Origin of the sequence: Shimia sp. (assembly GCF_039969785.1) — a bacterium.
Taxonomy (GTDB): domain Bacteria; phylum Pseudomonadota; class Alphaproteobacteria; order Rhodobacterales; family Rhodobacteraceae; genus Shimia.
Genome location: NZ_JBDVNC010000037.1, coordinates 169780 through 273531, shown reverse-complemented (window position 1 = coordinate 273531; position 103752 = coordinate 169780). Strand labels below are relative to the sequence as shown.

Below are 103752 nucleotides of genomic sequence, written 5' to 3'. Positions count from 1 at the left end.
CGCTTGGGCAAACGCTGATCAAAGCAGGAAATTAGGTTCGGAGTGAACGGCATGCAGGCGGATTATGTCATTGTCGGAGCGGGCAGCGCAGGCTGTGCGATGGCCTATCGGCTGAGCGAGGCAGGAAAGTCAGTATTGATCATCGAGCACGGCGGCAGTGACGCCGGACCGCTGATCCAGATGCCAGCCGCGCTGAGCTATCCGATGAATATGGGCATGTATGACTGGGGGTATCGCAGCGCGCCCGAGCCGCATTTGGGTGGGCGCGAGTTGGCCTGTCCGCGTGGCAAAGTGGTTGGCGGATCAAGTTCGATCAATGGCATGGTTTATGTGCGTGGACATGCGGGTGATTACGATCACTGGGCAGAGAGCGGCGCGGATGGGTGGCGATATGCCGATGTCCTGCCGTATTTCAAGCGCATGGAGACATGGCACGAAAGCGGGCATGGTGGCGATCCGCACTGGCGCGGTCAGGACGGGCCGCTGCATGTCACGCGCGGCCCACGTGACAACCCGCTGCACGCGGCGTTTGTGAATGCCGGAGAGCAGGCCGGGTATCCGGTGACGTCAGATTATAACGGGCAGCAGCAGGAAGGCTTTGGCCCGATGGAGCAGACCGTCTGGCGGGGGCGGCGCTGGTCGGCGGCCAATGCTTATCTGAAACCCGCCCTGAAGCGGGAAAATTGCGATCTGGTAAAAGGCTTGGCGCGCAAAGTGGTGATTGAGAATGGCCGCGCTGTGGGTGTCGAAATTGAGCGTGGTAACAGCGTTCAGGTCATTCGGGCACGAGAAGAAGTGATCCTGTCAGCGTCGTCTCTGAATTCACCCAAGCTGTTGATGTTGTCCGGGATTGGCCCGGCGGCGCATCTTGGGCAGCACGGCATTGACGTGATCGCGGATCGTCCGGGCGTGGGGCAAAACCTGCAGGATCATCTGGAGCTGTATTTGCAGATGGCCAGCGCGCAGCCCATCACTTTGTACAAATACTGGAACCTGCTTGGCAAAGCGCTGATCGGGGCGCAATGGTTGTTTACCAAATCCGGGCTGGGGGCATCGAACCAGTTTGAAAGCGCTGCATTTATTCGCTCAAAGGCTGGTGTGGACTATCCCGATATTCAGTATCATTTCCTGCCTATTGCGGTGCGGTATGACGGGCAGGTGGCTGCCGAAGGGCATGGGTTTCAGGCCCATGTTGGCCCGATGCGGTCGCCCTCTCGTGGGGCGGTGACGTTGCGGTCGGCTGATCCCAAAGAAGCGCCGCATATCCAGTTCAATTATATGAGCACAGAACAGGATTGGGAGGATTTCCGCACCTGCATTCGCCTGACCCGCGAAATTTTTGCGCAGGACGCGTTCAAACCGTTTGTCAAACACGAGATACAGCCGGGCGCGGCGGTTCAGTCTGACGACGAATTGAATGGTTTCATTGGCGAGCATGTTGAAAGCGCCTATCATCCGTGTGGCACATGCCGGATGGGGCGGGCGGATGATCCTTCGTCTGTGGTTGACCCGGAATGTCGCGTGATTGGGGTGGACGGGCTGCGCGTCGCGGACAGTTCGATCTTTCCGCGCATCACCAATGGGAACCTGAACGGGCCGTCGATCATGACGGGTGAAAAGGCGGCTGACCACGTTTTGGGGCGGCGGCTGGCGGCGGAGAATGACATACCATGGGTCCATCCCAACTGGCGGACTGCACAACGCTGAACGAGACCGCAGCGCGATCACATCCCAAAATTTCGATGTAACTTGATCCCTGTCAAGGTAAGGCATCGCACCCTGTTTGTAGGCTCTTTGTGACATTCATAAAAGGAGCGCAGAACATGTCTCATACCCCCCATGAATTGGCAGAAGAATTTCCCGAACTGGTCGAAAAAATGAGTGCTTTGAAAACAAGCGACTCGCATTTTGCGAAGATGGCGGACGAGTATCATGAGTTGAACCGCAAGGTGCATCGTGCGGAGACCAATGTTGAGCCGCGCGAGGAATTGTCAGAGGTGGATTTACGCAAACGGCGCGGTGCGCTGAAGGATGAGATTTACGCCTATCTCAAGGCAAACTGATCGATAAACGTCCATAGGCGCGGCAAGGTATCTGATCGCCACAGACCGGTGTGACCGGCGCCTTTTACCGTGATAAATACTTTCTTTCGGGATGGGGCAGCAGAGAATACCTGCTGCCCCATTTCTATTGGGATCAGGTCGTCTTTGGTGCCGTGCACGATAAGCAGAGGTTGGAACAACTGATCTGCCAAGGCCAGGCTGTCCCATTGATTTTGCATATTTTTCGCCAGATCGCCGGTGCCGGGATAGTGGTACTCGGCCAGACCCGCGATGGATGTGAAAGGGGCTTCGAGGATGATTGCGTCGGGCAGGGTTGTGCTATTTTGGGACGTTTCATCGGCGTTCAGGTGAATGGCGACGGTGGTTCCGAGGCTTTCTCCATAGAGGAGCGTGGTGGATGGGTTCGATGCGCGGTAGGCAGATGGCAGGAGTTCTGACCTGATGCGCCAGATGTGTTGCGCGGCCTCATTCAGGTTGTCCTGGGTTGGCGTGCCAGTGCTGCCGGTGCTGCCGGGATACGCGAGTGCGACGAGGCCGTATCCGCGTTCCTGAAACCTGCGAAAACGGCCTGCGCGGTTGGCGAGATTTCCAGCGTTGCCATGCAGGTAAAATATGACGGGCTGCCCGGGGTTGGGCGGAGTGGACCAGACGATTAGGGTTTCATCGCCTAACGCGATTTCGTTTTCGGTTACCCCGGCAAGACCTGCTTCGGACGGGGGTGTACGCGTTGGGTCAAACGGGTAGATCAGCCAGCGTTCCGCGACGCTGCCCAGTGCCAGAGTGCCCAGCACCAGAATGGCGCAGATCGCCAGTAATCGGACAAGAAATCGCATCCTTAGGCGTCTCCGAAATCGGGGCTATAGGACATGTCATTCAACCTCATAAGGCAATACGCCGCGTGCGTTTTCATCGATGGTCAGGCGGCGCTCAAGGGGTGGCACCGAACGTTGGTGGCAATTTGTGCGTTCACAGATGCGACATGATATGCCAATGGGCTCAAAGGCTTGCGGGTTGGATATGTCCATGTGGTCCGCATAAACCAAGGCGTCTGCGTGGCGTATTTCGCAGCCCAGTGCAATGGCATAGCGCCGGACCGGTGCGCCAAAGTGACCGCCGGATTTGGACACGTTTCGCGCCAGGGATATATAGCGCACCCCGTCTGGCGTTTCGGCCAGCTGGCGCAGGAAACGGCCCGGCGTTTCAAAGGCGCGGTGCACGTTCCAGAGCGGGCAGGCGCCGCCGAAGCGGGCGAATTGCAGGCGGGTGGCAGAGTGGCGTTTGGTGATGGTGCCCGCCTGATCGACGCGCACAAAAAAGAACGGAACACCTTTGGCATTGGGACGTTGCATGGTCGAAAGCCGGTGGGCGACCTGTTCGACAGAAGCGCCGAACCGGTTGGACAGCAATTCCAGATCGTGGCGGGTTTGCTGGGCGGCTTCCTGAAACACCTTGTAGGGCATCATGGCCGCGCCGGCAAAGTAGTTGGCCAGTCCGATTTTGGCGATTGAGCGGGCGGCGTCGGATTGAAACCGTGCAAGGTCAAGCGTTGCTTCGAGCAGTTTATCACGCTGCAGCAGGGCCACTTGCAGTAAGAGCTGAAAGGTTTGGGTTTCCGGTTGGGCGTAGCGCGAGATTTGCAGAACCTGTTTGTCCGGATCATATCTGCGCAGGGTTTCGACATCTGTGAAAGCCACCGAGATGCCCTTGGCGCGCAGTGCTGAGATGGCAGCCCCCCGGATGCCGCCCTGTTCCGGGGCGTGCGCCGCGAAATGTTCAGCGGCGCGGTCGACGGCGTCTATGTAGTTGTCACAATAGTGAAAAAAGTCTCTGACCTCGTCCCACGGGCTGGCTTGCATCTGGACGTCTTGTCGCCCAAGCGCTTCGTCCAGAGATGCGAGGCGTTCATGGGTTTGCCGGTACGCGCTGTGCAGTTCCAGAAACGCACGGGCCAATGCCGGGGCGTTGGATGCGGTCAGGCGCAGGTCGGCCAGAGGGGCCGAGGTTTCCGCGAGCACAGGGTCCGCCAGCGCCTCGCGCATGTCGCTGACCAATCGTTCGCTGTCTCCGGTCGAAAGCTCTGTGACGTCCAGACCAAACTCTTGTGCCAGCGCCAGAACCACCGTGGTTGAAACCGGGCGGTTGTTGTTTTCCATCTGGTTCAGATAGGGCAGCGACACGCCAAGCTTTTGCGCAAAGTCCTTTTGCGTGAGGCTCAGACGGGTGCGGATCTCGCGCAGTTTGGCGCCGGCATAGAGTTTCTGAGTGGGCAAAATGGTCTCCGGATCAGAAGTTGCGTAGCTGCAAAGATAGCTTTGCAAACCGGTCTGCGCCAGTCGGGAATGCGCATGAGGCGCGAATCATGGTTAACGGCCTTAATTTGCTGGATTTGAGGCATCGGCGGCCCGTCGGTTTCGCGTCGGTATTACATCGGTGCAGTTTTGGACGGGTTGCGTGGTGAACAGGGCGTGCGTTGCGTTTCAGAGCCGCAAGCGCCGTTCGCGACGGATCACCAGAAGAATGGTTGTCACCGAGCAGATCGACGTGATCAGCATGATCCACAATAGCGGGTAGGCGCCTGTGCCGGGCACAAGCACCGCGCCCGCCAGCGCAGACAGCGCCGCGCCCCCAGCCAGCATGATGGCCCCGGAAAGCCCCGAGGCTGTGCCCGCGAGATGCGGGCGCACAGACAGGGCGCCAGAGGTGGCGTTGGGGATGGTCAGGCCGTTGCCCATGCCGACCAGTGTCATAAAACCAAAGAACGTCTCGGCTGATCCCAGACCCAGATAAAATGTGACCACCGACATGGCAACGCCAACGCCACAGATCAGAGCACCCCACAAGATCATGAGGTTGATGCCGAACCTGACCGAGTAGCGCCCGGAGAAGAAATTTCCGAAGAAATAGCCAACCGCCGGGGCCCCGAAATAGAGACCCATCTGGGCGGGGGTCAGTCCAAAAACAGATGTGGCAACAAATGGCGCGCCGCCCAGATAGGCAAAGAACGCGCCCGAGCTGAAGGCGCTGGACAGAGAGTACCCCCAGAATCGCGGACTGGTGAGCAGTTCGGGGTATTCGCGAAACTGTTGGGTCAGGGACATACCGCTGCTGGCTTTGGTTTCGCCCAGATCGGCCCATGTGATGATCAGGATCAGCAAGCCGGTCAGGAACAACATCCAGAAGCTGGATTGCCATCCGAATTCCTGATCCAGAACGCCGCCCAGTGCTGGCCCCAACATAGGTACAATGGTCATCCCCATAGTGACATAGCCGATCATCGATGCGGCTTCGTCGGTGGGCACCATATCACGCACCACGGCACGGCTGAGCACCATTGCGGTGACAATCGCGGTCTGGATCATGCGAAAGGTCAGAAACACCACGATGTTGGTTGAATAAATGCAGCCCAATGTGGCCAGCACAAATATCACCAATCCGCCAAGGATGACGGGGCGCCGCCCCAGCTTGTCCGAGATGGGGCCAATCACCACTTGCAGCACAGCGTTTGCACCCAGATACGCGGCCACCGACAATTGCATGACACCATATTCGGTATCGAAATAGACGGTCATGCTGGGCAAGCTGGGCAAAAAGATGTTCATGCTCAGCGCCGAAACTCCTGCCAGAAGGATCAGCGTAATGATGTGCGGTGGTGTGGTCCTGTCGAGAAAACGACTTTCGGAACGGGAGCTCATGGACAAGAGGTAAGCAGGGTTTTCGGGATTGTCCATGATGAGATAGTTTGTTGTGAATAATTTGCAGATTTGCATTATTCAGGTAATTGATTTTCCATAATTTGCAAATTTGCCGAATTCTGCTTTGTCCTTCAGCAAACTATGGCTATGGTCGCGCTCAAATCATAGGGGACATGCCATGAAAGATATCCTCCAGCAATTGGAAGAGCGCCGGGACAACGCCCGGTTGGGAGGCGGACAACGCCGGATCGACAGCCAGCACGCCAAGGGCAAGCTGACCGCACGCGAGCGGGTTGAGTTGTTGTTGGATGAGGACAGCTTTGAAGAGTTCGACATGTTCAAGTCGCACCGCTGTACCGATTTCGGCATGGAAAAGGACAAGCCTGCGGGTGACGGTGTGATCACCGGCTGGGGCACGATCAATGGCCGCATGGTGTATGTGTTCTCTCAGGACTTTACCGTGTTTGGTGGATCGCTGAGCGAGACACACGCCGAAAAGATCTGCAAGATCATGGACATGGCGATGCAAAACGGCGCGCCTGTGATTGGCATCAACGATTCCGGTGGCGCGCGTATTCAGGAAGGCGTCGCGTCGTTGGCGGGATATGCCGAAGTGTTTCAGCGCAATATCATGGCGTCCGGCGTGGTGCCGCAGATTTCCGTAATCATGGGCCCGTGCGCGGGCGGGGCTGTGTACAGCCCGGCGATGACCGACTTTATCTTTATGGTCAAAGACACGTCATATATGTTTGTGACCGGCCCGGACGTGGTGAAAACCGTGACCAACGAGGTCGTAACAGCCGAAGAACTGGGTGGGGCGTCGACTCATACCAAAAAGTCTTCGGTTGCCGATGGCGCGTTTGAAAATGACGTTGAGGCGTTGGCCGAGGTGCGGCGTTTGGTGGATTATCTGCCGCTGAACAACCGCGAAAAGCCGCCTGTGCGTCCGTTCTTTGATGAGCCGGACCGGTTGGAAGCGTCACTGGATACGCTGATCCCGGAAAACCCGAACTCGCCTTATGACATGAAAGAGCTGATCGAGAAGATTGCCGACGAGGGTGATTTCTTTGAGATTCAGGAAGATTTCGCCAAAAACATCATCACCGGGTTCATTCGTCTGGAAGGGCAATCCGTTGGGGTTGTTGCCAACCAGCCGATGGTACTGGCCGGATGTCTGGACATTGACTCGTCCCGCAAGGCGGCGCGGTTTGTGCGGTTCTGTGATGCGTTTGAAATCCCGATCCTGACGCTGGTCGATGTGCCGGGCTTTTTGCCGGGGACGTCGCAGGAATATGGCGGCGTGATCAAGCACGGTGCCAAACTGCTGTTCGCATATGGCGAGGCGACGGTGCCCAAGGTGACGTTGATCACGCGCAAAGCCTATGGCGGGGCCTATGACGTGATGGCGTCCAAGCATCTGCGTGGTGATTTCAACTATGCATGGCCGACCGCCGAGATCGCGGTGATGGGGGCCAAGGGTGCAACTGAGATTATCCACCGGGCCGATCTGGGCGACGCCGACAAAATCGCGGCGCATACGGCGGACTATGAAGATCGGTTCGCCAACCCGTTTGTCGCCGCTGAGCGCGGGTTTATCGACGAAGTGATCCAGCCACGCGGGACGCGCAAACGTATCGCCCGGGCCTTTGCCAGCTTGCGGAATAAGAAGCTGGAGAACCCCTGGAAGAAACACGACAACATTCCGTTGTGAGGTGAAAATGCGGGACGATTCAAATTATCTTGAGGCGTTGAAAGAAATTGCTGAGCAATCCCGACGCTCAGTTGCAATTTCTTCGGTTCCTCTTGGGATCGTCCTAGTACAATTGAGGTACTTGGCGTCGGTAGACAGCATATGGCTTCAGTTGATTGCCACGGTTGCAGTTTCATCCCTCTTTATAGCAACATTTTTGGCGTGGTACGTCTCGATGACAGTTCAAAGCACTTTCGAATTGGAGTTGTACCGACGCGATGGCAATGAGTCTCAAAAAGGGCGTCTATATTACGACTGGGTTTTGAGCATCGCGAAAAATCCGAATGTTTTCACTGAACCGCACGCAGTCTCAATACTTCGCAAACTGGTCGGCCCGTTTTGGGCTTTTGCGTCTATTGGCTACGTAGCTTTGATTACTTTGATCCTGTCATTGATTTGGAGCTCGCCATGACCCAGCTTTGGAAAAATCAGGCCTTTTCGGTATCCCACGCGGATGACTCTCCGTTTGTGGGCGAGGGCCTTCGGGCGTTTTTTGAATACCGTGATCTGGGCATCAAAGACGCCACCAAAGGCAAGTTTGGTGCGCATGTGATCCGGGCGGTGCCCGGAGAGGCCAGCCCCGGGGCTTGGCATAGCCATGATCTGGAGTTTCAGATGGTTTATGTCACCAAGGGTTGGGTGGTGTTTGAATATGAAGGTCAGGGCGAGCATATGCTGCGCGAGGGGGCTTGTGTGTTGCAGCCTCCGGGCATCAAGCATCGTGAGGTGCGTCATTCCGATGACATGGAACTGATCGAGATCATCAGCCCGGCCGACTTTCCAACCCATGACGAGGCTGCACCGGTATGAGCCGGGCGCGCTGGCATATTCAAAGCGAGGGGGAGACCCTGACGCTGGCACGTGGAAAACGCGTGCGGCTGGATGTGGCGGCGCACACACAATTGCCAGATGCCGGGAGGGCGCGGATTGCCCATCAGGTACGGCAGGATATGTGGCGGGCTTTGCAAGGGCTGAAAGGGTTTTCCCCGGTTGTGCAGGTGCGCCGTGAGGCGGGACAATTGCACATTGTGGCCGGAGGAGAGATTGCAGGACGCTTTGTTCGTGCTAAGGTCGAAGATATTATTCAGGCAATGCTGGACAATCCTGCGCGTCGGGCGCGCTGGGTGAATTCTGCCCGCACTGCCAGGAGGGCGTCATGATGTCTGTTTTGACGCGCCTGATCGGATACGCCGCGATAGGAGGGGCCCTCGCGGGCGCGGCCACGGCTGGGGTTTTGGAGGAGACACCAGCCGTGCCCTCTGGCAACGACATCTGGTTGCACGAGATCTTGTATGACACCCGCGATGATGCCAGCCGCGTGGCGCGGTTTCGCTATGTCATGCCGTTGATCCGGCAAGGGGTGGAATTCGCCGATATTGAAGAAGATTTTTTTCACCTGTGCATTGGCGTCGCGGTCCCGTATCTGGCCACCGAAGGCGAAACGGTGGATCAGGTGATCATTTCCATGGCAGACCGCAAGACGGAGTTTGGCGTGATGGACACGCTGGCCACCCAGTTTTTCGAAGCTTTCACCGTAAAAGACGGCACCTGTATCTGGGAGGGTTTCTGATGACACCACAACATCTTGCGCGCATGAGTCCAAAGGGGACTCCAATTGCGGCTTTGCGGCCACAACACATTAGCTTGGCGTGCTATCCGTATCTTTTTGCTACTGAATCCACTATTCTCCGCTCACGTCGCATTTCTGCGGCTGTGGGGCAGGCAGGGTCAAATGGCCCTGTTTCGAACAAAAACAAGAACTGGAGAAACGGATGTCAAAGAGCATCAAAGCATTGTTGGCCGTTGGCCTGGTTGCACTCGTTGCGGCATGTGCAGACACAGCACCTGTCGAAGAGTATGTCGTGGTTGACCCTGAGCCAATCTCGACTGAGCCAGCCTATACCGGCAAATACAAGTAATCTTGTATCTATAAGTTCTGGGCAGGCCACGCGGCCTGTCCGTCCCTCGACCCGCCGAAATGCCCGCCCTGTTTTCCGGGCACTGTGCACGCCGGCGTTCAGCGCCCCCGCAATCCGGAGGGGCGTGTCATGATCAAGCATCGTGGATTTCCCGGGCGTCTGCCGGGTACGGATTTTCAGTTCATCATCCGACGTGCCAATCCCAAAGGGGCGACCGCAATCACTGTGCGCGAACGGTTCAAAGACCGTCGCCCGGCAGATCGGCGCGCGGATGCCTGTTTCATGGCCGCCTTGTGGGAGCATTTCGGAGACCAGCCGTTTGAGCGGGGCAATCTGGATGCGGGCCGTTTGAGCTGGTTGTTTGGCCGCGAAGTGGTTGCCGTCGAAGACCCGTTTGATCCCGAGAGCTATGACGCGCTTTTGGTGATTGATGTGGATGTGGCGCGGGCGTCTTTTCCGGATGCATTAGAGGGGCGCTGGGCATGATTCTGCCGATGGTTGCGCGGATTGGGCAAAAAGCAGCCCAAAGTAATGTTGCATGGGTTTCCCCGGTTGCGACGGCGTGCAGCCAAAGCGATAGTCAGTACATGGAGCTTAACCTGGTTCGGGTCCGCTCCTGTAACAGTGTATTCCGTTACCCTTCCCCTATCGGGTGGTCCTGTAGCGTCCCTGCGGGATCACCCGTTTTTTGTATGGTTCCGGGTGGTCACAAGGCCGAACAATGGCCGGGCCGCAGAGCCGGACGCACAAGAGGCACTGGCAGATGTCAAAGATTTGGAAATACGCATGCGCAGGCATTGCGGCAATTGGATTGGCCGCGTGCGGCGACACCATGGGCGAACAGGCCCTTATCGGCGCGGGCGCAGGTGCGGCCACAGCCGTTGTGCTGGGCGGGAGCGCCGTCGCGGGTGTTGTCGCGGGCAGTGCCGTCAACGTCATTTATTGCCAGGAAAACCCTGGTAAATGCTGATCCTCTGAAATTGCGGGCCGCTGCTTTGCGGTCTGTCGAAACTAAACAAGCCACCAGTGCCCATGACCGGGCGCGGGTGGCTTTTTTGTTGCCACTCCCTGCGCGGGTCACATCCCGCGCCGGACAAGAACCAGAAGGGACATGAAATGTTCGATAAGATCCTGATTGCTAACCGGGGCGAGATCGCCTGTCGTGTGATCAAGACCGCCCGCAAGATGGGCATCAAGACCGTGGCCGTGTATTCGGATGCTGACAAGCAGGCGCTGCATGTGCAGATGGCAGATGAGGCGGTGCATATTGGGCCGCCCCCGGCGAACCAGTCCTATATCGTAATCGACAAGGTGATGGACGCGATCCGCGCGACCGGCGCGCAGGCTGTGCATCCCGGCTATGGCTTTCTGTCCGAAAACAGCAAATTTGCCGAAGCGCTGGCCGCAGAAGGTGTCGCATTTGTTGGTCCGCCAGTGGGCGCCATCGAAAAGATGGGCGACAAGATTACGTCCAAGAAAATCGCACAGGACGCCAATGTGTCCACGGTGCCGGGCTATATGGGCCTGATCGAGGACGCGGATGAAGCGGTGAAGATCTCGAACGAGATTGGCTATCCGGTGATGTTGAAGGCGTCAGCCGGCGGTGGCGGCAAGGGCATGCGGATCGCGTGGAACGACGAAGAAGCGCGCGAGGGCTTTCAGTCATCCAAGAACGAGGCGGCCAACAGCTTTGGCGATGATCGGATTTTCATTGAGAAATTCATCACCCAGCCGCGCCACATTGAAATTCAGGTGCTGTGCGACAGTCATGGCAATGGCATCTATCTGGGCGAGCGTGAGTGTTCGATCCAGCGACGCCAGCAAAAGGTCGTTGAAGAAGCACCAAGCCCGTTTCTGGACGAAGCAACCCGCAAGGCGATGGGCGAACAGGCCGTCGCTTTGGCGCAGGCCGTGGATTATGCCAGCGCCGGGACCGTGGAATTTATCGTCGACGGGGATCGCAACTTTTATTTCCTTGAGATGAACACCCGTTTGCAGGTGGAACACCCTGTGACCGAGCTGATCACCGGGGTTGATTTGGTGGAACAGATGATCCGGGTCGCCAATGGCGAACCGCTGAGCATTTCGCAGGACGACGTGCAACTGAACGGCTGGGCGATTGAAAACCGGCTTTACGCCGAAGACCCGTATCGCGGCTTTTTGCCGTCTATCGGGCGGTTGACACGTTATCGCCCGCCAGTGGAAATCGCCGCCGGGCCGCTGTTAGAGAACGACAAATGGCAGGGTGATGCGCCCGAGGGTCCAATTGCCGTGCGCAATGACACCGGAGTCTATGAAGGCGGCGAGATCAGCATGTATTACGACCCCATGATCGCCAAGCTGTGCACATGGGCGCCCACCCGGGACGCCGCGATTGAGGCGATGCGCAATGCGCTGGACGGGTTTGAGGTTGAGGGCATTGGTCACAACCTGCCATTCCTGAGTGCGGTGATGGATCACCCGGTGTTTATTGCCGGTGACATGACCACGGCCTTTATCGAGGAACAGTATCCCGATGGGTTTGAAGGCGTTGAACTGCCAACAGAATCGCTGCGCCGGATTGCGGCCAGTGCTGCCGCCATGCACCGTGTTGCCGAAATTCGCCGCACCCGCGTGTCGGGCCGGATGGGCAATCACGAGCGCCGGGTTGGCAAGAAATGGGTGGTGACACTGCAAGGTCAGGAATTTGCCGTTAAGGTAAAGGCCGACAAGAAAGGCTCGACCATCAAATTCGAAGATGGCGGCAAGATGCGGGTGACGTCGGACTGGACACCGGGCGACAAGCTGGCAACGCTGAAAGTGGACGGGGAAACGCTTGTCCTGAAGATCGGCAAAGTGTCGGGCGGGTTCCGTATCCGGTCGCGTGGGGCGGATCTGAAAGTGCATGTGCGCACGCCGCGTCAGACCGAGCTGGCCCGCTTGATGCCAGAAAAACTGCCGCCGGACACGTCGCGGCTGTTGCTGTGCCCAATGCCGGGGCTGATCGTGAAGGTCAACGCCGATGTGGGTGACGAAGTGCAGGAAGGTCAGGCACTGTGCACGGTTGAGGCGATGAAGATGGAGAACATTCTGCGCGCCGAAAAGAAAGGCATCGTGGCCAAGATCAATGCCAGTGCGGGCGACAGCCTTGCGGTGGACGACGTGATCATGGAGTTCGAATGATATGAAAGACGCGCTGCCAATTGCCAGACGTGCAGATATCGGTCCGTTTGAGGCGGGTCGGATTGCCTATGGTTGTTGGCGGTTTGCAGGGTTTGCGCCACACGAGGCGCAGGCCAAGATAGATGCGGCTTTGGCCATCGGGGCCAACTTGATGGACACAGCGGCCGTGTATGGTGGCACCGCCGGGTTTGGTGGTGCGGAAAAGGTGCTGGGCGATGTGATTGCCGGGTCGCCCGGTCTGCGGGATCAGATTGTTCTGGTAACCAAGGGCGGTATTCATCCACCCATCCCTTATGACAGTCGCGCGCATACACTGATCAACAGTTGTGAAGCATCGCTTGCACGTTTGAAAACCGACCGGATTGACGTGTTCCTGATCCATCGACCTGATTTGCTGGCGTCCTATGACGAGGTGGCGGGCGCGCTGACGACGTTGCGGGCGGATGGCAAAATTCGCGCAGCGGGCGTGTCGAATTTCAGCCCTGCACAAATCCGCGCGTTGCAGTCCAAACTGGATTTCCCACTGGTGGCCACTCAGCCCGAGTTTTCGCCAACATGTGTGGGGGCGCTGGAAGACGGATCAACCGATATCGCCCAGGAACTGGGGCTGGCCTTGATGGCGTGGTCGCCGCTGGGTGGTGGTCGGTTGGTGCCCGGTGCGCGTGGTGAGCCGGGCAGTGTGGACGCTCGGGTTCTGGCCGTGCTGGAAGAGATAGCGCATCGCAATGAAGTTGGCGTGGATCATGCAGCACTGGCTTGGGTGTTGGCGCATCCGGCAACAGGGTTTGCCCTGATTGGTACGCAATCGCCCGAGCGGATTACCGCCTCGGCGCGCGCCTATGATGTGCAGATGACGCGCCGGGATTGGTATGCGGTTCTGGAAGCGGCCAAAGGGACGTCGATGCCATGAGGGCCGCACACATACATATCACGATCCGTTACCGGGAATGGCTGTCGCGGATTTCCTGCTGGCGCACCGGCATGCTGTCGATTGTGCGCGAAATTTCGCGGATATTGCGTGGGGCGGGTTTGCGCAGATATATCTTGCCGTCTTTGCCCATCACCACGAGCATGAACCCACGGGGGCGCAAAGCCTCGCGCAGGGCGGAGCCAGCTGCGGGGTCGGTATCTGTCAGCACAACCACGTCACGTTCCAGCATTTCATGGGGCAACGCGTTCAGCAGGTCAATTTGCTGCGTGAACCGGGGGTCCCGGTCAGAATCTGCAAAAACGACCACCGGCCGTTTGAGCCACAGAAAGTCATCCAGCGTGGCGGTTTGGCCATCTGCAAACAGTGCGTCCTGCTCGGTAGACGCATCGCTGGTGGCGTCGACCGTTTCAGCGGCCTGCGCCAGGGCGCCATTGGCACCCAGAAAAGCTGTCAGAACAAAGGCTAAGCGGTGGGTCATGATGTCTCCTGCTATGGTCAATATATGCAGCGCACGCCGTTTTGCGACATCCAATTGTGCTTGGGACGGGAAAATTTTCCGTGTTAAGCCGATATCCATCCCTGTTGCGGCATGATGGCGGTCCAGACATATCTGGCCGCACGCGGTCGTGCGGTCTTGGACAAAGGGCGCGCCGCCGTGGATGTGATTTTGCATGTTGGAGCCCATCGCACCGGGCTGACCAGCTTTTGCGCCTATCTTGCGGGGCAAAGGGCGCATCTGCGCGCGCATGACACAGAGGTCTGGACGCCGCGCGACACACGCCATGGGTTGATGGATGGCCTGTTTCTGGCATCGGGGCGGTCAGGTGTTGCGCGACGTCGCGCGCGCGGGGCTGGCCGGGTCGCGTTGCGCGTGGCCGGTTTGCAGCGCCGTGAGGTCAGTGACCTTTTGGTGATTGAGCCAAACATGCTGGGCAGTTTGGGTGACAATGTACGCCGTCAGCGGCTGTACCCGGCAACCGGGGAACGCATGGCGCGCATGAGCCACGCCTTTGGCGGGCAGGTGCGCCGCGTGATCCTGACCGTGCGTTCGCTGGAAGATTTCTGGACCTCGTCATTAAGCTGGGCTGTGCCACAGGGCGCGCGCGTGCCAAATGCGGGCGCGCTGGACCGGCTTGTGACGCAGCCGCGCAGCTGGCGTGACGTGATCACCGATCTGGCCTGTGCTGTGCCGGGTGCGGATATTCTGGTCGCGCCGTATGAGCGGCTGGGCGGGCGCAATCATGACATCGTGGAATATGCTGTGGCGGGACGCTTTTCCATGCCACGCAATGGCGAAGAGATCGTGCTGAAAGAAGCGCCCGCGCTGGGCGAGCTGCGACAGGTTTTGCGCGATCGGGGGCAGACGGATTTGGGCTTGCCCGATGGTTGGGGCCGTTGGCGGCCGTTTGATGCGGTGCAGTCCGCAACCCTGAGAGAGATTTATGCCGACGATATGCACTGGCTGCGCGCCGGGGCGGATGGTCTGGCATTTTTGATAGAGGAAGCCGCATTTGATCAGACGGGGAATACCCCGCTGGCCGGTGCGTAAAAGATAAACGAGGAAGACGTCATGACCGACACCAAGAAATGGACCGAACTGGCCGAAAAAGAACTGCGGGGTCGTCCGCTGGACGATTTGACGTGGAACACGCTGGAAGGCATCGACGTTAAACCGCTTTATACCGAAGCTGACACCGACGGCCTGCCGCATATGGGCAGCATGCCGGGGTTCGGGCCGTTCACACGTGGACCAAAGGCGACAATGTATGCCGGGCGTCCGTGGACAATCCGTCAATATGCCGGGTTTTCGACAGCCGAAGAATCCAACGCGTTTTACCGGCGCAATCTGGCTGCGGGTCAACAGGGCGTTTCGGTGGCCTTCGATTTGGCCACGCATCGCGGGTATGACAGCGATCACCCGCGCGTGGTTGGCGATGTCGGCAAGGCCGGTGTGGCGATTGACAGTGTCGAGGACATGAAGGTGCTGTTTGACGGTATCCCGCTGGACAAAGTGTCAGTGTCGATGACCATGAACGGCGCCGTGATCCCGATTTTGGCGAACTTTATCGTTGCCGGAGAAGAGCAGGGGCATGACAAGAGCCTGCTGGCGGGCACCATTCAGAACGACATTCTGAAAGAGTTCATGGTGCGCAATACTTATATCTATCCGCCTGAGCCAAGCATGCGGATCATTTCGGACATCATTGAATATACCAGCAATGAAATGCCGAAATTCAACTCGATCTCGATCTCGGGCTATCACATGCAAGAGGCGGGCGCGAACCTTGTACAGGAGCTGGCCTATACCTTGGCGGACGGGCGTGAATATGTGCGTGCGGCGATGGATGCGGGCATGGATGTGGACAAGTTTGCCGGGCGGTTGTCGTTCTTTTTTGCGATTGGCATGAATTTCTTTATGGAGATTGCCAAGCTGCGCGCGGCGCGCACGATCTGGCATCGGATCATGACCGAGTTTGGCGCGAAATCTGAACGCTCCAAGATGCTGCGCACCCATTGCCAGACGTCGGGTGTGAGCTTGCAGGAGCAAGACCCCTATAACAACGTGATCCGCACCGCCTATGAGGCGATGAGCGCGGTGTTGGGCGGCACACAGTCGTTGCACACCAATGCGCTGGACGAAGCGATTGCGCTGCCAACCGATTTCTCGGCCCGGATTGCGCGCAACACGCAGCTGGTGTTGCAGGAAGAGACCGGCGTGACCAATGTGGTCGATCCGCTGGCAGGGTCCTATTACATCGAAAGCCTGACCAACGAGCTGATCGAAAAGGCCTGGGCGCTGATCGAAGAGGTCGAAGAGATGGGCGGCATGACCAAGGCGGTGGCCACGGGCATGCCCAAGCTGCGTATCGAAGAGAGTGCGGCGACGCGTCAGGCGATGATCGACAAGGGCGACGAAGTGATTGTCGGGGTCAACAAGTATCGCAAAGAAAGCGAAGACCTGATGGACATTCTGGACGTCGACAACGTGGCTGTGCGTGAAAGCCAGGTTGCGCGTCTGGAGACTTTGCGCTCTGAGCGTGACGAGACGGCGTGTCAGGCAGCATTAACCGACCTGACGCGTATTGCCAAAGAAGGCGGTAATTTGTTGGCGGCAGCGGTTGAGGCCGCCCGGGCACGGGCATCTGTTGGAGAAATCAGCATGGCAATGGAAAACGAATTTGGCCGTCACCGGGCCGAGGTCAAGACATTGGCCGGGGTCTATGGCGCGGCTTATGAGGGCGACGAAGGCTTTGCCGCAATTCAGAAATCGGTGGATGCGTTTGCCGAAGAAGAGGGCCGCCGTCCTCGGATGCTGGTGGTGAAAATGGGTCAGGACGGGCACGATCGGGGCGCCAAGGTGATTGCCACGGCCTTTGCCGATATCGGCTTTGACGTCGACGTGGGGCCGCTGTTCCAGACACCGGATGAGGCCGCGCAGGACGCGCTGGACAATGACGTGCACGTGGTTGGCATTTCCTCGCAGGCGGCAGGGCACAAAACGCTGGCGCCTCAGCTGATCGCTGCGTTGAAGGATAAAGACGCAGAGGACATCATTGTGATTTGCGGTGGCGTGATCCCACAGCAGGATTACGAGTTCCTGCAAAACGCGGGCGTAAAGGCGATCTTTGGGCCGGGCACCAATATTCCCGAAGCTGCACAGGATATTCTGAAACTGATCCGCGCCGCGCGCGGATAGGGCTAGGTCGTGGGCCAGTGGTCCGCAGGAGATACAAAAAGAGGCGCCGGGAAATCGGCGCCTCTTTTTTTTGTTTAATGAGCGCGGGGCGCCAAGCCTTATGCGGCTTCGGTTTCCGTCTCTTCGTCCGTCTCGAGTGCCGGGTTTTTGGCGCGGGACAGCACCACGTAGCCGATGATGGCCGAGATAATGGACCCGGTCAGAACTCCGACGCGCACATCATTCATCAGGTCAGGCGAGGCAAAGCTGAGACCGCCGATAAAGAGCGACATGGTAAAGCCGATCCCGGCCAGACAGGAGACACCATAGATATGGGTCCATGTGACCCGGTCCGGCAGTCGGGCAAACCCAAGTTTGACAATTGCCCACGTGGTGCCAAACACGCCAATCTGTTTGCCCAGAATAAGCCCAAGCGCGATGCCCATCGGGACGGGGTTCAGCAGGTCTGCCGGGGACATGCCTTTGAGCACAACGCCCGCATTGGCAAAGGCAAAGATCGGCACGATGACAAAGCCAACATAGGGCGCGAGACCTTTTTCCAGTGCATGCAGCGGCGAGCCGCCGTTCTTGTCGTGGATCGGGATCAGGAAGGCGGTCACGACACCTGCGAGCGTGGCGTGCACGCCGGATTTCAGGACCAGCACCCACATGACAGCGCCCAGCAACAATGCCGGTGCAACCCGGTGCGAGCGCTGGCTTTGCAGCAGGAACAACCCGGCCAGCGGGATCAGCGCCATCAGCAGGTAATTGACCTTGAGCTCTGCGGTATAGAAAATCGCGATCACAAGGATAGCGCCAAGGTCATCCAGAATGGCGAGGGTCAGCAGGAACACTTTGAGCGCAATTGGTGCGCGGCTGCCGACAAGGGCCAGAATACCAAGCGCGAACGCAATGTCTGTGGCCGCAGGGATGGCCCATCCGCTGATGGTTTCAGGATTGCCCCAGTTGATGGCGGCATAGACGATGGCGGGCAGTGCCATGCCGCCCACGGCTGCCGCTCCGGGCAGAATCACGTCGCGTGGGTTGCGCAGACGGCCTTCGACAATTTCGTACTTCAGTTCCAGCCCGATCAGGAAGAAGAAGATCGCCATTAAGCCGTCGTTGATCCACAGGATCAGCGGCTTTTCCAGACCGGTGCCGTTCACCGTGACGCTGAGCACGCTGTTAAGGAAGGCTTCATAGCTGCCCGACAAGGCGGAATTGGCCACGATCAAAGCCAGCGCGGCCGAGACCATTAGCGCGACGCCACCGGCGGCCTCGTGTCGAAAAAGCTTTTCAATTGCACGCAAAACCATTTTGAATCCCTGTATGAATATTCTGTTTCGACACATGGGGCGTAATGCCGCCCAATCAATACCAGAAAATGGGGATTTTGCGTGAAACTTGACCATATTGCCATAGCTGGCGAAAATTTAATTGACGCAGTCGATCATGTTGAAACCGCGCTGGGGGTAAAATTGCTGCCCGGGGGGAAACATGCCCATTTCGGCACGCATAACCGCCTGTTGGGATTGGGCGATGGATTGTACCTTGAGGCGATTGCAATCGACCCCGAGGCACCCGATCCGGGCCGCGCGCGCTGGTTCGATCTGGATCGGTTTGAGGGCGGACCGCGTTTGCAGAACTGGATTTGCCGGGTGGATGATCTGGATCAGGCTTTGGCGAAACTTCCGGTAGATGCCGGACAACCCGTGTCGCTGGTACGGGGCGATCTGAGTTGGCGCATGGCGGTGCCCGGTTCAGGCGTGTTGCCGTATGATAATCTGTTCCCGGCATTGATCCAGTGGAATGTCGCAAAGACACCGGGGGATTTGCTGAGCGCGTCCGGATGCCGTTTGCGAAGGTTGGAGATCGCACATCCCGAGGCCAAAGCTTTGCGCGATCTGGTTGCGTTGGATGATGCGCGGGTTGTGTTTGTGCCCGGAGATGCCGGATTGCAGGCCTCGTTTGATACGCCGCATGGCGAACGCGTGCTGACATGAAGTTGAGGCAAGCCATAGTGGACGACGCGGATGCGATCACGCGTATCTGGAACACGGAAATCCGAGAGGGCGTGAGCACGTTCAACAAAACGGAAAAGTCAGTTTCCGAGGTGTTGGACATCATAGAGGCGCGCGGCGCGGCTGTGTTGGTGGCTGTGGACGATGATGCGGACAACGATGATCAGGTGTTGGGTTTTGCGACTTGGGCGCAATTCCGCGGCAGTGTGGGATACCGGCATACGTTTGAGCACACGATTTATCTGGATCACACTGCACGCGGGTGCGGTTTAGGCCGTGATTTGATGCAAGCCATTGAGAACGGCGCACGGCGAGATGGCGTGCATGTGCTTGTTGCATGCATAGGCGGGGAAAACGATGCGGCCGTGGCGTTTCATGCGCGGATGGGGTTTGAACATGCCGGGCACATGCCCGAGGTTGGGCGAAAATTCGGACGCTGGATGGATTTGGTTCTGATGCAAAAATTGCTGTGATGCGGCGATGACTTCTGCATCTGCAAAGGATACAGTCTGAGCATGTCGATCTGGACCCGCATATCCGAAGCGCTGTCAGCGCTGGCCAAGGGCGAAAGCCTGTCCACCGTTTTTGAACGTCTGAGCACGCCGCCGGAACGGTCGATTGCGTTTACCATTGCCGTAATCGCGCTGGGCGCAAAGATGGCCAAGGCTGACGGGCTGGTCACGCGCGACGAGGTCACGGCCTTTCGCGAAGTGTTCCAGATTGCGCAAGAAGACGAAGCGCAGGCGGCGCGGGTGTTCAACCTTGCCCGTCAGGATGTCGCCGGTTTCGAAGAATATGCCTATCGAATCAGAGGGTTGTTTGGCCCCAGCAACCATGGGTTTTGCGACTTGATGGAAGGGTTGTTCCACATCGCGGTGGCGGATGGGACGTACCATCCGAACGAAGACGCCTTTTTGGCGCGGGTGGCGGAAATTCTCGATATGCCGGACCTTGAGTTTCAGGCCATGCGCGCGCGCTATGTGCCGGATGCGGAACCCGATCCCTATAGCGTTTTGGGTGTTGAACCCGGTACGCCATTGGCCGACATCCGCAAAGTCTGGCGCCGTTTGGTGCGCGAAACCCATCCGGACAGCATGATTGCACGGGGCGTGCCCATAGAAGCGATCAAGCTGGCCGAAAAGCGCATGATCGACATCAATCACGCGTGGGACCAGATCAACGAGGCGGCGTGATGCGGATTGCCACGTATAACGTGGAATGGTTTAACTCTTTGTTTGATGATCAGGACGCCTTGATTGCCGATGACGGCTGGTCCGGGCGTTGGGACGTGACGCGGGCGCAGCAGGTCGAAGCGTTGGGTATTGTGTTCACGGCACTGGACGCGGATGCAGTGATGGTGATCGAAGCGCCGGACAAGAACGGGCATCGCGACACGGTGACGGCGCTGGAGAATTTTGCGCGTGCTTTTGATTTGCGCGCGCACAAGGCGGTGATGGGGTTCAAAAACGATACCCAGCAGGAAATCGCGTTGCTTTATGATCCTGACAAGCTGAGTGCGCGCCATGATCCGATTGGGGCCGAGACCGGCAAGAAGGGCGCGCCAGATATGCCGCGCTTTGACGGGGTGTTTCGGATTGATCTGGATATTGATGCGACCGAAGATCTGGTGCGTTTCTCAAAACCGCCGTTGGAATTGTCGATTGAAACAAAGGCCGGAACGCGTCTGCGCTTGATCGGCGCGCATTTGAAGTCCAAGGCGCCGCACGGTGCGCGCAATCGGGATCAGGTGATGCAGATCAGCATTGCCAACCGGCGCAAACAACTGGCGCAGGCAATCTGGTTGCGCGGACGCATTACAGCGCATTTGCAACAGGGCGAGGCGCTGGTCCTGTTGGGTGATCTGAACGATGGTCCGGGTCTGGATGAATATGAGCATCTGTTTGGGCGCAGTTCGATAGAGATCGTTCTGGGGCAGGAGGACGGGCCTTGTCTGTTTGATCCCCATGCCCAAGAGGCGCTGCGGCGGCGGTTGGGGCCGGTACCGACATCGGCAAGGTTCTTCCTGAAAAAACAGGGGCGGTATTTGCAGGCGCTGCTGGATTATGTGATGATTTCACAGGATCTGCGCGAGAGAAATCCGCGCTGGCGTATCTGGCACCCGTTTGACGATCACGATTGCTGGCAGGTGCCCGAGTTGCGTTCGGCGCTGTTGACGGCATCTGACCACTTTCCGGTGGTGTTGGACATCGACATTTGAAACGTCAGGGCGGGAGGCCCATATCCAAGCCATGAAACCAATAATGACTGCTTTGTGTATCGCGCTGACGGCGCCGATGGGTGTTCAGGCCGAAGAGGATGAAGGCTATAACCTGATGGAAGAGGGCGCGCGGCTTTTCCTTGAGGGGCTGCAATTGCAAATGGAACCAGCCATTGAAGAGCTGCAGGGGTTTGCACAGGAGATTGGCCCGGAGATGCAGTCGTTCTTTCTGGAAATGGGGCCGGCATTTCGTGACCTGATGTCCGAAGTGGAAGACTGGAGCGCATATCACCCGCCGGAAACGCTGCCCAATGGGGATATTATCCTGCGTCGCAAAACGCCGGACGAAGAGGCAACTGTGCCAGAGAGCGGTGAAACCGACCTTTGAGGGTCGGCAAAATCCGCGCTGTGATTTGGTGAGTGCTCCGGGAGATTTCGGGAGAAGTTCCGGTTATGATCAGCTCGCGCGACCGATCTTTACGTGGGATGTGGCCTTGAGCGTATTTGTCAGTGACTGAAAGCGCGCTGCGGCGACCTCGCCATACAGCGGTTCGGCAGAGGCAGGCAGGCTGAGATGCAATTCGCGTTTCTTGGGGCGCCATTTGAGCGTGCCAAGATCAGCGGAACTGTGCATCCACAACATGGCGCCAAAGCGCATGGCCTTGCCCAGAATTTCCGCCTGTGTCTGGTCGGTTTCGTTAATCAGGTCATAGAGATCTTCGAACCCGGTGCCTTCGCGTTTGTTGCGATAGCGGTGCAGCAGGGCGAGGCCGAGAAAAACCCGTTCGGAATGTCTGAGACCGCCGAGGTTGGCACGGGTGGCGTTGTCAAAACAGGTTTGAGCCCGGTAATCAGGATGTGCGCGCCAGCTGACGTCGTGCAACAGGCAGGCGGCTTTGACGAGCCGTTGCCGTTCGGGATGCGCCGATTTGAACAGCGGCATGATGAAATTATACAGCGCCTTACCAAAACCGGGCATGCGCGCGTCTTTGGCTTCGGCAAAAAGGCAGGCTTCGATCAATGGGTCGCGATTGCGCAACCGATCTGGCATTTGCTCGTAGAGCATGCCTTCACGGATGCCATAGCTGCTGACGGCGATATCGTGGGGCTTAAATCGGCGCACGACTCCTTTGAGCACTTCGATAGCAATGGGCACCAGCTCCATTCGGCTGGAGGAAATACCACAACGCTGTCGCAGGTCTTCAAGGTCATTCTCTGCAATAAACTTGGCAGTTGCGCGGACGGCTTTGCCGGTCATCCGGTATTCATGCAGCACATGCAACGGATAGCCGCGCCGTTCCATGTCGATCCGGGCAATGGCGCGCCATGAGCCACCCACAAGGAATAGGCGATTTTTTTGCGTGCCCATTTCCGCCTGAAGCTTGTCCAGTGTGTTATCAATAAAGGCTTTGCGGCCTTTTTTACCGCCCTTGATATCGCGCAGTTTGAGCGGCCCGAGCTGAGAGGTCACGCGGCGGCCGACTTCGCCATTGTTAATCTCGGCCAGCTCCATCGAGGAGCCGCCAATATCGCAGACAAGGCCGTAGGCGCCGGGCCAGCCAAGCAGCACGCCCTGGGCAGAAAGACGGGCTTCTTCTGTGCCATCGATGACGTGGATGGTGACACCGGTTTCGCGCAATACGTCATCGCAGAAATCCGGGCCGTCGTCGGCTTCGCGCACGGCGGCGGTGGCCACGGCGGTGAGCTGATCCAGCCCCATGCCTTCGGCGAGTCGTTGAAAACGGTGGATGGCTGACAAGGCGCGACGTCGGCCATGCGGGTTCAGGCGTCCGGTTTCGGACAGACCTGCGCCAAGCGCGCACATGATTTTTTCGTTGTAGAAATAGGCGGGGCTGCGCGCGGCGCCATCAAACACCACAAGCCGAACCGAGTTGGATCCGACATCCACTACGCCGACACGCGCCAATGCGCGGGCTTCGGGGTCATTAAACAGGGGGCGCCCAAAAGGGCCCCAGTCTTTTGCGGGGTCGCTATTACCGTCCATAATCATTCCCGAGCTCGTCAGGTTTCCAATGTGCGCCAGCGTGACGTCCGGGTCAATCTTCGGTGTGGGTCAGTTTGGGCACGTCCGACGCGCCGGCAGAGCCACGGCCTGACAAAGAAGGGTTCTCCATAAAGAACCTGTGGCAATTGAACGCAAACTCGCCTTCGGGCACTTTGGTGCGTTCAAATGAACCATCAGGCTGCATGACCCAGCTTTGCGCGACATCGGCCAGATTGGCGGCCATGACCTGACTGACGATCTGAGCCTTGACGGTGGCGTTACGGATTTCGATCAGAGTTTCAACGCGGCGGTTGAGATTGCGCCCCATCCAGTCAGCCGAAGATATATAGACCCGCGCCTTTTTCGATGGCAATCCGGCGCCATTGCCAAAACAGACAATACGCGAATGCTCCAGAAAACGCCCGACAATGGATTTCACGCGGATGTTTTCGCTGAGCCCTTTGATGCCAGGACGTAATCCGCAGATGCCGCGCACGACAAGGCTGATCTGAACGCCAGCCTGGCTGGCGGCATAAAGGGCGTCGATCACTTCGGGTTCGATGATCGAGTTCATTTTGGCCCAGATCACGGCTGGTTTGCCCGCGCGGGCGTGGTCGGCTTCTTTTCCGATCATTTCGATCAGACGGGCTTTGAGCGAGATCGGGGAAATTGCCAGATTGTCGAGCTTTTCCGGTTCAACATAGCCAGACAAGTAGTTGAACACCTTGGTGGCGTCGCGCCCGAGGTTAACGTCACAGGTGAAAAAGCTGAGGTCGGTGTAAATCTTGGCGGTGATCGGGTGATAGTTGCCGGTGCCATAGTGTGTGTAGGTCACAAGCTGGTCGCCTTCGCGGCGCACAACGGTGGAAATCTTGGCGTGGGTTTTCAGGTCGAGAAAACCATAAACCACATGCGCACCGGCGCGTTCCAACCGGCGCGACTGGCGGATATTGGCGGCCTCGTCAAAGCGCGCTTTGAGTTCGACCAGAGCGGTGACAGATTTGCCGTCTTCGGCAGCTTCGCAAAGGGCTTCGACAATCGGGGATTTTTTGGACGTGCGATAGAGCGTCTGTTTGATGGCCACAACGTTGGGATCGCGCGCGGCCTGTGCCAGAAAACGCACCACCATATCGAAAGTTTCATAGGGGTGGTGCAGTAGCATGTCTTTCTGGCGGATGGCGGCGAACATATCGCCGTCATGGTCCTGAACCCGTTCGGGCACGCGCGGCGTGAAAGAGGGCCACAAAAGATCGGGGCGTTCGTCAAGCACCAGTTCGCTGAGATCCGCGAGACCAATCATGCCGTCGATGTCGACAACTTCGTCGTCGCGCACATGCAATTCGCGCATGATCAATGATTTCAACGCTTTGGGCGCGTCATCAGAGATTTTCATGCGCACAACTTCGCCACGGCGTCGGCGTTTCAGCGCGACCTCAAATTCACGCACGAGGTCTTCGGCCTCGTCCTCGACCTCCAGATCGCTGTCGCGCAGGACACGAAACGCACAATGCCCTTTGGCTTTGTAGCCGGGGAACAGGCTGTCGAGATGCAACAGAAGCAATTCTTCGAGCGGCAGAACCCGTGTTTTGCCTTCGGTCGCGGGCAGAAAAATGAAGCGGTCGATCTGGTGAGGGATCGGCAACAGCGCGTGCAGCGCGCGTTTGTCCCTGTTGCGTTCCAGTTGCAGGGCCAGCGAATAACCGGTGTTCGGGATAAAGGGGAACGGGTGGGCCGGGTCAATCGCCAACGGCGACAGAACCGGGAACACGCGGTTCAGGAACACGTCTGCCAGAAAGGATTTATCTTCGTCGGTCAGGGATTTGTGGTCGAGAATAAGAATATTCTCGGCTTCCATCTGACCACGCAATGAAATGAACATGCGCTGTTGTTCGTGCAACAGGGTACGCGCGTCTGCGTTGATTAAGACCAGCTGGTCTGCGGGCGTCAGCCCGTCCTGAGCCGGGCTTGCGTTGCCTTCACGGACAAGTTCGCGCAGGCCAGCCACCCGCACCGTATAAAATTCATCAAGATTGGTGGCGGAGATCGACAGAAAGCGCAGGCGTTCCAACAGGGGGACGCGCGGGTTTCCCGCCTCTTCCAGAACACGCCAGTTGAAGCTGAGCCAGCTCATTTCGCGGTTATTAAAGCGTTGCGGGCCTGTAATATCCACATCGTTCAGGTCGACAGGTTTTGGGAATTTGGATTTCAGAAAGTCAGACTGGATCATTACACACGCAAAATTGGAGCTGGGGGAATAATCCTAAGTCTAGACCCTGATTGAAAGAACGTCCAGATCGCTTTGGTTTTGCTGGAAAATGTCAGGCCTGTTCTGAACCGCTTTCAAGAACGCGTTTGGCCAGATTGCGGGTGATCGGGCGCTTTTCGCTGAGCGACAGCTGATCTATTGCGGTCACAAGTCGGGTGGCGGTTTCAAACGATCTGTCCATGTTTTTGATCAGATAAGGAAGCGTTTCAGGGCCGGGCACAAGCTGACGGTCTGCGAATTGTTTGGCCATCACCGCCATCAGCAGTATGTCGTCGGGTTTATCCAGCGCTGCGACGGTTGTGCCCTGCATCCGGCTGAGCAGATCCGGCAGCGTCAGGCCCCAGTGCCCGGGCTCTCCTGTGCCGCTGAGCAACAGGCTGTGACCTTCGGCAAGGGTGAGGTTGTGCAGGTGGAACAGCGCGGTTTGCGCGTCGGTGCTGTTGGCAATTTCAGGTACGTCTTCGACTGCGACCGGGCCGCGGGCCAGATCGGGGATGGCATCTGTGGTCAGGTCTGAAGCGGCGACAATACGCGCGCCGGACAGGGTTGCCCATACATGCACAAGGTGGGTTTTCCCCGCGCCAGTGGCGCCGGACAGGATAAGTTTGTTCCCGGGCCAATTGGGCCAGTTTTCGACCAGCCCAAGTGCCAACGCGTTGGCCGGGCTGACAAAAAAGTCGTCACGCCCCAGGGCCGCCCGAACGGGCAGATCAAAATTCAGTTGTTCCGCCATAAGATCAGTCGTTGTCCTGTGCGTCGGCGCTGAGGCCGAGATAAAGTCGCGAGGTCATGTATTGCCCGGCCAAGAACCGTGCCAAAACACCCAGAGAAGCAGCCACCGGGACGGCCACTAGCATGCCGACAAACCCAAACAGCGCGCCAAAGACGGACAGGGCCACCAAAAGCCAGACCGGGTGCAGACCTACCGAACTGCCCACCAGTTTGGGGGTCAGAAAATTGCCTTCGATCACCTGACCGATGGCAAAGACACCGGCAACCAGTCCGATTGACAACCAGTCCCCCCAGAACTGAAACAATGCCAGGCCGATGGCCAGCGCGCCCCCGATCAGGGCACCCAGATATGGAATAAAGGTCACAAGCCCGGCGATAAAGCCGACTACAAGGCCAAATTGCAGGCCGACGATCATCAGGGCGACGGCGTAATAGGTGCCAAGGATAAGGCAAACCGTGCCCATACCGCGCACAAACGATGCCAGTGTTCTGTCAATCTGAGTCGACAAGAGACGAATCGTTGGCGCGTGATCCAGCGGCAAAAGGCGATTGATCTCGGCCACCATGCGGTCCCAGTCAAGCAGCAGATAAAACGCCACCACGGGCACAATCACAATCAACATCAATATGTTAATGACAGACAGGGCCGAATTGAGCACACCCTGAAAGAGCGCGCCGCCGCGTTCCTGAACAGCCTCGCCCAACGTTACGAGCGATTTGTGTACCACAGAGTCCGGGGTCGAAACGCTTGGGAAATTCACTGTCACAAAATTTTGCAAGTCCGCGATGAGCTGAGGCACTGTGTCGATCAGTGCGACCGCCTGGCTGATCAGCAAGGGCACCACGGCCAGCGCTGCAATGATAAAAATCAGCACACCGCACAATGTGATGACGCCCGTGGCGGCGGTGCGGCTGAGACCCGCTTCTTCGAGGCGGTCTGCAACGGGATCCAGAAAATAGGCGATGGCCCCGCCCAGAATGAACGGCAACAAGACGTCGCCGAGATACCAGAGCGCGGCAAAAAACAGGACCGCGGCCAGTCCCCAGTATTTCAGCTGATCGCGCGCTGGCAATGCCATGTCAGATTCCCTGTTTGCTCCCCCATGAGATTGACCAATCCCGTCGAGGTTTCAAGGCCAGCTCAGCGATTTGTAACAATTGCGTCGATTATTGCCGGGATGAACAGGTCCAAACCCGGAAGGCTGGGGTGGTTGCCATCGCTAAACAAGAGCTGTCCATCGCGGATCAGATCACATTGCGAATTGTTGCAATACATGTCGATGGGATCAATCACGCTAAGCCGATCAGGCGTCAGATCAGCAGCGGCAATGGCGGCCTTGAATAATGCGCGCATTGGGGTGCCCAGCGTGTCTTCGATGGCGCGCGGATATCCCGACGTGGACGGCAAGGGCGTGCCGCGCCATGTCTGGGTGGCAAAATGCAGCGGAACATCAACATCCGGGCGCGGGATGGGCAGCACCAAAGTGACATGGCGCCCCGGAGCGATCGCCGCGAGTTGATCAGCAAGCGCATCAACAAAGCCTTGTTCCCGCATCTGCCGGTCAATCGGGCCGGTGTGGTTCAGAGGTACTGCGTAAAACCCATCTTCGCCCCAGTAGCCTTTCATATTTGGGCCGGTGACGTCGAACATGTAGTTTTTCCAGGTTGCAAACAGGACAACCTGGGTGATTTCAGGATGCGCGCTCAGGTATTGCCGGACCTGTGCGTTAAATATTGGACATTGCTGTGCGCGGGTTTGACCACGGATGATTAAGTTGGACAGTGGCAGGCAGCTGGACAGCGTATGTTGACGCAGAATATGGCCTTGTTTGGCCAGTGCCGTGCCCAGAGGCTCGCTGAGCCGTGCGCCATGGCTGTCGCCCCACAACAGCACATCCGGCACGCCCGGACCGCCAAATGTGCAGGCCGTGTCAGGGTCAAAGTCCGGCACCTGAGCGCGTGAATACGTACAGCGGCGATAGCTTTCGCTGTGGGAGTTGCGCATGTCGAGGACTGCAAGAACATCTGACGGGATGCGGCTGGGGTAGCCTTTGGTCACGCCGCCGCCGATGGCGATGAGCAATGTTGCAAACACAGCCAGCATCAGGGCGCGCGGTCGGAAACGGGGCAGCGGCCCCGAGATACGAAACGGGCGTTCCACAAAACGCCAGCTGAGCGTGGCGATGGCGATCATCAGAGCGAGCGCCAGCACGATGCCGGGCCATGTTTCGGGCCAGATGTCAGTGGCTTTGGACAGGCTGATTACCGGCTGATGCCACAGATATAAAGAATAGGATATCAGGCCAATAAAGCGCATTGGTGGATTGCTGAGCAATGCGCGCAAGGCTGTCGAGGCCTGCGGTGCAATCAGTATCAGGGAGGTGCCCAGCACGACCGGAAGGGTCCACACCCCCGGCCACGGCGCGGCGGGCGGTACGCTCCACAACCCGATCAGGACCAGCCCCAGCCCAAGACTGTAAAATGGCGTGTGAAACTGCCGGGCCATTGGCCGGTTGCGTTCAACCCAAGCCACGCCCACACCCGCCAACAATTCCCATGCCCGGGTGTGCAACAGATAAAACGCCTGCATCCGGTATTCGCCGCTGGTGATCAGCGTAATGGCGAGGCTGGCGATAATCAGGCCAAGCAGAGCGGGTCCGATCAGGCCGGGTCGCCAGCGCCAGAGTACCAGTAGAAGCAGCGGGATTATCAGGTAAAACTGTTCCTCGACCCCAAGGCTCCACGTGTGAATCAAGGGATCCTGCGTGGCGTCGGGGTTGAAATAGTCGATCCGGTTCAAAAACCAGATATTGGACAGCGAAAGCAGGGATGTGATCGCAGCGCCACCCATATAGCGATACGGATTGGGCATGAGGGTAAACCAGCCCAAACACATAACGGCCAGCACCATGACAATCAAAGCCGGCAAAATACGACGCGCGCGACGGGTATAGAAGTTACGGAAGGTGAACCGATGCGCCTCAAGATCATCAAGAATATTGCCACCGATCAGATAGCCGGAAATGACAAAAAACACGTCAACACCGGCATACCCGCCGGACATCATTTTTAACCCGGCATGGTACAGCACCACCCCAAGGATCGCGATGGCACGAAGCCCGTCAATATCGGTTCTGTATTGTCGTGCCATGTCTGCCTCTTGGAGTAAGCGTCTTTTAGCATGAAGCGTTGGCGGCGCAATGTATCTGAGCGGGCGAGGCAGAATTTGCGGAGCGGTCTGTTTCTCAGCTGCAGGGGGGCAAATTCGTTTTGCTGAGGTGATTGCGGGTCGTGCGCACTTGTGTGCCTGATCACAAAGCCATAAACGACAAGACAACCAACGCTTTTTGCAAGGAGCCATCATGCGCCTGTCCCGCTATTTCCTGCCTGTGCTTAAGGAAACACCCTCTGAGGCCCAGATTGTCAGCCACCGCTATATGTTGCGGGCCGGGATGATCAAACAGGCCAGTGCCGGAATTTATTCCTGGTTGCCGATGGGGTTCAAAGTGTTGCGCAAACTGGAAAACATTGTGCACGAAGAACAGGCGCGCGCCGGGCATATCGCAATGCTGATGCCGACGTTGCAATCGGCTGATCTGTGGCGCGAGTCCGGGCGGTTTGACGGGTATGGCGAAGAGATGCTGCGCATGCAGGACCGACATGGGCGCGACATGTTGTTCTCGCCCACTGCAGAAGAGATGTTCACAGATGTGTTCCGCAGCCATGTTAAAAGCTACAAGGACCTGCCGCTGACGCTGTATCAGATCCAGTGGAAATTCCGCGATGAAATCCGCCCTCGTTTTGGCGTAATGCGCGGGCGCGAGTTTTTGATGAAGGATGGGTATAATTTCGACCTGACTAAGGAAGACGCGCTGCACGCCTATAACCGACATTTGGTAAGCTATCTGCGGACCTATGAGCGCATGGGATTGCAGGCGATCCCGATGCGGGCGGATTCCGGGCCAATCGGCGGGGATTATACGCACGAGTTTCTGGTGCTGGCAGACACCGGCGAGTCCGAAGTGTTTTATGACAGCGATATCACTGACCTGAAATTTGGCGACCGGGACATCGATTTTGACGATGTCGCGCAGTGTCAGGGCGTTCTGGAAGAATTCACCAGCCGCTATGCGCGCACTGATGAGACCCATGATGCGGCAGAATTTGCAAAGATCCCCGAGGCGCGTCAGCGCACAGCGCGTGGCATCGAAGTGGGGCAGATCTTTTACTTTGGTACGCAGTATTCCGAAGCGCTGGGCGCGACCGTTCAGACGCCCGAGGGCCCGTCGCTGCCTGTGCATATGGGATCGCACGGTATCGGTGTGTCGCGTCTGTTGGGCGCGATTATCGAGGCAAGCCATGACGACAAGGGCATCATCTGGCCTGAAGGTGTGACACCGTTCCATTGCGGAATTGTGAATTTGAAACAAGGCGATGCAGAAGCCGACGCAGCCTGCGAGGCACTGTATGCGTCGCTGACTGCGCTGGGACTGGAACCGCTTTATGATGATCGCAAGGAGCGGGCCGGAGGCAAGTTTGCCTCGATGGATCTGATTGGTTTGCCGTGGCGTATCACTGTGGGCCCGCGTGGCTTGAAAAACGGTGTGGTCGAGCTGACCTGTCGACGGACCGGAGACAGCGAAGAGCTGACACCCGAATTGGCTATCGAAAAAGTGGCACGCATTTACGCCGGCTTCTAAAGTTTCGTAACCACAATGTGCGCCTTTGGCGCGCAGGATATCTCGGCCCTTTGGGGCCTCGGGATTGGCGCAGGGGGGCGACGTCTTCGGCAGAAGAACGCGCGCGGGCTTGGCTGTGTCTGGCAATAGGCTGAAATTGGCGCGGCGCTGTGGTATCGCGGGGTGTCAGTTGTGAGGGGGCACGGATGATTGGGCGTGTTGTTGTATTGGCCGGTGGGTTATCGGGCGCGGCGGGGTTGTCGCAATTTCCCGAGTATTCGCAGCAATATACCCAACGTCTGGCTGGCGCCGTTGATGAGTTGACGCGGTTTGTGAGCGAATTTGATGCCGACGCGCGTGGTTTGGGGCTGAGCCGGCAGGAGGCCCTGGCGGAGCTGGCAGATGGTGGTGCGATGGGCGCGGCGCGTGCGCAGACGATGGAAGGCACGCTGTTCCGGTATGATCGTCTGACTTCTGATCTGAGAGCGTTACAGAACGCCGGTCCTTTCATGCGGGCCTATCACGCAGGACGCCTGTCTGACGCGGAAATTGCCGAGGCGGCCTGGCAGGATTATCGGCCTGCCATGCCGCTGTCATTTGAAGGCGCCGTATTTGGCGGCGTTGGTCTTGTGGCGGGGATGTGTCTGATGGCGCTTGTGATTGGTTTGATCCGCATGCCATTTCGGAGACGCCGCGCGGCTTGACCCTACTCAGGTGCGCTCTTAGGGTCGCGGCCAACAATAAACGGAGCAGACATGACCCCCCCTTTCGCCCCTTTTGAGTGGATGATTGCCTGGCGCTATTTGCGGGCGCGCAAGGCCGAAGGCGGTGTCAGCGTAATGACATGGATCAGCCTGATCGGCATAACGCTTGCGGTTTTTGCGCTGATTGCAACCTTGTCGGTGCGGTCCGGGTTTCGGGCTGAATTTGTCGACACGATCCTTGGGGCCAACGCGCATGTGACGATCTATCAGACCGGCACGGTAAGCGAGGCAGGCACAATTGATCGCACGATCCGCGACTTTGACACGATGGCAGAAAAACTGCGCGACGTGCCCGGCGTGGTGCGCGCGGCACCCTTGATCAAAGGGCAGGTGATGACCAGTTTGCGTAACCGCAACGCTGGCGTGGAAGTGTTTGGAATCCGATCTGAAAACCTGATCCAACTGCCGCGCATTGCCGACCCGGAAACTGGGGATGGTGACATTGCACGGTTTGCAGAGGGCATTGCAATAGGATCAGGCGTTGCGCGCGAACTGGGCGCGTCGGTTGGGGACCGGATCAAGATCATCTCTCCGAACGGCGTAAAAACTGCCTTTGGAACGTCGCCGCGCATCAACGCCTATGAGGTCGTCTATATCTTTTCAGCCGGGCGATATGACATTGACCGCACGCGCGCCTATTTGCCGTTTGCCGAAGCACAATCCTTCTTTGGTCGCGACGGAGTGGCGGATGAAATTGAAGTGATGGTTGATGTGCCGGATCAGGTTGACGCGATGGCGGTGCCGTTGATGCAGGCAGGCGGTGATCGGGTGCTGGTATGGACATGGCGGGACGCTTCGGGCGGGTTTTTGCGCGCGCTTGAGGTTGAGGACAATGTCATGTTTATCATCCTGTCCATTCTGGTTTTGATTGCCACAATGAATATCGTTTCCGGGCTGATAATGTTGGTAAAGAACAAGGGGCGCGACATTGGCATTTTGCGCACTATGGGGCTGACCGAAGGATCAATATTGAGAATATTCTTTATTTGCGGAGCCTTTACTGGCCTTATTGGAACTCTGCTCGGCGTGATTTTGGGTTGCCTGTTTGCTGTTTATATCGACCCGGTGTTCGGATTTGTAAACATGATCATGGGAGGCGGAACGTGGGACCCGGCCATTCGCGGCATATATCACCTGCCAGCGAAGCTTGAGTTTGCGGATGTGTTAAGCGCAGTTGTTTTGTCGCTGGGGTTGTCCTTTATCGTCACAATCTTTCCTGCACGACGCGCTGCGCGGATGAACCCGGTGGAGGCGTTGAGATATGAGTGACATTGTGCTGAAGCTGAGTGGCATTACTAAACTGTATAACAAAGGCTTGCCGGGTGAAGTCCAAGTGTTGCGCGGGGCTGACCTGACGTTGCAGGCTGGCGAAATGGTCGCCTTGGTGGCACCATCCGGGGCGGGTAAATCGACGCTGTTGCATATTGCGGGTTTGCTGGACGCGCCGGATACGGGCGACGTGGAAATTGGCGGTGAGTTGTTAAGTGGGCGGTCGGACAGACGGCGTACCGTGGCGCGACGCAGGGACGTTGGTTTTGTGTATCAATTCCACCATTTGCTTCCCGAGTTTAATGCGCTGGAAAATGTGAGTTTGCCGCAATTGGCCAATGGGGTTGCGCGCGAAATGGCGGACGCCAATGCGATGGAATTGCTGACGCAGGTTGGCGTGGCAGAGCGGGCAAGCCATCGACCGGCGGCGATGTCGGGCGGTGAACAGCAGCGCGTTGCGTTTTGTCGAGCTTTGGCCAATAAACCCCGAATTCTGTTGGCAGATGAGCCAACCGGAAATCTGGATCCTGGCACGTCGGATCAGGTTTTTGCGGCGTTGATGGAATTGGTGCGCGGTACTGGTCTGGCTGCTTTGATCGCGACACACAATATGGAACTGGCCGCGCGCATGGACCGGGTTGTCAAGTTACAGGACGGTGTTTTGGTGGCGTCCTAGGCCAATTGAGTCATCCAGACGCCGGCGGCCATCAGGGCAATTCCGCCAGCGCGCGTCAGCGAAATCGGCGAGGATTGCGCGCCAAACAGGCCGAAATGATCGATTGCGGCGGCGGACAATAGTTGACCAAGCAGCACAAAGAAAACGGCGTTCCCGATGCCGAACTTTGGTGCGATCCATGTGATTGACAGGACATAGAAGGCCACCAGACATCCTGCCAGAAGCAGGTGTTTTGGGGCCGCGGGAAGGGTGCTCAGCCGAGGAAGATGGCCGCTGGCCGCACTGACAATGAAGGCACATGAGAATGCAACAACAAACAGGACAACCCCGGCCGCGAGCGGTGAGCCAAGCCGTTGACCCAGCGCAGCGTTAAGGGCGGCCAGAATTGGAATGCCAACTCCCGCGATCAGCATGGTCAACGCATAAAACGACGTGGATGACATCAATAAGCTCCTGTAATCACGGGACAAAGAATGTGGCTGTGGCCGTTGCAACGGGTTTTTCCGAAGGCATTGCAATCATTGTTGCTTTGGCAAAGATCAACGCCTTGCCCGCGCGCACGATTTCGGCGTCGCATCTGATCGTTTCGCCTGTCCCGGGGCGCAGAAAAACGGTGTCAAGATTGGTTGTTGCCACGGGTTTGGCTTCGCCCAAATGACCCATCGCCGCAAACACCATGGCGGTGTCGGCCATGGCTGCCAGCGCCTGACCAGAAATGATGCCCCCCACGCGCGTCAGATCGGCGGTGATCGGCATCATCAAAGTCGCAGCCGTTGGCGTGATCCCGGTGATGGTCAGGTCAAGCGCCTGAACCCAGGGGGCAAAGGCGGATGTGAGCACCGCCTGCGCATTGGCGACAGTCATAGTCATTGAGAACTCCCGTTTACATTTTGCAGAGAATGGCGGGCGTATGACGGGATGTCACGCGGTATGATCGGGATCAAAGCCGCAGGTTCACGATCATGACAAGCTGAGGGCGAGGATATAGTGGGAGAGACGATATGGGTTGGAGGTTTTGGGCGGTTTTGATTTCGATTAGCGGGATCGTTGTGCTGAACGGATGCAGCATGAATTTGAAGTCCGGTCGTGTGACGTATGAGCAGAACTGCGCACAATGTCATGGTGTTACAGGACTGGGTGACGGTACCTTTGCAGATAAGCTCATCACGCCACCGTCCGATTTGACGGCGCTGGCGCGAAACAATGCCGGTGCATTTCCTGCGCTTTATGTGACCGACGTGATTGATGGTTATGCACGGTCAGATCATTTTAGTGGGGCCATGCCGGAATTTGGCCCGGCTTTGGGTGGAGAAGAGCTTAGGTTGGGACCATTGGTTGACTATATCGAAAGCCTGCAAAGGTGAAAACAAGAGGATAGTGCTATGAAAAAGCTTGTGTTTTCGTTTCTGATCGTGGGGCTTTCGGGCGCCTGTCTTGCCGGAGATGCCAAAGAAGGCGCGGCTCTGTATCGAGATAATTGCGCCACCTGTCATGGGATTGACCTGATGGGACAAGGGCCGATGGCCGGGGTGATGGTGATCAAGCCTGCGGACCTGACACAGTTGAGCGCATCGAATGATGGTGAATTTCCGTTGGTGCGCGTGATAAAACGAATTGACGGACGTGATCCTTTGGTCAGCCATGGCAGCCCGATGCCGGTTTATGGCGACTTTTTCGAAGGGCGTGATGTGGCGATGAAGACAGCCAGCGGCCAGCCTATTATGACCTCTGAACCGATTACGGATATTGTCGAATATCTCAAGAGCATTCAGAAATGAAGGTTTTGTTTCAAGGGATTGGCCTGTGCGCTTTGGTGCTGGCCTGCGCCGAGGCTGAGATGCCGGAAGCGCCTGAGGGCGCACAAATATTCGCTGAGAACTGCGCGCTTTGTCATGGTGCCGATGGTCGTGGGGATGGTGCAATTGCGCCCAGCCTGACTCCAGGCCCAACCGATTTAGCCACAATCTCGCGCAGGGCCGGAGGAAGCTTTCCGGTGGCGGATGTCCTGAGCCAGATTGACGGATATAACCGCGGCCCGGTCGCCGGGGTGGACATGCCTGAATTTGGCGATTTGCTGGAGGGTGATCTGGTACCGGTTGAGACCGGCGACGGTATATTCACGCCTACACCACGCCCGTTAGCGGCGCTCTTGATCTACTTGGAGAGCATTCAGCGTTGACCTGAGATGCCCGTTCTATCGCCCTGACGTGGTTATAAAATACTGGATCTGTGCTGCGTCGGTATCGCGTCCGTGTTGCGAGGGCTTGGAGCGCGGGCTGCTTTGATCGCGAACTTTACAATTAACCGTGAGGCGTGTGGGGCACGTGGTCAAGCCGGGCCGAATGGGATATCGCACGGATAAACCCTGTTGAAAGCCCGCTGGATGATGATGTCGCAAACTCCGATGTTGACCCGTGACCTTGTGATGGTCGGTGGCGGACATGCCCATGCGCTGGTGTTGCGGATGTGGGGTATGCGCCTTTTGCCCGGGGTGCGGTTGACGCTGATCAATCCGGGGCCGACGGCGCCCTATTCGGGCATGTTGCCGGGACATATCGCCGGTCATTACACGCGCGACGCGCTGGATATCGATTTGGTGCAATTGGCGCGGTTTGCCGGGGCGCGACTGATCATGGCGCCTGCCACGGCGATCAATGCCAGGGACCAGACCATAACCGTTCACGGGCGGGGTGAGATTGGCTATGATGTCGCCTCGCTAGACGTAGGCATCCATGCCGAGATGCCGGATATTGAAGGGTTTGGCGCGCATGGGCTTGGGGCCAAACCGCTGGATGTTTATGCCAGCCGGTGGGCAGCGTTTCTGGATCAGGTGGCCGCCGGTGCGATGTCGCCGGATGTCGCCGTTATCGGTGGCGGTGTCGCCGGTGCCGAGTTGTCGCTGGCGATGGCGCATGCGTTGCGCAACCGGGTTGGCGACGCGCGGGTTTCCGTGGTTGAAGCGGGCCCACGGATCACCGGACGCACGCAAGCAGCCGCAAGACATTTGCTGGACGCGATGGGCGATCTGCGCGTCACGCCGTTGGTGAATGCCAAAGTGGCGCGGGTTGAAGCGGACGCTGTCGTGCTGAGCGACGGGCGTCGGATCAACAGCGCGTTGACGGTGGGCGCGGCCGGGGCATTTGCACATAGCTGGTTGGCTGAAACGGGCCTGCCCGTGACCGGGGATGGGTTTGTACGTGTCGGCGAAACCTTGCAGGTTCAGGGGTATGAAAATCTGTTTGCCGTGGGTGATTGCGCCCATATGGGCGAGACGCCGCGCCCCAAGGCGGGGGTGTTTGCAGTACGTTCGGCGCCAGTGCTGCTGGCCAATTTGCGTGCGGTTCTGACCGGGGCGTCGCTGCGTCCGTTCCGGCCACAGAAAGACTATCTGAAGCTTATTTCTCTGGGGGGCAAAGTGGCGCTGGCTGAAAAGTGGGGGCGCACTTTGGCGGGGCCTGCGTTGTGGCGCTGGAAAGATCGGATCGATCAGAAGTTTATGGAGAAGTTCCGGACATTGCCCGAAATGGCGCTGCCAAAGCCGCCAAAAAAGGTGGCTTTGGGCGCTGTGTCTGATCAGCCGTTATGTGGTGGATGCGGGTCCAAGGTGGGGTCAGAGACATTGGCCGATGCGGTGGCGCGCATGCCAAAACTGGGCCGGGCTGATGTGTTGGCCGGGGCGGGCGATGACGCCGCAATTTTGCAGGTGGGCGGTGCAAAACAGGTGCTGACCACGGATCATCTGCGTGGATTTACCGAGGATTTCGGGTTGATGGCGCGGATTGCGGCGGTGCATGCGTTGGGGGATGTCTGGGCCATGGGCGCAGCACCTCAGGGGGCGCTGGTGTCGGTGACGTTGCCCCGCATGAGCGCGGATTTGCAGGCCCGCAGCATGGCCGAGATATTGCGCGAGGCGGGCGGCGTTCTGAACGCTGCGGGGGCCGAGATTGTGGGCGGGCATACCAGCATGGGCAGCGAATTGAGTATCGGTGTGACGCTGACCGGGTTGGTGGATGGCGCGCCGGTGACGCAGGCCGGGGCGCGGGCCGGGGATGCCTTGATCCTGACGCGGCCTGTTGGGTCTGGTGTTTTGTTGGCGGCAGAGATGCGCGCGCAGGCGCGCGGCGCGGATGTGGCGGCGTTTTTGCAGGAAATGGGACGGCCGCAGGGGGATGCGGCGACGCTGTTGCAGGGCGCGCATGCAATGACGGATGTGACCGGGTATGGGTTGGCCGGGCATCTGATGGGTATTTGCCGCTCGTCTGGTGTGGCGGCTGAAGTGAATATGGACGCAGTGCCGATTTATGCGGGTGCGTTGGAAGCGGTTGAGGCCGGTATTCATTCCACCATCTGGGAGGCCAATGCGGCAGCGGCGCCGGTATTGGGGGCCAAGGGTGCACGCGCCGCGTTGTTACACGATCCGCAAACGGCGGGTGGATTATTGGCGGCGGTTCCGCGTGATCAGGCAGCGGATCTGGTTCAGGCGTTGTGCGACGCAGGGCACCGGGCGGCAGTGATTGGACGGGTTTTGGACGGCGCGCCGGGGCTTAGGGCAGCGCAATAATTCGGGCTGCAGTGGCGACCAGCGTCGCCTCGCTCAGATCAGGCAGGTCGATGGGCTGTGCATCCGGCGCATGGGCGCGCGAAATGCGGGCATATCGCGGGTCATAGTGGGTTTGGATCAGTTGCATGGCCAATGTGCGAAAATCCTGCGTCGTGGCAAGGGCTTGCCACGCCTGAACCTGTTCGTGCCCGTGATAGCGGATCAGTTTTTTCAGGATAGTATCGAGCTTATCCGGATCGGCGCGCATATCGGGGTAGGCGGTCAGCAGGTGATCGGCGCGCGCCGCAACAGGTGCCGTCAGGCGCAGGTTGGGGGCCGCAATCATCGCCTGCCAAAGGGTCGGCGGGATGATCAGGCGACCGATCTTAGAGCTTTCCGCCTCGATATACACAGGTCTGGATGGGTCGAGCTGGCTCATGGCCATGGCGATGCGGCTTTCGAACGCTTTTTGCGAGGGTTGAGCGGCGCCCATGGGGCCAAACAGCGAGCCGCGATGTTCGGCCATCGCTTCGAGATCGATCACCTGTGCGCCTTGTTGGGCGAGATGGGACAACAGGCGGGTTTTGGCGGTACCAGTGCCGCCGTCGATCACCACCACAGGGGCCGGCATCGGGGCGTCGTAGACCGCGCGCGCCACAAGGCGGCGGTAGTGTTGATATCCGCCCGCGATTGTGTCCGTGCGCCAGCCGATTTGTTTGAGGATGATGGCAACCGATCCCGAGCGCTGACCGCCGCGCCAGCAATAGACCAACGGACGCCAGCCGCCGTCGCGGTCTGACAGCGGTCCTTCCAGATGATTGGCCACATTGCGCGACACGAGCGCGGCCCCGATCTTGCGGGCCAGAAACGGGTCTTGTTGTACATAGATGGTGCCGACGCGGGCGCGTTCTTCGTTTGAGAGCGCATGCAGGTTTATGGCGCCGGGGATGTGGTCCTGGGCGAATTCAGCAGGTGAGCGCACGTCGATAACATCGTCAAAGGGAAGATTGGCGAGATCAGCAAGCGAGGTCAGCTCGATAGGCATGGGTGCGTCCGGTGTGGTTTGTCCCTGACTAGCGTTTGGGGCGGGGAAAGGCCAGACGTGCCGGGCGGCGGCCGACCGGGGTGGGCGCACCGCCGATGTTTGAATGCGATTTATGGAGCCTCGCACCTTTGACGGTGAATAAGAGCGCAACGTCGCAAAAGCGCCCGCCCTAGGGGCGGTCGGGCGCTGCCCGGCGGCGTGCGTTGCACGCCTGTGTTCCGGGCGGGCCTAATAAGCGTTCATCGTCATCAGCTCATATTCAGCTACCAGTTCATCACTTTGGTTGGTCAGGGTGACGTGCCAGCGCACTTCGCCGTAATCCTCGTTGCGTTTGGTCTTTTTGCGGACCGTCAGGCGCACTTTGATGGCGTCGCCCGCCGAAACCGGCTTCATAAAGCGCAAGCTGTCCAGCCCGGTATTGGCCAGAACCGGGCCTTCGTTCGGTTCAACAAACATGCCAGCGGCAAAGCTGAGCAACAGATAACCATGCGCAACGCGCCCCGGGAAGAACGGGTTTCGCTGGGCGGCGGCGTCATCCATATGGGCATAGAACGTGTCACCGGTGAAGCTGGCGAAGTGTTCTATGTCATCCAGCGTGATGGTGCGCGGCGCTGTGTTCAGGGTTTCACCAATCGACAACTCCCCAAATTTGCGCGTGAATGGATGCGCCGGACCAGTGATTTCGGTCGCGCCCGGCACCCAGCTTTCGCCAATAGCCGTCAGGATATCGGGGCTGCCCTGAATGGCGGTGCGTTGCATGTAATGCTTGACGCCGCGAATGCCGCCCAACTCTTCGCCGCCACCGGCGCGGCCCGGGCCGCCATGCACCATATGGGGCAGGGGTGATCCGTGGCCGGTGCTTTCGCCCATCGAGTCGCGGTTGTTGAAATAGAGACGCCCGTGATAGGCGCCCGCGCCAAGGGCGACGCTGCGCGCGACCTGTGGATCATGTGTTATCACAGACGCCACCAGCGAGCCCTGACCGCGATTGACCAGCTCTATCGCGTGGTCGAGATCGCGGTAGCCCATCAGGGTTGAAACCGGGCCAAAGGCTTCGGTGTCATGCACGCGCTGCGCAGTGTCGGGATTGGCGCAGTGGTAGAGCATGGGCGGCACAAACGCGCCTTTTTCGGCACCTGCGCCCTGAACGGCAAAGTTGTCGGGATCGCCAAAGACGCGTTCGGCTTCGGTTCCGATCAGAGCGGCCTTTTCCAGAACATCGCGTTTCTGGCTTTCAGAGACCAGCGCGCCCATACGGGTTGTGTCCAGACGCGGGTCGCCGATCACAGTTTTCGACAGACGGTTGGAAAGCGCCTCGATTACGGCGGGAACGGTGTTTTCGGGGGCAATAATGCGGCGGATGGCAGTGCATTTCTGGCCTGCCTTGGTGGTCATCTCGCGGCTGACTTCTTTGACAAACAGGTCAAATTCAGGCGTGCCGGGCACAGCGTCGGGGCCAAGGATCGAGGCATTCAGGCTGTCAGCCTCGGACGTGAAACGGACCGAGTTTTGCAGGATCAGCGGGTTGGAACGCAGTTTGAGAGCCGTATCAGCCGAGCCGGTAAAGGCGACGGCGTCCTGACAGGTGAGATGATCGAGCATGTCGCCCAAACCGCCCGTGACCAGTTGCAACGCGCCTGCAGGCAGGATGTTGGCATCCAGCATTAGCTTGACGCAAAGCTCGGTCACATAACAGCTGTTGGTGGCAGGTTTGACGATCGCGGGCACCCCGGCCAGCAGTGTCGGGGCAAGCTTTTCCAGCATGCCCCAGACCGGGAAATTGAAGGCATTGATGTGGATGGCAACGCCCTGCAGGGGGGTGCATATGTGCTGGCCCAGAAAGGTGCCATTGCGCGACAATTGCTCGGTTTCGCCGTCGACATAAACATGCGCGTCGGGCATTTCCTTGCGCCCCTTGGAGGCAAAGACCAGCATCGTGCCGATACCACCATCGATATCGATCATGTGATCGGCTTGGGTGGCACCGGTGTCAAAGGACAGATCATAGAGCGCGGGGCGGTGGTCGCGCAGGTGCATTGCCAGCGCCTTGAGCATGCGGGCGCGGTCGTGAAACGTGAGTTGCCGCAGCGCAGGGCCGCCAACTTCGCGGGCGTAGTCCAGCATGCCCTGCACATTCAGCGCGTCGTTTCCGGCAGTGGCGATCACGTCGCCGGTGATGGCCGAGGCGATGTTGCGCGCACCGGCGCCCGGGGCAATCCATTGGCCATAGCCATAGCTGGAGATGTTTTGAACGGTCATGAAATAGTCCTCAGGTCAGGATGGCGGGCAGGCGGGCATAGCCGCGAAAGCGCAGACGTCCGCCGCGCACGGCACCGTCCGTCAGGTGAAAATTCGGGAAGCGGGTCAGGAAACGGCCCACGGCGATGCGGCCTTCCATACGGGCCAGCGTGAGGCCAACGCAGGTGTGTGGGCCGCCCGCAAAAGCGAGGTGTTTGTTGGGGCGGCGATCCAGTCGCATGTCGTCCGGATTGTCAAACTGGCGCGGGTCGCGGTTGGCGCCGCCCATACAGAGATGCAGGTCGGTCCCTTTAGGGATGCTGACGCCATGCAGGGTGACGTCACGTGTGGTCAGGCGGTTGCCAAACTGGTTGGGGCTTTCCAGGCGCAGAAATTCGTCGACTGCGGTGTTGATCAGGCTGGGCTTGGCCAACAGCTGGGCGCGTTTGTCGGGGTGTTGGTCCAACAACGCAATCGCGTTGCCAATCAGATTGGTGGTGGTTTCGTGACCAGCGTTCAGAATGAAGATGCAGTTTTGATACAGCTCGACCTCGGTCAATTGATCGCCGGTGGTTTGCAAAAGTCGGGTCAGAACATCCGTGTCCGGATCGCCGGGATGGGCGGTGCGGTCTTCGATGATGTGACGCAGAAAGGCTTTGAAATCGCGCACGGCGGTGTGGCCAGTTTCCAGTTGCTCGGGTGTCAATGCCGGTTCTAGCGCGCCGAGGATGGCCAGTGACCATGCGCGCAATGGGTCGCGTTGATCCCGGGGAATGCCCAGAAGGTTGCCAATTACCTCAATCGGGATTGCACCGGCAAAGGCTTCGATCAGTTCGGTCTGTGGCTGGTTTGACATTTCGTCCAGCAACGTGTCGACCAGAGTGATTAACCCCGGTTCCATCGAAGCCAGCGCGCGCGGGTTCATCGCGCCCACCATGACCGAGCGGACGCGGGTGTGCAGGGGTGGGTCGTTAAAGACCAGAGAATTGGTGTGATGTTCATAAAGCGGTGAATCGACCCCGAATTTGGGTCTAAAGAGCGCCTTTTTGTCAGAGATAAACGTGTCGGTGTCGCGGTACACCCGATCAAGATCTTCGTAGCGCGACAGAATGAATGAGCCGTCAGGTTGTGGGTGCACAGGGGCCGCTTCGCGCAAGCGCGCGTAGATCGGATAGGGGGCGTCGTGAAACCCTTTGGGTGGCGCGGTCAGGGTGAGAAAATCACGGTCAACCGCTTTGTGCATGTTCTCAGCCATGGTGCCTCCGGGGTCAGAATCGTCGTGGGTTTATTTATTGACCAACCGTTCGGTTTATGCAAGGAAAGACTGGAGCGCTGTCAATTGGGAGGCATCATGAGCGAAACGATTCTGGTGACGGATCATGGCAAATGGGTCGAGGTTACGTTGAACCGGCCCGACCGGCTGAACAGCTTTAATGACGAGATGCATCTGGCATTGCGCGCCGCATTGGAGAGTGCGTGGGACAATGGTGCGCGTGCGGTCTTGCTGACCGGGGCAGGGCGCGGGTTTTGCGCTGGTCAGGATTTGGGCGACGTGGATCCGGCAGCGATGAAACGCCCGGCGGACCTGAGCGTGACGATCCGTAATTTCTATACACCTTTGATCAAGCTGTTGCGGGATATGGACATGCCGGTTGTCTGTGCGGTGAATGGCGTGGCGGCCGGGGCGGGCGCAAATATTGCGCTGGCCTGTGACATTGTGCTGGCAGGAGAAAGCGCAAAGTTCATTCAGTCTTTTGTCAATGTCGGGCTGGTGCCGGATGCCGGAGGCACGTGGGCCTTGGCGCATCTGGTCGGAGAGGCCCGCGCCAAGGCGCTGGCGATGACCGGCGCACCCGTGAGTGCGACGCAGGCCGCCGATTGGGGTATGATCTGGCAAGTGGTGCCGGACGACGAATTGATGGATGCGGCGCGCGCGCTGACTGAGAAAATGGCCAACGGGCCAACCGTGGGTTTGGGGCTGACCAAAGCTGCCATTCAGGCTGCCACGATGAACAGCTTAGAAGACCAGCTTGAGCTGGAAGCGGAGTGCCAGAAGCAATGTGGGTTCAGCGCAGATTATGCCGAAGGGGTTTCGGCCTTTCTGAACAAACGCAAACCAAACTATCAGGGGCGCTGAGATGACACCCAGAGAACGTGCCGTAAAATCCGCCGCTGCAATGTGGGCCGAAGATCAGGCCAGCCAGCATTTCGGGATGGAAATCACCGAGATTGATGAAGGGTTGGCCACGCTGACAATGCCGGTGCAGCCGTTTCATTGTAACGGGCATGGCATCTGTCATGGCGGCGTGACATTCACGCTGGCCGACAGCGCCTTTGCCTTTGCCTGTAACAGCCGCAACATGTCGACTGTCGCCCAGCACAATATGATCAGCTATATCGCGCCGGGGCGCAAAGGCGACCTGTTAACGGCACGCGCCCGCGAGATCAGCCTGACCGGGCGCAGCGGTATTTATGATGTCCAAGTGACAAATCAGAATGGTGATTTGATTGCCGAGTTCCGTGGGTTCTCGCGCATGATCAAAGGCCATCTGTTTGAAGAATAAGGTGAGGAGAGCGCCATGAAGGACCTGACACCCGACCGTAATGATCTGGACGCGATCGAAATTGCGTCGATTGATGAAATTCGGGCACTGCAGCTGGAGCGTCTGAAATGGTCGTTGCGCCACGCCTATGACAATGTGGCGATGTATAAACAGCGGTTTGACGACGCCGGGGTGCACCCGGATGATTTGCAGACATTGGCGGATCTGGCGAAGTTTCCGTTCACCTACAAAAACGATCTGCGCGACAATTATCCGTTTGGGTTGTTTGCGGTGCCGCGGTCACAAATCATGCGGTTGCATGCGTCCTCGGGCACAACTGGTAAGCCAACGGTTGTGGGCTATACGGCGCGCGATATCAGCAACTGGGCCGATCTGGTGGCGCGCTCTTTGCGGGCGGCAGGCTTGCGCAAAGGCGACATGGTGCACAACGCCTATGGCTATGGTCTGTTTACCGGAGGGCTGGGCGCGCATTATGGGATTGAGCGGCTGGGGGCCACGGTGGTGCCAATGAGCGGCGGGCAAACTGAAAAGCAAGTTGGTTTGATCACCGATTTTCAACCCGATGGGATCATGGTGACGCCGTCTTATATGCTCAACATTCTGGAGCAGTTTAACAAGGTGGGTCTGGACCCACGCGACTGTTCGCTAAAGGTCGGTGTGTTTGGAGCTGAGCCCTGGACTGATGCAATGCGCAAAGAGGTCGAGTCGGCTTTTGACATGCATGCGGTTGATATTTATGGACTTTCCGAAATCATGGGCCCGGGTGTGGCCAATGAATGTGTGGAAACCAAAGATGGGCCTGTGATCTGGGAAGACCATTTCCTGCCTGAGATTATTGATCCCGTCACAGGCGAGGTTCTGCCGGATGGTGAGATGGGAGAGCTGGTATTTACCACGCTGACCAAAGAAGGCCTGCCGATGGTGCGCTATCGCACCCGCGATCTGACCCGATTGCTGCCGGGCACTGCGCGCAGCATGCGGCGTATGGAAAAGATCACCGGGCGCAGCGATGACATGATCATTTTGCGGGGCGTGAATGTGTTCCCAAGTCAGGTCGAAGAACAGGTTTTGGCAACCGGTGGTTTGGCACCGTATTATCAGATTGAGCTGTATAAGTCCGGTCGTATGGACGCGATGCGGGTGATTGTTGAAGCCAACCCGGATGCGGCGGACAATCTGAGCAAAACCGCAGCGGCGCGTATGCTGACCAAACGGATCAAGGACATTGTTGGTGTTTCCACTGAGATTGTCGTAGGAGACCCCGGCGAGGTCGAGCGCTCTCAGGGCAAGGCCAAACGCGTAGTCGACAATCGCGGCGAGGAATAGTTTTGGCCCGGACAATCGCAAAAGATCACGACCAAAAGCGGGACCGCATACTAAAGGCGGCCGCCAAGGTGTTTGCCAATGAAGGGTTTGATCGGGCGTCCATGTCGATGCTGGCGCGGGACTGCGGGATATCAAAGGCCAATATCTATCACTATTACGACAGCAAGGATGCGATCCTGTATGACATCCTTGAGACCTATTTGCGCGACCTCAGAGACCGCATTTGCGGGATCGATCTGGAAGGGTCTTCGCCCGCAGACAGCCTGCACCGGGTGGTGCGCGAAATCCTGATGGCTTATCAGGGCGCGGATGATGAACACCGTGTGCAAATCAACGGCGTGGATATGTTGCCGCCCGACCAGCAGAAGGTGCTGCGCGGGTATCAACGCGACATGGTGGTGTTCCTGAGCGGCGTTATCGAAGGCGCGGCGCCTGAGGTTTTTGACAACAATGCCGCCAGGTTACGTGGGACCACAATGTCGGTCTTTGGCATGCTGAACTGGTATTACATGTGGCAAACCGGCGCCGGAACACAAGCGCGCGAAGACTATGCGCGGCTGGTGTCAGATCTGACGCTTAACGGGTTGCAGGGTCTGAGTTAGGCGCTGAAGGCCTGCGAATTGTGCATCATGCATGTATTGACCCAAATTCAGAACGTGCCAGGAATGGCTCCTATTGAATTGCAAAGTAATTGGTAGGAGCGTTTCGTGATGAAACGATTTTTGAAAGTGTGCGCGGTGTGTGCCGGGGCGCTGGGGGCCGTGCCTCTGGCACAGGCAGACCCTTCGGTTGGTTTTGGCGTGACATTTGTTTTTGGAGGCGATGTCGCGCTTGGGGTCAGGCTGTTTTCCGATGACCGCGCAGAACGCGGCGCACTGGCGCTTGGGCTGGATTATTAGATCAAGTCGCAGGCCTTTCGCCCGACGGTTGGTGCCGCTTATCTGGACGAGGATTTCTATGTCGATTTCAGCCTTGGATTTGATACGAAAGCGCAAGAGATTGATTACGGGGTCGGGTTGGGTCTGACGTCTGGTGTTGATGCACCCGCGCCTGCATCAACAACGCCGACCTCACCGACCACGCCCATCAGCCCAACAACGCCGGTAAGTCCAACATCGCCAACCGGGCCAACCGACCTTTCGACGTAGCCGAACAGGTCAGATTAACAAAATGAGAAATAGCGGTTTGGACAAGGAACCGACGAAAACAGAGGCGTTGTGGTTTTCGCAGTCCCTTCATGTAGCCAAAATCTCAGAAGACGTAATTTGTCTATTTCAGCAAGTCGCCAACAATTCCGACGGCATCCACCACAGTAGAAAGGTCTTCGGAAACTTCCAGAATTTCGTTGTCGACTTTGATGTAACGATTTCCCTTTCCGGGTTCGCCAAGTTTCCATTTTGACAGATCTCCGATGCCTTCATACTTTAAATCAGCTGGCAGTTTGGCACCGCGTGTGTAACGCTTTATTTGACCCGGAGGCACGGACTTGGCACCCTTACCAGGCTTTTTGTCGACTTGAACATTTTTCCCTTTTGCCTTGCCGTTCTTGTCTTTGGCCCAACCTGTATCAGCGGTACCCAAAACCAAACCGACTGCCAGAACAGTCATCAAAAGTGATGAAATTCTCATGCTAAATCTCCGTTTCCAAATAAAATTATTACAGACCGAGATTCCAGTTACAGGCAAGAACTGAATGCGGTCAATGGAAATTTTCGACAGACGGACGTCAAATCATTTGCAGTTTAGACCCAACTTATCCAGAACGGATTTGACCTCAGATTCCCACCGTGATCTCAGGTCCGCATTGGATGTTCTGCGCAGGCCCAATGCCTTGAGAGTGTCGGTCTTGATTGAGTCTGCAGACCCGAAGGAGGCGGCAACCCGCGGCCACCAGTAGTCAACGCTGGCTTGCAGGTTGGCATCTTTGACCTCAGCGAGCTTGGCCAGACCTTCTTCGGCCAGTTCTGCGTGACGTGCTTCGATTGGGGCGATTGCGCGGAATGCTTCGGCGAGGGGCTGGTAGCTGACCATAGAAAACTCGGCCAGTTGCACAGCCACGGCGCGGCCCATCAACAGGTTCATCACCACGGCATCCGCCCAGCCATTCAAGGGATAGTTGAACACGGCAAGGCGCATATCGTGATCGGTGCGCGCCGCGCCAATGTCGGCGTCACGCTCCAGCCGCGCGGTCCAGGGGTGGTGATTGGCATATTTATCTGCGTCCACGCCAAATTCGGCCATGATCCGCAAAACACGGTCTGCATTGTCGGTTTTTTCCAACACGATTTTGGCGGCGGCAATGCGTTCCTTGATGCCCGGACCCTGATTGATGATGTCGGCAAACCCGGCGGCTCCGGCCAGTTCGCTGTCCACAAATGTGGCCATCAGTTTCATCAGCTCGGCGCGATAGCGGGGCGGGACATTCATTGGGTTCGTCAGCACGCCGCCCTGGGCGAGATAGCTTTCGATGCTCATATCTTCGGCCATGGTCTGATCTCCTTACTGATCGTAGTCGACAACAACGGTGTCGGTGACGGGGTAGGATTGGCAGGACAGAACATATCCCTTTTCGACTTCGTAATCCTCAAGCGCGTGGTTGGCGACCATGTCGACTTCGCCTTCCAGAACGCGGCAGCGACAGGTGGAACAAACCCCCGCCTTGCAGGCAAATGGCGCATCCAGATTGTTGCCAAGTGCGGCGTCAAGCAGGGTTGTGTCCTTGGCCATCTGCACAGTTTGGGTCGCCCCGTCCAGCGTGATCGCAGCGCTGGCCTGATTGTCACCCGAGGCTGCATTTTTTGACACGGCAGGCTTTTTTGCGCGCCCGGGTTGGGAGGATGCGAACAGCTCGAACTTGATCTGCGCGTCGTCCATGCCCGCATTGCGCAGTGCCGCAGCGATGCCAAGCATCATAGGTTCGGGTCCACAGATGAATGCGGTGTCGACCGAAGCAATGTCAATCCAGCCGGTCGCGAAAAGCTGCGCGCATTTTTCTTCGGTCACAAGCCCGGTAAACAGGTCGATTTCCTGTGCATCTGTTTCCAGCACATGGATCACGTTGAAACGGCCCATGTGGACGTTTTTCAGGTCTTCCAGCTCTTCGCGGAACATGATCGTGTTCACGCCCTTGTTGGCATAGACCAATGTAAAGGTCGCGTTGGGTTCGCGGGCCAGTGTGGTTTTGATGATCGACAGAACCGGTGTGATGCCCGAGCCACCCGCAAACCCGAGATAGGTCTTCTCGGTGGTGGCGTCGAGCGCGGTAAAGAAACCGCCCATCGGGGGCATGGCCTGAAGCGTGTCGCCAACTTTGAGGTCTTCGTTGGCCCATGTGGAAAAGGCACCGCCGTCGACCCGCTTGATGCCGACTTGCAGGACGCCCTCGTCTTTGCCTGCGCAGATCGAATAAGAGCGGCGCAGTTCGTCGCCGTCAAAATCGCGCCGGAAGGTCAGATATTGGCCTTGGGTAAAGTCAAAATCACTGGCTGCGCCATTGACGGGTTTCAGGGTCACGACAACAGCGTCGCGGATGGTTTTGTGAACGTCTGTGACGGTCAGATCGTGAAAGCGCGCCATCGGTTCCTCCCTAAATGCACTTGAAATATTCAAACGGTTCAAGACAGTCCTGACAGCGCCATTGTGCCTTGCACGGGGTCGAGCCGAACTGGCTCAGTTTTTCGAGATGATCGCCGCCACACCGTGGACAGCGTTGTGGGCCACCCGCCGGTTGTGGCGGGGCAATGCCGTATTTTTCCAGCGCGATGCGGGCTTTGTCAGACATCCAGTCGGTGGTCCATGCCGGGCTAAGCTGTTGTTTCAGGGCTATATTGTCCAATCCCTGGTCGCGCAGTCGGGTTTCGATATCCATGTTGATCATCGATGTGGCCGGGCAGCCGGAATAGGTTGGCGTGACAGAGACCACACAGGTTTCACCATGAAACTCCACGTTCCGAATGATGCCGAGATCAACAAGGGTGATTACCGGAATTTCGGGGTCAGGGATGGTTTCCAGCCATTCCCAGACCTGTTTTACACTTGGCTGGGTCATATCTTTTGTCCTTTTGCCCGAGAGGCGGCTCTGCTTTGTCAGAGCCCCGCCGGTGTCACCATTCACAGCCCGGATAGGCGCGTTGCAGCCATTGCATTTGAGCCAGCAAGTGCCCCAGATGTTCTGTGTGCATACGTCCGGTGCGCCCGCCTGAATGGGCAAAGCGACCATCAGGAATGGTCAGCGTCGCATCCGCCAGCACGCGGGTCACAAGCGCGTCAAACTCTGCGCGCAGGCTGGCCGGATCTGGTGCCACACCCGCAGCCACCATGGCCGCGTCGACATCATCGCTGGCGAACATTTCGCCCACGTAGGGCCACAGATAATCCAGTGCCGCCTGCATGCGGGCGTGGCTTTCTGGGGTGCCATCGCCCAGCCCGACAACGGTGTCAGCAGAGCGTTCGACATGATAGGCGACCTCTTTGCTGGCTTTGGCCGCGATGCTGGCAACCGTTTCGTCCGAGGATTTGATCAGGCGGCCCATGAGTACCGATTGGTAGGCGTCAAACAGGAACTGACGCAGCAAGGTGCGGCCAAAGTCGCCATTGGGCAGTTCGGTCAGCAGCACATTGCGGAAATCCCATGCGTCGCGCAGAAAGGCGAGGTCATCGGCGGATTTGCCCTGACCCTGAACTTCGCCCGCATAGCCAAGCCACATCTGTGTCTGACCGATCAGGTCGAGCGCGGTGTTGGCCAGCGCGATGTCTTCTTCGAGGATGGGCGCGTGGCCGCACCATTCCGACACGCGGTGCCCAAGGATCAGGGTGTTATCCCCGAGACGCAGCAGGAACTGCAGCAATTTTTCAGTATCAGCAGCCATTACATATGCCCCACTTCTTCGGGGATGTCGAAAAAGGTCGGGTGGCGGTAAACCTTGGATTCCGAAGGTTCAAACAACGGGCCTTTGTCACCCGGTGCGGTGGCGGCGATGTGTTTGGCTTCGACCACCCAGATCGACACGCCTTCGTTGCGGCGGGTATAGACATCGCGCGCATTCTTGATCGCCATTTCAGCGTCCGGGGCATGTAGGCTGCCAACGTGACGGTGGCTCATGCCATGCTGACCGCGGATGAAGATTTCCCAAAGGGGCCATTCATTTTTCATGTGTTATTCCTCCTCGCTAGCGCGAATTATTCGGCGGCAACTTTGCGCGCGGCTTTCTTTTGAGCGTGGGCCAGCAGCCCGTCGCGGACCCATGCGCCGTCTTCCCAGGCTTTGACGCGGTCGTTCATGCGATCCACGTTGCAGGGGCCATTGCCGCGCAGCACATCCAGAAACTCGTCCCAGTCGGGGTCAGAGAAGTCATAATGGCCGCGTTCTTCGTTCCATTTGATACCGGAGTCGGGCAGGTCCAGACCCAGATATTCGATTTGCGGAATGGTCTGATCGACAAATTGCTGGCGCAGCTCATCGTTGGATTTGACCTTGATTTTCCACGCCATGGATTGTTCGGAATGGGTGCTTTCGCTGTCATGCGGTCCAAACATCATCATCGCGGGGAACCAGAGCCGGTTCAGCGCGTCCTGGGCCTGGCGTTTTTGTTCCGCCGTGCCAAAGGCCATTTTCATGATCGCGTGATAACCTTGGCGGGCGTGAAAGCTCTCTTCTTTGCAGATGCGCACCATTGAGCGGCTGTAGGGGCCATAGGACGTGCGTTGCAGTGCGACCTGATTGACGATGGCCGCGCCGTCCACCAGCCAGCCAACCGCGCCGATGTCGGCCCAGTTCAGCGTGGGATAGTTGAAGATCGAGGAGTATTTCATGCGGCCTTCGTGCAAGAGGCGCACCAGCTCATCCCGGCTTTCGCCCAGCGTTTCGGCGGCAGAATAGAGGTAGAGCCCATGCCCGGCCTCGTCCTGCACCTTGGCAAGCAGGATCATTTTGCGTTCCAGCGTGGGCGCGCGGGTGATCCAGTTGCCCTCGGGCAATTGACCGACAACCTCGGAATGGGCGTGCTGGCCGATCTGGCGGATCAGGGTGCGGCGGTAATCATCCGGCATCCAGTCGCGCGGTTCGATCTTGATATCGTTGTCGATCTTGTCCTGAAAATCGCGTTCCTGATCGGACATCTCTTCGCGGGTTTTGATCCCGGATGAGGCGGTTTTGATCATCTGTGCATACATGGTCTGATCCTTCCCTTAAACTCTTTCAAGGATCAGGGCGGCGCCCTGTCCAACGCCAACGCACATGGTGCAAAGCGCATAGCGCCCCCCGGTGCGTTTCAATTGATAAGCTGCCGTCAGCACAAGCCGTGCGCCCGACATGCCAAGCGGATGACCTATGGCAATCGCGCCGCCGTTTGGATTGACGTGCGGCGCATCATCCGGCACGCCCAGTGCGCGCAACGTGGCGAGGCCCTGACTGGCAAATGCTTCGTTCAATTCTATCACATCCATCTGCTCGATGCTCAGACCTGCGCGCGCCAGCACTTTGAGGGTTGCGGGAACCGGGCCAATGCCCATCACGCGCGGCTCGACCCCGGCGGCGGCCATGCCCACGACGCGGGCCATTGGTGTCAGCCCGTTCTGTTCAGCGGCGGCGCCGGTTGCCATCAGAATGGCGGCGGCGCCATCGTTGACGCCTGATGCGTTACCAGCCGTGACGCTGAGGTCCGGGCCGTTCACGCCGCGCAGTTTGGCGAGCTTGTCCACGCCAGTACCCGGGCGGGGGTGTTCGTCTGTGTCGACCACAATCGGGTCGCCCTTGCGTTGGGGCACATGCACCGGTGTAATCTCGTCGGTAAACACGCCCGCCTCGTGCGCAGCGGCCCAGCGGGCCTGGCTGGTGGCGGCGAATTTGTCCTGATCTGCGCGGTTGATGTTGAAGTCCGCCGCGACGTTATCGGCCGTTTGGGGCATCGAGTCGGTGCCATACATCGCTTTCATTTTCGGGTTCACAAAGCGCCAGCCGATGGTGGTGTCAAACACGGCATTGGCCCGGGTGAAGGCGCTGGTGGCTTTGGGCATCACAAAGGGGGCGCGGCTCATGCTTTCGACACCGCCGGCAATGGCCATGTCGTAATCGCCGGCCTTGAGACCGCGCGAAGCCATGCCAACGGCGTCCATGCCGCTGGCGCACAGCCGGTTGATGGTGGTGCCGGGCACGTCAACTGGCAGACCGGCCAGCAGTGCGGCCATGCGCGCCACGTTGCGGTTGCTTTCCCCGGCCTGATTGGCGTCGCCATAGATAACGTCGTCGATGCGGGTCCAGTCGACCTGAGGGTTACGTGCGATCAGCGCCGCGATTGGCGCAGCGGCCAGATCATCGGTGCGCACCGATGACAAAGCCCCGCCATAGCGCCCGATCGGGGTGCGTGTGGCGTCGCAGATAAAAGCGTCCATAAGAAATCCTCCCGCGGTGCCCTGTTCGATTGTCCGACCGCACGGTTGGGATATCGTGGAAAGCGATTCGACGCAATAGAGAAGTTACAGTTGTTAAGTAGTTTTCATTTTTGCGTAACGTATTGGGGTGCACGAAACACGGCGCCATGCCCGGCGCCACAATTCGTGTTGTTTTTAAAGCTGGCGTGCCAGTGCCAGAAGTCCTGCATTGTCGGGTATATTCTGCAGGGCTTCGCTCAGGACCTTGCGGGCGGCGGCCTGACCGCGCTGGGCGGCAGCGATGCGCACCAACATGATCCACGCGTCACCAAGTTGCGGATCAAGCCGGACAGCCGTACGGAATGCGCGTTCGGCTGAGGTCAGATCGCTTTGCGTCAGCGCAATCCCGGCGATTTGCATATGGGCTTCGGGAAAGTCGAACTGGTTTCTGAGGAAACGCGACACCGCGCTGGCGGCGCCCCGGTAGGCCGCGTTTACCGCAGCAGGGGCCTGGGAAGGTTGCACGGACAGGATTGCGCGCGCGGCGGACAGACGCACATTGCGGACCGGGTCTTCTAATGCGGCGCTCAGATAAGGCGCGCTGAGCGAGATTGGAACCGCGCGCAGGGCGGTGATCGCACTGGCACGGACCAGAGGGCTGGCGTCAGAGAGGAACGGTGAGATGTCGTCCACCCGGACAGCGTCACCCGCGTTTGCCAAAAGCCACAGCGCCGTGGCGCGGGCCAGTGTGTTTTGGTCAGTATCGCGGACCAGCGCCATAAGGTCCGGCGCTGCTGCTGCCGGGTTTTGTTGTCCCTTTGCCAGGGCCTGGCCATAGTGGGGTTCGGTCCAGCGGCCTTCAGGATACCACACCGTAAGGGCGTCAGCGGCCCAGGACGCGGTTTGATCCTGATGGCAATCGGTGCATGCATCAGGCGCGCCGGTTTGGGCTGCTAAATCAGGGCGCGGCACGCGAAAGCTGTGATCGCGCCGCCCGTCGATGCCCATATAGACGCGTTCGACCATGTGGCAGTTTTTGCATTGAGCGCCATCGCTGTTGAGGGGGTGATTGTGATGGCTCGTGTCGTCGTAATCCATGAGTGACAGCGACGGGAAATCCGGGTTTCCGGCAGGAGAATGGCATTGCGTGCACACAGCGTTGTCTTCAGCCACGCGGTTGCCGCTGTGGGGGTCATGACAATTGGCACAGCCAACGCCCTTGGCGTACATTTTGGATTGCAGGAACGAGCCGTAAACATAGACCTCGTCCAGTATCTGACCGTCGGCGTGATAGGTCCCGGGGCGCAGCAGGGCGAGGTTATATGCGTCATGAAAGGCAGTGCCCGGGCGCGGGCTTCCACCGGCAAAAGCCTCGCGTCGCGAATGACATCCGGCGCATTGCTGCATGGTGGCTTCGGTATCTGAGGCGTCGACAGAAAAGCCGTAAGTCTGCGGCGCGGTCGTTTGTTCCTGAGACACAATTTCCAGATGTTTGGCGCCGGGGCCATGACAGGCCTCGCAACCTACGCCAATTTCGGCTTGGGTTGATTTATAGCTGGCTGCCGGGGCATCAAAGTTTTTGACGTAACCGGTCGCATGGCATTCGGCACAGCGCGCGTTCCAGTTTTTGTAAGGCCCGGTCCAGTGCAGCCCGTCATTCGGGGGCAGGTCCTGATCCGGATAAAGGTGATACCAGCGTTTTTGGTCAACATCCCAAGCGACGTCAAAGCTTTGAAGACGTCCGGGTTTGGTTTCCAGCAACAGTTGTTCAAGCGGGGCGACGCCGCCCACGGAGTGCACGGTATAATCCGTTGTGACGCCGTCTTTTTCGGTGACTTTGACTGTGCGCTGTCCGTCTTCGGTACGAAATTCGGCGCGCATGCCATCATGTTCGAACACTTCACCCTGAAACGCCCCCTGCAGCATATCCGGTCCGGGCAAACGCCATGCATCCGCATGATGAGAGGTTTCCCATGCAGCGGTCTCCTCGACATGGCAATCGGCGCAAGCTTCTGATCCGACATAGCCCTTTTGCTGCGCCATCAGGGGATCGGTGCCCATGAAAAAGACCAGCGCGGCCAGTAGAACAATCAGACAGCGGACACGTTGGGAAATGGGATCGGGCATAAATCGCTTTCGTCAGGGATGCGGGCGCGCCAGAGGATTGAGAGCGGGCAGCGCAGAGTCAGTGTGGGCGCGGGTGGAACCGGCGTGTTTGGCACAGTCAATCAGGCGTGACAGGGATTGCCAATAGGCGTCTTCATTTGCACCGGGGTTGGAACTGGGGTTGGAACTGGGATTTGGACCGAACCGGACACGCCCGATGGCCGCAAAGGCGGCTTCTATTTCGGCCATTTCAGAAGCTGGCAATTGTCCGGCGCGCCTTTGCCATTCGCTCAGCGCAGCGCGGGTGGCGGACAGGTCCTGTGCGCCCAGAGCGGATTTGAGCGCGGTCCAGGCAAAAGCGGCGCTGGCCCGGTGGCGTTGCTGTTTGCGGCGCAGCGCAAGCGTGAGGCGGGGCATCAGCCGTTGCGCGGCCAGTACCAGAACCACCAGCGCAATCAGGATTGGAACGGCGCGGATCAACAGGGGTTTCCAGTCGATGTCTTTGGCCGCTGCCGCTGGCGCGGCGGGGGCTGTGGCCTGCACATCGACGCCGTCAAGAGTGGCGGCTTCTACTGCGTTGCCGGACATGTTGAACCAGTCCAGAGTGAGGGCGGGCAGGGTGCCTTGCACGCTGCCTTCGACGACATAAGTGATCTTTTCTGTGCGGGTGCCGGACAATTCTCCGCGGTCTGATTTTTCGTCCAGTACCGGGCTTTCAGGATAGGCGCGCAACCCGTCCGGGGTGTCATCAGGCACCAGCGGGGGCAGGAATACAGGCGAAACACCGTTGACCGTTGCCGTGATGGTGCGGGTAAAGCTGTCGCCACCTTTGAGGCCGGTTGTGTCGCCGTCAACCGATTGGGTCAGGGTCAGTTTTTCGGCGGCGATAAACGGGTCGAGCCCCTCTGCGCCTTTGGGGACAACACCGGTGAGGGTGATCGGGTCCAGCGTGAGCGTGGTCGTCAACGGTTCCGTCGCCGGTGGCTGCGCATAGGTGAGGGTCAGCGAGGTGGCGGGCAATGTCACAGTGCCGGGCGCCATAGGTGTGATCAGATAGCGCCGCGAAATACCTGACCACGTTTCGCCATCAATGGTTTGACTGACCGGCGAGCTGCTGCGTTCGGGCAGCGCGATTTGCACATTGGGGGTTTCAAAATCAGGCCAGACCGGAGGATCGGGCATCCATGTGGGCACCAACACCGTGATCCGCAGGGTGAGGGTTTGCCCGAGAATGGCCTCGCTCTCTTCCAGTTCGACCTTGAGCTGCGGTTCGGGCGTCGTTTGCGCCCACGCTGCAAGACCGCAGATGCATAGCGCAAGGATGAGGCAGAGCCTGATCATTGTGTGTTCCCCGCAGCTTCCAGTCGAAAGCGTTGTTTGAGGAAGTCACCGGTGCGGGTGTCGACAGTGTTCATCCACTGTTCGGTGGACAGGTGGCCATCTCCGTCTTCTACGGGGGCCTGAAGTTCAGTGTCTGCGCCTTTGCCGGCTTCATTGTCATAAACCACTTCATCCGCGCCGATGCCGCTGTCTTCGCCGGTGTCGGATTGTTCGCGCACCCGTTCGACATAAGTGACGATCTGTTCCGCGACGGGCAGGTTGGTGCGGGCGCCGCTGTGGCCCGGGTCAAGGTCCAGTGCGCGTTCAAATGCGCGTACGCCGTCGCGGTATCCCCGCGATTTGATATGCGCCATGCCTTGCACAAAGGCGGCGTCGGCGGTGTCAATTTGCGCGAGCGTTTGCGCTGCGGTCTCGTATTGGCCATCGCGGTATTGTGCCACGCCGCGCAGATACGGGTCTGCAAAACGGTCGGCAGCCGTGTCGTAATCTTTGTTACGATAGGCCAGCCATCCTTGTTGGTCAGGTGTAAAAAACCAATCTTTGATACCGTCGGCCTGCGCCTGTTTCGCTGGCAGGATCAGGCACAGCACAAAGAGCAGCGCCCATTGCACCGCCACGCCGCGGCGGAACCAGAACATCAGCAATAAGATCGCGGGCCAGATCAGCAACAGGCCGCGATCCTGCCACGGCTGGGTGCCGTTCAAAAGTTGACTTTGCTGATATGCCGCCTGAAATCCGCGCTCTAGCTGTCTGAGGTCTGATGGATCGGGGGTCACAATCACAACGCGCACGTCGCTGCCCGACAGAGCAGGCAGGGTCTGGTCCTGCGGCAGGGCGATCAGGAAAGCCACGGGCGTATCGGCGGCGGTTTCGATTAACTGGGACACATCTGCGGTTGCGATGTCATCCAGCACAAACAGCACGCCGCCGGGCGTGGTTTCGCGCGACAATGCATCCAGTGCCAGGTTCAGCGCGGCGAGCGGTGTGTTGCCTTCAACAGGCATGATCTCCGGATCCAGCCCTTCGAGGTAGGGTTGGATCACGGCGCCATCTTCGGTCATTGGCACCACAGAATGCGCAGACCCGGAATAGGCAATTAACGCGGTGCGCGCGCCGGCGCGCATGCTCAGCAAGTCCTGTATTTTGTGTTTGGCGCGGTCCAGTCGGTTGGGGGCCAGATCGGGGTTCTGCATTGACGGCGTGACCTTGAGTGCGACCACCATCGGTGCGGTCTGGGCGGCAAACGGTGTTGGCACACGCGACCATGTGGGGCCAGACGCCGCGATGATGATCAGGGTCAGACAGAGCGCGATCAGATCAATGGGATGCAGACGCCGGTTCCGGGTCTGATCGACACGCAACGCTGCCAGAAGGTGGGACGCAATCGCGGTTTCGGATGCGATGTCGGACCGGGCAGGGCGGCGCTGGCGCCACCAGATCAGAGCCAGCGGAACAAGGCCCAACAGCATGAGCGGGCGCAGGAAATGAAAGGCAGACAGAGTGGTTTCCAAGGGGGTCATGATGGTGACCTGCGCGCGTTTGCGGATAGGGATAACCACATGAGCGTTCCAAGTCCGAGAAGGGCGGCCAACATCAAAGGCCAGTGAAACAGCGCGTTGCGGGGGCGATGGGACAGCGTTTCAATGTCGCGCGGTGCCAGCGCATCGATCCGGTCATAGACTTGTGTCAGCGCGTCGCTGTCATCGGCAAAAAAGGCCTGTCCGCCCGTGCGCCCGGTGATGTTTTCCAACAGGGACATATCAAGTCGGTTTTCGCCGGTTGCAGCGCGGTCGCCCACACCAACAGCAAAGATCTCCACGCCCCGATCCCTAGCGATTTCGGCGGCGTTGACCGGGCTCATGCGGCTGGCTGTGTCATTTCCGTCTGACAGGATAATCAGCAGGCGCTGGTCAATCTCGCTGGCCTCGAATGTGCGGATCGCAAGGCCGATCGCATCCCCCAACGCGGTGTGCGGTCCGGCCATGCCGACATCGGTCTGGTCAAGCAGAGCCAGCACCGTTTCAAGGTCTCCGGTCAGCGGGGTTTGCACAAAGGCGCGGCTGCCAAACACGATCAACGCCATGCGGTCGCCTTCGCGGCCCTGGATAAACCCGGCGACCACGTCGCGCACGGCGGCCAGACGTTGTTGGTTTTTGCCGTCAGGGCCGGGAAAGTCGACGGTGTCCATCGACCCCGAAATATCAATCGCCAGAACCACGTCGCGCCCTTCTTTGGTGATCTCAACCGGTTCGCCCAGCCGTTCAGGTTGCGCCAGTGCGACGACCAACAGCATCCAGATCAGGGCTGCAACGGCCATTTGAATCCGTCCGCGCGACATAACATTGGCGCCGTCGCGCGGTTCGGTGCCCGCTGCGTGCGCGAGGTCGCGGAAAAATGGCAGTCGCACCGCATCAGAGGGGCTGTGATAGGCTGGCATGAAACGATGGATCAACAGGGGCAACGGCAAGAGCGCGAGAACCCAAGGCATGGCGAGTGTGATCATGCCGAACCTCGCGAGTCGTGCTGGCGCACCCATTGGCAGGCCAGCGCATTGAGGCCGGGCGCCTGCGTGTCGCCGGGGATAAACGCCGCTGTGGCAAGCGCAGCACCGGGGCCGGACTCAAAGCCGCCCCCAGTGCCGGTGCGCTCAAGAAAAGCGATCCAGCCCTGACCGGTCAGCGGGGCCACATCCTGACGCGGGTAGGCCACAAGCGCTGTGCGTTTCAGAATGGCCGAAATCCGGGCCGCATCATCACCGGCATGCTGCAATTCGACCAGAGCCGTGCGGCGATATGCGTTGGCACGATGCCTGTGCAAAATTTTGCGTGCCCCAAACAGCGCAGCAACAGCCACAAATGCGGCCAGCACAATCCAACCCTGTGTCTGCGGTAGCATAGAGACCGGCGCCGGATCGGGCACCTCTTGCAGCTTGTTGATCAGATCGACAAGGTTCTCTGGCGGGGAGGTGTCGCTCATGTCGGGCCCAGCCCAAGCAGGTGGCGCATCTGGGTGAGTGTGTCCTGAGCCGTGCTCAGCGGAAGGGCGGACAGGCGCATGTGTTTCTGCCAGTCTTCAACTCGGGCGAGCCGGTCTTGCGCATAGGTCAGCACATTCTGGCGTACAGTGTCATCGGACAGATCAAGTTCGGCCTGCAAAGCGCCATCCGACGCCGTGAGGCGGGTATCCGTCGGCAACGCATGAGCCGAAGGATCAGTGACAAGCCCCAACACCAGATCATTGCGTCGCGACAAGCCCGCCATCAGGTGCTGTGTCTGGTCGTCAATCTGATCGAAATCGCTGAGCACAATCACAAGATGGTCGCGTTTGGCGATGCGGTGTACGGCGCGCAGAACATCGTTGAGCGCGAGGGGATCAATGACGTCTCGGGTGGCGTGCAACTGTTGATTGGCGCGGGTCAGGGCGTTCAGAAAACGATCCAGCGTTGCGTGATCCCGGCGCGGGCGGATTTCGGCAATCCGTGTGTCATCAAAGATGATACCGCCCACGCGGTCACCTTGCGCCAGAACCCGAAAGGCGGTGATGGCGGCGGCTTCGGCGGCGGTGACGGATTTCATATTGCGCACGGTGCCAAAGAACATCGACATGCGTTGATCCACCACAATCAGGGTTGGTCGGTCGCGTTCTTCGGTAAAGACGCGCACATGCGGTTTTCCGGTGCGCGCGGTGACTTTCCAGTCGATGGCGCGCACATCGTCTGAGGGCAGGTAATCGCGCAGTTCCAGAAAATCGAGCCCACGTCCGCGAATGCGCGACCCGTGACGCCCGTTCAGCGCCGAGCGGGCATGCTGGCGCGCGGTGAGAGACAATTTGCGTGCCGGAAGTTCCAGCGCACGCAACCCGGCAAGCGTGACATGCACGCGCGGATCGTCTGACGGCGCCCCGGCAGAGCGTATCAGATTGGTGCGGGATAAAGCGGCGCGGTCCATGATGGCGGCTCTCTTACGGCAAGGCGACCTGTGTCAGGATTTCCCGGATCACGTCATCGGCGGACACACCTTCGCCCTGTGCTTCATAAGTCAATGTCAGGCGGTGGCGCAGAACGTCGCCGGCAATGGCGCGAATATCCTCTGGGTCGACATAGTCACGTTGGCTGAGCCATGCATGCGCGCGGGCGCAGCGGTCCAGCGACAGGGATGCGCGCGGGCTGGCGCCAACCTCGATCCAGCGCGCAAGATCAGCAGAGAAATCGTCTGGTGTGCGGGTCGCCTGAACCAGCGTCGCCATGTAGGTTTCGATGGCGTCTGACGTGTGTATCGCGGCGATATCACGCCGGGCGTCAAAGACCGCGTCCTGAGGGATCGGGGCGGGCTTTTCAGAAGTCGCACTGCTGTGTTGCGCGGCCTGCTCTTCGGCGCGCACAAGGCGGATCACCTGAACTTCGTCTTCCAGAGGCGGGTAGGTGATGACGACATGCATCAAAAAACGATCCATCTGCGCTTCGGGCAGGGGATAGGTGCCTTCCTGCTCGATCGGGTTTTGCGTGGCCATGACCATAAAGAGCGGCGGCATGATGTGGGTGGTGCCCGCCACTGTTACCTGTCGTTCTTCCATGGCTTCCAGCAACGCGGCCTGAACCTTGGCCGGGGCGCGGTTGATTTCGTCCGCGAGCACGACATTGGCAAAGATCGGCCCGGGCTGAAACTGAAAGCTGGGGCCTTCGGGGCTTTGCAAGTACATTTCGGTGCCGGTGACATCGGCGGGCAAAAGATCAGGCGTGAACTGGATGCGGCTGAAATCGCATTCCAGATTTTTAGCCATGGCTTTGACCGCGCGGGTTTTGGCCAAACCGGGCAGACCTTCGATCAGCAGGTTGCCGTTGGCCAGCAGACCAATCAACAACCGGTCAATCACGTCGCGCTGGCCAATGATGGACTGGCCCATCAACTCTTTGAGGGCCATAATCTGGGCGTGCGAAGACATCGTGTGTGCTCCTGTCTGGCTTTATTTCGCAGGTGTGGGAAAGACGGTGGACCAGTCATTGGCCATGTCGATAACCAGCCAGCCGCGCTGTTCCGCTTCGTCCAGACCCCGGTTCAGGACGCCGATATGCCCTTCGCGATCATAAGCCCATTCGCGATCCGCGTCGGTGTGATGGACATACAGGCCAAGCCGTGCGCCATCCCCGGAGGTGGACCATTCCAGCATCTGAAAATCACCGTCCGAGTTGCCACCCGCCATAATTGGGCGGCGCCCGATATGGCGGTCAATTGCCAGTGGCTTGCCTTCTTTGTCGTCGTTAAAGAACAATTCGGGCTGTTTCTGGATCGTCGGCGTTGCGCCCGATGTGTCGTAGGTGGTCACGATGGACGAGCCGATCACATGTTCGGGGGGGATACCATACACGTCTTCTGCAAAGACGCGCATGAAATGAATGCCACCACCCGAAACGATATAGGTGTCAAAGTCCTGGTCGCGCAGAAAGGTCAGCAGTTCGAGCATAGGTTGATAGACCATCTGGTCATAACGCAGCCCGGTTTTGGGATGGCGGGATGTGTCCAGCCATGCGGCGACGTCGGCCTGAAATTCTTCGACGCTGCGCCCGGTATGGGACAGCGCAAGAATGTCGATCAGGTCTTCTTTTCCACTTGTCAGAACGGCCTTCAAGTCACCGTTTGCCGCGGCTTTGCGGGCGTCGGTGGTCAGGATTGAAGGGTCAGTTTTGGCCATTTCGGCCACTTGTTCGACGGCATAGAACAGCTGAAAATAAACTGGTTGTTCCGCCCAAAGCGTGCCGTCATTGTCAAAGGTTGCGATGCGAGCGTCCGGGGTCACATAGTCAGAGGATTGCGGGTCGGTAACTGTGTCGACAAAAGCGAGAATGCGGGATTTGGCGTCGGTGTCATTCCAGGATGGCAACGGGTCTGCAAGTGCCCCGGTTGCGCAGACCAGCAGCGCGCCGGCAATGGCAGTTGGACGGATGGCAAAGCGCTTTGACATGAGTTAACCCTCGAAAATTTCATGTGCTCTAAAATGGTGAGCTTCAATTATTGAAATCGCCCGACTGAATTTTTGCCGGGCGATCAAAGTCGTTTGGATTATTTTGAACCGATCTGGCTAAAGATCTTGTCCTTGGCGTCGCCAATCGTAAAGCTTCCGGGTTTCTGACGTGGTGGGAACTCGGTGAAAGTGTCCAGGAAGCTTGCCACGTAACCGGCTGCTGGCAGCAGCAGATAGACGCGATCCAGATACCAGTCCCAATAGGTGTTGGACGTGATGTTGGAGCGTTCATAGGGGTCGCGGCGCAGGTTGAACAACAGCGGAATGCGCAGTTCAGTCCACGGCTCGGCCCAGGCGCGCAACGTCTGTGGGTAACGGTGCTCAAGGAAAATGACCTTCCAGTCGTCATAACGCAACGCTGTCAGATCGCCGTCGTCCGAGAAGTAGAAAATCTCGTGACGCGGGCCGCTTTCTTCTTCACCGGTCAGGTAAGGCAGGAAGTTGTAGCCATCCAGATGCACTTTATATTCGCGTCCGATTGCCTGCACGCCACCTTCCAGAAGTTGCTCTTTGATGTCCGGGTTTCCGGCAACAGCCACGTAGGTTGGCAACCAATCCATGTGGTGCATGATTTCGTTGCTGATGGAACCGGCTTCAATTTTACCGGGCCAACGCACCATGGACGGCACGCGCCAGCCACCTTCCCAGTTGGTGTTCTTTTCACCCCGGAACGGTGTCATCGCGGCATCAGGCCAAGAGTTCATATGCGGGCCATTGTCGGTCGAATAATGTACGATGGTGTTGTCGGCGATGCCCAACTCATCCAGCAGGTCCAGAAACTGACCGATGTGCAAATCGTGCTCGACCATACCAGCCTGATATTCGTCTAGATGACGCCCGGCCATCTCGTCGGCCTTGGTGCGCATTTCGTCTTTGACGTGGGTGCGGAAGTGCATCCGGGTGCCGGACCACCATACAAACCACGGCACGCCTTCGTCATTCTTGCGTTTGATAAAGTCGATGGCGGCTGCGGTTGTTTCGTCATCCACAGTTTCCATGCGCTTTTTGGTCAGCGGGCCGGTATCTTCGATTGAGCCGTCAGCCGAGGATTTGATCACCCCACGCGGGCCAAACCGCTCGCGGAATTCCGGGTTTTGCGGATAGTCTTCGTTCTCGGGCTCTTCTTCGGCGTTCAGGTGATAGAGATTGCCAAAGAATTCATCAAACCCATGATTGCTGGGCAGCATTTCGTCGCGGTCGCCAAGGTGGTTCTTGCCAAATTGACCTGTGCTGTAGCCTTGGGCCTTGAGCAGACCGGCAATGGTCGGGTCTTCTACCTGCATGCCTTCCGGCGCGCCCGGCATGCCCACTTTGGACAGGCCCGTGCGGAATACGGATTGTCCGGTGATGTAGGACGAGCGCCCGGCCGTACAGGATTGTTCACCGTAATAATCGGTGAAAATCATGCCTTCGTTCGCGACGCGATCAATATTGGGTGTCTGATACCCCATCATGCCCATTGTATAGGCAGAGATGTTGGACTGACCGATATCGTCGCCCCAGATCACCAGAATATTGGGTTTCTCCTGAGCCTGCACGGCAGAGGCGATGCCTCCGACAAGTAGGGTTGCGGCCAGAATAGGCCGCCTGATCAACTGTGAAAGTGGCATAGTTTCTCCATGTTGAATTATTTTTGCAATTTTTTGACGGCCCAATTGACCGCAATAGGACTGCGAGTATGCACCAAAAATGGAATTAAACCTAGAGTTGATGCCCTTAGACCGTCGACTAAAACAGTCATGTTCACAAGGGGTTCCCTTACGGCCTGCGACTAAAGTCGTAGAACGTGTTAAGTTGTTGTATTTAAACACTAGAATCTTCCGTTTTTTCGATAAAACTATGGAAAACCTTACTTTACATCGGGGCAAAAAGGTCTTGCAGGACGCGCAGATTTCCGCTGGTTTTCGCAAGAGGTCTTTGGAAAGCCGTCCGATTTTATGCCACCTGGAGGCATATTTTTCGATTTGATCTGGTTCGGCTTCGTTAGTGTGGCAGGGTTAGGTGCGGAAGGAAAGAATCTATGAGAAAACCTGAGTCGCAGTCGGCTGATGGGATGAATATCCTGTTCATTATGTATGATCAGCTGCGCCATGATTACCTGAGCTGTGCCGGGCATCCGCATCTGCATACGCCCAATTTTGACAGGCTGGCCGAAATGGGCGTTCGGTTTACAAATACATATGTGCAGTCGCCGATTTGCGGCGCGTCTCGCATGTGTTTTTACACCGGACGATACGCGTCATCGCACGGCGCGCAATGGAACGGCTTCCCGTTGCGCGTGGGCGAACACACATTGGGCGATCACCTGCGCCGCGAAGGAATGGATTGCTGGTTGCTGGGCAAGACGCACATGAAGGCGGATGCGGACGGGATGGCGCGATTGGGGCTGAACCCGGACAGCGTGATCGGCGCGCGTCAGGCGGAATGCGGGTTTGACAGCTGGATCAGAGATGACGGGTTGTGGGGCGAGGGGCCGGACGGGTTTTATGATGAAAAACGCTCGCCCTATAATGAGTACCTGAAGTCCAAGGGGTATCCGTCTGAAAACCCTTGGGCGGATTTTGCCAATGCGGGTATCGACGCACAGGGTGACAAGGCATCAGGGTGGATGTTTGCCAATGCCGACAAGCCCGCAAATATCCGCGAAGAGGATAGCGAAACGCCTTGGCTGACCCAGAAAACCATTGAATTCATTGATCAGGCCGAGGGGCGCTGGTGTGCGCATGTGAGCTATATCAAGCCACATTGGCCCTATATTGTGCCTGCGCCCTATCATGACATGTACGGGGCAAACCATGTGCCACAACCGATGCGCAATGCGGTCGAACGCCAGGACCCGCATCCGGTGTTTGGCGCCTATATGGAAAACCGGATTGGGCAGGCGTTTCAGCGCGAAGATGTGCGCCAAAAAGTGATTCCGGCTTATATGGGGCTGATCAAACAATGTGACGATCAGCTTGGGGTGTTGCTGGATTATCTTGAGGAAACCGGACGACTCGACACAACGATGATCGTGCTGACTTCGGATCATGGCGACTATCTGGGGGATCACTGGATGGGCGAAAAAGAGCTGTTCCACGATCAAAGCGTCAAGATCCCGTTGATCGTGTATGACCCGCGCGCGGACGCAGACGTCACGCGGGGCACAACATGCGACGCGCTGGTTGAATCGCTGGATGTGGCGGCGACCTTTGTCGAATTTGCCGGGGGCAAAGTGCCCGATCATATTGTTGAGGGGCGGTCTTTGATGCCGTGGTTGCATGGTGCAACACCTGAGTGGCGTGAATTCGCAATCAGCGAATACGATTATTCGGCTACGCAACAGGCCATCAAGCTAAAGGTTGAGCCGCGCGACGCACGGCTGTTTATGGTTTTTGACGGGCGCTATAAGCTGATGCATGCCGAAGGCGGGTTTCGCCCGATGCTGTTTGATCTGGAACAGGACCCCGAAGAGTTTCACGATCTTGGCAAAACTGATGCGCATGACGGCGAAATCGATCGGCTTTATGGATATTTAGCCCAGTGGGGGCGACGGATGTCGCAGCGGGTGACCAAATCCGAAGACGACATCAAAGCAATGCGGGGCAAGTCAGGTCGCAAAGGTATTTTGCCGTTTCTAGTGGACGGGACCGAAGTGCCTGACGAATTGACCGAAAAATACCGCGGCCCCGCATCGCGCAATTATGTGGGGTCGTAGCGGCAAGCTCAGCGATTGGGTGAGCAGGCGCGGCGGAGGGTCAGCTGGAGCCGTGAGCCGGACCTTGCCGGGTGTTTAGTCTGGAATCGTGTTTGTCGATGTCAGCCTGAATGGCCGATACCGTTTCCCGCAAGTCGTCGAGGTATTTGTCAGCAAAGTCAGCTGTGGTCATGAACACTTTGGGCCACAGCAAAGGCACGCCGCCCCAGAGGTCTCCTTGTCGATAGATCGGCAGTGCAATGGCCAGCAATTTGTCATGTATGACGGTCTTGGCAATGCGCATGCCGTACCCAACGGTGCGAACGTGGTTTAGGCGAGCCTGTAAGTCATCCCATGTTAATCCGATCTGAGACGGTTGGAACTGAGGATCGACATCGTCGTGTTCAAACAACCGGCGCACTTCAGCGTCTGTCTTGAGGCTAAGGCACATCAACCCTGTGGCCGAATAAAACAAGCCAACCCTGTGGTCGAGCGGTGCCTAATACAAGCTGTACGGGCTGACAGACCGGGTGGATTCAATAATGCGCATCCAGTGGTCTTCGAATATGTGAATGTCGGATGGCCAGCCTATGCGGCTGGTCAGGTCCAGAAGATGCGGTAGAGCGATGTCGGCAATTAGTGCGGAGCCCGGTTGCACCGGGTCAATCGCAAGGTCGTGCAGGTTCACGGTGATCCGGTATTGTTTGTCAGCAAGCGAGCGCCGCACAAAACGCTGCCGCGCTAACGTAGCCAACAACCGGCGCAAAGTGGACTTGGGCAAGCCGGTCGCCCGGTGAATCTCTGACAGCGACATGGATTGATTTCGCGCCAGTGTTTCCAGCACGATCAGCCCGCGCTCCAGTGATCGGTTTTCCTTGAGCATACCGGATATGAGCCGCCAGTTGGCGCGCAGTCAAGACCACCATCAGCGGCCACCGGTGGGGGGCGAAGGCGGCGAAGGCCTGCCGTTATGTGCCCTTAGTCGCGCGTTCCAGAAAACTGCGCTTGCCAGGCTTCACGCTCATCATTGGTGATTTTGCGGAAAGTGACGTCAGGTACTGTGAAGGCATGACCGGGTTTAAGCGTCTCCAGCGCCTGTGCCACGTCATCCGGCCACTCGGTATCCGAGGTCTTCATGGCTGACATCAAAGTCGCCGCGGCGTCCGGGATAAACGGTGCGGACAGGACCGCATAGAGGCGGATTAGGTTAAGCGCCAAACGGATTTGCGCGGCGGCTTGCTCGGGGTCTTCTTTGAAGGTCGACCATGGGGCCGCAGCTTGCAGATATTCGTTGCCCGCAACCCAGATCGCGCGCAGTTCCTGTGCCGACTTGCGCACTTCCATATCCGACATATGGGTTTCATAGGCGCGGATGCGCGTGGTCAATTCCTGGATAAGTGTTTGTTCTGCCTCGCCAAAGCTTCCACCTGCGGGGACTTCTTCGCCAAATTTAGCGCGGCAGAATTTGGTGACGCGGCTGACAAAATTGCCCAGTACGTCGGCCAGGTCTTTGTTCACGGATTGCTGGAAGTTTTCCCAGGTGAATTCGCTGTCGCTGCTTTCCGGGGCGTGGGACAAAAGCCACCAGCGCCAGTAGTCAGATGGCAGGATCTCCAGCGCCTGATCCATAAACACGCCGCGTCCTCGAGAGGTCGAGAACTGCCCGCCATCATAGTTCAGGTAGTTGAAAGATTTGATATAATCGACGGCCTTCCACGGTTCCTGAGATCCCAGAATTGTCGCGGGGAAGGACAGCGTGTGGAACGGCACGTTATCCTTGCCCATGAACTGGGTATAGGTCACATCGTCAGCGCCTTTGTCGGTGCGCCACCAGCGTTCCCAGCTTTCGCCTTTGCCTGCGTCGACCCATTCCTGGGCGCAGGCGATATATTCGATAGGGGCGTCAAACCAGACGTAAAACACCTTGCCTTCCATGCCGGGCCAGTCCTGGTCGCCGCGTTTTACGGCGATGCCCCAGTCCAGATCACGGGTGATGCCACGATCCTGAAGGCCGTCACCGTCGTTCAGCCATTTCTTGGCAATAGAGGTGGTCAGAACGGGCCAGTCGGTTTTGCCATCAATCCATGTCTGCAGCGTGTCGCGCAGTTGCGACTGGCACAGGAACAAGTGCTTGGTCTCGCGCTCTTCCAGATCGGTGGACCCCGAAATCGTAGAGTATGGATTGATCAGATCAGTTGGATCAAGCTGTTTGGTGCAGTTGTCGCATTGATCGCCACGCGCACTTTCAAACCCGCAATTGGGGCAGGTGCCCTCGATGTAACGATCCGGCAGAAACCGCCCATCAGCGTTGGAATACATCTGTTTTTCAACAACTTCTCGGATCAGACCAAGGTCGGCCAGACGTCCGGCAAAGTGTTGCGTCAGCGCGTGGTTCTGTGGCGATGAAGACCGCCCGAAATGGTCAAAGCTGAGCCGGAACCCGGCCGCGATACGTGCCTGAACGTCGTGCAGTTCTGCGCAGTATTCTGTGACCGGCTGATCCGCTTTGGCGGCAGCCAGTTCGGCAGGTGTGCCGTGTTCGTCAGTGGCGCACAGGAACAAAACTTCATGACCACGTGCGCGCTGAAAGCGGGCGAAAAGGTCAGCGGGAAGCTGGCTTCCGACCAGATTTCCGAGATGTTTGATCCCGTTGATATAGGGAAGGGCCGAAGTGATCAGGTGGCGCGCCATATCAGGTTCCTTGGTTATCTGCCCGCCCCGTCTAGACCAAAGCGACGCGCAGTGCCAGAGGGCGAAATTACCCGTCGGCAGCGCGTCGGCATTGCGTCGGTGTCTGATCTGTCTTGCCAGACTCTTTGTCTGTGTCGTCGTCGGTATCTCTATCGGGTCTTTCGTTGGTGCTTTCGTCGATCCGTGTCGGCTTTTCCCTCTGGCGGCGCATCAGACGTCCGATGGTAAAGGATGTGCGGGGGGCGTAGACATAGCGGGTGCGGTGTTCAACGGTTGGGCGCGCGCGCATCCGGCTAAGTCCAAAGACGATCAGCACTACATGCCCGGCTGCGATCATCACAAAAAGCGCCCCCGGACCAAACCGCTGGATCAGGCCCGACGCCAGAAGCGGCGCGGCGATGGCGCCAAGCGCAAAAAAGAACATCAGGGCTGCAGACAATTCCACGCGTTCTTCGGAGGTGGCAAAGTCATTTGCGTGGGCGGCGGCCACCGAATAGATCGGAAAGGATGTCAGCCCGAAAAAGGTGGCGTTCAGCATGACGGTTGTGGTGCTGGCCCCGCCAATCAGGACCGTGGTTGCGCAGGACACAACCGCCGCAGCCGACAACCAGATCAGAACCCACCGCCGGTCATATTTATCGGCCAGCCAGCCAACCGGGTATTGCGCCAACGCGCCGCCCAGTACAAAGGCGGCCAGAAACCACGCAATCTGGCTGGTTTGCAGGCCCACTTCGGTGCCATAGACCGGGCCGACCATGCGAAAGCTGGCCGAGCTGAGCGCCGCAACGATCACACCCGCCGCTGCCAGTGGTGAACGCGCGACGGCCAGCATCGGGCGCAGGCGGGGTGCGCTTGGGGTCGCGGGTTGGGGCGTTTTCGTCAGCGTGATCGGCAACAGCGCAGCACAGCACAAAATGGCCAACAGGTTATAGGACACGTATGCCCCCGGTTCGAGCACGCTGATCACCAGTTGCGCGGCCAGCGAAGCGCCCATGTCGATCACCCGGTAGCTGCCCATGGCGCGCCCGCGGGTTTCATTGGTGACTTTGGCCTGCAACCATGCCTCAACCACCGTGAAACACCCGGCAACACACAGGCCCGACGCCATGCGCATCACGGCCCATGCGATTGGGTCCACGATCAGGAAATGTGCAATCAATCCAATGGCGCCAGAGGCGGTAAAGGCCGCAAAAGCGCGTGAATGCCCGATGCTGCCCATCAGGCGTGGCGCCCACCAGCAGCCGACAAAGAACCCCAGAAAATGGGCGGACCCGAGCAGGCCGATTTCAGAGGTCGTGAACCCTAGCGTGATACCTGAGAGTGCATCCAGCGGGCCAACGCCGCCTGTGCTGAGCTGTAAGAGGACGACAGATAGAAACAGGGCGGAAAAAGAGATCATCATGCGCATAATGAGGTCAGCATCGCGCGGTCAGATTGCGGGGCTTGTGGTTAATCGACGAATACAGGTCGTTTTTGGGCATTTGGGCTATTTCAGGATTTTTGCCACCAGAGGCGGGCAAAGCAGGTTGAGCAGGCGCAGCAGTCTGGCTTTGCCGACCCATGTTTCGGTTCGACGGTTCTGCAGCCCCTTCAGAATGGCGATTGCGACGGTTTCGGGGCTGTCTTTGCCGCTGCCGCGTCCGGCGGTCATGGGGGTATCGACCAGCGCCGGGAACACTTCGTTGATCAGGACATCGGGGCGCGACTGAGCGCATTGATACCCGAGGGCGCGGGTGAAGCTGTGCAATCCGGCTTTGGTGGCGCAATAGATCGGCGCGTCTTGTTTTGGGGCAAGGACAAGCGATGAGGTAATGAAGCTTAGGAAAGGGGCTGGGCCAGAAAGGTGCGGCAAAAGGGCGGCAGTCAGGTGCAGTGGGGCTTGCAGGTTCACTGCGATTTCTGACGTGACATCGGGCGCGTTGTCGGGCGCGTTGTCGGGCGCGTTGTTGGTGGCAAAGTTGGTTTCGAGCTGAAGCCCGGCGTTGTGGATAACCCCGGTCAGGGGGTGGGTTTGGGCGACGGCGATAATATGATTGCGCCCTGTCCGGGTGTTCAGATCCGCCACGATTTGCGTGATCTGGTCCGGCGCGGTTGCGGCAAGGGACTGTAGCGGCAGTTCTGCGCGGCCTGTGGCCAGCACATGCGCGCCCTGTTGGGTAAGCTGGTGTGCAAGCGCCTGGCCAATGCCTCCTGTGGCGCCGGTGAGCAGGATTGTCTGATTGGTGAAGGCGTACATGCGGACTGTCCGTTGTGAGGAATGGTGTTTGTGTTAATATGTGAGCAATTGCTTGCATTTGGGACTCGCTTTGCTGATGGCTGATCACCCCCCTGTAAATCCACGTAAAAAACCACGTCAGGCGCGGGCACAGGCGACTTATGATGCGATTTTGCAGGCGGCGGCTCGCATTTTGGCAGAGGGGGGCATTGGTGCGCTGAACACCAATGTGATAGCGGATCGGGCCGGGGTCAGCGTGGGGTCGCTTTATCAGTATTTTCCAAACAAAGCGGCGATTGTGACCGCGTTGGTGCGTGACAAACGTGCGCGGCTTGTGCATGGGTTGAACGCTGCGGCAGAAGAGACGCTCGGGGCCTCGTTAGAGGTGGCCCTGCGGGCGTTGATCGCGGCAACGGTGCGTCATCAACGGGGGTGGCCGCAGCTGGCGCAGGCGTTGGACCGGGCGGCGTTGCTGGTGCCGATGCAGGGGGAAACCGACGCGTTGGAGCGCGAGATTTTGGGTGTGGTGTCGGGTGTGCTGGCCGCGCATGGTGTGGCGCGCCCTGAGTTGTCCGCGCTGGATCTGATCGGGCTGAGCCGGGGCATGATTGACGACGCCATGATGCGCGGTGAACGCGATGAACCTGCGCTGGTGGCGCGGGTGATGCGTGCGGCCTCAGGCTATCTGCGTGTCGGGGATTTCGACTGAGGAAAGCTGTGGTTTGGCGGGCAGGCCGGTGACATGCCAGCTGCGTTGCGGATCGGTGCGCGCGCGCAGGCGGGTCAGGGTCCAGGCGTCCTGGTCTGCGGTATGGGACTGCGCCATATGCCAGCGGCTTTCGACCCCTTGCGCGCCGCCCTGATCGGGGGTCAGGATCAGCCCCAGCGGGGCGTGCCCGGTTTCCGCCACGCCGGTTTCAGCAGCCAGATGCAGGCGCCGCACCGGGGTCAGCGCGGGCAGGCCGGGCAGGTCCGCCACCACCAGCGGCACGATCCCGGCGCGCAGCGTTTCCTCCATCGTCCAGAGCAGTTCTTCGGGGCGGCGCGGGGTGATAAAGGTGAACCGCCCGGGATGCGCAAAACGTGCCATGCCATCGGGGTTGAGCGGTGCCGCGCTCCAATCAGGGGCAATCCAGAACACCGGCCCGCGTGTCTGGCGCGCCAGCCACAGCGCAAACGTATAGCGCGCCGGGCCGCACGCCTCGTGCAGGCGCGCCAGCCTGAGCGAAATGCCGGGGGCGGCCTCCAACGCGGGGCGGGGGCGGTCCGGGGCCCGTTTAAGAAGATGAGTCGCCATGCCACAGGTATAACATATTCCTCTTTTGTTCTCAATATGGATGCTCTTTACCCACAGCTATATTTCCGGCACCGTAGAGGCATATCAACAGGAGCGGTTCATGAGCGGGCACGGATACGAAGACGGCAGGCTGGATCTGCCATTTGTGGGCATTTCGACCTTTGGCAAACGGCCCTATGTTGCAGACTGGGCGGCGATTGACGCAGATGTTGCCATATTGGGCGCACCATATGATTTCGGCACCCAGTGGCGCAGCGGCGCCCGGTTTGGCCCGCGTGCCGTGCGTGAGGCTTCAACCCTGTTCAGCTTTGGGCACGCCGGGGCTTACGATCACGAAGATGACGCCACCTATCTGCCCGCCTCGGTGCGGATGGTGGATATTGGTGATGCTGATATCGTGCACACCAATACGCAAAAGAGCCATGCCAATATCGAAACCGGTGTACGCGCGATCCTTGATGCAGGCGCTCTGCCAGTGGTGATTGGCGGTGATCACTCGGTCAATATCCCCTGCATCAACGCGTTCGAAGGACAGGGCGACATACACATCCTGCAGATCGACGCGCATCTGGATTTTGTTGATGAACGCCACGGGGTACGGTTTGGGCATGGCAATCCAATGCGCCGCGCCGCCGAGAAACCCTATGTCACCGGGCTGACCCAGGTCGGCATCCGCAATGTCAGCTCAACCGCGCGCGAAGGCTATGCGGATGCGCGCCAGATGGGCAGCGACATTCTGAGCGTGCGGCAGGCGCGCGCGCTTGGTCCCGCAGGTGTCATTGCGCGCATTCCCAAAGATGCGCGCGTCTATGTCACGATCGACATTGACGGGTTCTGCCCATCCATTGCGCCGGGCACCGGCACGCCCAGTCATGGGGGCTTTCTCTATTATGACGTTCTGGAAATGCTGCAGAACCTCGCGCAGCGCCACGAAGTTGTTGGCATCGATCTGGTCGAGGTGGCGCCGGATTATGATCCAACCGGGTCGACCTCTATTCTGGCCGCGCAAGTCCTGCTCAACATGCTTGGCTTTATCTTCCACGCCCGCCCCAAATCCTGATCGACTTCATTTTGCCAAAAATACTCCGGGGGAGTCGCGGCTTGCCGCGGCGGGGGCGGCGCCCCCCCTTGCACATGTTTGCACCATAGTTAGGGTGCGCAGGCACGCGAAACAGACAGGACCATTCAGATGAAGATGAACCCGTTGGGCCGTACCGGTATGTCGGTGTCCGAGCTTTGCCTTGGGACAATGACCTTTGGAACCCAAACTGACACCGCAGACTCTCACGCCCAGATCGACATGGCGCTGGCGGCTGGGATCAATTTTGTCGACACCGCCGAAATGTACCCCGTCAATCCGGTCTCCCCGGAAACCCAGGGGCGCAGCGAGGAAATTGTCGGCCAGTGGTTCGCGCGCACCGGACGCCGGTCTGACGTGATTTTGGCGACCAAGCATTCGGGCATGGGCCTGAAACATGTGCGCGACGGCGCGCCAATCACGTCGCAATCCATTCCCGAAGCAATTGACGGATCGCTGAAGCGCCTGAAAACCGATTATATCGACCTGTATCAGTTCCACTGGCCCAACCGTGGGTCATATATGTTCCGCCAGAACTGGAATTTTGACCCGTCAAAGCAATCCTACAGCGACACAATTGCGCATATGCAGGACGCGCTGGGCGCGTTGCAGCGCGAAGTTGACAAGGGGCGTATCCGTGCGTTTGGCCTGTCAAATGAAAGCGCGTGGGGCACGTCCCAGTGGGCGCGGCTTGCCGAGGCTGGACACGGTCCCCGTGTGGCGTCTGTTCAGAACGAATATTCATTACTTTGCCGTTTGTATGATACCGATATGGCCGAAGTGAGCATCAACGAAGACGTTGGTTTGCTTGCATTTTCCCCGTTGGCAGCCGGTTTGCTGACGGGCAAATACCAGAATGGCGCGGTGCCGGAAGGGTCGCGCAAATCCATCGTCGACAATCTGGGCGGACGGGTGTCTCCACGTATCTTTGAAGTGATCGATGTGTACCTTGCAATTGCGGCGCGTCATGGGCTGGACCCGGTGCATATGGCTTTGGCCTTTACCTTGCAGCGCCCATTTTTGTGCAGCTCCATTTTCGGTGCAACCCGACTGGGTCAGCTGGAACATATCCTGAAAATGGCGGATCAGCGACTAAGCGACGAAGTGTTGAAAGAGATAAATGAGGTGCACAGAGCGCATCCGATGCCATACTAGAATTGCTTTGGTGGCACATGTTCTGACTTTGCCGTAAGTGGGGTGTTGAATGTCATCGCTCAGGGCCGCTTTGGCGCGGTTGAGCAACGCAGTTTAGGCAGGAGAGATTATGCAGGAAGAGGTCATTGCAGTCGTCGGTGCATCAGCACCACGTCGTTGGTTTGGCATTCTGGTGATGGGCGCCCTTGGTGGGTTGCTGATCTATCTGGGGCTGTCCACGGCACCCGCGTTGCAATGGCAGGTTTTCCTGATTGGATTAGGTCTCGTTGCGCTTTGGCTGACTGATGCGACGCGCAAGGCCACAGAGTTTCAGATCGAATTGACGATGGAAGAATTGCGCAGCTCATCGGGTGAGGTGATCGCCACCCTTGATCAGATCGCACAAGTTGAACGCGGGACATTTGCGTTTAAACCATCCAACGGCTTTCTCATACGATTGAAAGAGCCCCGGTCGCGCAGATGGCAACCGGGGCTTTGGTGGTGTTTGGGACGCCGGATTGGTATCGGCGGCGTTACGGCCGGTTCGCAATCAAAGGCGATGGCTCAGATATTGCAGGTGGTCCTGCATGAAAAAAATCAGGACGACCAGGCCAGTTGAGGCGCAAAGCGTGGGCGCGAGAACACAAACGTGTCCACGTCGATTGTGCCCAGACCAACATCGATCGGCGGATCGTATTTTCCAAAGGTCTGCACAACAATCAGACGTTCGCCATTGACCAGAACAGGCAGGTGGCCTGTCATATTCTGTAGTCCGAGATCATCCAGCCCGTCATCCAGTCCGGTGCCGTGCGACCAATCCAGAAAATACTCGTCGTCAATGTCACTGTAGGACACGACGCTAACGCGCAGCGACGATACGGAATCCAGTGTCGAGATCGACTTGAACAAGCCAAGCGCATTGTCCAGATAATCCTGATCAACCGCAGCCGTTTCGCGTGACAGCAGGTCCGATACTGTAAAGGCGGCTTTTTCCGACGTGGACCGGGTCTGGTACATGTCAAAGAACACAGCCATGGCCATAAAGGCCCAGAACAGCATCGGCAGAACAATCGCGGCTTCGACTGCAACCGTGCCTTTGGTGTCGTCGCGGAAGCGTTTTAAAAAGTGGCTTAGGGTACACAACATATTCGGTTACCTCGGTTCCTGCACAAAGGCGGTTGATGCGATCAGCGAGTAGTCACCCGCAGAGTCGACGTCAAAGGTTGCGCCCAGACCAGTGGTCGGGAACAGCGGTTCAACCTTGGCGCACACACGCAACACCATCAGTTCGTTTTCCGCTCCGGAAGCAAAGGTGGTCACGGGCTGGACGTCTTCAGAGCGGTTGGTGCACACGGTTTCCGAGGGCACACCAGTCCACTCGCGCAGGCTTAGCGTGATCATCTCGAGCTTCAGATTGTTGGAACAGTCCGGGATCATAGCGGCGTGTTCGCAGACTTCGTCGCGGATCGTGTCATGGGCGAAATCTGTCCCGGTGGACAGGCGAATATCGCGCACGACCAAATCCAGCCCTCGTTCCAGAAATGCGTAGCGCATTGTCAGGATACCAAGCTCGATTGCGGAGAGCATGATGATGAACAGAAATGGAACCATAATTGCGAACTCGATGGTCGCGTGGCCCTCTTCGTCCCGCTTAAAGCGAGAGAAGAATGATTTTTTACGCATGCTCATTGGGTCAACCTCAGCTGTCTTATCGACGTTGCAATGGCCGCAAAGGCATCCTGGATTTCCAGCCCGTTAACGTCAAAGTAGTGGCTGTCCGAGCTGGCGCAGTCTTGCAGAATGGCCTGACCGTCTGCGGGTGCCTCAAAGCCAATGGTAAAGACGATAATTCCTTCGGCCTTGGCGGCATCGCAGATGTTCTCGGTCCGGGTGTTCTTGGCCGAGTTTCCATACGAGCCCTGAACGCCATCATCCCAGTCTGCGCGCGCATCGTCCCGACCCATCCAGGGGGCATAAAGCTGATCTGCGACCCAACGGGGAGACGTGTAGGCCCACAAATCCGGATAGCTTACAACTGCGGCTACGCCGGGTTCGTCAATCTGAGTGGTTTCCACGACGTCGACCCAGCGATAGCGGCGGCAAGACCCATTCCGTTTGTAAGAGCTGCACTCAAGTTCCTGCCCAACGACCTCTTCGGATTCGTATGTTCCATTGCCCCAGGGGTGGTCATACCAGCCCTCTTGCCACTGACCATCCGGATCCCAATGGCCCGGCCAGTAGAACAACGGTTCATCAGTTATGTCGTCATCGTCTTCGTCATCTTCATCCTGACCAACGTAGACGGAATAGATTTCTTCCTGTTCATTCCACCAGACGTTAGAGGGACCATCGCGAAAGTCATCCTGAATGTAGTATTGTGATGTATTCTGACCATCGGTCATGAGCACAATCACCTTCAGCGATTCAGCTTCGGCATGTGAATAGGGACGCCCCTCGAAAGAGTCCGGAATGTCTCCGTTTGCGATCATTTCGGTTACGGCAGGCTGCAGGTCGGGGTCCAGCAACGCAGTGCCCCATTTCATGCCGATATCAATGGACGTATTTCCACCGCCCCACATTGCACTGATAAAGTTTTGCAGCTCTGTGACATCGTCCTGCAAAACGATCATTTCGCGGTTGTCCTGCAATTCACAGACCGGGTCGCCGCTGTTGTCGCTTGAGTGCCCGGTGGGGTAGCTTGGGTCATTGTCGCGATAGTCATGTTCGTTCCACGGATCAAAATGCATGGTCCGCTCAAACCCTTCGGTTGTGGAGATGCCGGTTTCGTTGAAATCGGAAGCGGTGAAGTCAATGCAGTTTGAATAGGAGTGTTCGTCTGACACATTAAGTTCAGCGAACAATTCATCCGGGCCTGACACCTGTGTGGCGTAGGGAACAATGGATATCGAAAGCGTTCCGTCTTCGGTATTTTCGTCCATTGTTTCGACAAAGTCATTGGCGGCGATTTTCAGGTTGGCCAGGCGTGAATTGCTGTTCATCGAACCCGATACGTCGAGTACCATCGAAATTTCGATATTGCCGATCCGTTCGATGGCAGCACCTGATGCAGGCGCAGTGAGCGTGTCCACACCAACAAGGCGCATAAACATCGTGTCATGCGTGGTTGTCGCCGAAGCTTCGACCTGACGATAATTCAGACCATCCGTGACAACCACAGTGCTGAGGAAGTCCGACATGCCGGCCTTTTCGAAATAGTCTTCGACAACCTCTTGTGGATCGCGTGTCTGATCGAGATCGGCCGCTGCGAGAATGGCCCGGTCCAGTGTGTGTTGAAGTCGGGTGCGTTTCATTTCTGAATACATAACATCGATACCGACGCCGCCGATCATCAGAATGATCATGAACAAAAATACTGCAAAACCGACGATCACGCCGTCTTCTTCCTTCCAGAATTGACGAAGCCAGGGCATGTTCTGCCCATCTGTCCGGTTCTGCCCGTTTCGCAGAAAGTCGTTTTCGAGCTTTCGCATTATCCCGTCCCTCATTTTGACGCATCAGTCCCTGACATGCCCGAGGATCGGACACTTTGCGCCACCGTCATTTGTCGTTTAGGAATTGGGCCAAAGTTGGGCAAAACAACGCTGTAACGAGGGTAAACGTGGGGAAATTGGGTTTAGGCTGACACAGTTCCCGACAGTCTTGATCCCGGATCGCGCTTTGTTTCGGTGGTCGAAACAACAATGACAAAAATGCCCTTTTTTTAATCAGTACTCGTCATTCGCCGCAAAACACGCTTAGAGTTTGAGAATTGGATTTGCGGCGAGGAGTCGCAGACCAGAGCTTGTCAGGAGGATAACGATGAGCGCGATAAAAGAGCCGAGTTTTCGCGAAAGTGTTGATTTGATGTTTAACCGGGCAGTGGCCTTAATGGACCTGCCACCGGGATTAGAAGAAAAAATACGGGTTTGTAATGCGACTTATACAGTTCGGTTCGGCGTACGACTGCGCGGGAAAATGCAGACATTTACCGGATACAGGTCTGTGCATTCCGAGCACATGGAGCCCGTCAAGGGCGGCATTCGATTTGCACCCTCCGTCAACCAGAACGAAGTGGAAGCTTTGGCGGCGTTGATGACCTATAAATGCGCGCTGGTCGAGGCTCCGTTTGGGGGATCCAAAGGCGGGTTGTGTATTAACCCCCGCGATTTTGACGAGCACGAGTTGGAGATGATTACGCGCCGGTTTGCCTATGAACTGGCCAAGCGGGACCTGATCCATCCAAGTCAGAACGTTCCGGCGCCCGATATGGGCACAGGCGAGCGTGAGATGGCGTGGATCGCAGACCAATATGCCCGGATGAACACAACGGATATCAACGCAAAAGCCTGTGTGACGGGTAAACCGCTGAACGCCGGTGGGATTTCCGGTCGGGTCGAAGCAACAGGTCGCGGTGTTCAATACGCGTTGCGCGAATTTTTCCGCGATCCGCGGGATGTGGCTAAGGCCAATCTGACCGGGACGTTGGATGGCAAACGCATCATTGTACAGGGGCTAGGCAACGTGGGATATCACGCTGCGAAATTCCTGAGCGATGAGGATGGCGCGACGATTATTGGGATCATCGAACGTGATGGCGCCTTGTTCAATCCGGACGGCCTGGACGTGGATGCGGTGCATCAGTGGCTGACAAAGCATGGCGGCGTGACCGGATATCCGGACGCAACCCACACAGCCGAAGGCGGTGCGGTTCTGGAGGAAGAATGCGATATTCTGATCCCGGCGGCTTTGGAAGGGGTGATTAACCTGTCCAACGCCAAGAACATCAAGGCGCCGCTGATCATCGAGGCTGCGAACGGGCCTGTGACGGCGGGGGCGGATGACGTGCTGCGCGAGAAGGGCACCGTGATCATTCCAGATATGTATGCCAATGCGGGCGGTGTGACCGTGTCCTATTTCGAGTGGGTCAAAAACCTGAGTCACATTCGATTTGGGCGCATGCAGCGACGTCAGGAAGAAGCGCGTCACCAGCTGGTCATAGATGAGCTGGAGCGGTTGGATCGATACCTTGGAGATGCCTGGTCGATGACACCGGCCTTCAAGGATAAGTATCTTCGCGGTGCGGATGAGCTGGAACTGGTGCGTTCCGGGCTGGATGATACGATGCGCATCGCCTATCAATCGATGCGGGAAGTCTGGCATGACCGGGCGGATGTCGAGGACCTGCGGACGGCAGCCTATCTTGTGTCGATTAACAAAGTGGCGGCCAGCTATCGGGCGAAGGGACTGTAAATGACAGACGGCGCGACTTTGGATTTGAAATGCAGATGCGGTTCGTTTCGCGCCGAAATTAAGGATGCGAGCCCTGAAACGGGCTCGCATTTGGTATGTTACTGCAAGGATTGCCAGGCATTTGCGAGGTTCCTGAAGGCCGAAGAACTGTTAAAGCCCAGAGGGGGAACCGGCCTTTTTCAAACCGTTCCGTCCAGGGTGCAGATTTTGCAGGGCAAAGAACATCTGGCCTGTTTGCGGCTGTCTCCTAAGGGGCCATTGCGGTGGTATGCGTCTTGCTGTGACACGCCGGTCTGCAACACATTGAGCAGTCGAAAGCTGGCTTTTGCCGGGTTTATGACGCCAAATTTTGAAGGTGACAACGTTGCCGAAACGGTTGGTCCGGTTGTTGCCGTGGTTCATACGCAAGGGGCCGGAGTGGGGCCCGGGGACCTGCAAAATCGCGGGTTTCTGAAAGTGAGCTGGCAGATATTGCGCCGCCATTTTGGGGAATTGCTGTCAGGCAGGCTGAGCAAGACACCATTCTTTGACGCGGACGGCCAGCCAACTGCCGCACCCCGTATGTTGACCCTTGAGGAACGCAAAGCCGCGACGCCTGAATAAGCGACGTTTTGGCACTGCATATCAGCGACAACGAACTGTTTGTTCGCAGGCAGGCAAATTCATTTTCATCCAAATTTCAATTCTGCGCGTAGTGGATTTAAATGCTTAACAAAGCATCTAGCGGCGGGAATTAGGACAAGATGATAAAAACGGTAAATCGATATGTGGGTTTGGTTGCGGCCAGTATGGTTTTGAGCGGCCAAGCGGCAGCTCAGCAGCCCACAGGTTGGACGCCTTTGATCGACGGGTTGGCGGTATTTCAGTCAGACGCAGACCTGAGCGGCGGCGGGTCCTTTTCAGCCAACCGTCAGTTCTTGCGAGGCGGCGCGCTGTATCGCAATCCCGAGGGCGCGTCGTTTGGCGTGCTGCTCAGCTATGGGCAATTGTCCTATGATTTCGCAGTGCCAGCTGCGGCGCCATGGGGCGATGTGCGCGACATTCGCTTGTCCGCCCCCATTCGGTTTTCAGCGGGAGGGAATGCCAATGTCTTCATCGCTCCGTCTTTGCGCTGGGATTACGAAGATGACGCAAGCATGTCCGACGGGTTCACCTATGGCGTATTTGCCGGGGTCAGCTGGCGGGTGTCTGAAAGTCTGAAAATTGGACCGGCTTTTGGTGTATTTTCGGGTCTGGGTAACGACGATTTTGAAGCGTTCCCGGCGTTGTTGGTGGATTGGGATATTAGCAGTCGCTGGAACCTGAGTACCGGTACAGGGCTGGGCGCTTCTCAGGGGCCGGGTGTTTCGTTGAGCTTTCAGGCCAACGACAAAACCAAAGTGTCGTTTGTTACGCGGTCCGAGCGGACTCGGTTTAGGTTGGACAATTCCGGTATAGCTCCGGGCGGAGTGGGCGAGGATTCGAGCATTCCCGTGGTTTTGTCAGTTGAGTACAAGCCAAATCCGGCAATGTCGTTCAGTGCCTTTGCCGGTGCCGAATTTGATGGCAGGTTGGAATTAGAAAGCACAACTGGTGCGACGGTCAGTTCGCAAACATATGAAACGGCCCCGATTGCCGGTCTGAGTTTCCGGGTGGTTTTCTAGACTAAGCCCAAAAACGCCGGGAAAAATAGTGCAGGATTTTTCCTCTCGGTCGCGGGCAGACCTGCATTTGTCGATTTCGATCTGGTTTTTTCTGCGCCGGTGGGGTCTGATCATCCCAAGTGGGTGGAATGATGACCGGGGGACGCGATGCGCTTTTCAGGCTGGAAGGTATTCAGTGAGGGGCTGACCGGCAATAAGGGCTGGCAAGCGCATTGGCGCGACGCGCAGCCCAAGGCGGAATATGATCTGGTGATCATCGGTGGCGGTGGGCACGGATTGTCGACCGCTTATTATCTGGCCAAAAACCATGGCATCACCAATGTGGCGGTTCTGGAAAAGGGCTATCTGGGCGGTGGTAACATCGGGCGCAATACGACAATTGTGCGTGCGAACTATTTTCTTCAGGGCAATTCCGAGTTTTATTCGCATTCGCTGAAGCTGTGGGAAGGTCTGGAACAAGACCTGAATTACAATGTGATGCATTCCCAGCGCGGGCTGATCAACCTGTTCCATTCAGATGGTCAACGCGATGCTTTTGCGCGGCGCGGCAATATGATGGTCAATCAGGGCGATGATGCGTTTCTGCTGGACCGCGAAGGCGTGCGCAAGCATTTACCCTATCTGGATTTCGAGCAAACCCGGTTTCCGATCTATGGCGGTTTGTATCATCCGCGCGGTGGCACCGCGCGTCATGATGCCGTGGCGTGGGGCTATGCGCGCGGGGCGTCGGATCGCGGTGTTGATCTGGTGCAAAACTGCGAAGTCACCGGCATCAACATCGAAAATGGCGTTGTCAAAGGTGTGCAGACCTCAAAAGGACCAATCCGGGCCAAGAAAGTCGCGATTATCGTGGCCGGACGATCCGGGCAGGTGGCAGCAATGGCCGGCCGCCGGTTGCCGATTGAAAGCCATGTCTTGCAGGCCTTTGTGACCGAAGGGCTGAAGCCCGTGATCGATCATGTCGTCAGTTTTGGCATGGGGCATTTCTATATCAGCCAGTCCGACAAGGGTGGTTTGGTGTTTGGCGGGGATCTGGATTTCTATGCCTCTTACGCCCAACGCGGCAATTTGCCGATGAAGGAACATGTGATGGAGGCGGGCATGACGCTGATGCCGATGATCGGCAAGGCAAAGGTGTTGCGCAGCTGGGGCGGGATCATGGATATGACGCCGGATGGCAGCCCGATCATCGACAAAATGGATGGGGTAGATGGGCTCTATATTGATTGCGGCTGGAACTATGGGGGGTTCAAGGCGGTGCCCGCATCCGGGTGGTGCATGGCGCATTTGATGGCGACAAACACGCCACATGACGCGGCCGCGAAATACCGGCTCGACCGGTTCCGCACCGGTGTGGGGATCATGGATGAAGAGGGCACCGGCTCTCAGCACAATCTGCATTAAAGGAGAGAGCAATGACGCGATTTACCAAACTTGCAGGCATCTGCGCCGCAACAGCGGCTCTGGCGGCCAGCCCGGTTTTGGGTGCAGGCCCGGATGCGGGATGTTACCAGCGCGCGTATACACCTCAGCACCTTGCCAAATACCCGGCGCAGATTGTCGAACGGATCACCATGGACGTTCACCGGGATATCAATGGCGACAAGGTTGCCAGTCTGTGGGTTGATCTGGCCAGTCAGGGGCATGTGGGGCGCACTAAGTTTGCCGGGCAACGCGTGTCACAGTTTCTGTTTTGTTATGACCAGCAGGGGCAGAGCTTTTGCGGTGTGGAATGTGACGGTGGTGGATTTGTCGTGACCAAGCAAAGCGGAACAAGTCTGACGTTTCGGACCGATTATCTGATGGTTGGCGACACGGACGAATGTGGCGGTGCGGTTGATTTGGCCGAAGTTCAGGGACAAGACGTGTCTTATCGGTTGGATCGCGTGAATGCGTCGATCTGTGCGGCGCGATAGGGAGAAGCAGAGATGAGGATCACCTGTCCCAATTGCGGCGTGCGTGACCGGCGTGAGTTTTATTATATGGGCGATGCCGTGGCATTGAACCGGCCCGACCCCGAAGAAAGCGATGTCGTGTGGGACGACTATGTGCACAATCGCGACAACCCGGCCGGAGAGACCCGTGATCTTTGGTATCACGAGGGCGGGTGTGCGGCGTGGGTTGTTGTCACCCGCAGCACAGTGACCCATGAGATTTTTCAGACCGAGTTGGCCTCGGATGTGAAAGGCGCGCAGCCATGAGGATACCGGGCAAAGGGCGAGTCGACCGGTCGCAGACTGTTTCGTTCCGCTTTGATGGGCGAACATTTGAGGGGTTTCAGGGCGATACGCTGGCCTCGGCCCTGTTGGCCAATGATGTGCGGCTGGTGGCGCGGTCGTTCAAGTATCATCGTCCGCGCGGCGTTATGGGGGCGGGCAGCGAAGAGGCCAACGCGCTGATGACCATTGGGCGTGGCGCGGCGCAGGATCCGAATGTGCGCGCCACCGTTCAGGAGATATTCGACGGGTTAGAAGCGCAGTCACAAAACCGCTGGCCCAGTCTGGATGTGGACCTTTTGTCTGTTAATGATCTGGCGGCGCCGTTCCTGGGGGCCGGGTTTTATTACAAGACGTTCATGTGGCCCAAGGCGTTTTGGGAAAAGGTGTATGAGCCAATTATCCGGCGCTCTGCCGGTTTGGGGGCGTTGAGCCAAGAGCATAACCCGGACACTTATGAAAAGGCGTTTGCGTTTTGTGATTTGCTGGTGATCGGTGCGGGGCCTGCCGGGTTGATGGCTGCCCTGGTGGCCGGGCGCGCGGGTGCTGATGTTATCCTCGCGGACGAAGATCATCTGATGGGCGGGCGTCTGAACAGTGAGGTCGAAGACGTGGGTGGCATGTCCGCCGCGGATTGGGCGGCTGAGGCGGTGGCCGAATTGGCGGCGATGCCCAATGTGCGCCTGATGACACGCACAACGGTGACCGGGGTTTATGATCAGGGCACATATGGCGCGATGGAGCGGGTGTCTCAGCATTTGTCCGATCCTGCCGGGCGTCCAGTGGAGTGTTTCTGGCGCATTGTGGCGCAGCGGTCGATCCTGTGCGCTGGGGCGATTGAACGCCCCGTCGCGTTTCGCAACAATGACCGCCCGGGCATCATGACAGCCAGCGCCGTGCGCACCTATCTGAACCGGTATGGCGTGGCACCCGGGCGGCGGGTCACGGTGTTTGGCAATAATGACGACGCGCACCGCACCGCGCGCGATCTGGCGGCGGCGGGCGTGCACATTGCGGCTGTGATCGACAGTCGGCGCGACGTGCCCGAAGGCGGGGATTACCCGGTCTTTCGCGGCGCTGAAGTCTGCAATACGTCGGGGCGCAAAGGGCTGGAAACCGTGTCGTTTCGCACTGTGAGTGGCGAGGACAAGGTCGAGACCGATTGTCTGGCGATGTCTGGCGGATGGAACCCGACGTTGCATCTGACCTGTCACATGAACGGACGCCCCGCATGGGATGAGCGTATTCAGTCTTTTGTGCCGGTGGAGGGTATGGTGCCGGGCTTAAGCACGGCTGGTGCGTGCAATGGTACGTTTTCGACGCATGGCGCGCTGAGCGAAGGTGCGGCGGCGGCCGCGCGCGCGCTGGACGCGCTGGGCGTGAAGGCGGGCAAGACCGAACTGCCGCAGGCCGATGATGCACCCTATCGCATGGCACCGCTTTGGGCGGTGGGTGGCAAAGGGCGCGCTTGGCTGGATTTCCAGAACGACGTGACGGTCAAGGACGTGAAACAGGCCGCACGAGAGAATTTCGCCAGCGTTGAACATATGAAACGCTATACCACGCAAGGCATGAGCCCGGATCAAGGCAAGAATTCGAACGTTGCTGCGCTGGCTGTGCTGGCCGATGCAACAGGGCGCGGTATCCCGGAAACTGGCACCACCACATTCCGCCCGCCCTTTAGTCCGGTGTCGATTGCGTCATTAGGCGCGGGCGCGCAGGGGGTTGGATTTGCGCCGCAACGGTTCACCACGAGCCATGCCGCCAGCATTGAGCGCGGCGCGCCGATGATTGAGGCAGGGTTGTGGTATCGCCCCAGCTATTTCCCGGCACAAGGTGAAAAGACATGGCGGCAAAGCTGTGACCGCGAGGTCAATCTGGTGCGCAATGCGGTGGGCGTATGTGACGTGTCGACCCTGGGCAAGATCGACATTCAGGGGTCTGACGCGGGGGCGTTTCTGGACTTTGTCTATTGCAACATGTTCTCGACGCTTAAGGTTGGGCGCACGCGGTATGGTCTGATGCTGCGCGAAGATGGCACCGTGATGGATGATGGTACAACGGCGCGTCTGGGCGAAACGCATTACGTGATGACCACCACCACGGCGGCCGCAGGTTCGGTGATGCGGCATCTGGAATATGTGCATCAGTGTCTGTGCCCGCAAATGGATGTGTCATTGATTTCGGTTACAGAACAATGGGCGCAATTTGCTGTTGCCGGACCCAAGGCCCGTGACATGCTGAACGGGCTGGTCGATCAGGAGATCAGCAATGAAAGCTGGCCGTTTATGGGTTGTGGCGCGGTCACGGTGCAGGGTGTCAAGGGACGCCTGTTCCGGATTTCGTTCAGCGGAGAGCATGCCTATGAGATCGCAGTGCCATCGCGGTTTGGCGCCAGTCTTTTCCGTTTGCTGACTGCGCGGGCCGAAGCGATGGGCGGCGGGCTGTATGGTATGGAAGCGTTGAACGTGCTGCGGATCGAGAAAGGTTTCATCACCCATTCTGAAATTCACGGACGCGTCACGGCATTTGACATTGCCATGGACCGGATGGTGAGCCAGAAAAAGGACTGTGTGGGCAAGACCATGAGCGAACGTCCCGGGTTGTCCGGGGCCGAGCGTGAACAGCTTGTCGGGTTGAAACCGGTGGGGGCCGTCAAACAGTTGACCGCAGGGGCGCATTTGTTTGAAGCGGACGCCGAGGCGACCCGCGAAAATGCCCAGGGCTACACCACGTCAGTTGGTTTTTCCCCAACGTTGGAGAGCTTTTTGGGCCTGGGTTTTTTGCGCAATGGACGTGCGCGCCATGGTGAAGAGATCATGATGGTGGATCATCTGCGGCAGGTGACGACACGTTGTGCGGTGTGTGATCCGGTATTCTTTGACCCCGAAGGAGGGCGCGTGCGTGGCTGAATTGATTGCAAAATCGCCCTGTGACGGGATGCTGCCGCTGGAGATCGGACAAACGGTGCTGAGCGAGGTACCAATGTCGGTCATGACCTCGCTGGCAGCGCGGCGCGGGAAAGAAGCCGCGCTGGCCGGGGCGTTAAAGGCCGCGCATGAGATGGCGTTGCCCGGTGTGAACCGGGCCACGGGTAAAGACGGTGCGCGCGCGATCTGGTTTGGGCAGGGACAGGTGATGCTGATCGGGCCGGAGCCGGATGCGCGCTTGGCAGATCACGCCGCCCTGAGCGATCAATCGGATGCCTGGGCCGTAGTGAAGCTTGAAGGGAGCGACGCCGAAGCCGTTTTGGCGCGGCTGGTGCCGCTGGACCTGCGACAGGTCACGTTCAAGCGCGGGCACAGCGCGCGCACGATGCTGCAACATATGACCATTTCGATCACGCGGATTGGTGATGCAAGCTTTCAGATCATGACGTTTCGATCCATGGCCAAAACGCTTGTTCACGAATTGGAGACCGCGATGAAAGGGGTTGCGGCGCGCGCCTCATCCTGACATCAACAGGTGCAGTTGATCCCAACACAAGGACGTCGCAATGCGTTTTCTGCCAGTCATTTCTCTTGTTCTTGCCACATCCGCTGGCGTTGCACCCGCTTATGCCGCAAGTAAGAAAGCAGAATGCGAAGCGCAGGCCGCGATTGTGACGCGCGCGACCGAACTGCGTTTGGAACGCACAAGCGAGAAAAAAGCGCTGGAACTGATGACGTCGGGCGAAGACGAGGCCGTAGCTGAGAAATATCTTGGGGCGGTGCCTGCGATTGTCGACTGGATCTATAGCGATCTAAAGCGCAAAGAACTTAAGCTGGACCCGGGCAAAGCCTATCTAGACACCTGCCTTGCCCAGTGACTGGACAGGGCGCCTAAGCGCGCCCATATTTTCTGAATGAGCCTGCCGCCCGGATTCCTGGATGAATTGCGCAGCCGCACCAGCCTGTCTCAGGTGGTGGGGCGCAAAGTCATGTGGGATGCGCGCAAGTCCAATCAGGGCAAAGGTGACATGTGGGCGCCGTGTCCGTTTCACCATGAAAAGACGGCGTCGTTTCACGTCGATGACCGCAAGGGGTATTATTATTGCTTTGGCTGTCATGCCAAGGGCGATGCAATTTCCTTTGTGCGCGAAACCGAAAATGTAGAATTCATGGAAGCGATCCGCATTCTGGCCGAAGAGGCCGGTATGCAGATGCCAGAACGCGATCCGCGGGCCCGTGAAAAAGCCGACCGGCATACCCAGCTGGCCGAAGTTATGGAAATGGCGGTGCAGCATTTTCAGCTGATGTTGAAGACCGGGCAGGGCACCGCCGCGCGTGAGTATCTGGAGCGGCGCGGATTGGATGGGGCGGCACGCGACCGGTTTGACATCGGCTTTGCACCGGATGGCTGGCAGGGGCTGTGGGACCATCTGGTTGGCAAAGACGTTGCGCCTGATCTGATTTTGGGTGCCGGACTGGCCAAACCGTCGACCAAGGGTGGCAAGCCTTATGACACGTTTCGCAACCGGATCATGTTTCCGATCCGGGATGCCCGCGGGCGCTGTATCGCCTTTGGCGGGCGGGCAATGGACCCGAATGACAATGCCAAATACCTGAACTCGCCGGAAACCGACCTGTTTGATAAGGGGCGTAGTCTTTACAACCACGGCCCGGCGCGTGAGGCGGCCGGCAAGGGACAGCCGCTGGTGGTGGCCGAAGGGTATATGGATGTGATCGCGCTGGTTGAGGCGGGGTTTGGCGCGTCTGTGGCGCCGCTGGGCACGGCGATCACGGAAAACCAGTTGCAACTGATGTGGCGTGTCGCGGACGAGCCGATCATTGCGCTGGATGGTGATACCGCCGGATTGCGCGCGGCCATGCGGGTGATTGATACGGCTTTGCCCATGTTAGAGGCCGGTAAAAGCCTGCGCTTTGCAATAATGCCCGAGGGTCAGGACCCGGACGATCTTATTCGCGCCAAGGGACCGGCAGCGGTGCAAAGGGTGTTGGACCACGCCCTACCGATGGTGCAGCTGCTGTGGCAGCGTGAGATCGAGGGTAAAATCTTTGACAGCCCGGAACGTAAGGCCGCACTGGACAAGACGTTGCGTGAAAAGATCAAATTGATCCAGGATCCGTCGATCCGGGCGCATTACGGTCAGGCGATGAAGGAACTGCGCTGGGATCTGTTCCGCCCGCAACGCAGTAGTGGCGGTGGGAAGCGTGGCAAATGGCAGTCCCAGCCGAAGGTTCAGACAAACACCAAGGCCTCAATTCTGGCGGCCAGCGAAGGCCCGGTTGAACATCGCATGCGCGAGGCGGTGGTTCTGAGTGTGGCTTTGATGACACCGGAATTGCTGGATGATTTTGAGTATGCCATTGAAACCATGGAGTGTCTGGATGCAGATAATGCCCTGATCCGGGACGTTTTGATGCGATATGCCAACACTCCGGACCCCAGGGCGCAAGTCGAAGCGGCTTTGGGTGTGGATGCTGTTGAAAAACTGTTGCGCCATCCCTATGTCGCCATCACCCCTGCGGTTCGACACCCTGGCGACGTGGATATCGCACGTCTGACGCTGACCGAGGAACTGGCTAAGCTCAAGACCGAACGGGGGCTGACTGCGGAGATTGCTGAAGCCGAAGAAGACCTCTTGGGTGTTGCTGACGAGGCTGTTACGTGGCGGCTGAGTCAGGCTGCCGAAGCCCGCAACAACGCCATGCGCAGCCGCCACGAAGATGCGGGTGATTACGAGGTGGGCGCCAATGGCGCCCCGATAGACAAGGACGAACGGGCGGCGCTGGATGCGTTGACCGAGAAGATAGATTTCACCAGAGGCGGGAAACCGCGGCGCTGATAGCGCGTTTTGGTGAGGAACAGGTAAAGAAATCAAGGTAAACAGGGTTGCGAATCACCTCGTCGCAATATTGATTCGTTTTACGCGAATCACCCTAAGCCCGAATTTGCAGGAGCATCCGAATGGCCGCCAAAGACAACGACGACCAGAAGCCAGCCGATCAGGACGCAGAAATTTCTCTCGATATGAGCCAGGCCGCCGTCAAAAAGATGATCGGCGAAGCGCGGGAAAAGGGTTACATAACCTATGACCAGCTGAACCAGGTGTTGCCGCCGGATCAGGTCAGTTCCGAACAAATCGAAGACGTGATGTCGATGCTGTCGGAAATGGGCATCAACATTATCGAAGACGAAGAAGAAGAAGAAGAACAGAAATCCACCGCCGTGGTCGACACATCGTCGGCCAATCGCGGCGTGACGCTGGCGTCGGGCACGTCGGAAAAACTGGACCGAACCGATGATCCGGTGCGCATGTATCTGCGCGAAATGGGATCTGTCGAGCTTTTGAGCCGCGAAGGCGAGATCGCGATTGCCAAACGGATCGAGGCCGGACGCAATACGATGATTGCTGGGCTCTGCGAAAGCCCGCTGACGTTTCAGGCGATCACCATCTGGCGCGACGAATTGCTGTCAGAAGAGATTTTGCTGCGCGACGTGATCGATCTGGAAACCACATTTGGCAACCAGATGGGCGAAGAAGAAGAAGAGGAAGAGCCGGTTGTTGAGGCGGCCAACGTCACAACCGCGCCCAAGGCAGAAGCCGAACAGGAATTGGATGCCGATGGCAATCCGATTGCCAAAGAAGACGATGACGACGAAGACGAACAGGCCAATATGTCACTGGCCGCAATGGAAGCTGCGCTGAAGCCGCGGGTTTTGGAAACGCTGGATATCATTGCGCGTGACTTTACATTGTTGGCTGAAATGCAGGACGCCCGGATTTCTGCGACGCTGAACGAAGATGACAGCTTTTCAAACACAGAAGAAGAAACGTATCAGAAGCTGCGGTCTGAGATCGTTGAACTGGTGAATGAACTTCACCTGCACAACAACCGGATTGAGGCGCTGATTGACCAGCTCTACGGCATCAACCGTCGTGTGATGCAGATCGACTCGGCCATGGTTAAGCTGGCCGATCAGGCCCGCATCAACCGCCGCGAGTTTATCGAAGCCTATCGCGGTCGCGAACTTGACCCGACATGGCTGGAAGATATGTCTCAGAAACCGGGACGTGGCTGGCAGATGTTTATGGAACGCTCGGTCGACAAGGTTTCAGAGTTGCGCAACGATATGGCGCAGGTTGGTCAGTATGTTGGTCTGGATATTCCCGAATTTCGCCGCATCGTACAGCAGGTTCAAAAAGGCGAGAAAGAAGCCCGTCAGGCCAAGAAAGAAATGGTCGAAGCCAACCTGCGTCTCGTGATCTCGATTGCCAAGAAATACACCAACCGTGGTTTGCAGTTCCTTGACCTTATTCAGGAAGGGAACATCGGTCTGATGAAGGCCGTGGACAAGTTTGAATATCGCCGCGGTTACAAATTTTCGACCTACGCCACATGGTGGATTCGTCAGGCGATCACCCGGTCGATTGCGGATCAAGCGCGCACCATTCGTATTCCGGTGCATATGATCGAAACGATCAACAAGTTGGTGCGGACGGGTCGCCAGATGCTGCACGAAATTGGCCGCGAACCAACACCAGAAGAATTGGCCGAAAAGCTGCAGATGCCGCTGGAAAAAGTGCGCAAGGTGATGAAAATCGCCAAAGAGCCGATTTCTTTGGAAACGCCGATTGGCGACGAGGAAGATTCGCAGCTTGGTGATTTCATCGAAGACAAGAATGCCGTGCTGCCGCTGGACAGCGCCATTCAGGAAAACCTGAAAGAAACAACGACACGGGTTTTGGCATCGCTCACTCCGCGCGAAGAACGTGTTCTGCGCATGCGGTTCGGCATTGGTATGAACACCGACCATACGCTGGAAGAAGTGGGCCAGCAATTCAGCGTGACCCGCGAGCGTATTCGTCAGATCGAAGCCAAAGCGCTGCGCAAGCTCAAACACCCAAGCCGTAGCCGAAAGTTACGCAGCTTTCTTGATCAGTGATTTTAATTGAAACGATGTAAAGAGCGCCTTACGCAAGGCGCTCTTTGACTTTTTGGTGTAAGCTCTTACCATTAGGGTACCTGCAATATCGGCAGGCGTTGAAGGCAGAGATTAAAATGAAACGTATATTGATAGGTCTGGCCCTGTTGGCGGCTGCCTGCACCGATTCAGCAGGTGGCAATTCCAGTGGCTTCAGAACATTTACCGGCGTTCGCGTGAATCCGATAAATGAGGCGGTCTTTGAAGTTATTCCCATTCCGGCCAGCGTCGAGGAACAGTTTTGGTGCGGGGCTGGTGAATATGCGCGCCGCGTGCTGGGCGCGCCTCAGAATGCGCAAGTTTACGTCGTCAGCGGCGTTGGTCCAGGTCTGACAATGCAAACGAAATCAGCGGCACAGTTTTCGCTGAGCCCGCAAGCCTCCGGGGCTTCGGGAGTGCAGGGCACCTGGGGTCCGAGACTGGGCGACAACAAGTTCGTTGGTGACGCCAGTAGAAAATGTAACCGCGATCCCAATCGGTTTACGCCGTAACGTGTAATGCACATTGCGAATTGCCCCTGCCTTTTTAGGCGGGGTTGGCGGTACGCAAATGGCCAGGTTGTGATGATCCGTGCGCATGCGTGGGGTTTTCGGGCAGCGCGCGGGTTTGTAGTGTTGGTTTAGATCATGGGGGCGATGTTCCCCCAAAGTGTCGGAGCGGCAAACATGAAACGTGCACTATTGGTATCAGCATTGGTCGTTGCAGGATGCAGCGAAACAAGTGCTGGCGGCTTTGTCACCCGGACAGGTGTGCGTGTCGTTCCGGTGAACGATATGGTGTTTGAAGTGGGCGCGCGGCCCGGTGAAACCATGAACGCGGATTTCTGGTGCGGCGCAGGGGACTATGCGCGCCGCGTTTTGGGCGCAGGTGATCGAGACCGGGTTTATGTGGTCAGCGAAGCCGGGCAGGGCGCTGTTATTCAGGGTAATTCCACCGCACAGTTTTCGCTGTCGCCGCCTGCGCAAACGCAGGGGGCGCTTGGCAATGTAAGTCACTGGGGGCCGAAAATCGGAAACCAGACAACCGTGGTCGAAGCGCGTCTGAAATGCCGCACGCATCGCAGCGAGAATAACTAAGGTGGCGCACCGGAATGGTCGTCTGTTACGACGTGCAGGTTTTGATGAGTCGTGTGATTGGAGAGAATGATGATCCGTAGAGTTTTTAAACCGGTTGCCATTGCGATGCTGGTGATTGCCGCGACTCAGGCGGTTGCCTTTCGGTCTGTGAATAACCAGAAAGTGACCCCAATCAACCAGTATGAATTTGAAGTTCTGGGACAACCGGGAAGTCGTAAAAATGATTTTTGGTGCGCGATTGGTGATTTCTTTTTCCGTCAGCGAGCGCCTTGGCAGACACGCATCTACGTTAAAACGGGCATTGGCCAGGGCGTGACCGAACGCTCGAACAATGCAGTTGTGTTTACGCTGGACCCAGAGGCGTCCGGTGTGGAGATTTACACCAGCAACCTGATACTCAACGAGCTGGTAGAGGGGCGTGGGCGCAGCCTGACAGCCTCATATGACGAATGTGACAGATACCTGCTGCGGTATTTTTGATCAGTTCAAAAATGGCTCAGACACGGTTTCAAATTTCAACGTCCGGTCCCGGACTGTATGAGTTCACGTCGGTTGTGGCCGATTGGGTTGCGGCCCGATCCTTGGATGGTTTGCTAACGTTGTTTGTGCAGCACACGTCGTGCAGTCTGGTGGTGCAGGAAAACGCTGACCCCGAAGTTCAGGACGATTTACAGGCTTTTTATCACCGGTTGGTGCCACCCACGAGCGATCCGTCGATGTCCTATCTGCGCCACACCTATGAAGGGCCGGATGACATGCCCGCCCACATCAAAGCCGCGATGCTGCCGGTGTCGCTGTCCATTCCGGTGCAAAGCGGGCGCATGGTGTTGGGCACGTGGCAGGGGATTTACCTGTTCGAACACAGAAATGCGCCGCACAGCCGGCGGGTGGCGGCGCATTTTTCTGCATGAATTGAAGGCTTGGAAGGGCCTTTGAATATCATATAGGTGGACCTGGCAAAAAAGGAACAGGGGAAATCCGTCAAATTTTTCCCCTTTGGCCTATGTTGCGGTGTGAATTGCCCTCTACCCAAAGACTTGTAGCTGGCCTATGGTACCTGTGGATAAGTGGGGGCAAACCCCCACGCGCGGCAGAAACCACACGGACTTGGGACAGGGGGAAAGCCTATGCGCTGCCCGTTTTGCGGAAATATCGATACTCAGGTAAAAGATTCGCGCCCGGCAGAGGATCACGTTTCGATCCGCCGGCGTCGTTTTTGTCCTGCATGCGGCGGACGGTTTACCACGTATGAACGGGTGCAATTGCGTGACCTCGTGGTGGTTAAGTCCAATGGGCGACGCGAAGATTTTGACCGGGACAAGCTGGAACGCTCGATCCGAATTTCCATGCAAAAACGCCCGGTTGACCCTGAACGCATCGATCAGATGATCTCGGGCATTGTGCGCCGCTTAGAAAGCATGGGCGAGACGGACATTCAGTCAAAAACCATCGGTGAGATTGTGATGGAAGCTTTGGCGCGGATTGATACCGTCGCCTATGTGCGATTTGCCAGCGTATATAAAAACTTTCAGGCGGCGGATGATTTTGATAAATTCGTCAGTGAATTGCGACCCGAACCGCAACCTGAGGAATAAAACTGACTGACATTCGGTATATGGCGTTGGCCCTTCAACTGGGGCGGCGCGGTCAAGGACGTTGTTGGCCAAACCCTGCGGTGGGCTGTGTCATTGTGCAAAATGGTCAGATTGTCGGGCGTGGCTGGACGCAGCCGGGCGGGCGCCCGCATGCCGAACCTGTGGCGCTGGCGCAAGCGGGTGATCGGGCGCGCGGGGCAACCGCCTATGTCACATTGGAACCATGTGCGCATCACGGACAAACCCCACCTTGTGCAGAGGCATTGATTGCGGCCCGGGTTGCGCGTGTGGTTGTGGCTGTGGAAGACAGCGATGCCCGCGTTGCCGGGCGCGGATTGGACATGTTGCGCGCTGCCGGGATTGAGGTGGTCACGGGTGTTTTGGCTGATGAGGCCGCGCGTGATTTGCAGGGGTTCTTTCTGAAAACCGATCTGGGCCGTCCGTTTTTGACATTAAAGCTGGCGGCAAGTCTGGATGGGCGTATTGCAACCGCCACCGGGGAAAGCCAGTGGATCACCGGATCCGAAGCGCGCCGCCATGTGCATGGTATGCGTATGCGCCATGACGCTGTTATGGTGGGCGGCGGAACAGCCCGCGCGGATGATCCGTCATTGACGGTGCGTGGTTTGGGTGTCGATCACCAACCGGTGCGGGTGGTCGTGTCGCGCAGGCTGGATATGCCATTGATGAGCAATCTGGCCCGCACCGCGCGCGACATACCGGTATGGGTGGCACACGGGCCAGACGCGGATCCGAATTTGCTGCGGATATGGCAGGATATCGGGGCAGAATTGCTTCCCTGTGCGCTTGAAGGCGCGCATGTGTCCCCGGCGTCTGTTCTGAACGCGCTTGGGGCCAAAGGCATTACCCGGGTGTTTTGTGAAGGCGGGGGCGCGTTGGCGGCATCATTGCTAAGCGCGGATCTGGTGGATGAGCTGGTGACGTTTTCAGCGGGCATTGTTCTGGGCGCCGAAGGTTTCCCGGCGATTGGGTCTATGGGTGTGGAGCGACTGGCGGCAGCGCCAAGATTTCAGCGGGTTTTGCAGCGTCCGTTGGGCGATGACATGATGTCCGTCTGGCATCGCGAAGAAACGCATTAACGCCAGAGTGAACGATAGCTGGCAAAAGTGCCCTGAAGTTTGGACAGCAACCGGTTGAAGGTTCCCGGGTGCGGGATGTCGCCGGTGGCCAGCCGGTCGATGGCCCGTTCAACCGGGCAAGGCAGACCGCTGACGGGATCAAAGTAGCGCGGATAGTCGATCAGGGTGGCATGCACCAATCCGGCAAGATCAGGCTGTGCACTGCGCCTGTCAGGCGTGGTGCCGCGATCATCGGTCAGCCCCCAGCCCGCATAAAACGGCGCGCCAAACGTGACCACACGGCACCCGCGCAACAGGGCTTCGAACCCGGTCAGAGAGGTCATGGTCCAGACCTCGTCCACCTGTTCCAAAAGGGCCGCCATATCGGCGTGGTCCAGAACCATGTCGGCCAGATCAAGGGCGTCGGAAACGATGCCTTGTCGCAGGCCTGCTTCGACGTCAGGGTGGGGTTTATAGAGGATACGTGCGTCCGGGTTGGCGGCGCGCACAGCTTGTAAAAGGTCCCGGTTGGTCTTGACGGTGTCTGTGCCTGTCAGGATCGACGCGTCGTCTTCGACCTGACCGGGCACCAGAATGCGGCGGCCTTCAGGCAGATCGAAATGTTGTCCGCCCAGATTGTATTTGCTGAGGTGCAGTTTACGTAGCCGTGAAACAAGTGTTTCCGCGCGCAGGCGTTGATCCGGGCGCAGGGTGGCGCGTTGGGTGATCAGGCGCTCCAGCCGGCTTTCCTGAGAGGGGTCATAATAGATACCCAGATCGTCGCAAACCAACGACAGGGGTGGCACCAGTTCCGCACCAAGTCCGCGCGAACGCAGAAAGCCATCTTCGACACGAACGGCATTTTCGGGGCCGGGTTTGCTGGCCCAGACCATGTCGGGGCGCGTGTCTGAGGGTTTGTCGAACACCAAAGGTTTGACACTGCCAAACACCTTTTGCAGCGGTTTGCGTTTCCAAAGCCGCATGCCATGCGCGTTCCATCCATGCCGGTCTTCACGCCATGCACGGGTGAGGGCTTCAAACTGGTTAATGGCCTCTTCGAGCGTGCAAAGCTGATCGCGGCACGGATCATACCATTTGGGATAGAGGATCATCGCGGCCGCAAAAAGCTGTGCCCTTGTCAGGATGCGTTCGCGGCGCGGCACAGGAAATTCATCCAGCGTCAGCCCCCAGCCCGCATAAAACGGCTGGCCAAAAATGCGCGGTTTATGTCCCGCAAAAATGGCCTCGAACCCCATTTGTGAGGACACAGAATAGACGCCAACCGCACCCTCGAACAAGGTCCATGGGCTGATCGGATCGGGACACAGAGAGACGCGATGATTGACGTCGTCGGTGCCGTAATACCCGGACCGTTCACCATGCCGGGTTTCGGGGTGGGTTTTGATCACCACAGGGCATCCGGGGTGTTCTTCCTGTGCCATGACCAGCATTTCACGGAACTGCGCATGATCGGCTTTGCTGGCCCGCACGGACGCGTCGCCGCGGGTTTGGTCGATCACCAGCACATACCCCGGCGGCGGGGGCGCAAGGGTATCCTCGACCCCGGAATATTTGGTCAGATGGGCCTCGCGAAGGCGCTCAATCGCGGCGCGGGCACGGTTGAGCAGCGCGCTGTCGTCCAGCGGATGCGTGGTCAGAAGCATCTCGAGGTCAGACGGGACCGTGGGGTCAAAATGCGGGGATTTGTGGTCGATGAACAGCCCCAGAGGCGGCTCTTTGGCGACGCGACCGGGATGTACAGAGCGCAGAAACGCGTCTTCTACGTAAACCGGGGGCGCGCCAGTTTTTTCCACCATCGCCAGACCGCGATGTGCGGTAGGGCTTTGACCCCAGATGGCAATCAGATCGTCGGATGTCGGGCGGCCAAAACGTATGTCATAGCCTGACAGGCTTAGAATGCGGCGCAGGCGGCGCTGAAAAAAGAAACCGCCGTTGAATGCATAAAGCCGCCGAGACGGTTCGGTCCCGGCGGCTTGCGTGGTCATGTCAAATTTATCCGCCAGTGCCGAGTCCACCCACTTCAAGCAGTGAGTCGGCACTGGTGAGTGTGCCGGTAATGGCTGAGATGGTTTTGTTCCACGTGGTGATCGGTGCTTCTGTCACATAAAGCGTATCGCCATCCCGCACGACAAAGTCGCGCGCGACAAACATGCCGTTGGGCTGTGTCAGGTCCAAAACATAGACCAGACGCTGAGCGCCCTTGAGGTCAGAACGCCCCAAAACGTCATTGGAGACAAGCTCGGCTTCATTGCGGAAGATAAAGACGCCTGTTGGGTCACTGCTGGTTGTCAGCAGGCCGCCAACCTGCGCGATGGCTTCGATCGCAGACAGGTCCTTGGACGTGAAATTCACCCGGCTTTGGGTGCCGGTTGCGCCAAGTGCGGTAAAGGCACGGGTGTCTTCTTCGACCAGAATTCTGTCTCCGCCGCGCAATGCGATATCAAGCTGCGGGTTTTCATAGAGATCCTGAAACCAGATTTTGCCGGACTTTTCGCCGCGCAATACGGTGATCTGAGCGATTTCGGGCACGATGGTTACACCGCCAGCATTGGCCAGCATGGTCGACAACGTGCGGGTGGGGCGTTCAATTGGATACACCCCTTGCGCGCCAACGGTACCGATCAGCGACACGGTTGACCCGTCCCCGGCAGCGCGACGCACCTCGACCTGCGGATCAGGGGTTTGTTCTTCGAGCTTGGCAGAGATAATCCGCCGGATGCCTTCGGGGGAATTGCCTGCCGCGCGGATGCGACCTGCGTAGGGCACAAAGATAAATCCGGCGCCGTCTACCTGAACTTCTTCAAGCACGGCGGCCACTTGGCCTTCTGGACCCAAAAGCGGTTTATCGACGTTTTCCCAGATCGTTAGGGCCAGAATGTCGCCGGGTCGGATTGTATCTGATCCCAGTTGTCCGGCGTTTTGAAATTCATTGCTAAAGCCAAGCGCGGGCACCACGGCGGTGGCGCGCGTGACGCGATCATTCACCGCGACGATAAAAGCGTCGCCTTCACGCTGAACGGAGCCAGAGTAGATTTCGCGCTTGTTTGGGCCGGTTCGTGGGATAAGGCTGCACGAAGACACCGTGGCAACCAATGCCACGACAACGACGCACTTCGCCCATCGTGTTTGTAAGGGTTTCACTGCTCGGTCTCCTCGACCTATTTTTTTCTGCCTCAAGTTTTTCTAGCAAGTTACCGGAATCCGAACCAAAAATCCATAGCTAGACCTTGTGGTTGTTAGTTCACCAGACGCAACTGTTGCCTTGGAGCCGCTGTGCCTGTCTTCAGCGCATCGTAAGGATCATCGGGGGAAAGCATCATATCAACCACCTGGCGCATCAGCTGTCGGCGCCCACGGGCCGAGTAGAAACCGCCGGGCACCTGGCTGGTTTCCAGCAGATAGCGGCGATAGGTTTTATAAGCTTTGTTGTCCGGGCGGCTGGCGCCACCGAAAAAGTCGCGTAAGGGTTGAGTGCTGACAAATTCGGGCTGGCTATAGACCGCATCGCCAAACACCTTGATTGGAATGCCACGCCACAGAACCTGTTGAGCGGCGGTTGAGTTGACGGTCACGGCGGTGCGCGCGTCGTTCAAGAGCTGTGCCAGCTTGCCGCCACGTACATAATGCACGCGGTCCTGAACGCCCAGTTCGCGCGCCAGACGCGATATTTCGCGGCGCAGCGGGACACGGCCATCTTCCAGCGGGTGTGCCTTGAAAACAAGGTGATGATGCCTAGGGGCACCGGCGGCGAATTCTTCGATCACCAGTTTGAGAAAGTCGAACATACTGTCAAAGGGCGAATGCATCTGAAAGCTGCTGTCATGTTCCAGCTGAAGTAAGGCGAGGTGATAGGGGAATCCGCCAAACCGAATGCGCAGCGTGGCCAGACGGCGCTCGATAGCCTGAAACGGCATGAGCAACAGACGTTGTACGTAAAGTTGGAACTCACGCGTGACCGTCAACGCGCGGTGCGGACGGAAATTGCGGTATTTGCGATTCCAGAACATCACAAACCAATGATAAAGCGCGCCATAAAACACGTGCTGACGCATGTCGCCCCAATGGCCCGGCGGCAAAGGTGCCTCCATATCAGAGCCTTCAAGGGCGCTTTCCATCTGGGGGATGGTCATTTTCATCAACCGGGAGTGTCCGTTTGAGCCGCCCCGTTCATATGTGACCCAGTAGGGGCGCAGGTAGCCTTCTTCAAAGACATGTACGCCGATGCCAGCGGCGCGCGCGATTTCAACGGCCTGTGCGTGAATGGGACGGGTGTCGCCATAAAGCACAATATCGGTGATGCCCTTGTCCGAAAGGATGTCGCGGAACGTGTCGGGCCAGTCTTCGGGCGTGCCGGTAAAGGGGATATAGCTGCGTGTATCGCGCCAGAATGCCCGGTCGCCTGCATTAAAGCCAACCCGCCAGATTTCTGCGCCAGAGCGGCGCAACATGCGGGACAGCCCTGAAAAGAAGGGCCCATGCGGCCCTTGCAGGAACAGGAATACTCTATTTTCACCACTCGAATACGTCATTGTGCCAGTCTTTTAAGCGACGGTTTCCAAGCACCCTAGCGTTAACTTGCGTCAGAATTAAGGTGGCATATTGACGAACCGTGGCGGGTTGTCAGGGTGCGCTGACGCAGGTAGGTCTTGGGGCGCATTGAAATAGGAGACGCCTCGTGTTTACCGGCATAGTCACGGATATTGGGCAAGTTCGCGCGTTGGAACAGCGCGGCGATTTAAGGGCGCGTATCGGCACATCATATGACACAAACGGTATCGATATCGGTGCCTCAATTGCCTGTGACGGCGTGTGTCTGACAGTGATCGAGCTGGGCGAAGATTGGTTCGATGTCGAGATTTCGGCTGAGACCGTTTCCAAAACCAATATTGGCGACGATGGCTGGGCCGTGGGCAAGCGGCTGAATCTTGAGCGGGCGCTTAAGGTCGGTGACGAACTGGGTGGGCATATTGTGTCGGGCCATGTCGATGGTGTGGCCGAGGTCATTGCGATGGTGGACGAAGGGGATTCAACCCGTGTCACATTGCGCGCACCGGCCGGGCTGGCACGGTTCATTGCGCCCAAGGGATCGGTTGCGTTGAATGGCACGTCGCTGACTGTGAACGAGGTGGATGGGTGCGATTTTGGCATCAACTTTATCCCGCATACCAAAGAAGTGACGACCTGGGGTGATGCTGCTGTCGGGCATCGCATCAATCTGGAGATCGATACGCTGGCGCGTTATGTGGCGCGGTTGGCGGAGATGACGGATTAACCACATTTGAGCGGCCCAAAACCAGCGTCGGCGTCACGTCGGTATTACGTCGGTTTCATGTGGCTCACGCCAAATCCGCGATTGTTCATCAAGCTGAACAGGCTGTTCAGGTTTAACCAGCCTGGGCTGGCGCATTGATCTGTGCGTTCACGCGGTCAATCTCGGCCTCATACCATGCGATTGTGCCTGTTGGATCGGCGCGAAAAGCCTCGGCAAAGCTGACGGGGGCCTCGGTGCAGGCATCGTATTCTGTTGACCAGACCATCATTCCCAAAAACGCGGGCAGCAAGGCGCGCGCTTTGGCGGTGGGCAAGTAGCAGACCTTGCTTTTCTTTTGGTGGTCTACGTGGCGGGTCAGCATGCCGGTCTCTTCGAGCCTGACCAGTCGATTGGCCAACACATTGGTGGCGATGCCTTCGTCAGAGGCGAGAAAGTCGCCGTAATAGCGTTTGCCGTGCAACAGCACGTCGCGCAGCAGAACAAAGCTCCACTTGTCGCCAAAGATACCTGCCGCATAGCGCACGGGGCATCCGTTCCAGGGTGGTTTTCCGGATTTTGTCATGGCTCATGATATAGCGCGAAACTTTTCACTTGCAATTCACAAGTGGCAGCGCGCATATTTAACTTGCAAAAAGCAAGTGAAAGTTGGAGACGAACATGACCATACCTTTTGTCTGGTTTGACAACCTTGGCCCCGCGCGCAGTAAAACCACAGATTTCCTGAAAACCAATTTCGGCTGGTCGGATAACGATATTGGCCCGATGACATTTCTGACCAACGGCACCGGCGCGCCGTTTGCAGCGACATGTGACGCGATGCCGGGGGTGCAGGGATGGGTGCCCTATATTGAGGTCGACGATCTGAGCGAAGCCACGGCGCGTGCCACCCAAAACGGGGCCGAGATTGTGGCGCAGGATTTGCAGGGACCAGCCGGAGTGGCGACGTTCATCAAAGATCCCGGTGGCGCGGCGTTGGCGTTGTGGAAACGGGCAGAGGGCATGTGAGTGATGGGGCGGATATTGATCACAGTTCTGGGGTTCATGGTGGTGACTTTCGGGGTGCAGGGCGGATCGCATTTTGTGCTTGCCGTTGATCACTATGACACGATCAGCTTTATCCGGCCTGATCCCGTCTTGCCGATGGGGTTTGCGGCGATGATTGTTCAGGCGTCGATTATGGGTCTTGTTCTGACACGTCTTTGGCCCGAAGGAGTCACATTGAAGCAGGCGCTGTTGGTGTCGGCCTGTTTCGGGATGTTTCTGGCGTCGTATATTGTGCTGGCGGAACCTGCGAAATACGCGGCCCCTTCGATTGGCGCATGGATGGCCACCGAAGCGATGGCCAGCACCCTGCAATTCACCCTTTTTGGAGCCGTGCTTTGGCTGATTTTCCGCAGGCGAGACAGCCAATAGCGTTTGTTGAATAGATCGGGACGTGTGATCAACGCACGTCCCGGTCTGCGTTTTAAGCTTCGAATATTGCGAAAGAAGGTGTTGATGTGAGTAATAATGTCTCAAAACGGTGAAAATATTTGCAAATATTGAAAATCATTTCGAAATCTTGCTAACGTACTCTCACTGATTGGGAGGATTTCGCGTGGAGATTGTTCAGTTTACCGCCGAGATGGGCGTCGTGGTTGCCGTTTTGGCATTTACCGTATTTTTGTTTGTCTCTGAAATCATCCGGATTGATCTGGCTGCGATCCTGATCCTCGTGCTTATTGGTATCCTGAGCTATGTTCCGGGGCTGGAAAATGTTGCGGACGTAAATCAGCTTTTCAACGGGTTCGCGTCGAATGCGGTGATTTCAATTATTGCGGTGATGATTGTCGGGGCCGGGTTGGACAAAACCGGGCTGATGAACAAAGTCGCCGCCATAATCCTGAAACGCGGCGGCACCACTGAGGCACGGATTGTGCCGATTGTGTCCGGGACTGTGGGCGTGATTTCGAGCTTTCTGCAAAACGTCGGTGCGGCTGCGTTGTTTCTGCCTGTGGTCAGCCGGATTTCGACACGCTCTGGCATTCCGCTGAGCCGTCTTTTGATGCCGATGGGGTTTTGCGCCATTTTGGGCGGAACCATGACAATGGTCGGATCATCGCCGCTGATCCTGTTGAACGATTTGGTGGACACGGTGAATGCCGGGTTGGCGCCGGATCAGCAGATTGCGCCGTTTGGGTTATTTTCCGTGACGCCAATCGGCGCGGCGTTGGTGGTGTCTGGCATCGCTTATTTCCTGTTGCTGGGGCGCTGGGTTCTGCCGGGATCCGCCGAGAGCGATGGGGCCACGGGCGAAGGGCAGGGCACGTCAGCCTATCTGGAGCGGGTGCATGGATTGCGCGCGATTGTGTTTGAAGTGGATGTGCCGGGGAACAGCCCGTTGGTGGGTGAGATTCTGGCCGATATCAATCACGAGAATAACCTTTATGTCATTTCGACTTTTTACCGGGGCAAGTCGTCGATGATCCAGATTTTGACGGCCGAGATCGCCGCGCCCTGCCGGTTGGCTATCATCGGCAAAGGGTCGGTGGTGGCGGCATTTGCCGAAAAATACGGGTTGCGTGTGATGCCTGCGTTGGATGTGTTTGCCGAGGAGTTTGCGGCGACAAATGCCGGGGTGGCCGAACTGGTTGTCCCGCCGGATAGTGTGCTGTTGGGCAAGAGTCCGCGCGATTTGCTGTTGCGCAAAACCTATGGGCTGAGCCTGTTGGCGATCCATCGGCAGGAAGACGTGCTGAGCCATGTGCAGACTGATGATCATGAGTCGACACAGATTGGTCTGGTACCGTTTCAGGCCGGGGATATGTTGGTGGCGCACACCCGCTGGGACAACTTGATGCGGTTGCAACAAAACCGCGATTTCGTCGTGGTGACTTCGGATTTCCCGCAAGAAGAGCTGCGGCCCAAAAAGGTTGGCTGGGCGCTGGCGTTTTTTCTGGTGTCGCTGGCGATGATCCTGTTCACCGATGTACGGCTGTCTTTGTGTCTGCTGACCGGTGCGGTTGGCATGCTGCTGACCCGGGTTCTAACCATTGACGAAGCCTATCAGGCGGTGGGGTGGAACACCGTGTTTCTGTTGGCGAGCCTGATCCCGCTGGGGCAGGCGGTGCAGGATACCGGCACCGCGCAGTGGATCGCGCAGGGCATTATCGCATTGCTGGACGGGTGGCCAATATGGGCGTTACAGACCGGAGTGGCGATACTGGCCACG

At 57.9% G+C, this 103752-nt stretch carries 103 protein-coding genes (1 of these 103 only partly in view); 58 read left to right on the top strand and 45 right to left on the bottom strand.

The features are described from left to right. The first annotated feature begins 51 nt into the window (after positions 1 to 51). Complete coding sequence (gene betA / locus ABJI08_RS18255) at positions 52 to 1707, top strand: choline dehydrogenase (RefSeq protein WP_348403288.1); 1656 nt, start codon at positions 52 to 54, stop codon at positions 1705 to 1707. Between the two features lie 116 nt (positions 1708 to 1823). Further along, positions 1824 to 2063, top strand: a complete 240-nt coding sequence (locus tag ABJI08_RS18250) for a DUF465 domain-containing protein (RefSeq protein WP_348403287.1) — start codon at positions 1824 to 1826, stop codon at positions 2061 to 2063. Here the strand turns inward: ABJI08_RS18250 and ABJI08_RS18245 are convergent. From ABJI08_RS18245 to ABJI08_RS18235, 3 genes are all read right to left on the bottom strand, one after another. After that, a complete protein-coding gene (locus ABJI08_RS18245) occupies positions 2045 to 2896 on the bottom strand; it encodes an alpha/beta hydrolase (protein WP_348403286.1) in 852 nt (283 codons plus the stop codon). The two genes, ABJI08_RS18250 and ABJI08_RS18245, sit on opposite strands and share 19 nt — an antisense overlap. Before the next feature lie 36 nt (positions 2897 to 2932). Next, positions 2933 to 4333: a short-chain fatty acyl-CoA regulator family protein gene (locus tag ABJI08_RS18240; protein ID WP_348403285.1), complete on the bottom strand. Its 1401-nt coding sequence runs from the start codon at positions 4331 to 4333 to the stop codon at positions 2933 to 2935. Positions 4334 to 4540: 207 nt separating this feature from the next. Further along, positions 4541 to 5755, bottom strand: a complete 1215-nt coding sequence (locus ABJI08_RS18235) for a multidrug effflux MFS transporter (RefSeq protein WP_348403284.1) — start codon at positions 5753 to 5755, stop codon at positions 4541 to 4543. Positions 5756 to 5933: 178 nt separating this feature from the next. On the opposite strand from ABJI08_RS18235, the gene ABJI08_RS18230 reads away from it, so the two are divergent. From ABJI08_RS18230 to ABJI08_RS18185, 10 genes are all read left to right on the top strand, one after another. Beyond that, positions 5934 to 7466 carry an acyl-CoA carboxylase subunit beta gene (locus ABJI08_RS18230; RefSeq protein ID WP_348403283.1) on the top strand — a complete coding sequence of 511 codons (1533 nt, stop codon included), beginning with the start codon at positions 5934 to 5936 and terminating at the stop codon, positions 7464 to 7466. 7 nt (positions 7467 to 7473) lie between these two features. Continuing rightward, a complete protein-coding gene (locus ABJI08_RS18225) occupies positions 7474 to 7917 on the top strand; it encodes a hypothetical protein (protein ID WP_348403282.1) in 444 nt (147 codons plus the stop codon). After that, a complete protein-coding gene (locus tag ABJI08_RS18220) occupies positions 7914 to 8315 on the top strand; it encodes a cupin domain-containing protein (RefSeq protein ID WP_348403281.1) in 402 nt (133 codons plus the stop codon). Before ABJI08_RS18225 ends, ABJI08_RS18220 begins: the two co-directional genes overlap by 4 nt. After that, positions 8312 to 8665, top strand: a complete 354-nt coding sequence (locus ABJI08_RS18215; protein WP_348403280.1) for a hypothetical protein — start codon at positions 8312 to 8314, stop codon at positions 8663 to 8665. The genes ABJI08_RS18220 and ABJI08_RS18215 overlap by 4 nt, the downstream gene beginning before the upstream one ends. Beyond that, positions 8662 to 9075 carry a DUF6497 family protein gene (locus tag ABJI08_RS18210; protein ID WP_348403279.1) on the top strand — a complete coding sequence of 138 codons (414 nt, stop codon included), beginning with the start codon at positions 8662 to 8664 and terminating at the stop codon, positions 9073 to 9075. The genes ABJI08_RS18215 and ABJI08_RS18210 overlap by 4 nt, the downstream gene beginning before the upstream one ends. Before the next feature lie 202 nt (positions 9076 to 9277). Further along, the gene (locus tag ABJI08_RS18205; RefSeq protein WP_348403278.1) at positions 9278 to 9424 is read left to right on the top strand and encodes a hypothetical protein; all 147 of its coding nucleotides are present in this window, start codon (positions 9278 to 9280) and stop codon (positions 9422 to 9424) included. A gap of 129 nt (positions 9425 to 9553) precedes the next feature. After that, a complete protein-coding gene (locus ABJI08_RS18200) occupies positions 9554 to 9910 on the top strand; it encodes a hypothetical protein (protein WP_348403277.1) in 357 nt (118 codons plus the stop codon). 277 nt (positions 9911 to 10187) lie between these two features. Then, positions 10188 to 10394 carry a hypothetical protein gene (locus tag ABJI08_RS18195; RefSeq protein WP_348403276.1) on the top strand — a complete coding sequence of 69 codons (207 nt, stop codon included), beginning with the start codon at positions 10188 to 10190 and terminating at the stop codon, positions 10392 to 10394. Positions 10395 to 10540: 146 nt separating this feature from the next. Continuing rightward, positions 10541 to 12586, top strand: coding sequence for an acetyl/propionyl/methylcrotonyl-CoA carboxylase subunit alpha (locus ABJI08_RS18190; RefSeq protein ID WP_348403275.1), 2046 nt, complete (start codon positions 10541 to 10543; stop codon positions 12584 to 12586). A gap of 1 nt (position 12587) precedes the next feature. Beyond that, positions 12588 to 13496 (top strand): aldo/keto reductase, encoded by a 909-nt coding sequence (locus ABJI08_RS18185; RefSeq protein ID WP_348403274.1) that lies wholly within the window; start codon positions 12588 to 12590, stop codon positions 13494 to 13496. 28 nt (positions 13497 to 13524) lie between these two features. Here the strand turns inward: ABJI08_RS18185 and ABJI08_RS18180 are convergent, their stop codons facing one another. Then, entirely contained in the window at positions 13525 to 13995 is a 471-nt protein-coding gene (locus ABJI08_RS18180) for a DUF4174 domain-containing protein (protein ID WP_348403273.1), read from the bottom strand. A 111-nt stretch (positions 13996 to 14106) separates the two neighbouring features. Between ABJI08_RS18180 and ABJI08_RS18175 the strand changes: the two genes are divergently transcribed. Both ABJI08_RS18175 and scpA read left to right on the top strand, forming a co-directional pair. Next, a complete protein-coding gene (locus tag ABJI08_RS18175) occupies positions 14107 to 15066 on the top strand; it encodes a hypothetical protein (RefSeq protein ID WP_348403272.1) in 960 nt (319 codons plus the stop codon). Positions 15067 to 15087: 21 nt separating this feature from the next. Next, positions 15088 to 17214: a methylmalonyl-CoA mutase gene (scpA, locus tag ABJI08_RS18170; RefSeq protein WP_348403271.1), complete on the top strand. Its 2127-nt coding sequence runs from the start codon at positions 15088 to 15090 to the stop codon at positions 17212 to 17214. Positions 17215 to 17312: 98 nt separating this feature from the next. On the opposite strand, the gene nhaA is transcribed toward scpA, so the two are convergent. Further along, positions 17313 to 18509: a Na+/H+ antiporter NhaA gene (gene nhaA, locus ABJI08_RS18165; RefSeq protein ID WP_348403270.1), complete on the bottom strand. Its 1197-nt coding sequence runs from the start codon at positions 18507 to 18509 to the stop codon at positions 17313 to 17315. 81 nt (positions 18510 to 18590) lie between these two features. Between nhaA and ABJI08_RS18160 the strand changes: the two genes are divergently transcribed. Genes ABJI08_RS18160 through ABJI08_RS18140 form a run of 5 tightly spaced genes read left to right on the top strand, consistent with a single transcriptional unit; the run spans position 18591 to position 21820 of the window. Further along, on the top strand, positions 18591 to 19196 hold the full coding sequence (locus ABJI08_RS18160) for a VOC family protein (protein WP_348403269.1): 606 nt from the start codon (positions 18591 to 18593) through the stop codon (positions 19194 to 19196). Beyond that, on the top strand, positions 19193 to 19687 hold the full coding sequence (locus tag ABJI08_RS18155) for an N-acetyltransferase family protein (RefSeq protein ID WP_348403268.1): 495 nt from the start codon (positions 19193 to 19195) through the stop codon (positions 19685 to 19687). The genes ABJI08_RS18160 and ABJI08_RS18155 overlap by 4 nt, the downstream gene beginning before the upstream one ends. Before the next feature lie 42 nt (positions 19688 to 19729). Further along, complete coding sequence (locus tag ABJI08_RS18150; protein WP_348403267.1) at positions 19730 to 20407, top strand: molecular chaperone DjiA; 678 nt, start codon at positions 19730 to 19732, stop codon at positions 20405 to 20407. Then, the gene (locus ABJI08_RS18145; RefSeq protein WP_348403292.1) at positions 20407 to 21432 is read left to right on the top strand and encodes an endonuclease/exonuclease/phosphatase family protein; all 1026 of its coding nucleotides are present in this window, start codon (positions 20407 to 20409) and stop codon (positions 21430 to 21432) included. Before ABJI08_RS18150 ends, ABJI08_RS18145 begins: the two co-directional genes overlap by 1 nt. Positions 21433 to 21463: 31 nt before the next feature. Continuing rightward, a complete protein-coding gene (locus tag ABJI08_RS18140) occupies positions 21464 to 21820 on the top strand; it encodes a hypothetical protein (RefSeq protein WP_348403266.1) in 357 nt (118 codons plus the stop codon). A gap of 69 nt (positions 21821 to 21889) precedes the next feature. Here the strand turns inward: ABJI08_RS18140 and ABJI08_RS18135 are convergent, their stop codons facing one another. From ABJI08_RS18135 to ABJI08_RS18115, 5 genes are all read right to left on the bottom strand, one after another. After that, a complete protein-coding gene (locus ABJI08_RS18135) occupies positions 21890 to 23437 on the bottom strand; it encodes a Ppx/GppA family phosphatase (RefSeq protein ID WP_348403265.1) in 1548 nt (515 codons plus the stop codon). Between the two features lie 52 nt (positions 23438 to 23489). Next, the gene (locus ABJI08_RS18130) at positions 23490 to 25664 is read right to left on the bottom strand and encodes an RNA degradosome polyphosphate kinase (protein WP_348403264.1); all 2175 of its coding nucleotides are present in this window, start codon (positions 25662 to 25664) and stop codon (positions 23490 to 23492) included. A gap of 91 nt (positions 25665 to 25755) precedes the next feature. Next, positions 25756 to 26436: a chromosomal replication initiator DnaA gene (locus ABJI08_RS18125; protein ID WP_348403263.1), complete on the bottom strand. Its 681-nt coding sequence runs from the start codon at positions 26434 to 26436 to the stop codon at positions 25756 to 25758. A gap of 4 nt (positions 26437 to 26440) precedes the next feature. Then, the gene (locus ABJI08_RS18120; protein ID WP_348403262.1) at positions 26441 to 27514 is read right to left on the bottom strand and encodes an AI-2E family transporter; all 1074 of its coding nucleotides are present in this window, start codon (positions 27512 to 27514) and stop codon (positions 26441 to 26443) included. 62 nt (positions 27515 to 27576) lie between these two features. Continuing rightward, positions 27577 to 29586, bottom strand: coding sequence for an acyltransferase family protein (locus ABJI08_RS18115; protein ID WP_348403261.1), 2010 nt, complete (start codon positions 29584 to 29586; stop codon positions 27577 to 27579). 211 nt (positions 29587 to 29797) lie between these two features. On the opposite strand from ABJI08_RS18115, the gene proS reads away from it, so the two are divergent. The 4 genes from proS to ABJI08_RS18095 all read left to right on the top strand — a co-directional run bounded on the left by proS (position 29798) and on the right by ABJI08_RS18095 (position 33823). Continuing rightward, entirely contained in the window at positions 29798 to 31135 is a 1338-nt protein-coding gene (proS, locus tag ABJI08_RS18110) for a proline--tRNA ligase (protein ID WP_348403260.1), read from the top strand. Positions 31136 to 31320: 185 nt separating this feature from the next. Continuing rightward, complete coding sequence (locus ABJI08_RS18105; protein WP_348403259.1) at positions 31321 to 31818, top strand: DUF2937 family protein; 498 nt, start codon at positions 31321 to 31323, stop codon at positions 31816 to 31818. Between the two features lie 51 nt (positions 31819 to 31869). Continuing rightward, positions 31870 to 33147, top strand: coding sequence for a lipoprotein-releasing ABC transporter permease subunit (locus ABJI08_RS18100; RefSeq protein ID WP_348403258.1), 1278 nt, complete (start codon positions 31870 to 31872; stop codon positions 33145 to 33147). After that, positions 33140 to 33823 (top strand): ABC transporter ATP-binding protein, encoded by a 684-nt coding sequence (locus tag ABJI08_RS18095; RefSeq protein WP_348403257.1) that lies wholly within the window; start codon positions 33140 to 33142, stop codon positions 33821 to 33823. The genes ABJI08_RS18100 and ABJI08_RS18095 overlap by 8 nt, the downstream gene beginning before the upstream one ends. Here ABJI08_RS18095 and ABJI08_RS18090 read toward each other — a convergent pair. Together ABJI08_RS18090 and ABJI08_RS18085 are read right to left on the bottom strand one after the other, a co-directional pair. Further along, the gene (locus ABJI08_RS18090; RefSeq protein WP_348403256.1) at positions 33820 to 34266 is read right to left on the bottom strand and encodes a DMT family transporter; all 447 of its coding nucleotides are present in this window, start codon (positions 34264 to 34266) and stop codon (positions 33820 to 33822) included. The two genes, ABJI08_RS18095 and ABJI08_RS18090, sit on opposite strands and share 4 nt — an antisense overlap. 16 nt (positions 34267 to 34282) lie before the next feature. After that, positions 34283 to 34693, bottom strand: coding sequence for a PaaI family thioesterase (locus ABJI08_RS18085; RefSeq protein WP_348403255.1), 411 nt, complete (start codon positions 34691 to 34693; stop codon positions 34283 to 34285). A 131-nt stretch (positions 34694 to 34824) separates the two neighbouring features. Here ABJI08_RS18085 and ABJI08_RS18080 point away from each other — a divergent pair, with 131 nt between their 5' ends. The 4 genes from ABJI08_RS18080 to selD all read left to right on the top strand — a co-directional run bounded on the left by ABJI08_RS18080 (position 34825) and on the right by selD (position 38384). After that, positions 34825 to 35187, top strand: a complete 363-nt coding sequence (locus tag ABJI08_RS18080; protein WP_348403254.1) for a cytochrome c — start codon at positions 34825 to 34827, stop codon at positions 35185 to 35187. Positions 35188 to 35205: 18 nt separating this feature from the next. Next, the gene (locus tag ABJI08_RS18075) at positions 35206 to 35601 is read left to right on the top strand and encodes a cytochrome c (RefSeq protein WP_348403253.1); all 396 of its coding nucleotides are present in this window, start codon (positions 35206 to 35208) and stop codon (positions 35599 to 35601) included. Then, complete coding sequence (locus ABJI08_RS18070; protein ID WP_348403252.1) at positions 35598 to 36002, top strand: c-type cytochrome; 405 nt, start codon at positions 35598 to 35600, stop codon at positions 36000 to 36002. Before ABJI08_RS18075 ends, ABJI08_RS18070 begins: the two co-directional genes overlap by 4 nt. 225 nt (positions 36003 to 36227) lie before the next feature. Further along, on the top strand, positions 36228 to 38384 hold the full coding sequence (gene selD, locus ABJI08_RS18065; RefSeq protein ID WP_348403251.1) for a selenide, water dikinase SelD: 2157 nt from the start codon (positions 36228 to 36230) through the stop codon (positions 38382 to 38384). Here selD and mnmH read toward each other — a convergent pair. The 3 genes from mnmH to ABJI08_RS18050 form a co-directional block, all read right to left on the bottom strand. Beyond that, entirely contained in the window at positions 38368 to 39408 is a 1041-nt protein-coding gene (mnmH, locus tag ABJI08_RS18060) for a tRNA 2-selenouridine(34) synthase MnmH (protein ID WP_348403250.1), read from the bottom strand. The two genes, selD and mnmH, sit on opposite strands and share 17 nt — an antisense overlap. 228 nt (positions 39409 to 39636) lie before the next feature. Next, positions 39637 to 41667, bottom strand: a complete 2031-nt coding sequence (gene paaZ / locus ABJI08_RS18055) for a phenylacetic acid degradation bifunctional protein PaaZ (RefSeq protein ID WP_348403249.1) — start codon at positions 41665 to 41667, stop codon at positions 39637 to 39639. Between the two features lie 10 nt (positions 41668 to 41677). Continuing rightward, complete coding sequence (locus ABJI08_RS18050) at positions 41678 to 42901, bottom strand: cytochrome P450 (RefSeq protein WP_348403248.1); 1224 nt, start codon at positions 42899 to 42901, stop codon at positions 41678 to 41680. A 96-nt stretch (positions 42902 to 42997) separates the two neighbouring features. Here ABJI08_RS18050 and paaG point away from each other — a divergent pair, with 96 nt between their 5' ends. From paaG to ABJI08_RS18025, 5 genes are all read left to right on the top strand, one after another. After that, complete coding sequence (gene paaG, locus ABJI08_RS18045) at positions 42998 to 43783, top strand: 2-(1,2-epoxy-1,2-dihydrophenyl)acetyl-CoA isomerase PaaG (RefSeq protein ID WP_348403247.1); 786 nt, start codon at positions 42998 to 43000, stop codon at positions 43781 to 43783. A 1-nt stretch (position 43784) separates the two neighbouring features. Next, positions 43785 to 44210, top strand: coding sequence for a hydroxyphenylacetyl-CoA thioesterase PaaI (gene paaI / locus ABJI08_RS18040; RefSeq protein WP_348403246.1), 426 nt, complete (start codon positions 43785 to 43787; stop codon positions 44208 to 44210). A gap of 15 nt (positions 44211 to 44225) precedes the next feature. Next, entirely contained in the window at positions 44226 to 45536 is a 1311-nt protein-coding gene (gene paaK / locus ABJI08_RS18035; RefSeq protein WP_348403245.1) for a phenylacetate--CoA ligase PaaK, read from the top strand. 2 nt (positions 45537 to 45538) lie between these two features. Beyond that, entirely contained in the window at positions 45539 to 46138 is a 600-nt protein-coding gene (locus ABJI08_RS18030; RefSeq protein ID WP_348403244.1) for a TetR/AcrR family transcriptional regulator, read from the top strand. A 108-nt stretch (positions 46139 to 46246) separates the two neighbouring features. After that, positions 46247 to 46435, top strand: a complete 189-nt coding sequence (locus ABJI08_RS18025) for a hypothetical protein (protein WP_348403243.1) — start codon at positions 46247 to 46249, stop codon at positions 46433 to 46435. Between the two features lie 370 nt (positions 46436 to 46805). Here the strand turns inward: ABJI08_RS18025 and ABJI08_RS18020 are convergent, their stop codons facing one another. The 17 genes from ABJI08_RS18020 to ABJI08_RS17940 all read right to left on the bottom strand — a co-directional run bounded on the left by ABJI08_RS18020 (position 46806) and on the right by ABJI08_RS17940 (position 63979). Beyond that, positions 46806 to 47147 carry a hypothetical protein gene (locus tag ABJI08_RS18020; RefSeq protein WP_348403242.1) on the bottom strand — a complete coding sequence of 114 codons (342 nt, stop codon included), beginning with the start codon at positions 47145 to 47147 and terminating at the stop codon, positions 46806 to 46808. Positions 47148 to 47267: 120 nt separating this feature from the next. Then, positions 47268 to 48023, bottom strand: coding sequence for a Phenylacetic acid catabolic protein (locus tag ABJI08_RS18015; protein WP_348403241.1), 756 nt, complete (start codon positions 48021 to 48023; stop codon positions 47268 to 47270). Positions 48024 to 48035: 12 nt separating this feature from the next. Next, positions 48036 to 49112 (bottom strand): 2Fe-2S iron-sulfur cluster-binding protein, encoded by a 1077-nt coding sequence (locus tag ABJI08_RS18010; protein WP_348403240.1) that lies wholly within the window; start codon positions 49110 to 49112, stop codon positions 48036 to 48038. A 10-nt stretch (positions 49113 to 49122) separates the two neighbouring features. Then, positions 49123 to 49584 (bottom strand): 1,2-phenylacetyl-CoA epoxidase subunit PaaD, encoded by a 462-nt coding sequence (paaD, locus tag ABJI08_RS18005; protein ID WP_348403239.1) that lies wholly within the window; start codon positions 49582 to 49584, stop codon positions 49123 to 49125. Positions 49585 to 49639: 55 nt separating this feature from the next. After that, positions 49640 to 50404: a 1,2-phenylacetyl-CoA epoxidase subunit PaaC gene (paaC, locus tag ABJI08_RS18000; RefSeq protein ID WP_348403238.1), complete on the bottom strand. Its 765-nt coding sequence runs from the start codon at positions 50402 to 50404 to the stop codon at positions 49640 to 49642. After that, on the bottom strand, positions 50404 to 50688 hold the full coding sequence (gene paaB, locus ABJI08_RS17995; protein WP_348403237.1) for a 1,2-phenylacetyl-CoA epoxidase subunit PaaB: 285 nt from the start codon (positions 50686 to 50688) through the stop codon (positions 50404 to 50406). Before paaB ends, paaC begins: the two co-directional genes overlap by 1 nt. 26 nt (positions 50689 to 50714) lie before the next feature. Continuing rightward, positions 50715 to 51707, bottom strand: coding sequence for a 1,2-phenylacetyl-CoA epoxidase subunit PaaA (gene paaA, locus ABJI08_RS17990; protein ID WP_348403236.1), 993 nt, complete (start codon positions 51705 to 51707; stop codon positions 50715 to 50717). Between the two features lie 15 nt (positions 51708 to 51722). Continuing rightward, entirely contained in the window at positions 51723 to 52925 is a 1203-nt protein-coding gene (gene pcaF / locus ABJI08_RS17985; RefSeq protein ID WP_348403235.1) for a 3-oxoadipyl-CoA thiolase, read from the bottom strand. A gap of 174 nt (positions 52926 to 53099) precedes the next feature. Further along, positions 53100 to 55031: a multiheme c-type cytochrome gene (locus ABJI08_RS17980; RefSeq protein ID WP_348403234.1), complete on the bottom strand. Its 1932-nt coding sequence runs from the start codon at positions 55029 to 55031 to the stop codon at positions 53100 to 53102. 12 nt (positions 55032 to 55043) lie between these two features. Continuing rightward, positions 55044 to 56351 (bottom strand): BatD family protein, encoded by a 1308-nt coding sequence (locus ABJI08_RS17975; protein WP_348403233.1) that lies wholly within the window; start codon positions 56349 to 56351, stop codon positions 55044 to 55046. Next, a complete protein-coding gene (locus ABJI08_RS17970; protein WP_348403232.1) occupies positions 56348 to 57871 on the bottom strand; it encodes a VWA domain-containing protein in 1524 nt (507 codons plus the stop codon). Before ABJI08_RS17970 ends, ABJI08_RS17975 begins: the two co-directional genes overlap by 4 nt. After that, positions 57868 to 58854 carry a VWA domain-containing protein gene (locus tag ABJI08_RS17965; protein ID WP_348403231.1) on the bottom strand — a complete coding sequence of 329 codons (987 nt, stop codon included), beginning with the start codon at positions 58852 to 58854 and terminating at the stop codon, positions 57868 to 57870. Before ABJI08_RS17965 ends, ABJI08_RS17970 begins: the two co-directional genes overlap by 4 nt. After that, a complete protein-coding gene (locus ABJI08_RS17960; protein ID WP_348403230.1) occupies positions 58851 to 59327 on the bottom strand; it encodes a DUF4381 domain-containing protein in 477 nt (158 codons plus the stop codon). The genes ABJI08_RS17965 and ABJI08_RS17960 overlap by 4 nt, the downstream gene beginning before the upstream one ends. After that, positions 59324 to 60298: a DUF58 domain-containing protein gene (locus ABJI08_RS17955; RefSeq protein WP_348403229.1), complete on the bottom strand. Its 975-nt coding sequence runs from the start codon at positions 60296 to 60298 to the stop codon at positions 59324 to 59326. Before ABJI08_RS17955 ends, ABJI08_RS17960 begins: the two co-directional genes overlap by 4 nt. Positions 60299 to 60311: 13 nt before the next feature. Next, positions 60312 to 61292: a MoxR family ATPase gene (locus ABJI08_RS17950; protein WP_348403228.1), complete on the bottom strand. Its 981-nt coding sequence runs from the start codon at positions 61290 to 61292 to the stop codon at positions 60312 to 60314. Positions 61293 to 61313: 21 nt separating this feature from the next. After that, positions 61314 to 62309, bottom strand: a complete 996-nt coding sequence (locus ABJI08_RS17945; RefSeq protein WP_348403227.1) for an HAD family hydrolase — start codon at positions 62307 to 62309, stop codon at positions 61314 to 61316. A gap of 98 nt (positions 62310 to 62407) precedes the next feature. Further along, complete coding sequence (locus ABJI08_RS17940; RefSeq protein ID WP_348403226.1) at positions 62408 to 63979, bottom strand: arylsulfatase; 1572 nt, start codon at positions 63977 to 63979, stop codon at positions 62408 to 62410. A gap of 443 nt (positions 63980 to 64422) precedes the next feature. Here ABJI08_RS17940 and ABJI08_RS17935 point away from each other — a divergent pair, with 443 nt between their 5' ends. Next, a complete protein-coding gene (locus ABJI08_RS17935; RefSeq protein WP_348403291.1) occupies positions 64423 to 66066 on the top strand; it encodes a sulfatase-like hydrolase/transferase in 1644 nt (547 codons plus the stop codon). Positions 66067 to 66106: 40 nt separating this feature from the next. On the opposite strand, the gene ABJI08_RS17930 is transcribed toward ABJI08_RS17935, so the two are convergent. From ABJI08_RS17930 to ABJI08_RS17910, 5 genes are all read right to left on the bottom strand, one after another. Continuing rightward, positions 66107 to 66520, bottom strand: a complete 414-nt coding sequence (locus tag ABJI08_RS17930; RefSeq protein WP_348403225.1) for an IclR family transcriptional regulator C-terminal domain-containing protein — start codon at positions 66518 to 66520, stop codon at positions 66107 to 66109. A gap of 24 nt (positions 66521 to 66544) precedes the next feature. Beyond that, positions 66545 to 66928: a helix-turn-helix domain-containing protein gene (locus ABJI08_RS17925; protein ID WP_348403224.1), complete on the bottom strand. Its 384-nt coding sequence runs from the start codon at positions 66926 to 66928 to the stop codon at positions 66545 to 66547. 95 nt (positions 66929 to 67023) lie between these two features. Next, positions 67024 to 68736 carry a methionine--tRNA ligase gene (gene metG / locus ABJI08_RS17920; RefSeq protein ID WP_348403223.1) on the bottom strand — a complete coding sequence of 571 codons (1713 nt, stop codon included), beginning with the start codon at positions 68734 to 68736 and terminating at the stop codon, positions 67024 to 67026. 67 nt (positions 68737 to 68803) lie between these two features. Further along, positions 68804 to 70144, bottom strand: a complete 1341-nt coding sequence (locus tag ABJI08_RS17915) for an MFS transporter (protein WP_348403222.1) — start codon at positions 70142 to 70144, stop codon at positions 68804 to 68806. Between the two features lie 78 nt (positions 70145 to 70222). Beyond that, positions 70223 to 70972: an SDR family NAD(P)-dependent oxidoreductase gene (locus tag ABJI08_RS17910; protein WP_348403221.1), complete on the bottom strand. Its 750-nt coding sequence runs from the start codon at positions 70970 to 70972 to the stop codon at positions 70223 to 70225. A 76-nt stretch (positions 70973 to 71048) separates the two neighbouring features. Between ABJI08_RS17910 and ABJI08_RS17905 the strand changes: the two genes are divergently transcribed. After that, positions 71049 to 71660, top strand: coding sequence for a TetR/AcrR family transcriptional regulator (locus tag ABJI08_RS17905; protein ID WP_348403220.1), 612 nt, complete (start codon positions 71049 to 71051; stop codon positions 71658 to 71660). Here ABJI08_RS17905 and ABJI08_RS17900 read toward each other — a convergent pair. Then, positions 71628 to 72248, bottom strand: coding sequence for a hypothetical protein (locus ABJI08_RS17900; RefSeq protein WP_348403219.1), 621 nt, complete (start codon positions 72246 to 72248; stop codon positions 71628 to 71630). The genes ABJI08_RS17905 and ABJI08_RS17900 overlap by 33 nt on opposite strands. A 100-nt stretch (positions 72249 to 72348) precedes the next feature. On the opposite strand from ABJI08_RS17900, the gene speB reads away from it, so the two are divergent. The 3 genes from speB (at position 72349) to ABJI08_RS17885 (ending at position 75079) form a co-directional block, all read left to right on the top strand. Continuing rightward, complete coding sequence (gene speB / locus ABJI08_RS17895) at positions 72349 to 73308, top strand: agmatinase (RefSeq protein WP_348403218.1); 960 nt, start codon at positions 72349 to 72351, stop codon at positions 73306 to 73308. Positions 73309 to 73437: 129 nt separating this feature from the next. Then, positions 73438 to 74481: an aldo/keto reductase gene (locus ABJI08_RS17890; protein WP_348403217.1), complete on the top strand. Its 1044-nt coding sequence runs from the start codon at positions 73438 to 73440 to the stop codon at positions 74479 to 74481. Between the two features lie 109 nt (positions 74482 to 74590). Next, positions 74591 to 75079: a hypothetical protein gene (locus ABJI08_RS17885; RefSeq protein ID WP_348403216.1), complete on the top strand. Its 489-nt coding sequence runs from the start codon at positions 74591 to 74593 to the stop codon at positions 75077 to 75079. Here the strand turns inward: ABJI08_RS17885 and ABJI08_RS17880 are convergent. Genes ABJI08_RS17880 through ABJI08_RS17870 form a run of 3 tightly spaced genes read right to left on the bottom strand, consistent with a single transcriptional unit; the run spans position 75058 to position 77891 of the window. Continuing rightward, positions 75058 to 75606 (bottom strand): pilus assembly protein, encoded by a 549-nt coding sequence (locus ABJI08_RS17880; protein WP_348403215.1) that lies wholly within the window; start codon positions 75604 to 75606, stop codon positions 75058 to 75060. The two genes, ABJI08_RS17885 and ABJI08_RS17880, sit on opposite strands and share 22 nt — an antisense overlap. Before the next feature lie 6 nt (positions 75607 to 75612). Further along, complete coding sequence (locus ABJI08_RS17875; RefSeq protein WP_348403214.1) at positions 75613 to 76149, bottom strand: TadE/TadG family type IV pilus assembly protein; 537 nt, start codon at positions 76147 to 76149, stop codon at positions 75613 to 75615. Next, positions 76146 to 77891 carry a TadE/TadG family type IV pilus assembly protein gene (locus tag ABJI08_RS17870; protein ID WP_348403213.1) on the bottom strand — a complete coding sequence of 582 codons (1746 nt, stop codon included), beginning with the start codon at positions 77889 to 77891 and terminating at the stop codon, positions 76146 to 76148. Before ABJI08_RS17870 ends, ABJI08_RS17875 begins: the two co-directional genes overlap by 4 nt. Positions 77892 to 78279: 388 nt before the next feature. Here ABJI08_RS17870 and ABJI08_RS17865 point away from each other — a divergent pair, with 388 nt between their 5' ends. From ABJI08_RS17865 to ribD, 17 genes are all read left to right on the top strand, one after another. Beyond that, entirely contained in the window at positions 78280 to 79710 is a 1431-nt protein-coding gene (locus ABJI08_RS17865; RefSeq protein WP_348403212.1) for a Glu/Leu/Phe/Val dehydrogenase, read from the top strand. Further along, positions 79711 to 80313, top strand: coding sequence for a DUF6151 family protein (locus tag ABJI08_RS17860; RefSeq protein WP_348403211.1), 603 nt, complete (start codon positions 79711 to 79713; stop codon positions 80311 to 80313). 140 nt (positions 80314 to 80453) lie between these two features. Further along, complete coding sequence (locus ABJI08_RS17855) at positions 80454 to 81353, top strand: hypothetical protein (RefSeq protein ID WP_348403210.1); 900 nt, start codon at positions 80454 to 80456, stop codon at positions 81351 to 81353. 147 nt (positions 81354 to 81500) lie between these two features. Beyond that, positions 81501 to 82757, top strand: coding sequence for a sarcosine oxidase subunit beta family protein (locus tag ABJI08_RS17850; protein ID WP_348403209.1), 1257 nt, complete (start codon positions 81501 to 81503; stop codon positions 82755 to 82757). 11 nt (positions 82758 to 82768) lie between these two features. Continuing rightward, positions 82769 to 83269, top strand: a complete 501-nt coding sequence (locus ABJI08_RS17845; protein ID WP_348403208.1) for a hypothetical protein — start codon at positions 82769 to 82771, stop codon at positions 83267 to 83269. A gap of 12 nt (positions 83270 to 83281) precedes the next feature. Then, the gene (locus tag ABJI08_RS17840; RefSeq protein WP_348403207.1) at positions 83282 to 83554 is read left to right on the top strand and encodes a sarcosine oxidase subunit delta; all 273 of its coding nucleotides are present in this window, start codon (positions 83282 to 83284) and stop codon (positions 83552 to 83554) included. Continuing rightward, positions 83551 to 86481, top strand: coding sequence for a sarcosine oxidase subunit alpha family protein (locus tag ABJI08_RS17835; protein WP_348403206.1), 2931 nt, complete (start codon positions 83551 to 83553; stop codon positions 86479 to 86481). The genes ABJI08_RS17840 and ABJI08_RS17835 overlap by 4 nt, the downstream gene beginning before the upstream one ends. Beyond that, positions 86474 to 87025, top strand: coding sequence for a sarcosine oxidase subunit gamma (locus tag ABJI08_RS17830; RefSeq protein ID WP_348403205.1), 552 nt, complete (start codon positions 86474 to 86476; stop codon positions 87023 to 87025). The genes ABJI08_RS17835 and ABJI08_RS17830 overlap by 8 nt, the downstream gene beginning before the upstream one ends. Positions 87026 to 87065: 40 nt before the next feature. Beyond that, entirely contained in the window at positions 87066 to 87377 is a 312-nt protein-coding gene (locus ABJI08_RS17825; RefSeq protein ID WP_348403204.1) for a hypothetical protein, read from the top strand. A gap of 36 nt (positions 87378 to 87413) precedes the next feature. Then, on the top strand, positions 87414 to 89357 hold the full coding sequence (gene dnaG, locus ABJI08_RS17820; protein ID WP_348403203.1) for a DNA primase: 1944 nt from the start codon (positions 87414 to 87416) through the stop codon (positions 89355 to 89357). Between the two features lie 122 nt (positions 89358 to 89479). Then, a complete protein-coding gene (rpoD, locus tag ABJI08_RS17815; protein WP_348403202.1) occupies positions 89480 to 91459 on the top strand; it encodes an RNA polymerase sigma factor RpoD in 1980 nt (659 codons plus the stop codon). A 116-nt stretch (positions 91460 to 91575) separates the two neighbouring features. Continuing rightward, positions 91576 to 91989 carry a hypothetical protein gene (locus ABJI08_RS17810; RefSeq protein ID WP_348403201.1) on the top strand — a complete coding sequence of 138 codons (414 nt, stop codon included), beginning with the start codon at positions 91576 to 91578 and terminating at the stop codon, positions 91987 to 91989. 174 nt (positions 91990 to 92163) lie between these two features. Continuing rightward, positions 92164 to 92574: a hypothetical protein gene (locus ABJI08_RS17805; protein WP_348403200.1), complete on the top strand. Its 411-nt coding sequence runs from the start codon at positions 92164 to 92166 to the stop codon at positions 92572 to 92574. A 69-nt stretch (positions 92575 to 92643) separates the two neighbouring features. Next, complete coding sequence (locus ABJI08_RS17800) at positions 92644 to 93054, top strand: hypothetical protein (RefSeq protein ID WP_348403199.1); 411 nt, start codon at positions 92644 to 92646, stop codon at positions 93052 to 93054. Positions 93055 to 93065: 11 nt separating this feature from the next. Continuing rightward, on the top strand, positions 93066 to 93485 hold the full coding sequence (locus tag ABJI08_RS17795) for a secondary thiamine-phosphate synthase enzyme YjbQ (RefSeq protein WP_348403198.1): 420 nt from the start codon (positions 93066 to 93068) through the stop codon (positions 93483 to 93485). A 216-nt stretch (positions 93486 to 93701) separates the two neighbouring features. Continuing rightward, complete coding sequence (gene nrdR, locus ABJI08_RS17790) at positions 93702 to 94169, top strand: transcriptional regulator NrdR (RefSeq protein WP_348403197.1); 468 nt, start codon at positions 93702 to 93704, stop codon at positions 94167 to 94169. A 20-nt stretch (positions 94170 to 94189) separates the two neighbouring features. Continuing rightward, positions 94190 to 95269, top strand: a complete 1080-nt coding sequence (ribD, locus tag ABJI08_RS17785) for a bifunctional diaminohydroxyphosphoribosylaminopyrimidine deaminase/5-amino-6-(5-phosphoribosylamino)uracil reductase RibD (RefSeq protein ID WP_348403196.1) — start codon at positions 94190 to 94192, stop codon at positions 95267 to 95269. Here the strand turns inward: ribD and ABJI08_RS17780 are convergent. The 3 genes from ABJI08_RS17780 to ABJI08_RS17770 all read right to left on the bottom strand — a co-directional run bounded on the left by ABJI08_RS17780 (position 95266) and on the right by ABJI08_RS17770 (position 99798). Further along, positions 95266 to 97254, bottom strand: a complete 1989-nt coding sequence (locus ABJI08_RS17780; protein ID WP_348403195.1) for a capsular polysaccharide biosynthesis protein — start codon at positions 97252 to 97254, stop codon at positions 95266 to 95268. The two genes, ribD and ABJI08_RS17780, sit on opposite strands and share 4 nt — an antisense overlap. Positions 97255 to 97261: 7 nt before the next feature. After that, the gene (locus ABJI08_RS17775) at positions 97262 to 98410 is read right to left on the bottom strand and encodes a polysaccharide biosynthesis/export family protein (RefSeq protein WP_348403194.1); all 1149 of its coding nucleotides are present in this window, start codon (positions 98408 to 98410) and stop codon (positions 97262 to 97264) included. Between the two features lie 95 nt (positions 98411 to 98505). Continuing rightward, positions 98506 to 99798 (bottom strand): capsular biosynthesis protein, encoded by a 1293-nt coding sequence (locus ABJI08_RS17770; protein WP_348403193.1) that lies wholly within the window; start codon positions 99796 to 99798, stop codon positions 98506 to 98508. A gap of 146 nt (positions 99799 to 99944) precedes the next feature. Between ABJI08_RS17770 and ABJI08_RS17765 the strand changes: the two genes are divergently transcribed. Continuing rightward, complete coding sequence (locus ABJI08_RS17765; protein ID WP_348403192.1) at positions 99945 to 100541, top strand: riboflavin synthase; 597 nt, start codon at positions 99945 to 99947, stop codon at positions 100539 to 100541. A gap of 112 nt (positions 100542 to 100653) precedes the next feature. Here the strand turns inward: ABJI08_RS17765 and ABJI08_RS17760 are convergent, their stop codons facing one another. After that, a complete protein-coding gene (locus ABJI08_RS17760) occupies positions 100654 to 101103 on the bottom strand; it encodes a helix-turn-helix domain-containing protein (RefSeq protein WP_348403191.1) in 450 nt (149 codons plus the stop codon). Between the two features lie 95 nt (positions 101104 to 101198). On the opposite strand from ABJI08_RS17760, the gene ABJI08_RS17755 reads away from it, so the two are divergent. From ABJI08_RS17755 to ABJI08_RS17745, 3 genes are all read left to right on the top strand, one after another. Continuing rightward, positions 101199 to 101546 carry a hypothetical protein gene (locus ABJI08_RS17755; RefSeq protein ID WP_348403190.1) on the top strand — a complete coding sequence of 116 codons (348 nt, stop codon included), beginning with the start codon at positions 101199 to 101201 and terminating at the stop codon, positions 101544 to 101546. A 3-nt stretch (positions 101547 to 101549) separates the two neighbouring features. Further along, positions 101550 to 101954 (top strand): hypothetical protein, encoded by a 405-nt coding sequence (locus ABJI08_RS17750; RefSeq protein WP_348403189.1) that lies wholly within the window; start codon positions 101550 to 101552, stop codon positions 101952 to 101954. A gap of 184 nt (positions 101955 to 102138) precedes the next feature. Then, positions 102139 to 103752, top strand: the 5' portion of a protein-coding gene (locus tag ABJI08_RS17745) for an SLC13 family permease (protein ID WP_348403188.1). The gene runs 273 nt beyond the window's last position; 1614 of the gene's 1887 nt are visible here — the first part of the coding sequence; it begins with the start codon at positions 102139 to 102141; the stop codon falls past the right edge of the window.

Coding starts and splice junctions, on each gene's coding strand:
- pcaF (WP_348403235.1), bottom strand. CDS start 52,925: ATGGACGCTTTTATCTGCGACGCCACACGCACCCCGATCGGGCGCTAT.
- ABJI08_RS18090 (WP_348403256.1), bottom strand. CDS start 34,266: ATGTCATCCACGTCGTTTTATGCGTTGACCATGCTGATCGCGGGAGTT.
- ABJI08_RS18205 (WP_348403278.1), top strand. CDS start 9,278: ATGTCAAAGAGCATCAAAGCATTGTTGGCCGTTGGCCTGGTTGCACTC.
- ABJI08_RS18220 (WP_348403281.1), top strand. CDS start 7,914: ATGACCCAGCTTTGGAAAAATCAGGCCTTTTCGGTATCCCACGCGGAT.
- ABJI08_RS17965 (WP_348403231.1), bottom strand. CDS start 58,854: ATGATCACACTCGCCATGCCTTGGGTTCTCGCGCTCTTGCCGTTGCCC.
- ABJI08_RS17905 (WP_348403220.1), top strand. CDS start 71,049: ATGGCTGATCACCCCCCTGTAAATCCACGTAAAAAACCACGTCAGGCG.
- ABJI08_RS18180 (WP_348403273.1), bottom strand. CDS start 13,995: ATGACCCACCGCTTAGCCTTTGTTCTGACAGCTTTTCTGGGTGCCAAT.
- ABJI08_RS18085 (WP_348403255.1), bottom strand. CDS start 34,693: ATGACTATGACTGTCGCCAATGCGCAGGCGGTGCTCACATCCGCCTTT.
- ABJI08_RS18105 (WP_348403259.1), top strand. CDS start 31,321: ATGATTGGGCGTGTTGTTGTATTGGCCGGTGGGTTATCGGGCGCGGCG.
- ABJI08_RS18120 (WP_348403262.1), bottom strand. CDS start 27,514: ATGGCATTGCCAGCGCGCGATCAGCTGAAATACTGGGGACTGGCCGCG.
- proS (WP_348403260.1), top strand. CDS start 29,798: ATGCGCCTGTCCCGCTATTTCCTGCCTGTGCTTAAGGAAACACCCTCT.
- ABJI08_RS17860 (WP_348403211.1), top strand. CDS start 79,711: ATGACAGACGGCGCGACTTTGGATTTGAAATGCAGATGCGGTTCGTTT.
- ABJI08_RS17845 (WP_348403208.1), top strand. CDS start 82,769: ATGACGCGATTTACCAAACTTGCAGGCATCTGCGCCGCAACAGCGGCT.
- ABJI08_RS17875 (WP_348403214.1), bottom strand. CDS start 76,149: ATGAGCATGCGTAAAAAATCATTCTTCTCTCGCTTTAAGCGGGACGAA.
- ABJI08_RS17955 (WP_348403229.1), bottom strand. CDS start 60,298: ATGGACCGCGCCGCTTTATCCCGCACCAATCTGATACGCTCTGCCGGG.
- ABJI08_RS18115 (WP_348403261.1), bottom strand. CDS start 29,586: ATGGCACGACAATACAGAACCGATATTGACGGGCTTCGTGCCATCGCG.
- rpoD (WP_348403202.1), top strand. CDS start 89,480: ATGGCCGCCAAAGACAACGACGACCAGAAGCCAGCCGATCAGGACGCA.
- ABJI08_RS17925 (WP_348403224.1), bottom strand. CDS start 66,928: ATGCTCAAGGAAAACCGATCACTGGAGCGCGGGCTGATCGTGCTGGAA.
- ABJI08_RS17970 (WP_348403232.1), bottom strand. CDS start 57,871: ATGACCCCCTTGGAAACCACTCTGTCTGCCTTTCATTTCCTGCGCCCG.
- ABJI08_RS17885 (WP_348403216.1), top strand. CDS start 74,591: ATGCAGGAAGAGGTCATTGCAGTCGTCGGTGCATCAGCACCACGTCGT.
- ABJI08_RS17755 (WP_348403190.1), top strand. CDS start 101,199: ATGACCATACCTTTTGTCTGGTTTGACAACCTTGGCCCCGCGCGCAGT.
- ABJI08_RS17795 (WP_348403198.1), top strand. CDS start 93,066: ATGGCTCAGACACGGTTTCAAATTTCAACGTCCGGTCCCGGACTGTAT.
- paaB (WP_348403237.1), bottom strand. CDS start 50,688: ATGAAAAATGAATGGCCCCTTTGGGAAATCTTCATCCGCGGTCAGCAT.
- ABJI08_RS17800 (WP_348403199.1), top strand. CDS start 92,644: ATGATCCGTAGAGTTTTTAAACCGGTTGCCATTGCGATGCTGGTGATT.
- ABJI08_RS18015 (WP_348403241.1), bottom strand. CDS start 48,023: ATGGCCGAAGATATGAGCATCGAAAGCTATCTCGCCCAGGGCGGCGTG.
- ABJI08_RS18190 (WP_348403275.1), top strand. CDS start 10,541: ATGTTCGATAAGATCCTGATTGCTAACCGGGGCGAGATCGCCTGTCGT.
- ABJI08_RS18100 (WP_348403258.1), top strand. CDS start 31,870: ATGACCCCCCCTTTCGCCCCTTTTGAGTGGATGATTGCCTGGCGCTAT.
- ABJI08_RS18080 (WP_348403254.1), top strand. CDS start 34,825: ATGGGTTGGAGGTTTTGGGCGGTTTTGATTTCGATTAGCGGGATCGTT.
- paaI (WP_348403246.1), top strand. CDS start 43,785: ATGACACCCAGAGAACGTGCCGTAAAATCCGCCGCTGCAATGTGGGCC.
- ABJI08_RS17910 (WP_348403221.1), bottom strand. CDS start 70,972: ATGTACGCCTTCACCAATCAGACAATCCTGCTCACCGGCGCCACAGGA.
- ABJI08_RS17855 (WP_348403210.1), top strand. CDS start 80,454: ATGATAAAAACGGTAAATCGATATGTGGGTTTGGTTGCGGCCAGTATG.
- paaC (WP_348403238.1), bottom strand. CDS start 50,404: ATGGCTGCTGATACTGAAAAATTGCTGCAGTTCCTGCTGCGTCTCGGG.
- ABJI08_RS18225 (WP_348403282.1), top strand. CDS start 7,474: ATGCGGGACGATTCAAATTATCTTGAGGCGTTGAAAGAAATTGCTGAG.
- ABJI08_RS18215 (WP_348403280.1), top strand. CDS start 8,312: ATGAGCCGGGCGCGCTGGCATATTCAAAGCGAGGGGGAGACCCTGACG.
- ABJI08_RS18070 (WP_348403252.1), top strand. CDS start 35,598: ATGAAGGTTTTGTTTCAAGGGATTGGCCTGTGCGCTTTGGTGCTGGCC.
- ABJI08_RS18185 (WP_348403274.1), top strand. CDS start 12,588: ATGAAAGACGCGCTGCCAATTGCCAGACGTGCAGATATCGGTCCGTTT.
- ABJI08_RS18250 (WP_348403287.1), top strand. CDS start 1,824: ATGTCTCATACCCCCCATGAATTGGCAGAAGAATTTCCCGAACTGGTC.
- ABJI08_RS17865 (WP_348403212.1), top strand. CDS start 78,280: ATGAGCGCGATAAAAGAGCCGAGTTTTCGCGAAAGTGTTGATTTGATG.
- ABJI08_RS17750 (WP_348403189.1), top strand. CDS start 101,550: ATGGGGCGGATATTGATCACAGTTCTGGGGTTCATGGTGGTGACTTTC.
- ABJI08_RS17805 (WP_348403200.1), top strand. CDS start 92,164: ATGAAACGTGCACTATTGGTATCAGCATTGGTCGTTGCAGGATGCAGC.
- ABJI08_RS17900 (WP_348403219.1), bottom strand. CDS start 72,248: ATGGCGACTCATCTTCTTAAACGGGCCCCGGACCGCCCCCGCCCCGCG.
- ABJI08_RS17945 (WP_348403227.1), bottom strand. CDS start 62,309: ATGTCAAAGCGCTTTGCCATCCGTCCAACTGCCATTGCCGGCGCGCTG.
- ABJI08_RS17780 (WP_348403195.1), bottom strand. CDS start 97,254: ATGACCACGCAAGCCGCCGGGACCGAACCGTCTCGGCGGCTTTATGCA.
- ABJI08_RS17940 (WP_348403226.1), bottom strand. CDS start 63,979: ATGCCACTTTCACAGTTGATCAGGCGGCCTATTCTGGCCGCAACCCTA.
- ABJI08_RS17890 (WP_348403217.1), top strand. CDS start 73,438: ATGAAGATGAACCCGTTGGGCCGTACCGGTATGTCGGTGTCCGAGCTT.
- ABJI08_RS17975 (WP_348403233.1), bottom strand. CDS start 56,351: ATGATCAGGCTCTGCCTCATCCTTGCGCTATGCATCTGCGGTCTTGCA.
- ABJI08_RS17810 (WP_348403201.1), top strand. CDS start 91,576: ATGAAACGTATATTGATAGGTCTGGCCCTGTTGGCGGCTGCCTGCACC.
- ABJI08_RS17840 (WP_348403207.1), top strand. CDS start 83,282: ATGAGGATCACCTGTCCCAATTGCGGCGTGCGTGACCGGCGTGAGTTT.
- ABJI08_RS17880 (WP_348403215.1), bottom strand. CDS start 75,606: ATGTTGTGTACCCTAAGCCACTTTTTAAAACGCTTCCGCGACGACACC.
- ribD (WP_348403196.1), top strand. CDS start 94,190: ATGGCGTTGGCCCTTCAACTGGGGCGGCGCGGTCAAGGACGTTGTTGG.
- ABJI08_RS18095 (WP_348403257.1), top strand. CDS start 33,140: ATGAGTGACATTGTGCTGAAGCTGAGTGGCATTACTAAACTGTATAAC.
- metG (WP_348403223.1), bottom strand. CDS start 68,736: ATGGCGCGCCACCTGATCACTTCGGCCCTTCCCTATATCAACGGGATC.
- paaZ (WP_348403249.1), bottom strand. CDS start 41,667: ATGACCGTTCAAAACATCTCCAGCTATGGCTATGGCCAATGGATTGCC.
- ABJI08_RS18230 (WP_348403283.1), top strand. CDS start 5,934: ATGAAAGATATCCTCCAGCAATTGGAAGAGCGCCGGGACAACGCCCGG.
- ABJI08_RS17915 (WP_348403222.1), bottom strand. CDS start 70,144: ATGCGCATGATGATCTCTTTTTCCGCCCTGTTTCTATCTGTCGTCCTC.
- ABJI08_RS18135 (WP_348403265.1), bottom strand. CDS start 23,437: ATGGACGGTAATAGCGACCCCGCAAAAGACTGGGGCCCTTTTGGGCGC.
- ABJI08_RS18195 (WP_348403276.1), top strand. CDS start 10,188: ATGTCAAAGATTTGGAAATACGCATGCGCAGGCATTGCGGCAATTGGA.
- ABJI08_RS18210 (WP_348403279.1), top strand. CDS start 8,662: ATGATGTCTGTTTTGACGCGCCTGATCGGATACGCCGCGATAGGAGGG.
- ABJI08_RS18075 (WP_348403253.1), top strand. CDS start 35,206: ATGAAAAAGCTTGTGTTTTCGTTTCTGATCGTGGGGCTTTCGGGCGCC.
- ABJI08_RS18125 (WP_348403263.1), bottom strand. CDS start 26,436: ATGGCGGAACAACTGAATTTTGATCTGCCCGTTCGGGCGGCCCTGGGG.
- ABJI08_RS18245 (WP_348403286.1), bottom strand. CDS start 2,896: ATGCGATTTCTTGTCCGATTACTGGCGATCTGCGCCATTCTGGTGCTG.
- nhaA (WP_348403270.1), bottom strand. CDS start 18,509: ATGGTTTTGCGTGCAATTGAAAAGCTTTTTCGACACGAGGCCGCCGGT.
- ABJI08_RS18145 (WP_348403292.1), top strand. CDS start 20,407: ATGCGGATTGCCACGTATAACGTGGAATGGTTTAACTCTTTGTTTGAT.
- ABJI08_RS17950 (WP_348403228.1), bottom strand. CDS start 61,292: ATGTCTTCGCACGCCCAGATTATGGCCCTCAAAGAGTTGATGGGCCAG.
- dnaG (WP_348403203.1), top strand. CDS start 87,414: ATGAGCCTGCCGCCCGGATTCCTGGATGAATTGCGCAGCCGCACCAGC.
- ABJI08_RS17850 (WP_348403209.1), top strand. CDS start 81,501: ATGCGCTTTTCAGGCTGGAAGGTATTCAGTGAGGGGCTGACCGGCAAT.
- ABJI08_RS18175 (WP_348403272.1), top strand. CDS start 14,107: ATGATGGCGGTCCAGACATATCTGGCCGCACGCGGTCGTGCGGTCTTG.
- ABJI08_RS18050 (WP_348403248.1), bottom strand. CDS start 42,901: ATGGCTGAGAACATGCACAAAGCGGTTGACCGTGATTTTCTCACCCTG.
- ABJI08_RS17935 (WP_348403291.1), top strand. CDS start 64,423: ATGAATATCCTGTTCATTATGTATGATCAGCTGCGCCATGATTACCTG.
- selD (WP_348403251.1), top strand. CDS start 36,228: ATGTTGACCCGTGACCTTGTGATGGTCGGTGGCGGACATGCCCATGCG.
- ABJI08_RS18140 (WP_348403266.1), top strand. CDS start 21,464: ATGAAACCAATAATGACTGCTTTGTGTATCGCGCTGACGGCGCCGATG.
- ABJI08_RS17835 (WP_348403206.1), top strand. CDS start 83,551: ATGAGGATACCGGGCAAAGGGCGAGTCGACCGGTCGCAGACTGTTTCG.
- ABJI08_RS17980 (WP_348403234.1), bottom strand. CDS start 55,031: ATGCCCGATCCCATTTCCCAACGTGTCCGCTGTCTGATTGTTCTACTG.
- paaD (WP_348403239.1), bottom strand. CDS start 49,584: ATGACCCAGCCAAGTGTAAAACAGGTCTGGGAATGGCTGGAAACCATC.
- ABJI08_RS18010 (WP_348403240.1), bottom strand. CDS start 49,112: ATGGCGCGCTTTCACGATCTGACCGTCACAGACGTTCACAAAACCATC.
- ABJI08_RS17770 (WP_348403193.1), bottom strand. CDS start 99,798: ATGACGTATTCGAGTGGTGAAAATAGAGTATTCCTGTTCCTGCAAGGG.
- ABJI08_RS18155 (WP_348403268.1), top strand. CDS start 19,193: ATGAAGTTGAGGCAAGCCATAGTGGACGACGCGGATGCGATCACGCGT.
- ABJI08_RS17960 (WP_348403230.1), bottom strand. CDS start 59,327: ATGAGCGACACCTCCCCGCCAGAGAACCTTGTCGATCTGATCAACAAG.
- ABJI08_RS18150 (WP_348403267.1), top strand. CDS start 19,730: ATGTCGATCTGGACCCGCATATCCGAAGCGCTGTCAGCGCTGGCCAAG.
- paaA (WP_348403236.1), bottom strand. CDS start 51,707: ATGTATGCACAGATGATCAAAACCGCCTCATCCGGGATCAAAACCCGC.
- speB (WP_348403218.1), top strand. CDS start 72,349: ATGAGCGGGCACGGATACGAAGACGGCAGGCTGGATCTGCCATTTGTG.
- ABJI08_RS17825 (WP_348403204.1), top strand. CDS start 87,066: ATGCGTTTTCTGCCAGTCATTTCTCTTGTTCTTGCCACATCCGCTGGC.
- ABJI08_RS18130 (WP_348403264.1), bottom strand. CDS start 25,664: ATGATCCAGTCTGACTTTCTGAAATCCAAATTCCCAAAACCTGTCGAC.
- mnmH (WP_348403250.1), bottom strand. CDS start 39,408: ATGCCTATCGAGCTGACCTCGCTTGCTGATCTCGCCAATCTTCCCTTT.
- nrdR (WP_348403197.1), top strand. CDS start 93,702: ATGCGCTGCCCGTTTTGCGGAAATATCGATACTCAGGTAAAAGATTCG.
- ABJI08_RS17870 (WP_348403213.1), bottom strand. CDS start 77,891: ATGCCCTGGCTTCGTCAATTCTGGAAGGAAGAAGACGGCGTGATCGTC.
- paaG (WP_348403247.1), top strand. CDS start 42,998: ATGAGCGAAACGATTCTGGTGACGGATCATGGCAAATGGGTCGAGGTT.
- paaK (WP_348403245.1), top strand. CDS start 44,226: ATGAAGGACCTGACACCCGACCGTAATGATCTGGACGCGATCGAAATT.
- ABJI08_RS17760 (WP_348403191.1), bottom strand. CDS start 101,103: ATGACAAAATCCGGAAAACCACCCTGGAACGGATGCCCCGTGCGCTAT.
- ABJI08_RS18235 (WP_348403284.1), bottom strand. CDS start 5,755: ATGAGCTCCCGTTCCGAAAGTCGTTTTCTCGACAGGACCACACCACCG.
- betA (WP_348403288.1), top strand. CDS start 52: ATGCAGGCGGATTATGTCATTGTCGGAGCGGGCAGCGCAGGCTGTGCG.
- ABJI08_RS18200 (WP_348403277.1), top strand. CDS start 9,554: ATGATCAAGCATCGTGGATTTCCCGGGCGTCTGCCGGGTACGGATTTT.
- scpA (WP_348403271.1), top strand. CDS start 15,088: ATGACCGACACCAAGAAATGGACCGAACTGGCCGAAAAAGAACTGCGG.
- ABJI08_RS18025 (WP_348403243.1), top strand. CDS start 46,247: ATGAAACGATTTTTGAAAGTGTGCGCGGTGTGTGCCGGGGCGCTGGGG.